102 protein-coding genes, 4 tRNA genes and 1 pseudogene (2 of these 107 running past the window's edge) are annotated in these 113,860 nt (G+C 64.3%); 47 read left to right on the top strand and 60 right to left on the bottom strand.

Translation table 11 applies throughout. The features are described 5' to 3' along the window. The 17 genes from fusA to ACNJYA_RS15760 form a co-directional block, all read right to left on the bottom strand. Nucleotides 1–1,629 carry the 5' portion of an elongation factor G gene (gene fusA / locus ACNJYA_RS15840; protein ID WP_212254949.1) on the bottom strand. 444 nt of this gene lie to the left of the window's left edge, so 1,629 of the gene's 2,073 nt are visible here — the first part of the coding sequence; the start codon lies at nt 1,627–1,629; its stop codon lies off the left edge, out of view. Nucleotides 1,630–1,662: 33 nt separating this feature from the next. Continuing rightward, nucleotides 1,663–2,133: a 30S ribosomal protein S7 gene (gene rpsG / locus ACNJYA_RS15835; protein WP_018647239.1), complete on the bottom strand. Its 471-nt coding sequence runs from the start codon at nt 2,131–2,133 to the stop codon at nt 1,663–1,665. 15 nt (nt 2,134–2,148) lie between these two features. After that, the gene (gene rpsL / locus ACNJYA_RS15830; RefSeq protein ID WP_007603006.1) at nt 2,149–2,520 is read right to left on the bottom strand and encodes a 30S ribosomal protein S12; all 372 of its coding nucleotides are present in this window, start codon (nt 2,518–2,520) and stop codon (nt 2,149–2,151) included. An 887-nt stretch (nt 2,521–3,407) separates the two neighbouring features. Beyond that, a complete protein-coding gene (locus ACNJYA_RS15825) occupies nt 3,408–5,414 on the bottom strand; it encodes an ABC transporter ATP-binding protein (RefSeq protein ID WP_439403217.1) in 2,007 nt (668 codons plus the stop codon). Nucleotides 5,415–5,548: 134 nt separating this feature from the next. Further along, the gene (locus ACNJYA_RS15820; RefSeq protein WP_439366847.1) at nt 5,549–7,603 is read right to left on the bottom strand and encodes an FAD-dependent oxidoreductase; all 2,055 of its coding nucleotides are present in this window, start codon (nt 7,601–7,603) and stop codon (nt 5,549–5,551) included. A gap of 193 nt (nt 7,604–7,796) precedes the next feature. After that, a complete protein-coding gene (gene rpoC / locus ACNJYA_RS15815) occupies nt 7,797–11,993 on the bottom strand; it encodes a DNA-directed RNA polymerase subunit beta' (RefSeq protein ID WP_172783197.1) in 4,197 nt (1,398 codons plus the stop codon). 129 nt (nt 11,994–12,122) lie between these two features. Further along, entirely contained in the window at nt 12,123–16,247 is a 4,125-nt protein-coding gene (rpoB, locus tag ACNJYA_RS15810) for a DNA-directed RNA polymerase subunit beta (protein WP_124157675.1), read from the bottom strand. A gap of 481 nt (nt 16,248–16,728) precedes the next feature. After that, nucleotides 16,729–17,106, bottom strand: a complete 378-nt coding sequence (gene rplL, locus ACNJYA_RS15805) for a 50S ribosomal protein L7/L12 (RefSeq protein WP_024342440.1) — start codon at nt 17,104–17,106, stop codon at nt 16,729–16,731. A 54-nt stretch (nt 17,107–17,160) separates the two neighbouring features. Then, nucleotides 17,161–17,679: a 50S ribosomal protein L10 gene (rplJ, locus tag ACNJYA_RS15800; protein WP_025037001.1), complete on the bottom strand. Its 519-nt coding sequence runs from the start codon at nt 17,677–17,679 to the stop codon at nt 17,161–17,163. 583 nt (nt 17,680–18,262) lie between these two features. Next, nucleotides 18,263–19,216 (bottom strand): 2-hydroxyacid dehydrogenase, encoded by a 954-nt coding sequence (locus ACNJYA_RS15795; RefSeq protein WP_439366846.1) that lies wholly within the window; start codon nt 19,214–19,216, stop codon nt 18,263–18,265. 90 nt (nt 19,217–19,306) lie between these two features. Then, on the bottom strand, nt 19,307–19,999 hold the full coding sequence (rplA, locus tag ACNJYA_RS15790; protein ID WP_025037003.1) for a 50S ribosomal protein L1: 693 nt from the start codon (nt 19,997–19,999) through the stop codon (nt 19,307–19,309). A gap of 6 nt (nt 20,000–20,005) precedes the next feature. Further along, nucleotides 20,006–20,434 carry a 50S ribosomal protein L11 gene (rplK, locus tag ACNJYA_RS15785; RefSeq protein WP_011088164.1) on the bottom strand — a complete coding sequence of 143 codons (429 nt, stop codon included), beginning with the start codon at nt 20,432–20,434 and terminating at the stop codon, nt 20,006–20,008. A gap of 131 nt (nt 20,435–20,565) precedes the next feature. Beyond that, complete coding sequence (gene nusG, locus ACNJYA_RS15780) at nt 20,566–21,120, bottom strand: transcription termination/antitermination protein NusG (RefSeq protein ID WP_018647229.1); 555 nt, start codon at nt 21,118–21,120, stop codon at nt 20,566–20,568. After that, nucleotides 21,120–21,311, bottom strand: a complete 192-nt coding sequence (secE, locus tag ACNJYA_RS15775; RefSeq protein WP_026202711.1) for a preprotein translocase subunit SecE — start codon at nt 21,309–21,311, stop codon at nt 21,120–21,122. The genes nusG and secE overlap by 1 nt, the downstream gene beginning before the upstream one ends. A 306-nt stretch (nt 21,312–21,617) precedes the next feature. Beyond that, nucleotides 21,618–22,814 carry a class I SAM-dependent methyltransferase gene (locus ACNJYA_RS15770; protein ID WP_260379732.1) on the bottom strand — a complete coding sequence of 399 codons (1,197 nt, stop codon included), beginning with the start codon at nt 22,812–22,814 and terminating at the stop codon, nt 21,618–21,620. A 154-nt stretch (nt 22,815–22,968) separates the two neighbouring features. After that, entirely contained in the window at nt 22,969–23,949 is a 981-nt protein-coding gene (locus ACNJYA_RS15765) for a lysylphosphatidylglycerol synthase transmembrane domain-containing protein (protein ID WP_257187441.1), read from the bottom strand. Nucleotides 23,950–23,998: 49 nt separating this feature from the next. Continuing rightward, complete coding sequence (locus ACNJYA_RS15760; RefSeq protein WP_439366843.1) at nt 23,999–24,586, bottom strand: SIS domain-containing protein; 588 nt, start codon at nt 24,584–24,586, stop codon at nt 23,999–24,001. A 165-nt stretch (nt 24,587–24,751) separates the two neighbouring features. Here ACNJYA_RS15760 and ACNJYA_RS15755 point away from each other — a divergent pair, with 165 nt between their 5' ends. The 19 genes from ACNJYA_RS15755 to ACNJYA_RS15665 all read left to right on the top strand — a co-directional run bounded on the left by ACNJYA_RS15755 (nt 24,752) and on the right by ACNJYA_RS15665 (nt 43,549). Continuing rightward, entirely contained in the window at nt 24,752–25,765 is a 1,014-nt protein-coding gene (locus ACNJYA_RS15755; protein WP_172783193.1) for an SDR family oxidoreductase, read from the top strand. 87 nt (nt 25,766–25,852) lie between these two features. Continuing rightward, complete coding sequence (locus tag ACNJYA_RS15750) at nt 25,853–27,418, top strand: PfkB family carbohydrate kinase (RefSeq protein WP_172783192.1); 1,566 nt, start codon at nt 25,853–25,855, stop codon at nt 27,416–27,418. Nucleotides 27,419–27,447: 29 nt separating this feature from the next. Then, nucleotides 27,448–28,449 carry an NAD-dependent epimerase/dehydratase family protein gene (locus ACNJYA_RS15745; RefSeq protein ID WP_172783191.1) on the top strand — a complete coding sequence of 334 codons (1,002 nt, stop codon included), beginning with the start codon at nt 27,448–27,450 and terminating at the stop codon, nt 28,447–28,449. Between the two features lie 5 nt (nt 28,450–28,454). Continuing rightward, entirely contained in the window at nt 28,455–29,066 is a 612-nt protein-coding gene (locus ACNJYA_RS15740; protein WP_246570703.1) for a hypothetical protein, read from the top strand. Continuing rightward, nucleotides 29,063–30,100: an aminoglycoside phosphotransferase family protein gene (locus ACNJYA_RS15735; RefSeq protein WP_439366842.1), complete on the top strand. Its 1,038-nt coding sequence runs from the start codon at nt 29,063–29,065 to the stop codon at nt 30,098–30,100. The genes ACNJYA_RS15740 and ACNJYA_RS15735 overlap by 4 nt, the downstream gene beginning before the upstream one ends. Beyond that, nucleotides 30,075–30,923, top strand: coding sequence for a transketolase (locus ACNJYA_RS15730; RefSeq protein WP_172783188.1), 849 nt, complete (start codon nt 30,075–30,077; stop codon nt 30,921–30,923). The genes ACNJYA_RS15735 and ACNJYA_RS15730 overlap by 26 nt, the downstream gene beginning before the upstream one ends. A 10-nt stretch (nt 30,924–30,933) precedes the next feature. Beyond that, on the top strand, nt 30,934–31,893 hold the full coding sequence (locus ACNJYA_RS15725) for a transketolase family protein (protein ID WP_439366841.1): 960 nt from the start codon (nt 30,934–30,936) through the stop codon (nt 31,891–31,893). Between the two features lie 8 nt (nt 31,894–31,901). Next, nucleotides 31,902–33,008: a DegT/DnrJ/EryC1/StrS family aminotransferase gene (locus ACNJYA_RS15720; protein ID WP_212254937.1), complete on the top strand. Its 1,107-nt coding sequence runs from the start codon at nt 31,902–31,904 to the stop codon at nt 33,006–33,008. Continuing rightward, nucleotides 32,998–34,116: a DegT/DnrJ/EryC1/StrS family aminotransferase gene (locus ACNJYA_RS15715; protein WP_212254936.1), complete on the top strand. Its 1,119-nt coding sequence runs from the start codon at nt 32,998–33,000 to the stop codon at nt 34,114–34,116. Before ACNJYA_RS15720 ends, ACNJYA_RS15715 begins: the two co-directional genes overlap by 11 nt. After that, on the top strand, nt 34,113–34,919 hold the full coding sequence (locus ACNJYA_RS15710; protein WP_439366840.1) for a sporadic carbohydrate cluster 2OG-Fe(II) oxygenase: 807 nt from the start codon (nt 34,113–34,115) through the stop codon (nt 34,917–34,919). The genes ACNJYA_RS15715 and ACNJYA_RS15710 overlap by 4 nt, the downstream gene beginning before the upstream one ends. Next, nucleotides 34,912–35,304: an LIC12192 family sporadic carbohydrate cluster protein gene (locus ACNJYA_RS15705; RefSeq protein ID WP_439403216.1), complete on the top strand. Its 393-nt coding sequence runs from the start codon at nt 34,912–34,914 to the stop codon at nt 35,302–35,304. The genes ACNJYA_RS15710 and ACNJYA_RS15705 overlap by 8 nt, the downstream gene beginning before the upstream one ends. A gap of 25 nt (nt 35,305–35,329) precedes the next feature. Further along, nucleotides 35,330–35,995: a class I SAM-dependent methyltransferase gene (locus ACNJYA_RS15700; protein ID WP_439366837.1), complete on the top strand. Its 666-nt coding sequence runs from the start codon at nt 35,330–35,332 to the stop codon at nt 35,993–35,995. Further along, the gene (locus ACNJYA_RS15695) at nt 35,973–36,548 is read left to right on the top strand and encodes a WbuC family cupin fold metalloprotein (RefSeq protein ID WP_212254934.1); all 576 of its coding nucleotides are present in this window, start codon (nt 35,973–35,975) and stop codon (nt 36,546–36,548) included. The genes ACNJYA_RS15700 and ACNJYA_RS15695 overlap by 23 nt, the downstream gene beginning before the upstream one ends. Before the next feature lie 54 nt (nt 36,549–36,602). Further along, on the top strand, nt 36,603–37,583 hold the full coding sequence (locus tag ACNJYA_RS15690; RefSeq protein ID WP_212254933.1) for a lysylphosphatidylglycerol synthase transmembrane domain-containing protein: 981 nt from the start codon (nt 36,603–36,605) through the stop codon (nt 37,581–37,583). Nucleotides 37,584–37,611: 28 nt separating this feature from the next. Next, nucleotides 37,612–39,384, top strand: coding sequence for a hypothetical protein (locus ACNJYA_RS15685; protein ID WP_439403215.1), 1,773 nt, complete (start codon nt 37,612–37,614; stop codon nt 39,382–39,384). Beyond that, nucleotides 39,350–39,901: a hypothetical protein gene (locus ACNJYA_RS15680; protein WP_439403214.1), complete on the top strand. Its 552-nt coding sequence runs from the start codon at nt 39,350–39,352 to the stop codon at nt 39,899–39,901. The genes ACNJYA_RS15685 and ACNJYA_RS15680 overlap by 35 nt, the downstream gene beginning before the upstream one ends. Before the next feature lie 180 nt (nt 39,902–40,081). Continuing rightward, nucleotides 40,082–41,287 (top strand): class I SAM-dependent methyltransferase, encoded by a 1,206-nt coding sequence (locus ACNJYA_RS15675; RefSeq protein WP_439366834.1) that lies wholly within the window; start codon nt 40,082–40,084, stop codon nt 41,285–41,287. Nucleotides 41,288–41,299: 12 nt separating this feature from the next. Beyond that, nucleotides 41,300–42,505 (top strand): class I SAM-dependent methyltransferase, encoded by a 1,206-nt coding sequence (locus ACNJYA_RS15670; protein WP_439366833.1) that lies wholly within the window; start codon nt 41,300–41,302, stop codon nt 42,503–42,505. Between the two features lie 36 nt (nt 42,506–42,541). Next, on the top strand, nt 42,542–43,549 hold the full coding sequence (locus tag ACNJYA_RS15665) for a Gfo/Idh/MocA family protein (RefSeq protein ID WP_439366831.1): 1,008 nt from the start codon (nt 42,542–42,544) through the stop codon (nt 43,547–43,549). Here the strand turns inward: ACNJYA_RS15665 and ACNJYA_RS15660 are convergent. Continuing rightward, nucleotides 43,533–45,194, bottom strand: coding sequence for a hypothetical protein (locus tag ACNJYA_RS15660; protein ID WP_439366830.1), 1,662 nt, complete (start codon nt 45,192–45,194; stop codon nt 43,533–43,535). The genes ACNJYA_RS15665 and ACNJYA_RS15660 overlap by 17 nt on opposite strands. A 166-nt stretch (nt 45,195–45,360) precedes the next feature. On the opposite strand from ACNJYA_RS15660, the gene ACNJYA_RS15655 reads away from it, so the two are divergent. The 3 genes from ACNJYA_RS15655 (at nt 45,361) to ACNJYA_RS15645 (ending at nt 47,284) form a co-directional block, all read left to right on the top strand. After that, the gene (locus ACNJYA_RS15655; RefSeq protein ID WP_212254927.1) at nt 45,361–45,867 is read left to right on the top strand and encodes a hypothetical protein; all 507 of its coding nucleotides are present in this window, start codon (nt 45,361–45,363) and stop codon (nt 45,865–45,867) included. An 8-nt stretch (nt 45,868–45,875) separates the two neighbouring features. Beyond that, nucleotides 45,876–46,382: a hypothetical protein gene (locus ACNJYA_RS15650; RefSeq protein WP_172783174.1), complete on the top strand. Its 507-nt coding sequence runs from the start codon at nt 45,876–45,878 to the stop codon at nt 46,380–46,382. A gap of 140 nt (nt 46,383–46,522) precedes the next feature. After that, nucleotides 46,523–47,284, top strand: a complete 762-nt coding sequence (locus ACNJYA_RS15645) for a glycosyltransferase family 2 protein (RefSeq protein WP_212254926.1) — start codon at nt 46,523–46,525, stop codon at nt 47,282–47,284. 117 nt (nt 47,285–47,401) lie between these two features. On the opposite strand, the gene ACNJYA_RS15640 is transcribed toward ACNJYA_RS15645, so the two are convergent. Continuing rightward, nucleotides 47,402–47,477: transfer RNA gene (locus tag ACNJYA_RS15640), tRNA-Trp, on the bottom strand. A 148-nt stretch (nt 47,478–47,625) separates the two neighbouring features. On the opposite strand from ACNJYA_RS15640, the gene ACNJYA_RS15635 reads away from it, so the two are divergent. Next, complete coding sequence (locus ACNJYA_RS15635; RefSeq protein WP_439366828.1) at nt 47,626–48,861, top strand: serine hydrolase domain-containing protein; 1,236 nt, start codon at nt 47,626–47,628, stop codon at nt 48,859–48,861. 194 nt (nt 48,862–49,055) lie between these two features. Here ACNJYA_RS15635 and ACNJYA_RS15630 read toward each other — a convergent pair whose 3' ends face one another. Both ACNJYA_RS15630 and ACNJYA_RS15625 read right to left on the bottom strand, forming a co-directional pair. Further along, entirely contained in the window at nt 49,056–49,823 is a 768-nt protein-coding gene (locus ACNJYA_RS15630; RefSeq protein ID WP_135169859.1) for an SDR family NAD(P)-dependent oxidoreductase, read from the bottom strand. Nucleotides 49,824–49,856: 33 nt separating this feature from the next. Beyond that, nucleotides 49,857–50,555, bottom strand: a complete 699-nt coding sequence (locus ACNJYA_RS15625; protein WP_172783171.1) for a histidine phosphatase family protein — start codon at nt 50,553–50,555, stop codon at nt 49,857–49,859. Between the two features lie 133 nt (nt 50,556–50,688). On the opposite strand from ACNJYA_RS15625, the gene ACNJYA_RS15620 reads away from it, so the two are divergent. After that, nucleotides 50,689–51,474, top strand: a complete 786-nt coding sequence (locus tag ACNJYA_RS15620) for an SDR family NAD(P)-dependent oxidoreductase (RefSeq protein ID WP_212254923.1) — start codon at nt 50,689–50,691, stop codon at nt 51,472–51,474. Nucleotides 51,475–52,705: 1,231 nt separating this feature from the next. After that, complete coding sequence (argE, locus tag ACNJYA_RS15615; RefSeq protein WP_439403213.1) at nt 52,706–53,884, top strand: acetylornithine deacetylase; 1,179 nt, start codon at nt 52,706–52,708, stop codon at nt 53,882–53,884. Nucleotides 53,885–54,003: 119 nt separating this feature from the next. Here the strand turns inward: argE and ACNJYA_RS15610 are convergent, their stop codons facing one another. From ACNJYA_RS15610 to ACNJYA_RS15600, 3 genes are all read right to left on the bottom strand, one after another. After that, entirely contained in the window at nt 54,004–54,630 is a 627-nt protein-coding gene (locus ACNJYA_RS15610; protein WP_260379748.1) for a LysE family translocator, read from the bottom strand. Nucleotides 54,631–54,980: 350 nt separating this feature from the next. Further along, nucleotides 54,981–56,039 (bottom strand): phosphotransferase family protein, encoded by a 1,059-nt coding sequence (locus ACNJYA_RS15605; protein ID WP_172783167.1) that lies wholly within the window; start codon nt 56,037–56,039, stop codon nt 54,981–54,983. Between the two features lie 140 nt (nt 56,040–56,179). Continuing rightward, nucleotides 56,180–57,415 (bottom strand): acyl-CoA dehydrogenase family protein, encoded by a 1,236-nt coding sequence (locus ACNJYA_RS15600; protein WP_439403212.1) that lies wholly within the window; start codon nt 57,413–57,415, stop codon nt 56,180–56,182. 206 nt (nt 57,416–57,621) lie between these two features. Here ACNJYA_RS15600 and ACNJYA_RS15595 point away from each other — a divergent pair, with 206 nt between their 5' ends. Then, entirely contained in the window at nt 57,622–58,293 is a 672-nt protein-coding gene (locus tag ACNJYA_RS15595; RefSeq protein WP_260379749.1) for a TetR/AcrR family transcriptional regulator, read from the top strand. Nucleotides 58,294–58,476: 183 nt separating this feature from the next. On the opposite strand, the gene ACNJYA_RS15590 is transcribed toward ACNJYA_RS15595, so the two are convergent. From ACNJYA_RS15590 to ACNJYA_RS15545, 10 genes and pseudogenes are all read right to left on the bottom strand, one after another. Further along, entirely contained in the window at nt 58,477–58,869 is a 393-nt protein-coding gene (locus ACNJYA_RS15590; RefSeq protein ID WP_439403211.1) for a RidA family protein, read from the bottom strand. Between the two features lie 93 nt (nt 58,870–58,962). Continuing rightward, nucleotides 58,963–59,178 carry a hypothetical protein gene (locus tag ACNJYA_RS15585; protein ID WP_025037058.1) on the bottom strand — a complete coding sequence of 72 codons (216 nt, stop codon included), beginning with the start codon at nt 59,176–59,178 and terminating at the stop codon, nt 58,963–58,965. A gap of 201 nt (nt 59,179–59,379) precedes the next feature. Further along, nucleotides 59,380–60,609, bottom strand: coding sequence for a CaiB/BaiF CoA transferase family protein (locus ACNJYA_RS15580; protein ID WP_439366816.1), 1,230 nt, complete (start codon nt 60,607–60,609; stop codon nt 59,380–59,382). Between the two features lie 186 nt (nt 60,610–60,795). Beyond that, nucleotides 60,796–62,991: a pentapeptide repeat-containing protein gene (locus ACNJYA_RS15575; RefSeq protein ID WP_439403210.1), complete on the bottom strand. Its 2,196-nt coding sequence runs from the start codon at nt 62,989–62,991 to the stop codon at nt 60,796–60,798. 102 nt (nt 62,992–63,093) lie between these two features. Continuing rightward, nucleotides 63,094–64,314 carry an MFS transporter gene (locus tag ACNJYA_RS15570; protein WP_439403209.1) on the bottom strand — a complete coding sequence of 407 codons (1,221 nt, stop codon included), beginning with the start codon at nt 64,312–64,314 and terminating at the stop codon, nt 63,094–63,096. Nucleotides 64,315–64,445: 131 nt separating this feature from the next. Continuing rightward, the gene (locus ACNJYA_RS15565) at nt 64,446–65,273 is read right to left on the bottom strand and encodes a 3-keto-5-aminohexanoate cleavage protein (RefSeq protein WP_172783159.1); all 828 of its coding nucleotides are present in this window, start codon (nt 65,271–65,273) and stop codon (nt 64,446–64,448) included. Between the two features lie 116 nt (nt 65,274–65,389). Further along, a complete protein-coding gene (locus ACNJYA_RS15560) occupies nt 65,390–66,787 on the bottom strand; it encodes an MFS transporter (RefSeq protein ID WP_439403208.1) in 1,398 nt (465 codons plus the stop codon). A 367-nt stretch (nt 66,788–67,154) separates the two neighbouring features. Next, on the bottom strand, nt 67,155–67,325 hold the full coding sequence (locus tag ACNJYA_RS15555; RefSeq protein WP_172783157.1) for a hypothetical protein: 171 nt from the start codon (nt 67,323–67,325) through the stop codon (nt 67,155–67,157). 13 nt (nt 67,326–67,338) lie between these two features. Then, nucleotides 67,339–67,554, bottom strand: coding sequence for a hypothetical protein (locus ACNJYA_RS15550; RefSeq protein WP_172783156.1), 216 nt, complete (start codon nt 67,552–67,554; stop codon nt 67,339–67,341). Nucleotides 67,555–67,612: 58 nt separating this feature from the next. Further along, a pseudogene (locus ACNJYA_RS15545) lies at nt 67,613–68,140 on the bottom strand (PQQ-dependent sugar dehydrogenase); the annotation flags it as partial. 150 nt (nt 68,141–68,290) lie between these two features. Here ACNJYA_RS15545 and ACNJYA_RS15540 point away from each other — a divergent pair. Both ACNJYA_RS15540 and ACNJYA_RS15535 read left to right on the top strand, forming a co-directional pair. Beyond that, the gene (locus tag ACNJYA_RS15540; RefSeq protein ID WP_439403207.1) at nt 68,291–69,151 is read left to right on the top strand and encodes a DUF3800 domain-containing protein; all 861 of its coding nucleotides are present in this window, start codon (nt 68,291–68,293) and stop codon (nt 69,149–69,151) included. 230 nt (nt 69,152–69,381) lie between these two features. After that, entirely contained in the window at nt 69,382–70,080 is a 699-nt protein-coding gene (locus ACNJYA_RS15535; RefSeq protein WP_439403206.1) for a hypothetical protein, read from the top strand. Between the two features lie 849 nt (nt 70,081–70,929). Here the strand turns inward: ACNJYA_RS15535 and ACNJYA_RS15530 are convergent. Both ACNJYA_RS15530 and ACNJYA_RS15525 read right to left on the bottom strand, forming a co-directional pair. Then, a tRNA-Gly gene (locus tag ACNJYA_RS15530) sits at nt 70,930–71,003 on the bottom strand. Nucleotides 71,004–71,335: 332 nt separating this feature from the next. Continuing rightward, a complete protein-coding gene (locus ACNJYA_RS15525) occupies nt 71,336–73,738 on the bottom strand; it encodes an ATP-binding protein (protein ID WP_439403205.1) in 2,403 nt (800 codons plus the stop codon). 329 nt (nt 73,739–74,067) lie between these two features. Here ACNJYA_RS15525 and ACNJYA_RS15520 point away from each other — a divergent pair, with 329 nt between their 5' ends. After that, complete coding sequence (locus tag ACNJYA_RS15520) at nt 74,068–74,781, top strand: substrate-binding periplasmic protein (RefSeq protein ID WP_172783151.1); 714 nt, start codon at nt 74,068–74,070, stop codon at nt 74,779–74,781. A gap of 11 nt (nt 74,782–74,792) precedes the next feature. Here the strand turns inward: ACNJYA_RS15520 and ACNJYA_RS15515 are convergent, their stop codons facing one another. Together ACNJYA_RS15515 and ACNJYA_RS15510 are read right to left on the bottom strand one after the other, a co-directional pair. Continuing rightward, nucleotides 74,793–74,996 carry a hypothetical protein gene (locus ACNJYA_RS15515; protein WP_212260352.1) on the bottom strand — a complete coding sequence of 68 codons (204 nt, stop codon included), beginning with the start codon at nt 74,994–74,996 and terminating at the stop codon, nt 74,793–74,795. 27 nt (nt 74,997–75,023) lie between these two features. Then, a complete protein-coding gene (locus ACNJYA_RS15510; RefSeq protein ID WP_439403204.1) occupies nt 75,024–75,209 on the bottom strand; it encodes a hypothetical protein in 186 nt (61 codons plus the stop codon). A gap of 213 nt (nt 75,210–75,422) precedes the next feature. Between ACNJYA_RS15510 and ACNJYA_RS15505 the strand changes: the two genes are divergently transcribed. Continuing rightward, nucleotides 75,423–75,803, top strand: a complete 381-nt coding sequence (locus ACNJYA_RS15505; RefSeq protein WP_172783148.1) for a YciI family protein — start codon at nt 75,423–75,425, stop codon at nt 75,801–75,803. A 4-nt stretch (nt 75,804–75,807) separates the two neighbouring features. Here ACNJYA_RS15505 and ACNJYA_RS15500 read toward each other — a convergent pair whose 3' ends face one another. Further along, complete coding sequence (locus ACNJYA_RS15500; RefSeq protein ID WP_212260349.1) at nt 75,808–76,398, bottom strand: TMEM175 family protein; 591 nt, start codon at nt 76,396–76,398, stop codon at nt 75,808–75,810. 121 nt (nt 76,399–76,519) lie between these two features. Here ACNJYA_RS15500 and ACNJYA_RS15495 point away from each other — a divergent pair, with 121 nt between their 5' ends. Both ACNJYA_RS15495 and ACNJYA_RS15490 read left to right on the top strand, forming a co-directional pair. Then, nucleotides 76,520–78,577, top strand: a complete 2,058-nt coding sequence (locus ACNJYA_RS15495; protein ID WP_439403203.1) for an ATP-dependent helicase — start codon at nt 76,520–76,522, stop codon at nt 78,575–78,577. Between the two features lie 56 nt (nt 78,578–78,633). Then, on the top strand, nt 78,634–79,614 hold the full coding sequence (locus tag ACNJYA_RS15490; protein ID WP_439403202.1) for an NADPH:quinone oxidoreductase family protein: 981 nt from the start codon (nt 78,634–78,636) through the stop codon (nt 79,612–79,614). Nucleotides 79,615–79,662: 48 nt separating this feature from the next. Here the strand turns inward: ACNJYA_RS15490 and ACNJYA_RS15485 are convergent, their stop codons facing one another. Genes ACNJYA_RS15485 through ACNJYA_RS15475 form a run of 3 tightly spaced genes read right to left on the bottom strand, consistent with a single transcriptional unit; the run spans nt 79,663 to nt 82,786 of the window. Beyond that, on the bottom strand, nt 79,663–80,910 hold the full coding sequence (locus ACNJYA_RS15485; protein ID WP_439403201.1) for an amidohydrolase family protein: 1,248 nt from the start codon (nt 80,908–80,910) through the stop codon (nt 79,663–79,665). A gap of 17 nt (nt 80,911–80,927) precedes the next feature. After that, a complete protein-coding gene (locus tag ACNJYA_RS15480; RefSeq protein ID WP_260379759.1) occupies nt 80,928–81,431 on the bottom strand; it encodes a GAF domain-containing protein in 504 nt (167 codons plus the stop codon). Continuing rightward, nucleotides 81,428–82,786 carry an MFS transporter gene (locus tag ACNJYA_RS15475; RefSeq protein WP_439366800.1) on the bottom strand — a complete coding sequence of 453 codons (1,359 nt, stop codon included), beginning with the start codon at nt 82,784–82,786 and terminating at the stop codon, nt 81,428–81,430. The genes ACNJYA_RS15480 and ACNJYA_RS15475 overlap by 4 nt, the downstream gene beginning before the upstream one ends. 113 nt (nt 82,787–82,899) lie before the next feature. Here ACNJYA_RS15475 and ACNJYA_RS15470 point away from each other — a divergent pair, with 113 nt between their 5' ends. Then, nucleotides 82,900–83,823 (top strand): LysR family transcriptional regulator, encoded by a 924-nt coding sequence (locus ACNJYA_RS15470; RefSeq protein WP_439403200.1) that lies wholly within the window; start codon nt 82,900–82,902, stop codon nt 83,821–83,823. 136 nt (nt 83,824–83,959) lie between these two features. Next, nucleotides 83,960–84,991, top strand: a complete 1,032-nt coding sequence (locus tag ACNJYA_RS15465) for an LLM class flavin-dependent oxidoreductase (RefSeq protein WP_439366799.1) — start codon at nt 83,960–83,962, stop codon at nt 84,989–84,991. Between the two features lie 24 nt (nt 84,992–85,015). On the opposite strand, the gene ACNJYA_RS15460 is transcribed toward ACNJYA_RS15465, so the two are convergent. Next, on the bottom strand, nt 85,016–85,258 hold the full coding sequence (locus tag ACNJYA_RS15460) for a GIY-YIG nuclease family protein (RefSeq protein WP_439403199.1): 243 nt from the start codon (nt 85,256–85,258) through the stop codon (nt 85,016–85,018). 95 nt (nt 85,259–85,353) lie between these two features. Further along, nucleotides 85,354–85,439 (bottom strand) — tRNA-Tyr (locus ACNJYA_RS15455). Between the two features lie 207 nt (nt 85,440–85,646). Here ACNJYA_RS15455 and rlmB point away from each other — a divergent pair. Next, a complete protein-coding gene (gene rlmB / locus ACNJYA_RS15450; protein ID WP_172783138.1) occupies nt 85,647–86,480 on the top strand; it encodes a 23S rRNA (guanosine(2251)-2'-O)-methyltransferase RlmB in 834 nt (277 codons plus the stop codon). Between the two features lie 60 nt (nt 86,481–86,540). On the opposite strand, the gene ACNJYA_RS15445 is transcribed toward rlmB, so the two are convergent. Together ACNJYA_RS15445 and ACNJYA_RS15440 are read right to left on the bottom strand one after the other, a co-directional pair. Then, on the bottom strand, nt 86,541–87,041 hold the full coding sequence (locus tag ACNJYA_RS15445; RefSeq protein WP_439403198.1) for a hypothetical protein: 501 nt from the start codon (nt 87,039–87,041) through the stop codon (nt 86,541–86,543). Between the two features lie 41 nt (nt 87,042–87,082). After that, nucleotides 87,083–87,565, bottom strand: coding sequence for a hypothetical protein (locus ACNJYA_RS15440; RefSeq protein ID WP_439403197.1), 483 nt, complete (start codon nt 87,563–87,565; stop codon nt 87,083–87,085). 283 nt (nt 87,566–87,848) lie between these two features. Here ACNJYA_RS15440 and ACNJYA_RS15435 point away from each other — a divergent pair, with 283 nt between their 5' ends. Beyond that, nucleotides 87,849–88,319 (top strand): hypothetical protein, encoded by a 471-nt coding sequence (locus tag ACNJYA_RS15435; RefSeq protein ID WP_172783135.1) that lies wholly within the window; start codon nt 87,849–87,851, stop codon nt 88,317–88,319. 169 nt (nt 88,320–88,488) lie between these two features. After that, nucleotides 88,489–88,563: transfer RNA gene (locus tag ACNJYA_RS15430), tRNA-Thr, on the top strand. 374 nt (nt 88,564–88,937) lie between these two features. Here the strand turns inward: ACNJYA_RS15430 and ACNJYA_RS15425 are convergent. The 4 genes from ACNJYA_RS15425 to ACNJYA_RS15410 form a co-directional block, all read right to left on the bottom strand. Further along, nucleotides 88,938–89,354, bottom strand: a complete 417-nt coding sequence (locus ACNJYA_RS15425) for a GFA family protein (RefSeq protein WP_212260331.1) — start codon at nt 89,352–89,354, stop codon at nt 88,938–88,940. A gap of 201 nt (nt 89,355–89,555) precedes the next feature. After that, nucleotides 89,556–91,388, bottom strand: a complete 1,833-nt coding sequence (locus tag ACNJYA_RS15420) for an outer membrane protein assembly factor BamB family protein (RefSeq protein WP_439403196.1) — start codon at nt 91,386–91,388, stop codon at nt 89,556–89,558. 96 nt (nt 91,389–91,484) lie between these two features. Further along, nucleotides 91,485–92,198: a class I SAM-dependent methyltransferase gene (locus tag ACNJYA_RS15415; RefSeq protein ID WP_212260328.1), complete on the bottom strand. Its 714-nt coding sequence runs from the start codon at nt 92,196–92,198 to the stop codon at nt 91,485–91,487. Nucleotides 92,199–92,457: 259 nt separating this feature from the next. Continuing rightward, complete coding sequence (locus tag ACNJYA_RS15410) at nt 92,458–94,155, bottom strand: methyl-accepting chemotaxis protein (protein ID WP_439403195.1); 1,698 nt, start codon at nt 94,153–94,155, stop codon at nt 92,458–92,460. A gap of 247 nt (nt 94,156–94,402) precedes the next feature. Here ACNJYA_RS15410 and ACNJYA_RS15405 point away from each other — a divergent pair, with 247 nt between their 5' ends. The 3 genes from ACNJYA_RS15405 to ACNJYA_RS15395 all read left to right on the top strand — a co-directional run bounded on the left by ACNJYA_RS15405 (nt 94,403) and on the right by ACNJYA_RS15395 (nt 95,794). Continuing rightward, nucleotides 94,403–94,606, top strand: a complete 204-nt coding sequence (locus ACNJYA_RS15405) for a hypothetical protein (protein WP_212260325.1) — start codon at nt 94,403–94,405, stop codon at nt 94,604–94,606. A gap of 268 nt (nt 94,607–94,874) precedes the next feature. Then, on the top strand, nt 94,875–95,240 hold the full coding sequence (locus ACNJYA_RS15400) for a hypothetical protein (protein WP_172783128.1): 366 nt from the start codon (nt 94,875–94,877) through the stop codon (nt 95,238–95,240). 299 nt (nt 95,241–95,539) lie between these two features. Beyond that, nucleotides 95,540–95,794: a hypothetical protein gene (locus tag ACNJYA_RS15395; protein WP_172783127.1), complete on the top strand. Its 255-nt coding sequence runs from the start codon at nt 95,540–95,542 to the stop codon at nt 95,792–95,794. 27 nt (nt 95,795–95,821) lie between these two features. On the opposite strand, the gene ACNJYA_RS15390 is transcribed toward ACNJYA_RS15395, so the two are convergent. The 4 genes from ACNJYA_RS15390 to ACNJYA_RS15375 form a co-directional block, all read right to left on the bottom strand. Then, nucleotides 95,822–96,064, bottom strand: coding sequence for a DUF6719 family protein (locus tag ACNJYA_RS15390; protein WP_212260324.1), 243 nt, complete (start codon nt 96,062–96,064; stop codon nt 95,822–95,824). A gap of 266 nt (nt 96,065–96,330) precedes the next feature. Beyond that, entirely contained in the window at nt 96,331–97,038 is a 708-nt protein-coding gene (locus ACNJYA_RS15385) for an outer membrane protein (RefSeq protein WP_439403194.1), read from the bottom strand. A 286-nt stretch (nt 97,039–97,324) separates the two neighbouring features. Next, nucleotides 97,325–97,720 carry a hypothetical protein gene (locus ACNJYA_RS15380; RefSeq protein ID WP_349628450.1) on the bottom strand — a complete coding sequence of 132 codons (396 nt, stop codon included), beginning with the start codon at nt 97,718–97,720 and terminating at the stop codon, nt 97,325–97,327. A gap of 232 nt (nt 97,721–97,952) precedes the next feature. Continuing rightward, the gene (locus ACNJYA_RS15375) at nt 97,953–98,363 is read right to left on the bottom strand and encodes a His-rich protein BRANT (protein WP_439403193.1); all 411 of its coding nucleotides are present in this window, start codon (nt 98,361–98,363) and stop codon (nt 97,953–97,955) included. Nucleotides 98,364–98,613: 250 nt separating this feature from the next. Between ACNJYA_RS15375 and ACNJYA_RS15370 the strand changes: the two genes are divergently transcribed. Both ACNJYA_RS15370 and ACNJYA_RS15365 read left to right on the top strand, forming a co-directional pair. Next, on the top strand, nt 98,614–99,156 hold the full coding sequence (locus ACNJYA_RS15370) for a tetratricopeptide repeat protein (RefSeq protein WP_439403192.1): 543 nt from the start codon (nt 98,614–98,616) through the stop codon (nt 99,154–99,156). Nucleotides 99,157–99,262: 106 nt separating this feature from the next. After that, nucleotides 99,263–100,648 carry a serine hydrolase domain-containing protein gene (locus tag ACNJYA_RS15365; RefSeq protein ID WP_439403191.1) on the top strand — a complete coding sequence of 462 codons (1,386 nt, stop codon included), beginning with the start codon at nt 99,263–99,265 and terminating at the stop codon, nt 100,646–100,648. Here ACNJYA_RS15365 and ACNJYA_RS15360 read toward each other — a convergent pair. Together ACNJYA_RS15360 and ACNJYA_RS15355 are read right to left on the bottom strand one after the other, a co-directional pair. Then, entirely contained in the window at nt 100,638–102,191 is a 1,554-nt protein-coding gene (locus tag ACNJYA_RS15360) for a S10 family peptidase (RefSeq protein WP_373569535.1), read from the bottom strand. The two genes, ACNJYA_RS15365 and ACNJYA_RS15360, sit on opposite strands and share 11 nt — an antisense overlap. A gap of 412 nt (nt 102,192–102,603) precedes the next feature. Beyond that, nucleotides 102,604–105,084 (bottom strand): caspase family protein, encoded by a 2,481-nt coding sequence (locus tag ACNJYA_RS15355; RefSeq protein ID WP_439366788.1) that lies wholly within the window; start codon nt 105,082–105,084, stop codon nt 102,604–102,606. Between the two features lie 383 nt (nt 105,085–105,467). Here ACNJYA_RS15355 and ACNJYA_RS15350 point away from each other — a divergent pair, with 383 nt between their 5' ends. The 4 genes from ACNJYA_RS15350 (at nt 105,468) to ACNJYA_RS15335 (ending at nt 109,647) form a co-directional block, all read left to right on the top strand. Further along, nucleotides 105,468–107,435 carry an autotransporter domain-containing protein gene (locus tag ACNJYA_RS15350; RefSeq protein ID WP_439366787.1) on the top strand — a complete coding sequence of 656 codons (1,968 nt, stop codon included), beginning with the start codon at nt 105,468–105,470 and terminating at the stop codon, nt 107,433–107,435. Between the two features lie 161 nt (nt 107,436–107,596). Then, nucleotides 107,597–108,376 (top strand): NAD kinase, encoded by a 780-nt coding sequence (locus tag ACNJYA_RS15345; protein ID WP_036010536.1) that lies wholly within the window; start codon nt 107,597–107,599, stop codon nt 108,374–108,376. Nucleotides 108,377–108,494: 118 nt separating this feature from the next. Continuing rightward, entirely contained in the window at nt 108,495–109,040 is a 546-nt protein-coding gene (locus ACNJYA_RS15340; RefSeq protein WP_008549760.1) for a response regulator, read from the top strand. A gap of 28 nt (nt 109,041–109,068) precedes the next feature. Then, nucleotides 109,069–109,647 carry an Hpt domain-containing protein gene (locus ACNJYA_RS15335; RefSeq protein ID WP_172783118.1) on the top strand — a complete coding sequence of 193 codons (579 nt, stop codon included), beginning with the start codon at nt 109,069–109,071 and terminating at the stop codon, nt 109,645–109,647. Between the two features lie 112 nt (nt 109,648–109,759). Here the strand turns inward: ACNJYA_RS15335 and ACNJYA_RS15330 are convergent, their stop codons facing one another. The 4 genes from ACNJYA_RS15330 to folE form a co-directional block, all read right to left on the bottom strand. Continuing rightward, a complete protein-coding gene (locus tag ACNJYA_RS15330; RefSeq protein WP_212260313.1) occupies nt 109,760–110,935 on the bottom strand; it encodes a DUF2336 domain-containing protein in 1,176 nt (391 codons plus the stop codon). 225 nt (nt 110,936–111,160) lie between these two features. Next, entirely contained in the window at nt 111,161–112,180 is a 1,020-nt protein-coding gene (locus tag ACNJYA_RS15325; protein ID WP_439366786.1) for a lytic transglycosylase domain-containing protein, read from the bottom strand. Nucleotides 112,181–112,395: 215 nt separating this feature from the next. Then, nucleotides 112,396–112,818: a phosphoribosyl-AMP cyclohydrolase gene (gene hisI, locus ACNJYA_RS15320; protein WP_212260310.1), complete on the bottom strand. Its 423-nt coding sequence runs from the start codon at nt 112,816–112,818 to the stop codon at nt 112,396–112,398. A gap of 26 nt (nt 112,819–112,844) precedes the next feature. Further along, nucleotides 112,845–113,525 carry a GTP cyclohydrolase I FolE gene (gene folE / locus ACNJYA_RS15315; protein WP_172783114.1) on the bottom strand — a complete coding sequence of 227 codons (681 nt, stop codon included), beginning with the start codon at nt 113,523–113,525 and terminating at the stop codon, nt 112,845–112,847. 252 nt (nt 113,526–113,777) lie between these two features. Between folE and ACNJYA_RS15310 the strand changes: the two genes are divergently transcribed. Continuing rightward, nucleotides 113,778–113,860 carry the 5' end (the start) of an iron-sulfur cluster assembly scaffold protein gene (locus tag ACNJYA_RS15310; RefSeq protein WP_172783113.1) on the top strand. 373 nt of this gene lie beyond the right edge of the window, so only the first 83 of its 456 coding nucleotides appear in the window; its start codon is at nt 113,778–113,780; its stop codon lies beyond the right edge, outside the window.

The following is a 113,860-nucleotide window of genomic DNA, read 5'->3' as shown; positions in this document are numbered from 1 at the left end:
GCCCTTCTCGACGCCGGGGATGTATTCCTTCGGCACCGCGCCGCCGACGATCTTCGATTCGAACTCGAAGCCCTTGCCGGCTTCGTTCGGCTCGACGATGAACGACACGGCCGCGAACTGGCCGGTACCGCCGGTCTGCTTCTTGTGGGTGTAGCTGTGCTCCACCCGCTTGGTGATGCGCTCGCGGAACGCCACCTGCGGCGCGCCGATGTTGGCGTCGACCTTGTAGGTGCGCTTGAGGATGTCGACCTTGATGTCGAGATGGAGCTCGCCCATGCCCTTGAGGATGGTCTGGCCGGACTCGTGGTCGGTCGACACGCGGAAGGACGGATCCTCCGCGGCGAGCTTGGCCAGCGCCACGCCCAGCTTCTCCTGGTCGGCCTTGGACTTCGGCTCGATCGCGATCTCGATGACCGGCTCGGGGAATTCCATCTTCTCCAGGATCACCTGCTTGTCGGGATCGCACAGCGTGTCACCGGTGCGCGCTTCCTTCAGGCCGGCCAGCGCGACGATGTCGCCGGCGTAGGCTTCCTTGATGTCCTCGCGGTTGTTCGCATGCATCAACAGCATGCGCCCGATCCGCTCCTTCTTCTCGCGGGTCGAGTTCACGACGCCGGTGCCGCTCTGCAGAATGCCGGAGTAGATGCGGCAGAAGGTGATGGTGCCGACGAACGGGTCGTCCATGATCTTGAACGCGAGCAGCGCCAGCGGCTCCTTGTCGTCCGCCTTGCGCACGACTTCGTTGCCCTTGTCGTCGGTGCCCTTGATCGCGGGCACGTCGAGCGGCGACGGCAGGTAGTCGACGACGGCGTCGAGCAGCGGCTGCACGCCCTTGTTCTTGAAGGCCGAGCCGCACAGCACGGGATAAAACGCGCCGGTCAGCACCGCCTTGCGGATCAGGCGCTTCAGGGTCGCCTCGTCCGGCTCCTTGCCGTCGAGATAGGCGGCCATGGCGTCATCGTCGAGCTCGACGGCGGCTTCCACCATCTTCTCGCGGTATTCCTTGGCCTGGTCGACGAGGTCTTCCGGAATGTCGACATAGTCGAACTTCGCGCCGAGCGACTCGTCGTTCCAGACGACGCCCTTCATCTTCACGAGGTCGACGAGACCCTTGAAGTTGTTCTCGGCACCGATCGGAAGCTGGATCGCGACGGGCTTGGCGCCCAGACGATCGACGATGTCCGACAGACATTTGAAGAAGTCGGCACCGATCTTGTCCATCTTGTTGGCGAAGACGATGCGCGGAACCTTGTACTTGTCGCCCTGGCGCCAGACGGTCTCGGTCTGGGGCTCGACGCCCTGGTTGGAGTCGAGCACGCAGACGGCGCCGTCGAGCACGCGCAGCGAACGCTCGACTTCAATGGTGAAGTCGACGTGGCCGGGCGTGTCGATGATGTTCAGGCGCTTGCCGTTCCAGAACGCGGTGGTCGCGGCCGAGGTGATCGTGATGCCACGCTCCTGCTCCTGCTCCATCCAGTCCATCGTCGCGGCACCTTCGTGCACTTCGCCGATCTTGTGGCTCTTGCCGGTGTAATAGAGGATGCGCTCGGTGGTCGTGGTCTTGCCGGCGTCGATATGCGCCATGATACCGAAGTTACGGTAGTCCTCGATGGCATGTTGGCGGGGCATGGGTCGTTCCTTGCGAGTCCGAGTGTGTCGCCGTTACCAGCGGTAGTGCGAGAAGGCGCGGTTGGCTTCCGCCATGCGGTGCACGTCTTCGCGCTTCTTGACGGCGTTCCCCCGGTTGTTCGATGCGTCCAAGAGCTCCGCCGAGAGCCGCTCGGTCATCGTCTTCTCGTTGCGCTCGCGCGCAGCCGCGATCAGCCAGCGAATGCCGAGAGCCTGACGGCGGGTCGAGCGAACCTCGACCGGAACCTGGTAGGTCGCGCCGCCGACGCGGCGGGAGCGAACCTCGATGGTCGGCATGACGTTCTCGAGCGCCTGCTCGAACACGCCGAGCGGGTTCTGCTTGGTCTTGGATTCGATGATGCCGAACGCACCATAGACGATGCCTTCCGCAACCGACTTCTTGCCGGCGTACATCACCGAGTTCATGAACTTCGTGACGATGATGTTCCCGAACTTCGGATCCGGAAGAACTTCGCGCTTTTCCGCAGAGTGGCGACGAGACATAGGCTTGGTTCCCGCTTACTTCGGACGCTTGGCGCCGTACTTCGAACGACGCTGCTTACGGTTCTTGACGCCCTGGGTGTCCAGAACGCCGCGGAGGATGTGGTAGCGCACGCCCGGCAAGTCCTTGACGCGGCCGCCGCGGATCATGACCACCGAGTGCTCCTGGAGGTTATGGCCCTCGCCGGGGATGTAGCCGATCACCTCGAAGCCGTTGGTCAGGCGCACCTTGGCAACCTTACGAAGCGCCGAGTTCGGCTTCTTCGGGGTCGTGGTGTAGACGCGCGTGCAAACACCACGCTTCTGCGGCGACTGCTGCAGCGCCGGCACCTTCTTGCGCGACTTCTGCACTTCCCGCGGTTGAGCGATCAGCTGGTTGATCGTCGGCATACTGGCCTTCACCCTTTTTCTGCCGCGGCCCCTCTCGGGTCCGCTGTCTTGCCGCGGCCCGTTCACCGGGTCCGCAAATTCTGTTCGAGCCACCCGCCCGAGGAGGCCACCTTGCGCGAAATAACCCGCGCAAAGCGAAATTGCGCCAACCGCTCCATCAACGAGCGGAAAGCGCTTCGACGCCACAGAGGACCGCAGTCTTGAAGCCGTTCAGCGCAATGCCGCGGCCCGCACACTGAGGTCATGCATCCGAATTCGATCTCAAGAGAACGTGCTCGAGAGAACTAAAGTCGCACTGGCATTGCCTAGCTATGATCGACAGCGTTTGAGCGGCATTCGTCGAGGTTGGTGCCCGTCTTTGCGACCCCTGGCAGATCTAGTCTTTGGGGATCAACGGGTGGCCCGTTCCGACGCTGGCGATGCTCACCGCCTGTCGTTAAGTGAGGCGCTTTCTATAAGTGAGAATCGGTCAAGTCAAGGTGAAACGACAGTCACAAAGCGCTTCATGCGCCTGCCAAAATCGCTGTTTGCCGCCCTCGCCGCGCCGCCCCCAATATGGGACCTAAGTCTCCAATTCGCCAGCCCACAAGCAATTTATATCCGGACAAAAAGAAACTTTATTATCGGCGGCGAGGGGCTTTTGTGCTCGAAATGCGTTAAGGCGCGTTAATCTCTCCGCGTCGGCAGCAATCCGCGGCGAACATCACCATGATCGGCGTGGGGTGGTCCGGTCCAACCGACAACGGCGGTGTCGGCTGCACGGCGCTTTTCGACGGCCCGGCCGGTCTGCATGAGAGCCATCTGACCGCGTTTTTCGAATCGAAGAACTCGCCGCCAGGTTCGGCCCGCGCGCCACGGACCAGAATCACGGGCTCGCCACGGCCCGGTCAGTCCTCCTCGTCGTCGTCATCGTCGTCATCGTCGCCGTCGTCGCGGTCGTCGGCGGCGTGAGCTGCGGTGCCGTGGGGCTGGTGGATCTGATCGTTCCACAGCTTGCGATAGGTGCCGTTCTTGGCGAGCAGCTCGGCGTGGGAGCCGCGCTCGATCGCCCTGCCCCCTGAAATCACGATGATCTCGTCCATTTCGACCACCGAGGTCAGGCGGTGGGTCGACCAGATCATGGTGCGGCCCTTGGCGACCTTGAGCAGCGTGCGGTTGATCGCGGCCTCGGTGGTCTGGTCCAGCGCCGAGGTGGCTTCGTCCAGCAGCAGCACGGAGGGGTTCCGGATGATCGCGCGCGCGATCGCGATGCGCTGGCGCTGGCCGCCCGACAGCGTATCGCCGCGCTCGCCGACCGGCGTGTCGTAGCGCTGCGGCAGGCTCATGATGTAGCGGTGGATCTCGGCCTTCTTGGCGGCCTCCTCCACCTCCTCGTCGGTTGCGCCCTCCTTGCCGAGCCGGATGTTCTCGCGGATCGACATGTTGAACAGCATGTTCTCCTGGAACACCACCGCCATGCTCCGGCGCAGCGAGTCCAGCGTCACCTTGCGGACGTCGACGCCGTCGATGGCGACGCGGCCTTCGTCGGGCACGTAGAGCCGCAGGATCAGATTCAGCAGCGTGCTCTTGCCGGAGCCGCTCGGACCGACGATCGCGATGCGCTTGCCGGCATTGAGCTTGAGGCTGAGATTGTCCAGCACCGGCGTCTGGCTACCCTCGTACTGGAAGGTGACGTGATCGAAAGTGATGTCGTTGGTGATGCGCGGCAGGTCCGGCGCGCCGGGACGATCGGCCCCGCGGGTCGGCTCGTCGAGCAGTTCCTGAATGTGACGGATCGCGGCGGCCGAGGAGATCGACACCGGGATGAAATGCATCACATGGGCGATGTTGTAGGAGACCTCCCAGAACGCGCTCTCGAAGGTGACGAAGGTGCCGATGGTGATCTGGCCCTTGGTCGCCAGATAGGCGCCGATCGCGAGCACCACCAGGTGCAGGAGGAGCACCGAGATGGTGACCGTCCGCTCCACCATGGTCGAGAGGAATGTGGCCGAGGCAATCCTGTTGCGGGTCTCGTCGTTGCGCAAGGTGAAGAAACCGAACATCTTGCGTTGCAGGCTGAACGCCTTGATCACCGCCTGGGCCGCCACGTTCTCCTGCACCAGGCCGAGCAGCGCCGATTCGTTGAGCTTCTGCTCGTAATTGGCCTGCACCGCCTTCGGCGTCAGGATCCGGGGGCCGATCAGCGTGATCGGGAACACCAGCAGGGCGACGACGGCGAGCTGCCAGTTGAGGAAGACCATCAGGATAATGCCGGCGATCAGTTCCAGGAACGGCAGCGCGGCACTGTTGGCGAACGTCTTGACCGCGCCTTCGAAGGCCGAGAGATCGACCGAGAAGCGCGACAGGATCTCGCCGCGCCGGGTGCGGCCGAAATAGGCCGCCGGCAAATCCTGAACGTGCTCGAACAGGCGCTTGCGGACATCGGAGATGATGCAAGCGGCAAGGCGCGCGTCCCAGCGTTCGTACCAGACCGCAACGATCGAGGTGAAGATGCCGGCGACGGCGAGCACGCCGAGGATCTTGTAGAGCGCCTGAAAATCCTCCTCGCCGAGCGCATCGTCGATCAGGAACTTGAGGCTGAGCGGCATGATGACGTTGAACAACGTCTCGATCACGACGCCGAATGCCACGAATGACAGCATCCGCTTGTAATTGGAGAGATAGGGCTTGACGAACCCGACGATGGTCGCGAGGGCGCCGGCAGCTTCGCGCGCGGTAAAGACGACGAGGTCCTCGTCTTCTTCGTCGTCGTCCTCGAGCTCAAGCTCGTCATCCGCCTCATCGTCGTCGTCCTCGTCGAGGTCCGGCTTGGCGACGGCAAGCTTGTCGTCGAGCTCGGCCGCCTCTTCCGCGGCGAGCTTCTGTTTGTCGGGCGGGAGGGGTTTGGACGCCATGAAACCAACCGATGCTGACGGCCGGCATGACCGCAGAGAACGCAGGAATAGCGGCAACCGCTATTGCACCGATTCTATGCGATCAGGATGAATTCGGCAAAACAATTGGCGAACTCGATCCGCGTTCCCTGGGACTAGTCCTCGTCCTCGACCTTGTCGAAGAAGGAATAGCGCAAGCTGTCCGCGTCGGCGTACCACTGCCCCGGCCCCTTGTTGGCGGCGAGTGTCGCCTCCCACAGCGCATCGGTGCAATCCTTGCGGTGCATCGACAGGTCGAAGCCGTTGCCGAAGAACAGCTCGGACCATTCCCACCAGGTGCCGAGCTTCTTGACCCCGCGCAGGAGGTCGTAGCGGTCGATCAATGCCGGCGCCATGTCCGAGGTGATGGAGCCGAACACGAGGCCGGTCTTGACCACGCGGTTGAACTCGCGGATGGCGCGGACCACCTGCTTCGGGGAAACGTGGCAGAGGCTGGTCTCGAACACGAAGTCGAACGTGCCGTCCTTGAACGGCATGTCGGTGATCGAGCCGAGCTTGTTGTACTTCTTCAGCGCCTTCGGCGTCTTGGCATGGATGGCGCGGTTGTTCTCCATCCCCCATGCATCGATGCCGCGATCGCGCAGCGCGCCGACCAGTTCGCCGCTGGCGGAGCCCGCGATGAGCAGCTTGGCGCCCGCCGCCTTGCCCCAGACGATGCCGATCAGCTTGGTCAGGTAGTCGGGATCGGTGAAGTGCCGCCACGCCTGGTGATAGGGGCCGAGGCCGCGATAATTCTCGAAATAATCGCGATCGATCTTGTCAGAGAGCGGCTTCTCGCTCTGCGCGCGTTCGCGGCGCAAGCGCATCATCTCGGTCAGGATGATGTCGGTCGCCGCGTCCGAGGAATCGAGCAGGCCGTTCAGCGTCGAATCGAACAGATAGTCGCCGACCACCACGATGCCGGGGTGCTCCTTCGGCTCGGGCCGGTGATTGGTCATGACGTCGCGCACGGGCAAGCCACCAGGCAGCGCGTTCACCGAGGACAGCCAGCGATGGATCTTGCCTTCGATGAAGTGCAGACGCGCGTCGCCGAGAGAGGCCGGCAGCGACTTCAGGGCGGCATCGATCAGCTCCTGGTCCGACAGATTGGCAAAAGCCAGCGCGTCGGAGCCGGGAATAAGCCAGTTCAGAACACCATGCTTGCCGACGTCGTGACGTGCGCCCTCGTTGTAGACGCAGCAGCCGCCGAAGGCTTCCGACATGAACCATGCGCCCGGAATCCTGTCGCCCCAGAACGGCTCGTCGAACAGGATCGAGACGCGCAAATAATGCGCGGGCCGGTCGAAGTATGAGACGTGCTTGACCATCGACTTGCGCAGCTGCTCGCCTTCCCACCCCATGGTGGCGAGCCAGGAATGCGGCAGGCAGACCAGCACGAGATCGAAGTCGCGCGTCTCCGGACCCTTGCCGTTCATCATCTTGAGCTGATAGCGGCCGGTCGGCGCCTTGCCGACGGTGAGCACGCGGTGATTGAGCTGGATGTCGGCATTGACCTCCGACTGCAGGCATTCGATCAGCTGCTCGTTGCCGTTCTGGATGGAATAGAGGCCGATATAGCCGTCGACGTCCATCAGATAGTTCTTGAGCGCGTTGAGGCCGTTGGTGTTGTGGCTTTCGGTCGCGATGTCGGAGCGCGCCATCACCTTGAAGAAGCGCTTTGCGATGGCGTCCTCGACCTCCTCGTCGAGCACCTGCTCGGCCGTCTTGTAGGCCCAGGGATGCTCGTTGTCGTGCGCGCCGACGCCCTCGTAATATTCCACCGGCGACATCACCTCGGCGCAGCGCTTGCGGAAGGCTTCGATCGCGGCCGCAGTCTTGGCGCCGTATTTGCGGCGCATGCCCGGAACGTCGTTGAGCAGCTCACCGCCGAACTGGACCTGCTCGGCATCCATCGGAATGGTCTGGAGTCCGAAATGCTGGATCAGCTCGCGCAAGGGGTCCGGGCCCGTCATCGAGTAGTCGTAGATCTCGGCAACGCCGGCCTCGTACATCGCGGGCGCCGAATCGAACGTGCGCGTGACGATCTTGCCGCCGAGCCGGTCGGAGGCCTCGTAGATGGTGACGCGGCAGAGGTCGCCGAGCTTGCGCTTCAGGTACCAGGCGCTCATCAGCCCGCCGGGGCCGCCGCCTACGATTGCAAGATCAAGCATGAGAGTTCCGTGGTCTTCCGGCCCTGCCCCCTTCACGGGACCACCGGTCTAAGTCGCCTTAGCAGAAGCGCTTTTGCGGCTGAAGGAAAGATGAACAAAGGGCGATCCTGCATCGCAGCAAGCAAAGAAAGCAGCAAAAAGGCCGGCAAAAGCCGGCCTTTTCATTGTCCTCGGTATTCCTACGGATGAACGATCATTCCGCAGGCGGCAGCGCGGGAAGCTCGGCTTCCGGCGCCGGCGACACGACGGCGGCCTGCTTCTCGCGCTCGTCCAGGATCAGCTTGTCGCGCTTCATGGCGACTTCGCGGATCTTGGCCATGGAGGCGCCGGTGCCCGCCGGGATCAGCCGGCCGACGATGACGTTCTCCTTGAGGCCTTCGAGCGGATCGATCTTGCCGTTGACCGCCGCCTCGGTGAGGACGCGGGTGGTCTCCTGGAACGATGCCGCCGAGAAGAAGGAGCGGGTCTGGAGGCTCGCCTTGGTGATGCCGAGCAGAACCGGCGTTCCCGTGGCGGGCTTCTTGCCCTCTTCCCTGGCCTTCTCGTTCAGCGCGTCGAACTCGATCTTGTCGACCTGCTCGCCGGAGATCATGTCCGTGTCGCCCTGGTCGGTGACTTCCACCTTCTGGAGCATCTGACGGACAATCACCTCGATGTGCTTGTCGTTGATGAGCACGCCCTGCAGCCGGTAGACCTCCTGGATCTCGTTGACCAGATAGGCCGCGAGCTCCTCGATGCCCTTGACCGCAAGGATGTCGTGCGGCGCCGGGTTGCCTTCCACGATGAAGTCGCCCTTTTCGACGACGTCGCCGTCCTGAAGGTGGATGTGCTTGCCCTTCGGGATCAGGTACTCGCGCGGCTCGTCGGTCTTGTCCATCGGCTCGATCGAGATGCGACGCTTGTTCTTGTAGTCGCGCCCGAACCGGATGGTGCCCGCGATTTCGGCGATGATCGCCGCATCCTTCGGGCGCCGAGCCTCGAACAGTTCCGCCACCCGCGGCAGACCGCCGGTGATGTCACGCGTCTTGGCGCTTTCGGTCGAGACACGGGCGAGGATGTCGCCCGGCTGGACCTTGGCTCCGATGTCGACCGAGAGAATGGCGTCGACCGACAGCATGTAGCGGGCGTCGCCGCCACGGGCGAGCTTGAGCACCTTGCCGTCCTTGCCCTTGATCACGATGGCCGGACGCAGGTCCGAGCCGCCGCGCGTCGAGCGCCAGTCGATGACCACGCGCTTGGCGATACCGGTGGCCTCGTCGAGCGTTTCCGAGATCGACTGTCCCTCGACCAGATCCTCGAAGCCGATGGTACCTTCGACCTCGGTGAGCAGCGGACGGGTGTAGGGATCCCACTCGACGATGCGCTGGCCGCGCTTGACCATGTCGCCCTCGTCGACGTGCAGGCGCGAACCGTACTGGATACGGTGCGTCGCACGCTCGGTGCCGTCGGCATCGACGATCGCGACAACCATGTTGCGCACCATCGCGATCAGGTGACCTTCGCTGTTGCGGGCGATGGCCTTGTTCCTGATCACGATCTTGCCGTCGAAGTTGGCTTCGACGAAGGACTGCTCGTTGAGCTGCGCCGCACCGCCGATGTGGAAGGTGCGCATGGTGAGCTGGGTGCCCGGCTCGCCGATCGACTGCGCCGCGATGACGCCGACCGCTTCGCCGTGGTTGACCGGCGTGCCGCGGGCGAGGTCGCGGCCGTAGCACTTGCCGCAGATGCCGTTGACGAGCTCGCAGGTCAGTGCCGAGCGGATCTTCACCTCCTGGATGCCTGCCTGATGGATGGCATCCACGTGGCTCTCTTCCATCAGCGTGTCGCGCTTGACGATCACCTGGCCGGAGCTGTCACGCACGTCTTCGCAGGCCGTGCGTCCGAGGATGCGCGAGCCGAGCGAGGCGACCACGGTGCCGGCATCGACGATGGCCCGCATCTTGATGCCGAGCTTGGTGCCGCAATCGCTCTGCGTGATGATGCAGTCCTGCGCCACGTCGACGAGACGACGGGTCAGGTAGCCGGAGTTCGCGGTCTTCAACGCAGTGTCCGCGAGGCCCTTGCGGGCGCCGTGGGTCGAGTTGAAGTACTCGAGCACCGAGAGGCCTTCCTTGAAGTTCGAGATGATCGGCGTCTCGATGATCTCGCCCGACGGCTTGGCCATCAGGCCGCGCATGCCCGCGAGCTGGCGCATCTGGGCCGGCGAACCGCGGGCACCGGAGTGAGCCATCATGTAGATCGAGTTGATGTCGGCGTCGGCTCCGCTCGCCGTCTTCTTGGTGGCGGAGATCTCCTTCATCATCGCCTTGGCGATTTCTTCCGTGGCCTTCGACCAGGCGTCGACGACCTTGTTGTACTTCTCGCCATGGGTGATCAGACCGTCGTTGTACTGCTGCTCGAAATCCTTCGCCAGCGTACGGGTGGTGTCGACGATCTTCCACTTGCCGTGCGGCACGACCATGTCGTCCTTGCCGAACGAGATGCCGGCCTTGAACGCGTTGTAGAAGCCGAGCGCCATGATGCGGTCGCAGAAGATCACCGTCTCCTTCTGGCCGCAGTGGCGGTAGACTTGGTCGATGACGCCGGAGATCTCGCGCTTGGTCATCAGCTTGTTGATGATCTCGTAGGAGATGCGCGGGTTCTTCGGCAGCAGATTGCCGAGCATGACGCGGCCGGCGGTGGTCTCGATCCAGCGCTTGGAGACCTTGCCGGTCTCGTCCATGCCCTCCCACCGGTACTTGATCTTGGTGTGGAGGTGGATGACCTTCGCGTGCAGCGCGTGCTCGAGCTCGGCCATGTCGCCGAACACCTTGCCCTCGCCGGGCAGTCCTTCGCGCATGATCGAGACGTAGTACAGGCCGAGCACGATGTCCTGCGACGGCACGATGATCGGCTGGCCGTTCGCCGGATGCAGGATGTTGTTGGTCGACATCATCAGGACGCGCGCTTCCAGCTGCGCTTCGAGCGACAGCGGAACGTGCACGGCCATCTGGTCGCCGTCGAAGTCGGCGTTGAACGCGGAGCAGACCAGCGGGTGAAGCTGGATCGCCTTGCCCTCGATCAGCACGGGCTCGAACGCCTGAATGCCGAGGCGGTGCAGCGTCGGTGCGCGGTTGAGCAGCACCGGATGCTCGCGGATCACCTCGTCCAGGATGTCCCAGACCTCGGGCCGTTCCTTCTCGACCAGCTTCTTGGCCTGCTTCACGGTGGTGGACAGGCCCTTGGCGTCGAGCCGCGAATAGATGAACGGCTTGAACAGCTCGAGCGCCATCTTCTTCGGCAGGCCGCACTGATGCAGGCGCAGCTCGGGACCGACCACGATCACCGAACGGCCCGAATAGTCGACGCGCTTGCCGAGCAGGTTCTGGCGGAAGCGGCCCTGCTTGCCCTTGAGCATGTCGGCGAGCGACTTCAGCGGACGCTTGTTGGCGCCGGTGATGACGCGGCCGCGGCGGCCGTTGTCGAACAGCGCATCGACCGCTTCCTGAAGCATGCGCTTCTCGTTGCGGATGATGATGTCGGGCGCGCGCAGCTCCATCAGCCGCTTCAAGCGGTTGTTGCGGTTGATGACGCGGCGATAGAGGTCGTTGAGATCAGAGGTCGCGAAGCGGCCGCCGTCCAGCGGCACCAGCGGACGCAGGTCCGGCGGAATCACCGGGATCACGGTCATGATCATCCATTCCGGCTTGTTGCCGGAATGGCGGAACGCTTCCACGATCTTCAGGCGCTTGGCGAGCTTCTTGTGCTTGATGTCGGAGTCGGTCTCCTGCATCTCGGCACGCAGCGAGGCCTCAAGCTTCTCGAGGTCCATGCCCTTGAGCAGCTCGCGGATCGCCTCGGCGCCGATCATGGCGGTGAAGCTGTCCTGGCCGTACTCGTCCTGGGCCTTCAGATACTCGTCTTCCGACAGCAGCTGACGGTCCTTCAGCGCGGTGAGGCCCGGCTCGAGCACGACGTAATATTCGAAGTAGAGGATCCGCTCGAGATCCTTCAGCGTCATGTCGAGCAGGAGGCCGATGCGCGAGGGCAGCGACTTCAGGAACCAGATGTGGGCGACGGGGGCTGCGAGCTCGATATGGCCCATGCGCTCGCGCCGGACGCGCGACAGCGTGACCTCGACCGAGCACTTCTCGCAGATGATGCCCTTGTACTTCATGCGCTTGTACTTGCCGCACAAGCACTCGTAGTCCTTGATCGGCCCGAAGATGCGGGCGCAGAACAGGCCGTCGCGCTCGGGCTTGAAGGTGCGATAGTTGATGGTCTCCGGCTTCTTGATCTCGCCGTAGGACCAGGACAGAATCTTCTCTGGAGACGCGATCGAGATCCGGATCTGGTCGAAGACCTGAGCCGGCGTCGTCGGGTTGAAGAGATTCATAATTTCTTGGTTCATCGTCTTCTCCTCGCGTGCCGGTCGCCTCCGGCCGCAAATTCGAAAATCACTTCTGCACGGCACTCTGCCCTCAAGGCCTCGGGCGGGGCGCCGATGCCCGGCCGCGAAGGCCGGGCATGACAGGTCGAATTACTCGGCCGCTTCCGACGTCGGCGCCGGTCCCATCTTGGAGTTGTGCAGGTCGACGTTGAGGCCGAGCGAGCGCATTTCCTTGACCAGCACGTTGAACGATTCCGGAATACCGGCCTCGAACGTGTCGTCGCCGCGCACGATCGCCTCGTACACCTTGGTACGGCCGGCGACGTCGTCCGACTTCACCGTCAGCATCTCCTGGAGCGTGTACGCCGCGCCGTAAGCCTCGAGCGCCCACACCTCCATTTCGCCGAAGCGCTGGCCGCCGAACTGCGCCTTGCCGCCCAGCGGCTGCTGGGTGACGAGCGAGTACGGACCGATCGAACGCGCATGGATCTTGTCGTCGACCAGATGGTGCAGCTTGAGCATGTAGATGTAGCCCACCGTCACCTTGCGATCGAACGGATCGCCGGTGCGGCCGTCATAGACGGTCGACTGACCCGAAGCGTCGAGACCGGCCAGCTTCAGCATCTCTTCGATGTCGGCTTCCTTGGCGCCGTCGAACACCGGGGTTGCGATCGGCACGCCGCGGCTGAGGTTATGGCCGAGTTCGAGCAGCTCGTTGTCGTTGAGCGACTTGATCGTCTCGTCCTCGCCGTACACCTTCTTCAAGGTTTCCTTCAGCGGCTTGATGTCCTGCTTCGACAGGTATGCATCGACGGTCTGGCCGATACGCTTGCCGAGGCCGGCGCAGGCCCAGCCGAGATGGGTCTCGAGGATCTGTCCGACGTTCATGCGCGAAGGCACGCCGAGCGGATTGAGCACGATGTCGGCATGCGTGCCGTCTTCGAGGAACGGCATGTCCTCGATCGGCACGATCTTCGACACCACGCCCTTGTTGCCGTGGCGGCCGGCCATCTTGTCGCCGGGCTGGATCTTGCGCTTCACCGCGACGAAGACCTTGACCATCTTCATCACGCCGGGCGGCAATTCGTCACCGCGCTGAAGCTTCTCGACCTTGTCGAGGAAGCGCTGTTCCAGCCCCTTCTTCGACTCGTCGTACTGCTTCCGCATGGCCTCGATCTCGGCCATCAGCTTGTCGTTCGGCGAAGCGAACAGCCACCATTGCGACTTCGGGTACTCCTCGAGCACCGCGCGGGTGATCTTGGTGTCCTTCTTGAAGCCCTTGGGACCTGCAATGCCCTGCCGCCCCTCGAGCAGCTCGGCAAGACGGTTGTAGACGTTGCGGTCCAGGATCGCCTGCTCGTCGTCGCGGTCCTTGGCAAGGCGCTCGATCTCCTCCCGCTCGATCGCCAGCGCACGCTCGTCCTTGTCGACGCCGTGGCGGTTGAACACGCGCACTTCGACGATCGTGCCCTGCACGCCCGGGGGAACGCGCAGCGAGGTGTCGCGGACGTCGGAGGCCTTCTCGCCGAAGATGGCGCGCAGCAGCTTCTCTTCCGGCGTCATCGGGCTTTCGCCCTTCGGCGTGATCTTGCCGACCAGGATGTCGCCGGCGCGCACTTCCGCGCCGATGTAGACGATACCGGCTTCGTCGAGGTTCTTCAGCGCTTCTTCCGAGACGTTCGGAATGTCGCGGGTGATTTCCTCGGGTCCGAGCTTGGTGTCGCGGGCCATCACCTCGAACTCCTCGATGTGGATCGAGGTGAAGACGTCTTCCTTCACGATCCGCTCGGAGAGCAGGATCGAGTCTTCGAAGTTGTAGCCGTTCCATGGCATGAACGCGACCAGCACGTTGCGCCCCAGAGCGAGCTCGCCGAGATCGGTCGAGGGACCGTCGGCGATGATGTCGCCCTTCTTGACGATGTCGCCGACCTTCACCAGCGGACGCTGGTTGATGCAGGTCGACTGGTTGGAGCGCTGGTACTTCATGAGGCGGTAGATATCGACGCCCGACTTGGTCGGATCGAGATCTTCCGTGGCGCGGATGACGACGCGGGTCGCGTCGATCTGGTCGATCACGCCCGAACGGCGCGCCGCGATCGCAGCGCCCGAGTCGCGGGCAACCACGCCCTCCATGCCGGTGCCGACGAACGGCGCCTCGGCGCGAACCAGCGGCACCGCCTGGCGCTGCATGTTCGAGCCCATCAGCGCGCGGTTGGCGTCGTCGTTCTCGAGGAACGGGATCAGCGCCGCGGCGACCGAAACGAGCTGCTTCGGCGACACGTCCATGTAGTCGACCTTGTCGGGCGTCATCGGCACGACGTCGCGGGTGCCGCTCGAACGGCAGACCACGAGGTCTTCGGTGAAGCGGCCCTTGGCGTCGACCGGCACGTTGGCCTGGGCCACGGAATAGCGCCCTTCCTCCATCGCCGACAGGTACACGACCTCGTCGGTGACACGACCATCCTTGACCTTGCGATACGGCGTCTCGACGAAGCCGTACTTGTTCACGCGCGCGAAGGTCGCGAGCGAGTTGATCAGGCCGATGTTCGGACCTTCCGGCGTCTCGATCGGGCAGATGCGGCCGTAATGCGTCGGATGCACGTCGCGCACCTCGAAGCCGGCGCGCTCGCGGGTCAGACCGCCCGGTCCGAGCGCCGAGAGGCGGCGCTTATGGGTGATCTCGCTGAGCGGGTTGGTCTGGTCCATGAACTGCGAGAGCTGCGAGGAGCCGAAGAACTCGCGCACCGCGGCGGCCGCCGGCTTGGCGTTGATCAGGTCCTGCGGCATGACCGTGTCGATGTCGACCGAGGACATGCGCTCCTTGATCGCGCGCTCCATGCGCAACAGGCCGATGCGGTACTGGTTCTCCATGAGCTCGCCGACCGAACGCACACGGCGGTTGCCGAGATGGTCGATGTCGTCGATCTCGCCCTTGCCGTCGCGCAGATCCACCAGCGTCTTGATGACGGAGAGGATGTCCTCCTTGCGCAGCGTGCGCTGGGTATCGGGCGCATCGAGGTCGAGGCGCATGTTCATCTTGACGCGGCCGACCGCGGAGAGGTCGTAGCGCTCGGCGTCGAAGAACAGCGACTGGAACATGGCCTGCGCCGATTCCAGCGTCGGCGGCTCGCCTGGACGCATCACGCGGTAGATGTCGAACAGCGCGTCCTCGCGCGTCATGTTCTTGTCGGCCGAGAGCGTGTTGCGGATGTAGGGGCCGACATTGACGTGGTCGATGTCGAGCAGCGGCAGCTCCTTGTAGCCCTGCTCGTTGAGCGCCTTCATCAGCTTGTCGGTGATCTCCTCACCGGCCTCGGCGTGGATCTCGCCGGTCTTGGGGTTGACGAGATCCTCGGCGACGTAGTTGCCGACCAGCTCCTCATCGGCCATGCGCAGCGCCTTCAGCCCCTTTTCCTGGAGCTGGCGGGCGGCGCGGACGGTGAGCTTCTTGCCGGCCTCGAGCACGACCTTGCCGGTGTCGGCATCGATCAGGTCGTTGACCGTGGAGTAGCCGCGGAAGCGGTTGGCGTCGAACGGAACGCGCCAGCCTTCCTTGGTCCGCTTGTAGAGAATCTTCTTGTAGAACGTGGACAGGATCGCCTCGCCGTCGAGACCGAGGGCGAACATCAGCGACGTCACCGGAATCTTGCGGCGACGGTCGATACGCGCATAGACGATGTCCTTGGCGTCGAACTCGATGTCGAGCCAGGAGCCGCGATACGGGATGACGCGGGCGGCGAACAGCAGCTTGCCCGAGGAATGGGTCTTGCCCTTGTCGTGGTCGAAGAACACGCCGGGCGAACGGTGCATCTGCGAGACGATGACGCGCTCGGTGCCGTTGACGATGAAGGTGCCGTTCATCGTCATGAGCGGAATGTCGCCCATGTAGACGTCCTGCTCCTTGATGTCCTTCACCGACTTCGCACCGGTTTCCTCGTCGATATCGAACACGATGAGGCGCAGCGTCACCTTGAGGGGCGCAGCGAAGGTCATGCCGCGCTGGCGGCACTCGTCGACGTCGTATTTGGGCTGCTCGAACTCGTAGCGGACGAATTCCAGCATCGAGGTGCCCGAGAAGTCGGAGATCGGAAACACCGAGCGGAACACCGCCTGCAGACCCTCGTCGAGACGTCCGCCCTGGGGTTCGTCCACCATCAGGAACTGGTCATAGGACGCCTTCTGAACCTCGATGAGGTTCGGCATCTCGGCGACTTCCTTGATGTGTCCGAAGAACTTGCGAACGCGTTTGCGACCGGTGAATGTCTGCTGCGCCATCGTGGCCTCTCATTTTCGTCGCCCGCCCTGGGCGCACCGTCCGGAACGCGGCTGCCACCGCTTTCCGGGTTGAATTTTCGAACCCGTCTTGGGGGCCGGAGACGCAGTTTCAGGCGCCGATGTCCTGAATCTGTTCTTCAGACCTTCAAAACGCAAAACGACGCGCGGGGCGCAGATGCGCGCCCGCCCGTCACAACGATCATCTTCACGGACTGCAAAAGCCCGAAATAGCCTGCTCTCCCAACGGCTTACAGGGAAATCCGGCATCCCTGCCCACCGCGCTTTCGTGCTGCCGACCCGATATGGGGCGACAATAGTGCAGATTCGAGGGTCAAACCCTCAAATCCCCACACTTTTTCGTGTTCGGCCCGCGTCGGATCGTTCCGTCGCACGCCTTTTGCATCCGGTCCACCCTCGCGAAGGGGGACCAGGATCCCGGGCAGAGCCGTTGCCCGCCCGGGATCCCACCAGTAAGCAGTGCTTACTTGAGCTCGACCTTGGCGCCAGCCTTCTCGAGCTGGGCCTTGATCTTGTCGGCTTCTTCCTTGTTCACGCCTTCCTTCAGCGGCTTCGGAGCACCCTCGACGAGGTCCTTTGCTTCCTTCAGGCCGAGACCGGTGATGGCGCGGACTTCCTTGATGACCTCGATCTTCTTGTCGCCGGCGGAGGCCAGAACGACCGTGAACTCGGTCTTCTCTTCCGCCGGAGCGGCGGCAGCGCCACCAGCAGCCGGGCCGGCCACGGCGACAGCCGCGGCAGCCGAAACGCCCCACTTCTCTTCGAGGAGCTTCGCGAGTTCGGCAGCTTCGAGCACGGTCAGGCTCGAGAGGTCGTCAACGATCTTCTGCAGGTCAGCCATTGTTCAGTTTCCTTGAGTGTAAGTCTGGTTCGGGTTTGAGTTTTGCGAAGGGCGTCAGGCCGCTTCGCCCTTTGAGGCATGAGCCTGGATGACGCGCGCGAGCTTGCCCGCGGGCGCGTTGGCGAGCTGGGCCAGCTTGGTCGCCGGGGCCACGATGAGGCCGACGATCTTGCCGCGCAGTTCGTCAAGCGACGGCAGCGAGGCAAGCGCCTTCACGCCGTCGACATTCAGGACGGTCTTGCCCATCGATCCGCCGACGATGACGAACTTCTCGTTCGCCTTGGCGAATTCAATGGCGACCTTCGGCGCCGCTACCGGATCGTTGGAAGTCGCGATCACGGTCGGCCCCTTCAGCATGGGGCCGATGGCAACGACGTCAGTGCCTTCAAGAGCAATTTTGGCGAGACGGTTCTTCGAGACCTTCACCGCAGCGCCCGCCTGCTTCATCTGCTGGCGCAGCTTCTGCATCTGGGCGACGGTGAGGCCGGAATATTGAGCAACGACCGCGACGCTCGTGGTCTTGAAGACCTCATTGAGCTGTTCGACCGCTTCTTTTTTTGCCGCTCGTTCCACAGCAAGCTCTCTCCGGTTGGCGGTCATCGCGAGAAGCGGGACCGCCGGGTTGCACCCATCGTCCCGCCCAAACCTGAACCTCCGGGTCAAAAACCCATCGGACACGCCGGGCAAGACGACAATTCAAAGCCTGCCCTCCGGGAGCCCAAGGGCCCACGGCGTGTCGAGGTCCGAACCAGACCCGTTTCGCAAAGTCAGCCCTTAAAGCTGGATGCGAAGTGAAATCCGGTCTTCACCCGTCTATGCAGGCCATGCGATTAAGCCGTTGAGGAATCGAAATTCTTCGCGGGCGCCTGCAGTCTTGGACAGGACGAGGCCAGCCGGCGAACCGCCCGACCTCTGCCCGCATCCCTGCCAACCGACGGGTTTTCCTTCCTTTTCGGGCAAATCCTTGCGGACGTCCTGAAAAGGAATGATCTCCTGTCGTGTCGGGTTTTCGGAATGCGTGCACGAACGCGCCTGCCGAGGCCGGCACGTCCGGAGGCGGTTCTTTAACCGCTCGGAGCCTGCTTGCCAAGAGCAAAATTCACACCAGTTCCAATCGATTGCCGGTTGGGTTTGAGATGGCCCAACAAGGACCGATTCAGGCCGATTTGACCCTATAAGGCAGCGGCTTGCCCTCGAAGAACGCCGTCAGGTTGGCCAGCACGCAGTTCTGCATGGCGACGTGCGAATCCAGGGTGTGGCCGCCGATATGCGGGGCGAGCACGACGTTGGGAAGGGCCGTCAGCGCGTCCGGCGCGTGCGGTTCCTTCTCGAAGACGTCGAGGCCGGCCCCCGCGATGGTCTTGTCGGTGAGCGCCGCGACCAGGGCCTTCTCGTCGATGACCGAGCCGCGGGAGATGTTGACGACATAGCCGTCCGCGCCGAGGCGCTTGAGGATATCGGCGCTGACGACATGTTGGGTCTCGGCCCCTGCCCGCACCGCGATCATCAGGACGCTGCACCAGTCGGCCAGCGCCTCCAGCGATGGGAAACATTGATAAGGCAGATCGTATTTGGTGCGGCTGAAATAGCCGACCTCGCTCTCGAAGGCGGCGCAGCGCGCCGCGATCTTGCGGCCGATCTCGCCCATGCCGTAGACGCCGATGCGGCGCCCGGGCATGCCGGCCTGGGGCCGCATCATCGGCGATTGTTTCGAGGCCGCCCAATCGCCGCTGCGGACATATTGGTCGGCCACCAAAATCCGCCGCGTGGTCGCCAGCATCAAGGTCATCGCGATGTCGGCGACGGAAGCCGCATTGGCGCCCGGGCTGTGGCCGACTGCGATGTTGCGGCTGGCCGCTGCCTTCAGGTCGACGCCGTCATAACCGGTGCCGTAGCAGACGATGGCGCCGAGCTTCGGAAACAGGTCCATCGCCTCCGCACCGAACGGCGAGCCGCCCGCGGTGAGCAGCGCGCGGATGCCGTTGAGCTCCTCGACCGGAAACACCTCGCGCGCCGGCTTGCCGCCGGTGTCGAGCAGCTCGAACCGCTCGGCGAAACGCGCCATCATCGACTTGGGAAAGCGCGAGTAGATCAGGACCTTGTCAGTCATTGTTGTTGTTTCCGGTCAGCGGCGCCACAAGCGACGAGGGGCGGAATCGGTCACCCGATTCCGCCCCTCGCCTCATGCAATTTCCAAACCTCAGCCGAGAATGGTGCCCGGCTCGACCTTCACGCCGGGGCCCATCGTCGAGGACACCGCAACGCGCTGGATGTAGGTGCCCTTGGAACCGGCCGGCTTCGCCTTCGAGACAGCATCGGCCAGAGCCTTGATGTTCTCGACCAGCTTCTCCTCGGAGAACGAGGCCTTGCCGACGCCGGCCTGCAGGATGCCGGCCTTCTCGACGCGGAACTCGACCGAGCCGCCCTTGGCGCCCTTCACCGCACCGGTGACATCCATGGTCACGGTGCCGATCTTCGGGTTCGGCATCAGGCCGCGCGGGCCCAGCACCTTACCGAGGCGGCCGACCAGCGGCATCATGTCGGGAGTGGCGATGCAGCGGTCGAAATCGATCGTGCCGTTCTGCACCTTCTCGACCAGGTCCTCGGCGCCGACGACGTCGGCACCGGCGGCCTTGGCTTCGTCGGCCTTGGCGCCGCGGGCGAACACGCCGACGCGCAGCGTACGGCCGGTGCCGTTCGGCAGGGTCACGACACCGCGGACCATCTGGTCGGCGTGACGCGGATCGACGCCGAGATTGATCGCGACCTCGATGGTCTCGTCGAACTTCGCTTTCGCGCGCTCCTTGACCATCTTGATGGCGTCCGCGAGCGGGTAAAGCTTTTCGCGGTCAATGCCTTCGCGGGCTTTGTTCAAACGCTTTCCGATTGCCATAGCCGCTTACCCCGCAACTTCCAGACCCATCGAACGGGCCGAGCCCTCGACCATCTTCATGGCCGATTCGATGGTGTCGCAATTCAAGTCCTTCATCTTCTTCTCGGCGATCTCGCGCACCTGCGCCTTGGTCACCTTGCCGGCCTTGTCACGGCCCGGCGCCTTCGAGCCGGACTGGATCTTGGCAGCCTGCTTGAGGAAGTAGGACATCGGCGGCGTCTTCATCTCGAAGGTGAAGGAACGGTCCGCATAGATGGTGATGATCACCGGGATCGGGGTGTTCTTCTCTTCCTTCTGGGTCTGGGCGTTGAACGCCTTGCAGAACTCCATGATGTTGAGACCGCGCTGACCGAGCGCGGGACCGATCGGGGGCGAGGGATTCGCCGCACCGGCCGGGACCTGAAGCTTCAGGTATCCGGTCACTTTCTTTGCCATGTATCACTCCTGTTGTGCCGGCAGAGCCGGCGGTTTCAGGTTCGTGGTCGGGATCAACGGGCGGCTGGCAACCGCCCTCGTCCTCCCACGGCCTCTTGTTGCGCGAGACCGAAGCCTCGCGCGTTACCCGATCAGACCTTCTCGACCTGACCGAATTCCAGCTCGACCGGAGTGGCGCGGCCGAAGATCGACACCGCGACCTTCACGCGCGAACGCGCCTCGTCGATTTCCTCGACCACACCCGAGAACGAGGCGAACGGGCCGTCGGCCACGCGCACGTTCTCGCCGATCTCGAACGACACCGACGCCTTCGGCCGCTCCACGCCCTCCTGCACCTGGTGCAGGATGCGCATGGCCTCGGCTTCCGAGATCGGCATCGGCTTGTTCTCGGCGCCGAGGAAGCCCGTGACCTTCGGCGTGTTCTTGATCAGATGGAATGCCTCGTCGGTCAGCTTCATCTTCACCAGCACGTAGCCGGGGAAGAACTTGCGCTCGGCGTCGATCTTGCGGCCGCGGCGCACTTCCGTGACCTTCTCCGTCGGAACCAGCACCAGTTCGAACAGCTCCTCGAGCCCGCGCTGCTTGGCCTGCTCGCGGATCGATTCGGCGACCTTCTTCTCGAAGTTCGAATAGGCGTGGACGATGTACCAGCGCTTGTCGGACACTTGAGCGGTTGCTGTTGCCATCAGTGAATGCCCAGAAGGTAGGTGATGAGAACACGGATGATCTGGTCGGCGGCGAAGAAGAAGATCGAGGCCACGGCGACCATCACGAACACCATGATGGTGGTGATCGTGGTCTCACGGCGGGTCGGCCAGGTGACCTTGGCGGTCTCCGAGCGCACTTCCTGCAAGAACTTGAACGGGCTGACTGCCATCGCTTGAGACGCCAATAAGGATTTCAGGGATCCGAACAGCCGCCGTTGGCCCAGCCCTCTGTCTCGAAGGATGAGCCGGAAACCGGGCTCGATTGTTCGGGGATTTCAAGGCCGCGCCGGAAATCCGCGTCTAACGGGCCGGCTGCGAGTGCGGGGTATCTACTGCGGATGGGGCCAAAGGTCAAGGTAGAGAGAGTTCGCCCGGGCAGGCCGCCTTCCCCGAATGGCCGTGCAGAAGCCATCTGGATCAAGGACTTGTCGTCCGCCCGCAAGGCGCCCGCAGGAGGCTATCCGAAGCCCGGCCCGTCAGTCGGCCCGGTCGACCATGGAAATCCCCGGCAGCGGCACCACGAACTTCCCGCCATCGGCGAAATAGCGGGCGTGCTTGGCCCGGATCGGGTCGACATAGCGCCAGGCGAAGACCACCACGAACGCCGGCTTCCGCTCGTAAAGGGCAGCAGGCGGCAGGATCGGGATGTCGTAGCCGGGTCCGGCCATCACCTTCCCCTTGTTGGGATCGTCGTCCACCAGGAAGTCGATCTTGTTCTCCAGGCCGAACTGAGGCAGCAGCGTCGTGGTTCCCACCGACACGCCATAGCCGGCGACCAGCTGACCGCGCGCATGGGCGGCATCGGCCATCGCGACCAGTTCGTCGCGGATGGCGGCGATCCTCTTCACATACGGCGCATAATAGGCCGGCTGATCGACACCGAGCCGTTCTTCCTCCGCAACGAAACGCGCGACCTCGGCCGACGGCTTCTTGGCGCCGCCGGCGCGCTGCACGGTTACGCGGATCGAGCCGCCCTTGGTCCAGATGTGCTGGACGTCGATCAGCTCCATGCCCAGCCGGGCGAAGAAACGGATCAGCGGCTTGATGTTAAAATAGGACAGATGCTCGTGATAGACGGTATCGAGCAGGTTCTTCTCGGTGACGTCGACGCCGTATTGCGTTTCGAAGACGAACAATCCGTCCGGCGCGAGCACGTCACGAACCCCGATCACCAGCGGATCCAGATTGTCGACATTGGCGATCATGTTGTTGGCGATCACGACGCTCGCCGCGCCATGGCTCTGCAGGATGCGGCGACCGATGGCATCGGTGAAGAAATCGCCGATGGTCTCGATGCCCGCCTCCGTGGCGCGCCGCGCGATGTCGACGGCGGGATCGACGCCCAGCACCCGCATGCCGCGCTCCCTGAAGAATCCGAGCAGCGATCCGTCATTGCTGCCGAGCTCGACCACCAGCGAACCCGGCGCGATGCCGAAACGGCTGACGACGTCGTTGGCATAGCCTGCGAAATGCTCGCGCAGGCCGAGCGAGAGCGAGGTGGTATAGACGTAGTTTCGGTACTGGATCTCCGGATTGCCGACATGGAGAATCTGGAGGTGGCCGCAATCCCGGCACAGATGCAGCGACATCGGCACCGCAGCCCGGAAGACGGGATCGTCGACGCTGGCATTCGGCACCTGGAAGTTCGGCGTGCCGATGGGCATGCCTGCCATCGGGACGACCAGCTCTTGGTTGTCCGAATGACAGAGGCGGCAGGTATTGCGGACGTAGAACAGGTTTTTCATCGTGCAACCGAAAAATGAGATACGCGCGCGAGTGAGATCATCCCACCCTGTGAAGACCAGTTCGGCAACGGGCTGAAGCGGGTCATGGGTGGCTCGAGGCCTCATTGCCCAGCCCGTAACTGGGTGCGTCCTCTGCCGCCTTGGCCGCCTTGTCGGCCGCATACGAGCCGCGCTCCCGACTTGCCAACCAGATTGCGCCACCGGCCAGCCCGATGATCACGCTGATGGCGCCCAGCAGGAGCGATATCGACAGCGCCTCCTCGGACGGCACACCCGCCAGACCAAGGCAGGCGACCATCGCTCCCTCGCGAACGCCCCAGCCGCTGATCGAGATGGGGACGGCCGTGAGCAGCACCACCGGCGGAATCAGGATGCCGGCGTCGAGGACAGAGAGCTGCGCTCCGACACCGCGCGCCAGGGCGTAACAGGCCGCGGCGGTGACGAGGTGGATGAGGAGCGCCGATCCGAACAGCAGCGCGCGATGATCGGACTGCAGGAGCAAGAACCTGACCAGCGTTCCGAACCGAACGAAGCTCGCGATCGCGGGCAGCGCGATGAAGCGCTTCGGCAGACGGTCGAGCGTCAACAGGACCACCGTGCCGGCGACGCCCGCCACCGTCAGTCCGCCGATGGCCAGGATCGCGGCCTGATTCGATACGCGTGACAGCAGAAACGGCAATCCGGCCACCATCAGCACGATCAGCCCGATCAACGCCGTGAAGCGGTCAGCTGCAACGCCCTTGACCGCCTCGGGCCACTGCACGTCGCGTTGGCGCAGCAGCCACATCCGCACCGCATCCCCGCCGACCGACGACGGCAACACCTGATTGAACCAGAGGCTGATCATGAGAATCCGCCAGCCCGCGAGCCAATCCAGCGACACGCCGAGCGCGCGCATGATCAGCTCCCACCGGCCGTTGAGCAGGAAGGTCTGAAAGAAGATCAGCGCAAGCGCGACGACGAACAGGACCGGATCGACCGAGACGAGATGATTGCGCAACTGGCGCAGGTCGAGACCACGCGCGATGTAGACCAGCACGGCGATCGACAGCAGCAGCTTCACCGAAAACAGGGCCGCATGCTTGAATCGCGTCCGCATCAAGATGCCCGCCTCAGGACGCCGGATATTCCGCACGACCGATGACGAGGTCGATTGCGGCCATCATCCAGAACTGGTGCGTGGTCTCGACAATGTTGTAGCTGCGGCTGTCGACCCAGAAATTGACGTCGCCGAGATTCCGCAGCGGATTGTCCGTGTTCATGCCCGACAACGTGATCACGTCGAGCTTCATCTTGCGCGCCTGCGCAACCGCGTTGAGGATGTTCTTCGAACGTCCCGACGAGCTGATCGCGACGAGGCAATCGCCGGCGCGCGCATTCAGCCGCACGGCGTGGGCGATCCAGTCCTCGAACCCGTAATCGTTGGCAAGGCACGACATCATGCTCGCATCGCTGAAGCACAGTGCAGGCACCGACGCATTCTTCGCCAGATCGATCGCCAGATGCGAGGCGATCCCGGCCGATCCGCCGTTGCCGACGAAGATGACGCGGCCGCCCTGCTCGCGCGTGCGCAACCAGGACGCGCGTGTCGCGGAGATCCTTGCAAAAATACCGTCGTCGACCGCCGTCGCGCGATGCAGGCGCCCCACGTAATCGTCGAGGAAGGCTTTATGCTCGGGATCGACGGATTCGGCAGGCATGGGCTGGCGGCTCGATTGCAACATCACGGGGTGATACCGGCTATTACCAAGGATTGCAAAGGTATAATACTTGCAAAGTTTGCGAGCGGCTGATAGTCGGCTTTCGGGTTTCACTCAACATTGGCGGGCCTGTTTCGCTGGGCATTCGCGTCACGGATGTTCCCCATGAAATGCATCGTTACTGGCGGCGCCGGTTTCATTGGAAGTCACCTCGTCGATCGCCTGCTCGATGACGGCCACGAGGTCACCGCGCTCGATAATTTCGTGATCGGACGCGCCGAAAACCTCGCCGCGCGCGCCGGTTCGAGCCAGTTGAAGGTCGTGCGGGCAGACGTCACCGATCTCGACGCGATCAAGCCGTATTTCCACGGGGTGGATTGGGTCTTCCATCTCGCCGCGCTGGCGGACATCGTTCCCTCGATCGAGTCGCCGATCCCCTATCACCGCGCCAATGTCGATGGCACGGTCAACGTTCTCGAGGCGGCGCGGCACGCCGGCGCCCGCCGCTTCATCTATGCGGCTTCCTCCTCCTGCTACGGCATTCCGGATGTTTACCCCACGCCGGAGAGTGCCGAGATCCGGCCGATGTATCCCTATGCGCTCACCAAGAATCTCGGCGAGCAATGCGTCATGCACTGGTGCCAGGTCTACAAGCTGCCCGCCGTGGCGCTGCGCCTGTTCAACGTGTTCGGACCGCGCCATCGCACCACCGGCACCTACGGTGCCGTGTTCGGCGTGTTCATGGCACAGAAGCTCGCGGGCAAGCCCTTCACGGTGGTCGGCGACGGCGAGCAGACGCGCGACTTCACCTTCGTCAGCGACGTCGCCGATGCCTTCGTGACCGCCGCCCGATCCGACGTCTCGCACGAGATCTTCAATGTCGGCTCGGACAACACCTACAGCGTGAACCGTCTGGTCGAACTCCTCGGCGGCGACAAGGTCCACATTCCCAAGCGTCCCGGCGAGCCCGACTGCACCTACGCCGACATCACCAAGATCAAGCGCGTCCTGAAATGGGCGCCGAAGGTGAAGTTCGAGGACGGCGTCGCGACGATGTTGAAATCGATGGACCAGTACAAGGACGCTCCGCTCTGGACGGTGGACAAGATCGCCGACGCCACCAAGGACTGGTTCAAATATCTCGGTGACGAGGTCCCCCCGCAGAAGGCAGGCCGTTGAGCAGATTCGTTCACCCGCATATTTTGCCGCCAGCCAATCATTTCCGGGTCGGCCAACTGAGACCGACCGGCGCCTTGGGTCATTCACATGGGTAATGCTGCGACAGACAGGCCGGCCGGCCATCCGGCACCGCACGAGAAGATCAAGACGATCGAGGAGCTCGGCGAGATTGCGCGCACCGCACAGGCAAAGGGCCTGACCGTCGCGCTCTGCCACGGCGTGTTCGATCTGGTGCATCTCGGCCACGTCCGGCACATCCTGGCAGCCCGCAACGAGGCCGACGTGGTCGTGGTGACCATCACCGCCGACCGTTACGTCAACAAGGGCCCGGGACGGCCGATCTTCCCGGAGAACATGCGCGCCGAGATGCTGGCCGCGCTCGGCACGGTCGACTGGGTCGGCATCAATCAGACCTCCAGCGCCGAGCCGGTCCTCGATACCGTGCGCCCCGACATCTACGTGAAGGGCTCGGACTACGAGAATCCCGAGGATGACGTGACCGGCAAGATCGCGGTGGAGCGCGAGGCCGTCGAGCGTCATGGCGGACGCATCGTCTTCACGCGCGACGTGACGTTCAGCTCCTCGTCGCTGCTGAACCGCTATTTCGACATCTACGATCCCCCCTTGCGCGACTACCTCCAGAAGGTGCGCGATGGCGGCGGCGCCGAACGCCTGCTGAAGCTGATCGACAAGATCCAGGACATGCACGTCGTGCTGGTCGGCGACACCATCATCGACGAATACCAGTACGTCACGGCGCTCGGGAAGGCCTCCAAGGAGAACATCGTCGCGACCCTGCTCAAGAATGGCGAGCAGTTTGCCGGTGGCGTCATTGCCGCCGCCAATCACGTCGCGAGCTTCTGCAAGTCGGTCGAGATCGTCACGACGCTGGGCGGCAACGACTACCCCGAAGAGTTCATTCGGGCGCATGTCCGCCCGAACGTAAAGCTCACGCCGATCCGCGTTCAGGGCCGTCCGACCACCCGCAAGCTTCGGTACGTCGAGATGGGCTACCTGCACAAGCTGTTCGAAGTCTACACGATGGACGACACGCCGCTCGACGAAGCCGCGCGCACGGAGATCGACCGCGTCACCGCCGAGCGCGTCCGCGGGGCGGACGTCGTCATCGTCACCGATTTCGGTCACGGCATGATCGCATCCAGCACGATCGACACCCTGATCGCGAATTCCAAGTTCCTGGCCGTCAACGCCCAGAGCAACAGCGGCAATCACGGCTACAACCTGATCACGAAGTATCCGCGGGCCGACTACGTCTGCATCGACGCACCGGAAGCGCGCCTCGCCGCCACAGACAAGTTCAACGACATCGCATCGGTGATCGAGGGCGGCCTGCATCGCAAGATCGATTGCGACAACATGATCATCACGCACGGCTCCTTCGGCTGCTACCCCTTCTCGTCGAAGACCGGCGTTGCGCGCGTCCCCGCCTTCACCAAGACCGTCGTCGACACCGTCGGCGCGGGCGACGCCTTCCTGACGATCACGGCGCCGCTGGTCGCGGCCGGCGGCAATATCGAGGACGTCGCCTTCATCGGCAACGCAGCGGGCGCGATCAAGGTCGGCATCGTCGGTCACCGCAACTCGGTCGAAAAGGCGCCGCTGGTCAAGTTCGTCACCGCGTTGTTGAAATAGCGCAAAAAGAAAAATCCCGGAGAGCGACAGTGATTGGTCAAAAATGGAATGTGATGGTCACCGGTGGCGCCGGCTATGTCGGCAGCGTGCTGGTCCCCCAGCTGCTTGCAGCGGGTCACAAGGTCACCGTGCTCGACTTGTTCATGTATGGCGAGGACGTCTTCAACGCCGTTCGCGACAATCCGAACCTGCGCCTCATCAAGGGCGACATCCGCGATGAGGCCGCGATCAACGAGGCGCTGCGCGGCAACAACGCGGTGATTCACCTCGCCTGCATCTCCAACGATCCCTCGTTCGAGCTGGACCCGGGGCTCGGCAAGTCCATCAACTACGACTGCTTCCGTCCGATGGTGCGCGCCGCCAAGAAGGCAGGCATCAAGCGCTTCATCTATGCTTCCTCATCGAGCGTCTACGGCATCAAGGACGAGGCCGAGGTGACAGAGGAGCTGTCCTGCGAGCCGCTCACCGACTACTCCAAGTTCAAGGCGATGTGCGAGACCGATCTTGCCGACGAGGCCGCGTCGGGCTTCGTCACCTGCACGGTTCGCCCCGCCACCGTCTGCGGCTACGCTCCGCGGCAGCGGCTCGACGTCGTCGTCAACATCCTGACCAATCTCGCCGTCAACACCGGCCGCATCCGCGTGTTCGGCGGAACGCAGAAGCGGCCCAATTTGCACATCCAGGACATGTCGGCGGCCTATCTGTTCCTGCTGCAGCAGGACGATGCGAAGATCGACGGCAAGACCTACAACATCGGCTACGAAAACCACTCGCTGATGAAGATCGCCGACATCGTCAAATCGGTGGTCGGAAACAATGTCGACGTGGCCGTCGAGCCGACCGACGATCTGCGCTCCTACCACGTGTCGTCGGAGAAGATCCGCCGCGAGCTCGGGTTTGCGCCGACGCATACGATCGAGCAGGCCGTGTCCGGCCTCGTCGACGCCTTCAAGGCGGGCCGCCTGCCGAACTCGCTCAACGATCCCAGGTATTTCAACATCAAGATGATGCAGAACATCAGCCTGAAGTGAGCGGCGTGCGGATCGGCATCGATTTCGACAATACGATCATATGCTACGACAGGGTCTTTGCCGCGGCCGCGCGCCAGCGCGGGCTGGTGCCGGAGGGCTGGGACGGGCTGAAGACCGACGTGCGGGACTATCTGCGCTCCGGCGCCGGCGGCGAGCTTGCCTGGCAGGGGCTGCAAGGCTTCGTCTACGGCAAGGGCATCGGCGGCGCCGAGATCTACCCTGGAGTCCGCGAGTTCCTTGTCGCGTGCCGCAAGGCCGGCGCGAGCGTCTATATCGTCAGCCACAAGACGCAGTTCGGCCATCAGGATCCCGATCGGGTCGACTTGCGCGAGGCTGCGCGCGGCTGGCTGAAGAGCGCGGGCCTCATCGACATCGCCGACGCGGCGATCTCGGCGGGCAATGTCTATTTCGAGGACACGTTGGCGGCCAAGGTCGAGCGGCTCGCAAGCCTGCAGCTCGACATCTTCATTGACGATCTCGTCGACGTTTTCGCGCAGCCGCATTTTCCGAAGACGACGCGATCGATCCTGTTCACGCAGGCGCGGCCGCCGCATCCCGCGCATTGCGAGCCGCTCGCGACCTGGGCCGATATCCACCGCGGAGTGTTCACGGCATGAGCGAGCCGGACATCAGCGTACAGGATGCGGTCTCGATCGGCAGTCGTCTCGCCGGGGCGCAGGTCGCGGCCGCGCAACCGGCGCGGTCCGGCGGCAACAACCGGGTGTTCCGGCTGGAGATGGCGAAAGGTCCGCCCCTCGCCCTCAAGCACTACCCGTCCGACGGACGTGATCGCCTGGCACAGGAATATGACGCGCTCACGTTTCTCTCGCGCCACGGCATCACGTCGACACCGCGGCCGGTCGCGAAGGATCCGGCGGCGTTCTGCGCGCTGTATCAATGGTTCGACGGTGACGCCGCGGTCCTGCATCCCCGGCACGACGACGCCGACCAGCTGGCCGATTTCCTGATCGCGCTGCAAAGACTGCGCGACGCTGAAGGCGCGCAGACTTTGCGGAACGCATCGGCCAGCATCTTTTCGCCCGAGGCGGCCATCGCCCAGTACGAGCAACGCCTCGACGGCCTGCGGCGGGCCTCGGATGATGATCCGGACCTGCGTGCGTTCATGGACGGCAGCCTCGTTCCCACCACTGCCGTCGCAATCCGGCAACTGCGTAGGCGCTATGCGGAACTGAGCCTCGATCCCGCCGCGGATCTTGCGCCCGCCCATCGCGCATTGAGCCCGTCGGATTTCGGACTGCACAACGCGCTGCGCGCCGACGACGGCAAATTGCGCTTCATCGACTTCGAGTATTTCGGCTGGGACGACCCGGTCAAGCTCGTGTCCGACACCGCGATTCACCCCGGCAGCGGTCTGCCCGACGCCGACGCGAACCGATTGATCGAGCGGCTCTCCCAGGCCTTCGCGGCTGGGGATGACGCGTTTGCGATCCGTCTTGACGTACTGTATCCTGTGTTCGGGGCGATTTGGTGCCTGATTGTCCTGAATGCCTATTTGCCGGAAAGCCGCTCCCGGCGCGCCCTGGCTATGCAAGGTGGTGATCTGACGGTCCGCCTTGCCGGCCAGCTCGACAAAGCCCGCCGGCTCCATCAAACGATTTGCCAACGTGATCCAGATCTCACCCCACGCTGAAGCTGCTCTCACCTGCACGCTGGACGAGCGCAGCCTGTATTTGCGCCGCCTGGTCCTCGGTTCGGTCCGTTCCGCGGGACGCGGCCATGTCGGGCCTGCCCTGTCGCTGATCGAGATGGTCCGCGTGCTTTACGACGATGTGCTGCGGATCGACCCGCAGAACCCGGGCGATCCCGATCGCGACCGCGCCATCCTCAGCAAGGGACATGGTTGTCTGGCGCTCTACGCGCTATTGGCCGACCGCGGCTTCTTCCCGCTGGCGGAACTGGAGGGCTTTTGCGGCTCCGACAGCATTTTGGGCGGGCATCCCGAATACGGCATGGTGCCCGGCGTCGAGGCCTCGACCGGCGCACTCGGACACGGTCTGTCGATCGGCGTCGGCCTTGCGCTTGCCGCCCGCATGCGCGAGCGCAGCTACCGGACCTTCGTGCTGCTCGGCGACGGCGAGATCAACGAGGGATCGGTGTGGGAAGCTGCGATGGGCGCGGCCAAGCACGGCCTGGACAATCTGGTCGCGCTGATCGACTACAACAAGCTGCAGAGCTACGGCCCCACCGACTACGTGCTGCCGCTGGAGCCGCTCGCGGACAAATGGCGCAGCTTCGGCTTCGCGGTGCAGGAGGTCAACGGCCACGACGTCGGCGCGCTGCGCACGGTGCTGAAGCAGGTCCCGGCCGTGGCCGGCAAGCCTAGCGCCATCATCTGCCATACCGTCAAGGGCAAGGGTCTTCCGGCTGCGGAATCCAATGCCGATTGGCATCACAAGAACAAGCTGACCGACAGCGAGCTCGACGCCATTCGCGTCGCCGTCGGCGATTTTTGATCGGCTCCCCATGCGCAACACCGCGATGAACATGGTCCACAAGCTCGCCGCGCGCGACGAGCGAGTGCTTTACATCGGTTCCGATCCTGGCGCCGGCACCCTGCGCGCGATGAGCAAGGAGTTTCCCAAGCGCCATCTGATCGAGGGCATTTCGGAAGCGCATATCATCGGCATGTCGGCCGGCCTCGCGATGGAGGGCTTCGTCCCCTACGTCAACACCATCGCGACCTTCCTCACCCGCCGCTGCTACGAGCAGGTCGCCGTCGATCTCTGCCTGCACAATCTGCCGGTGCGGCTGATCGCTAATGGCGGCGGCCTCGTCTACGCGCCGCTCGGTCCCACCCACCAGGCGATCGAGGACATCGCCATCATGCGGGCGCTGCCGAACATGACGGTGATCTGCCCGTGCGATGCCGATGAAGCCGCGCGCATGATGGAGCAGACGCTGGATTGGAAGGGTCCGATCTACATCCGGCTCGGCAAGGGCGGCGATGCCATCGTCTCCAAGGCCGAGCACGGTTTTGAGATCGGCAAGGCCATCCTGATGCGCCCGCAGGGCGACGTCCTCATGGTGACCACCGGCATCATGCTCCAGCGCGCCCTCGCTGCGGCCGACCTGCTGGCCGCGCAAGGCATTCGCGCCGGCATCCTGCACATGCATACCGTGAAACCGCTCGACACCGCAGCGCTGCTGCAGGCGCTCCGCGGCACCAGGCTCTTGGTCACGCTGGAGGAGCACGTGCCCTCCGGCGGCCTCGGCAGCGCGGTCGCGGAGGCGCTGATCGACAAGCTCGGCTCCGGTTTCCCTGCGATGCTGCGGCTGTCGCTGCCGGACCGCTTCATGCACAATTACGGTTCGCAGGACTCGCTGCTGAAGAAGCACGGGCTCTCCGCCAGCGCCATCGCGACCTCGATCGAGCATGCGCTCGCGGCGTCGCACACTTCCGCTCCTCAACTTCATTCCACCTGACGGGTCACATGTACGACGTTCGATATTCCTATCTGCTCGAGCAATTCGCCGATCCCGCACCGATCCTCGCCGAGATCGGCCGGCTGGTTGCGACCGGTGACTTCACCCTTGGCAAGCCCGTCGCCGAATTCGAGAAACGCTTCGCCGAATTGATCGGCGTCCGTCACGCCATCGGCGTCGGATCGGGCACCGACGCGCTCAAGCTGCCGCTCAAGGCGCTCGGCATCGGTCATGGCGACGAGGTCATCACCGCCGCCAACACCTTCATCGCCACCGTCGGCGCGATCGCGGAAACCGGCGCGACGCCCGTCCTGGTCGATTGCGACGATTCCTTCTGCATGAACGTGGACCAGGTCGAGGCTGCGATCACTGGCAAGACCAAGGCGATCATGCCGGTCCAGTTGACCGGCGAGGTCACCGACATGGGCAAGCTGATGCCGATCGCGCAGCGTCACAACCTGCCGGTGGTCGAGGACGCCTGCCAGGGCATCCTGTCGGAGTTTGCGGGGAAACGCTCCGGCACCCACGGCATCGCGGCCGGCTTCTCGCTGCATCCGCTCAAGAACCTCAACGTCTGGGGCGATGCCGGCGTCGTCGTCACCAATGACGACGGCATGAACGAGAAGCTGCGCCTGATCCGCAACCACGGCATGAAGAACCGCGACGAGATCGCGATCCTCGGCTGCAACTCGCGGCTCGATTCCTTGCAGGCCGTGGTCGGCAACTGGCTGATCGGCCAGACCAGCGAGATCACGCGCCGGAGAATCGAGAATGCGGCCTATTACGATGCGGGTCTCGCCGGCCTGCCCGGCCTGCGCATCCCGCCGCGCCGTCCCAACGTGAAGCACGTCTACCATCTCTACATGGTGTTCGCCGAACGCCGCGACGAGCTCTACAAGTACTGTCTGGATAACGGCATCGAGGCCAAGATCCACTATCCGATCCCGCTGTATCAGCAGGAAGGCCTGAAGCATCTCGGCTACGCGCCGGGCACGTTCCCGGTCACCGACCGCCACGCCAAGGAAGTCATCAGCTTCCCGGTCGACCAGCACCTGACGCGTGCCCAGCAGGACCGCGTCATCGAGACCGTCAGGAAGTTCTGCCATGGACGCTGACACCGGCCGCCGGCGCATCGGTTACGTCAATCTTCCCGCGCAGTTCGAGGAAGAGCGCGCCGAGATCATGCAGGCGGTCGAGGGCGTGTTTTCCCGCGGCGACTTCATCGGCGGCGCCGCGGTTGGAAAGCTCGAGGAGGAATTGTCGGCCTATCTCGGCTCACCGCATGTCGTAACGCTGAATTCCGGCACCGACGCGCTGATCCTCGCCATGCGGGCGCTCGACATCGGCCCCGGCGACGAAGTCATCACGCCGCCGAACTCGTTCGTGGCATCGACCGCCGCGATCATCGCGGTCGGCGCCACGCCGGTGTTTGCCGACGTGCTGCCCGACCAGAGCATCGATCCGGCCGCGGTCGAGGCCGCCGTCACACCGCGCACCAAGGCGATCATGCCGGTGCATCTGACCGGACGCATGGCCGACATGGCTCCGCTGATGGCAATAGCGGCCAAGCACGCGCTCGCCGTGATCGAGGACAGCGCCCAAGCGGTCGGCTCGACCTATGACGGGCGCATGAGCGGCACCCTCGGCACGTTCGGCTGCTTCTCCGCCCACCCCTTGAAGAATCTCAATGCCGCCGGCGATGCCGGCTTCCTCGTCACCGCCGATGCGGAGCTTGCCGCAAGAATCCGCCGGCTGCGCAATCACGGCCTGATCAACCGCAGCGACGTCCAGGAATGGGGGATCGTGTCGCGGCTCGACACGCTGCAGGCCGAGGTGCTGCGCATTCGCCTGCGTCATCTGCCCTCGGTGATCGAACGCCGGCGGCGCAACGCCGCGCAATACCGCGCCGAGCTCGCAGGGCTGCCCCTGTTCATTCCGCCCTGTCGGAATATCGAGTTCAACACCTTCCACACCTTCGTGGTGCAGACCGAGCGGCGCAACGACTTCCAGAAATATCTTGCCGACAAGGGCATCGAGACTGCGATTCACTATCCGGTCCCGATCCACCTGCAGCCGGCAGCGGCGCATCTGGGCCATGGCCGCGGCGCGTTCCCGGTGACGGAACGGCAGGCGGACCAGATCCTCACGCTTCCCATCAACCAGTTCCTGTCGGCCGCCGACATCAGCTATATTTGCGCGACCGCCCGGGAGTATTTTGCATGACGGACACGGACTTCCTGCACGCCGACGAGCAGGCGCTGGCGCAACGCTTCATCGACGATGGCTTCGTCACCACGCCGGCCGACGATCGCGCCGGGCTCGACCGGATCCAGCGCCGCGCCGCCGAGCTCGCGGCCGACTACCTGAAGCTGCCGCACAGCAACGATCCCTACGCGATGCTGGACACGATCCACACGCGGGTGAGCGTGGATAATCTCAACGGATTGCGGCTGCACGTCTTCAACGGCCTCAACGCCGAGCCCTGGTTCCGCCCGACCTATTTCCGCCTGGCGCGCTCGACGATCGAGACCATCGTCGGCAACGAGCTCTGCATGCAGCGCCGCGTCAATCTCAGCATCCAGCTTCCCGGCGACAGCTCCTCGCTGCTCGCCACCCATTCCGACGTCTGGTCGGGCGACTCGCCGTTCGAGGTCGTGGTGTGGGTGCCGCTGGTCGACGTCCATCGCACCAAGTCGATGTACCTGCTGCCGCCGTCCCTGAACGGCGAGATGCAGGACCGCATGGCGGCCTTGCGCAGCGCCGAAGAGCTGTACAAGACCATCAAGCCGCACGCGACCTTCATCGAGATCCCCTACGGTCACGTGATGCTGTTCAACCAGACCCTGATGCACGGCAATCGCGTCAACGAGGAAGCCGGCACGCGCTGGAGCATGAACTGCCGCTTCAAGAGCATCATGTCGCCCTATGCGGACAAGCGCTTCGGCGAGTTCTTCGAGCCGATCCTGCTGCGCCCGGCAACCCGGGTCGGCATGCAGTACAAGTTGCCAGGAGGCTTCCATGGCTGAGCGAGCCGGCCACCGCGGCTATATCGGCGCCAGGCCGCTGAACGGCAGCCGCACCCCCCAGCACGTCCAGAACATCGTGATCCGCGACTATGCGCGGCGGAAGAACCTGCAATATCTCCTCAGCGCCGCCGAGCACACCATGCCCGGCAGCTACATGGTGCTGGAAGATATCCTGGACGAGCGGCCGCAGCTGCGTGGGCTCATTCTCTACAGCATCTTCATGCTGCCGCCCGACGAGGCACGGCGGCGGCGGATCTACGACCGCGTGCTGCGCGAGGGCTGCGACCTTCACGCGGCGGTCGAGGAGATCACGTTGGCGTCGCAGAAAGACATCCGGGCCGTCGAGGACATCCTGCTCGTCAACAAGTTCGCAACCATCCTGTGACGATGCCGCGGATCGGTTGGGCCCCATGACCGAGATCAACCTGCTCCAGCCGATGCACGCATCGACGAAGCGGGACTACGTCCAGCGCGTGGTCGAGCACGACAAGGCGGAATCCGCCACCGTCGCCCGGCAATGGGGACGCGACTATTGGGACGGCGACCGGCGCTACGGCTACGGCGGCTATCGCTATGACGGACGGTGGCGCCCGCTGGCCCAGACCCTGATCGATCGCTACGGCATCAAGCCGGGCATGAGCGTGCTCGACGTCGGCTGCGGCAAGGGCTACCTGCTCTACGAGTTCGCCCAGCTCGTCCCCGACCTCAGGATCGCCGGCATCGACATCTCCGAGTACGGCATCGCCAACGCCAAGGAGGAGGTGCGGCCGCATTTGAACGTCGGCAGCGCCGTCGCGCTCCCCTACCCCGACCACAGCTTCGATCTCGTCGTCTCGCTCGGCGTGTTGCACAATCTTCCGCTCGAGGACGTGTTCCGCGCCGTACCTGAGATCGAGCGCGTCGGACGCGGCACCTCGAAATATCTGATGGTCGAATCCTTCCGCAACGAGCGGGAGAAGGCCAATCTGCTTTACTGGCAGCTCACCTGCCTGAGCTTCCACGGCCCGCAAACATGGGCCTGGATCTACGACAAATGCGGGTACCGGGGCGACCATGGGTTCATCTTCTTCGAATGAAACAGGCCGGCGCCGGCCGACCTCATTGCGCGCACAGAATCCGGAAGTGTACTATTCCGACGACGCCATCGTCACCGCGGACGATGGCACGATCGCGGAGCTGAAGCGCATCGCCGCCGGCAACCCGCGCCTGCGCAGCCGGCTGTGCACGCATCCCGATCCCGCCTCGGGCCTGCACGAGATGCTGATCGTGCACCATCGCGAGGCGTATGTGCGGCCGCACAAGCACCTTGGCAAGCCTGAATCGTTCCACGTCATCGAGGGCACCGCGCAGGTCGTGATCTTCGAGGATGACGGCCGCATTCGCGAAGTGCTCGAGATGGCGCCCTACGGTCAGGGCAAACGCTGCTATTACCGCATGCCCGAAAAGGTCTTCCACTCGATCCTGATCACCTCGGAATGGCTGGTGTTTCACGAAACCACCGCCGGCCCGTTCGATCCTTCGCGCACGGCATTTCCCGACTGGGCCCCGGATGGCGGCGACGCCGCCGAGGTCCAGGACTACGTCACACGGACTGGCGCGCTCGCTGCGGAGCATCTGGCGAGACCATAGATTTCGACCGCTTTCGACGATCGCACCGTGAATGATCGAGGACGACACCAGACGATGAAGCTGCCTGCAAAAGCACTGGTTACCCTGGTCAAGTTCGCGGTGTCGATCGGGATCCTGGTGTTGCTGTTGCGCGGTCAGGATCCGTCGACCCTGAAAGCCGATCTTCTCGCCGTCGATCTCAACGTGCTTGCGCTTGCGGTGCTGCTGCTGTTCGCCCAGACCTTCGTCCTCTGCCACCGCTGGATGCTGATCCTCCGTGCCATGAACGTGCCGCTCGATTGGCTGCCCGGCTGGCGCATTCTCATCGTCAGCACCTTTTTCAATCAAGTATTACCCGCGGGCGGTGACGCGGTTCGGATCTGGATGCTGCGGCGGCAGGGCGTGCAATGGTCGCAAACGATCGGCAGCATCGTGGCTGACCGCTTTCTCGGCCTGTTGGGTCTTGGTTTCATCCTCCTGGCGGGATTGCCGTTCCTGCTGGCGCGCGTCCCCGACAATTCGCTCCTGTTCGCGATCGCGATCATTCTGGCGGCCGCATGCCTCGGCGCAATCGCCCTGGTCACGCTGGACCGGTGGCCGCCGCATGTGATCGCGGCCGTGCCGGCCAGGGTCGTGCAGTTCGCGATGCTGATCAGAGCTCCGTTGCTGGCGACCGCGGGGCGAGCGATGCTGATCGGATCTGCCATCGCGGTCCATCTCATCACCGTCGCGACCTGCTATGTCCTCGCGATCGGACTGCAGGCGCCGCTCTCCGCACTCGACGCCTTCGTCCTGGTCCCGCTCGTCATCCTGTCCTCTGCGATTCCCATCTCGATCGGGGGATGGGGCGTGCGCGAAGGCGCTATGGTCGCGGTGCTCAGTCTTGCCGGAATCGCATCCGACAAGGCACTCGCGATATCGGTCTTGCTGGGACTTGGCGCCCTGATCGTCGGGTTGTTCGGCGGGCTGGTATGGCTGATCGCGCCGGAGCGCGCCAGCTTCAGCCCCGACCAGGCGCGGACCGTCACCGAACGAGCCGATGCAGCGCCGGTCTAGCATGGGCGACCCCAGACAAGATCAAGCGGTGGTAGCCGCCGAGTTGCGCCTGCGCACCATCGTCGAGACGTGGTCGTTGCGTATCCTCATTCTCGTGCCTGCTGCACTGTCCATCTGGTTCGTCAACCGAACGGGCACCTACCGCACCCTGCTCTTCGATGGCGGCTGGACGACGCGATTTTACGTCCTCGCCTGGATTGTGCTGACGCCGTATCTCGGCTGGCTCGTCATGGCGACCGGTCGCCTGACGTTCTCGCTCATCAGGCACGAACCCACTCAACGCGTCGACGAGTTCTTCGTCGGCGCGGCCGCGCTCATCTTGACGGGATTTGGCTTCGGCGCTCTCTCCGTCCTGTACCCCCAAATCGTCCTCGGATTCGCGACCCTCATGCTGCTGTGGGATAGCCGCAGCTGCAGGAAGCCGCAAAGATTCGCGCTGACCTTGCCGCTGATGGCAACTTCGCTACTGGGTCTTTGGCTCCTCGTAACGGTGTTCATCGACAGAGCCGTCATACCCGACGTCATTTCGACCGACGTTCAGCAGCTCTATGCGCCCTATCTTGCAGAGGTCGCGAGAAATCACAGCATCTGGCTTGCAGCTGACAATCCCATCTTCTCCGACTTCGAGATCGGCCACGGCAACGGCCTGCATTTGATGTTTGCGACGTTCTTGCCTCCCCACGTCGCGCAGATTGTTTCCTTCCTCTATTTCGTCGCAATCGGTGCAGTCATTTTTGAGCTCGCCCGCATCGTTTTGCCGTGGCAGGCGCTCGGACGCCGTTGGGAGGATGCGGCGATCCCGATTGCACTTGCGCTGGCGATCCTCGGACTTGCGTGGCCGCGAACGATGCCGCGCGTCTCGCCCGGCCTCTACATCATGGAATTCGGCAAGTACCACCTTCAGACGGCGGCGTTCTTTGTCTATTTCCTGCTTGTCGTTGCGCGAACGTCCCAAAAACGCGACAAGTTCGCCGCAGGGATTTGCGCCATCGCCGTCGCGGCATCCTATCCACCGTACGCAGCGCTGGTCTTCGTGATTTCGTCGTTGGGCGCGTTTGCCAAGGTGGTTCAGCGCGACCGATCCGGCTTCATCACCAGCGTGCTGCTGGGCGCCGGGGCGATCGCGGGCTGCATCCTTAGTCTCTCGATCAATTACCTCTACCTCGGAATCCCCGCGACGAATCCATACTCTCTGTTCCGGCACGTCGTTTCACTCGAACGCTTTTCGAAGTTCGGCAGCCTCGATCTTCTGGATTATTTCGTGGTGTCACAGTCGCTGGAGGTCACCGACTTTCTGAGCAAATCGGGCTTCGTCGCCTTCCTCAGGGAGGCCAGGTCCGTTCTCGCGGTCGCGCTGCTCCTCGCGCTGGCGACCTATGCCGTCGCTTTCGTGGACTCAAAGCTTCGTTCCGATCGCCCGGAATCCCATAAGCTCGCGCCGCTGCCCAATCCCGCGGGACTTTTTGTCGTGGTCGCCTATGTCGCCAGCGTCCGGCTGCTGGACATGGCGCTGAATATTCCGAGCCTCATGAGATTGTCGGTCCACGTGAACGCGCTTTTCCCGCTTGCGACCGTCGGCATGGCCTACTGGGGATTGGCTGTCGCGCGACGCTTCAAGCCGGCTTGGTTCAGCGACCGCCTCGCTCCCCATGCCGCTCTCGCTGCCATCTTGCTCGCCGGCACCTGGATGACGGCAGCGCATCCCTGGAAGAGCTTCAAAGTTGATGAGGCCATCACCTTCGTGGGGGGGAACTCCTCTCACTCATATGCCTCGGGTCACCCAGGACTGGAAGCGGTGTGACGAGCTGGAGCAATCGACGGGCTCGGATCGCATCCTCGCGCTCAACGGTTATCGCGCCATGGTGCCCTGCTATTTCTCGTCGCTGCTCACGCGCGGCAAGATCATTCATACCTACGAGAGCGACGTCGCACGCGATTTCGCGAAGATCGCACTCGGAAGCGCCGAAACGGCGGAAGCCGCGCTTCGATCACTGGGCGTAAAACTATTCTACGTCCAGAAGAACAATTGCGACTTTTGGGTCAACGGTTTCTCCGACCTGTTTCAAAAGGACGAACTCGTGCGACGTTTTGCTGTTCGTCGCGAGACCCCGGAGTATTGGTTATTGACGTGGACGCAAGGTGATCAATCATTAAGTCCGGAAGACGCGACCGCAATCTCAGCGCTCAGGACAAGATCGAAAGAGATCTACCGGGAGGCATACGGCGTCGAACCATTCGAGGTGGTCAAGCACCGTCTACCACCGAATAGCAGGCGTGGAGATCTCGATGTCCTCGGCCAGCTATCCCAATGCTTCTGAGCCTCGCCACGGCCGCCGGCCCTCTCCCCAGAGGCGCCATGTCCGAGGATCACGAATCGGCGCCAGCATCGGTAACTTAAGAATTGTAGCACGGCCCGTTGCACTATATAGGCTTCAACTGCGCCGCGTACCGTTTCAGGGCGCCGATGTTCCCTTGCTTTCCTGCAAAGAGCTAGAGCCGTGACCGACCATTGCCGCCTCTGCCATTCGACCGACCTGCGACCGGTCATCGACCTCGGTTTGATGCCGATTGCGCATCGGCTTCGGCATAGCCGAAACGAGCAGGAGGAACGCTATCCGTTCGAGGTGCTGGCGTGCGGCGAATGCGGCCTGCCGCAGATCGTCAAGCCGATCGATCCAGACATCCTGTATCGCCAGTTCAACTACAATTTCAGCAGCTGGAAGCCGGAGCCGCACCAGGTCGACGAGCTCGACACCATCGCGAAGTTCTCGAAGCATCAATCCGTGTTCGAGATCGGCTGCAACGACGGCCTGTTCATGGACAAGCTTCGCGAGCGCGGCACCAAGGTCATGGTCGGTGTCGAACCGAATCCGGTCTCAGGCAAGATCGCCCGCGAGCGCGGCATCAAGGTCTATGCCGACATGCTCAGTCCGGAGATGGCCCACGACGCGGTCGCTCAGTCCGGCAAGTTCGACCTCGTCGTCTCGCGCCAGGTGCTCGAGCACATCGTCGATTTCGAGAACTTCTTCGCTTGCGTGAAGATCGCGCTCAGCGATGAAGGGCTGCTGTTCATCGACGTGCCCGACTTTGATCCCGGTTCGACGGCGGGCGACCTCTCGGTCCTGTGGGAGGAGCACGTCAGCTACTTCACCGAGCCGACCCTGCTGGCGCTGCTGGCTCGCCACGGCTTCGAGGCGGTCTCGGTAAAGAAGTACAATTTCAGCGGCGGCAGCCTCGCGATCGCAGCCCGTCGCGCAACCCGTGACGTGACGCCGCCGCCTGCGCCCGCCGGCGTCGGCGAGAAATTCGGTCAGCGCGCAAGGGAGTACGGCGCGCGCCTGCGGCCGATCCTCGCCAAGGCCCGCACGAGCGGCGCCGAGATCGCCATCTACGGCGCGGGCTGCCGCGCCTGCACCTTCACCAACGCGCATGAACTGGCGGATCTCGTCGATCTCTCGGTCGACGACCAGAAGGAGCGCCAGGGGCTGTTCCTACCCGGCACGGGCATACCGATCCGTTCACCGGACGAGCTCGCCGGCAAGTCGGGTCCGCTCGTCTGCCTCCTCGCCGTGAACCAGGAGAACGAAGCCAAGGTCAGCAGCCGGCTGCGCGAGAACGCGAAGCGGCCGCTACACATCGTCTCGATCTTCGCGCCCTCCGACATCTGGAGCGAGCTCGACCGGCTCGAGGCGGCCTTGGGTTAGGGACGCCGCGGCATGGCTGACGAGAAGCTCTTCAATTACTACGAACGTCAGGACGTCCTACCGACGTTCGGGAATTTCAAATCGGCCGCCGAACTCGACGCATATGCCAGCCAGCGGCGCGAGCTGTTTTCAGACAAGCTGGTGCTGCCGCCGCGGCTGTTCCGCGATGCGGAGGTGCTCGAATTCGGTCCTGATTCCGGTGAGAACGCGCTGGTGTTCGCCGGCTGGGGCGCGAACATGACGCTCGCCGAACCGAACCGGCATGCGCATCCGAAAATCGAGGCCTATTTCGCGCATTTTGGCCTGACCGAGCGTCTGCGCGAGCTCGCATTGGCCGACGTCGAAGGATTTCGCAGCGAGCGCCGCTACGACATCATCGATGCCGAAGGTTTCATTTACACCGTGCAGCCGACTGAAAATTGGCTCGGCGTCTTCCACCGGCTGCTCAATCCGGACGGTTTCGCCATCGTGTCGTATTACGAACGCTATGGCGGCTTCTTCGAGCTCGCGCTCAAGGCAATCCATGCGGCCGGCAAGGCATTGTCAGGCCGTCCTGCACTGGAAACGGCAAGGTCGCTGTTCGAGGCGAAGTGGAACAGTATTCCGCACACCCGCAGCTTCGAATCCTGGCTGATGGACGTGCTCGAAAATCCGTTCGTCCGGCATCGGTACTTCCTCGACGCAACGGCTTTGTGCACGGCGGCGCATGCACAGGGATTCGACATCCATTCGGCGTGGCCAGCCTATCGCGACAGCCTGGACGTCTACTGGCACAAGAAGGTTCTCTCCCCGGACGAGAAGCTGCGGCGCGCGGCGCGCCATCTCGACCGCAGCCGTCTCAGCTTCCTCGGCGGACGCAAGCTCTACCTGGTCGGCAAGGCCGATGCGGCGGCGGCGATTTCGGCATCGATCGAAACGCTGGTTCTCGACGTCGATGCGATGATCGACGACCCCTTCGGCGAGAGCCTGCCGCGCGCGGTCGCGAACCTTGCATCCTTACGCGAGGCGATCCGGACGACGGACATTCTCGCCGACGATGCTTCGGACATCGAAACGATCGTTGCCACGCTCGACAGCTTCCATCGCATCTTCGGCGCGATCGGGCGGCGGGATGCGTCGGCGGTCGCTGCCCTCACCCAGACTGATCCGGCGTTCATCAACACCTGGGGACAGCCGGCGCACTTCCTCGTCATGCGGAAGCGCTTCGGGGGATCATAGCCAGTGAGGCCAGGCATTGGCATCATCGGAACGGGGATGGTCGGCCAGATGTGCCACCTCGCCAATTTCGTCGCCAATCCCGCCTGCCGCGTCGTTGCCATCGCCGATCTCCGGCCCGATCTGGCGGCCGCCGCCGCGCAGAAATTCGGTATCTCGCGGGTCTACGGCACGCACCGCGAGTTGCTCGCGGACGCTGCGGTGTCCGCCGTCGTGGTCGTGACGAAGCGGCGAGCCACCGGCCCGATCGTGCTGGAAGCGTTGAAAAGTGGCCGGCACGTGCTGTCGGAGAAGCCGATGGCCTACACGACGGTTCAGGCCGCGTCGCTGGTCGAAGCGGCGCGGCGACAGCACCTCGTCTACAGCATCGGCTACATGAAGCGTCACGATGCCGGTGTGGCACGCGCGCTGGCCGAGCTCGCGCGCTTGCGCACGGACGGCTCGCTCGGACGCGTCGTCGGAGCAAGAGGCTGGTGCTTCGGCGGCGACACCGGCCGATCGCAGGACAACTTCGTCATGACCGGCGAGACCCGGCCGGACGGACTCGAACTCTGGCAGGATGGTCCCGACTGGATGCCGGGCGCGTTGCGGCCTGGCTACGACAACTTTCTGAACGTGTTCAGCCATATCATCAACCTCGTGCGCTACCTGCTCGGATCGTCGCCGACTGTCGCCGAAAGCACCGTCGAGACTTCTGGCACTGCGACGGTGACGCTCGACTTCGAGGGCGTTGCCTGTGTGCTGCAGCTAGCGAACGGGCCCGAAGGTGCGTGGCGCGAGGGGCTGTCGATCGATTTCGAGCACGGCGCGGTGACTATCGAACTGCCCCCGCCCTTTGCCGAGCGGGAGGCGGGGGTCATCCTCGACCAGGGCGGACAAATCACGCGCTTGACGGGTGAAGGCAGCTGGGCGTTTCGGCGTCAGGCTGATGCTTTCGTCGCCGACATCGTCGAACGGAGGACGCCGCTTGCGTCCGGCGCAGATTCGGTGACCGACATCGCGCTGGCCGAGGCGATCTGGAAGCGGCAAGTCAGCGGCCAGGCGTGACACTCTTGCTCGCGCCGTCGAGCGGCAGGATGCCGCCGATCGGGCCAAGCTTGATCGTGACCTCTGCAAGTTGGGAGAGCAATTCCGCAACATCGCAGCGCGCCAGCAACCGACACACGTAGTACTTCCGCGCCAGAATGTGGTTCGGCGCGGCTCCCGGCCCCGGCTGCAGCGAGATGGTTGCCTGCGGCCCCGTCGGATCGAAATGACGGAACGCACTTCCCGGAGCCTTCCGCGCCTCGTCCATCTCTCGGAGGATGTCGGGCCGCTCGGCACGCAGGGCAAATCCGAAGACCGGCTGATTGCCCCAAGCAAGGCGGAGCATGCCCGTGACTTCGGCGACACCGAAAGGCACGTGCCGCGACGGGTAGTCGAAGAAACCATCATCGAGCGCATAAACCGTCGCCGCCGGCTGCACCCGGCTGGCAAGGTCGCGCGCCAAGGCCTGCTGTTTCAGGGTTCTCGCCTGCATGAAGACGTAGTCGCTCCATAGCATGCCGATCGACACGATCAGGCTTGCCCCGAATATCGCAGCAAGGGCGGCGCCGGGGCCCGTCCATCGTTCGGCCTGTCGCTTGAACGCCAGCAGTGTCAGCGCGAGCGGCACGCCGAACATCAGCAGGTGACGGCTCTCATAGAAATGCACGGAAGACGGCCGCAGGCCGGCGATCAGATACGGCGACGACAATGCGAGGAACAAGACCACGGCGAGTGCGAGCGGCACGGTGATCGCGCTTCTGGACGCGGTCGTCTTCGCGTCCCGACGCAGCAGCAACAATACGATTCCAACGAGGACTGCAGCCGCGATGAAGAGCGCTGGAACCTGAATCGCGGCGCGGATCGCGTGGGTGAGGACATCCCTGTAGCTGGCGGCGAAGAACGCCGACCACCCCCGCGCCAACTCGCCGAGCGTCGGAAAATGGGCGCCATAGTGCTGTGCGTAGACGCCGATCCGCTTGAACCAGATATTGAGCGTGCCCCAATAGACCAGCGGAAGCACCACCAATTCCGGATAGCGCAGGACACAGCGCCAGGCTGCGAGCCATGTCCGGCGAACGAAGCCATGCGCCGCGTCTCCGCTCCGCCATATCGCAACGAACAGGCCGAACATCACGACGGCATACAGCACGATCGTCGAGTTGAGCGCGAAGCTCAGCAGGAACACCAGCGAAGCGAGCACACGAAGCAGCACGCGCCGCAGGCCGACGGCGCTGAAGGCGAGCGTCAACAGCCATGCACCGATGAACAATAGCCCGAAGCTGAACACGTAGACCGCGTTCGCCTTGCCCGCCCAGAGTTGATAGCCGGGATAGGTCCAGACGATCAGCGCGAAGCCGACCGCTTCGGCGCGATCGAGCAGACCGAGCCGTGTCGCCGTCAGCATCAGACACACCGCGCCGAAGACGATTCCGGCGAACGCCAGCGATACCATCACGACGAGCGGGGCGCCGGTCCAGTTCGCGAACCTGTCGTAGCTGTAGAAAATCGGATGGCCCGCGCCATTCAGCAGGAAATCGATGTCGATGAAATAGTCCGGACGCGGCTTGAGCACCAGCCAGTCGTCCATGAAGAGGCCGTCATTGAGGAGCATCGGCGCATGCGCAACCAGCAACACGACGATCAGGATGGCTATCGCTCGCAGCAACGGGGGCAAGCTCGGAGGGGAGAGGGAGGACATCGTCGGCGAGGATTCGCACGCCCACGGGACGACCGCAAGGCCGGGCGCCGGGGCTCCCTTGACCGCAAAAATGCGACCTCCTATAGACTTTGCTCTGGCTGGGCCTGAGAGGCGTCCGGGACGATTTTCCACGATGAACATGCTCCCGGGCCCTGCGCAAGCCGCTGCAATTGGTCTCAGCATCGCCTTTCCATTGCTGTTGCTGTGCTACGCGCGCATCGCTGCCACCGGCGGATCGGGCCGCCGCTTCCGGCTGGGCTGCGTCACCATCGTCGTGCTCTACGCGATCGCCTGTCTCGCGCTTCCGGGGCAACGCCAGCTCGCGGACGTGCTTGGCGGTCTCCTGCTGTTGGGGACAGCGATGATGTTTTGCTACATCCTGTTCAGCCTGCTGGCCTGGGGCTTTACGCTGACGCTGCTCACGGCCCTCGTCCAGGCCGAACGTCCCCTCACCCTGGAGCAATGGGCCGAGGCGTACATGCAGGGCGGAGATCTCGGCACGTTCGCGCACAACCGCCTGAAGCTCCTGGTCGGCGCGGGAATGGTGATCACGGCAGACGGCAGGCTGGCCCCGACGGCCAAGGGGGTAGCGATCGCGCATCTCGCCAAGCTTGTTCGTTTGTCGACGGGCCTTGGGTGAGCGGCACGATGTCCTTCGCCGTCGGGCTCATCGCCGTTGCCGTTTTCGCCCTGCTCGCGCCTGCCTTGCAGATCATGGCCCGCGCTCGCGCATGGCCGCTCGGACCCGTCACCCTGCTTGCGATCGCCGCACTCGTCTCGCATGGTCTCGGCGTGGCGCTCGGCATCGTCGCGATTCCGCAATTTCAGTATTGGGACGCCGCATCGATATTCGCATTTTGCGTCATGGCCTACGTTTTCGCCTTTGGCGCAGTGTACAAGTCGGTGTCCCTGGAGATCCTGCTCGGTCTCGTCGACCGCCCCGGTCGGACCGCGCCGCTTTCGGAGATCATCGAAAGGCAGGTTCCAGATTTGTTCCAGGGACGAATTGGGATCCTGGTCGATCGCGGCCTGGTCGAACGGGTCAATTCAGGCTTGTCGGCGACCACGGCCGGGCGGAAAATGGCAGCTCACGTCGGCCGGCTGCGCCGCGCCTTCGGCATCGGTGATACCAGCCTCTATGATTTTTCCGACTAGTTGCGCGGAACACACACATCGCCGGTTTCGTGCCGGTTGTGTGGATCATATCGGCGAGTCGCATTGTTCGCCCGGCGCAGATGACCTAGAGTTGCGCTGAGGGTTCACCAGTAAAGAGTGGCCGGCAACGGCGGTATCAAATGACACCTTCCAGGGCGGCAAAAAGGCTTACGATCGTCATTCCTGCTCTGAACGAGCAGGACAAGATCGCCGACACGATCGGCGGCGTGCTGCCGCTTGCCCGCGAGCTGCTCGACGATTTCGAGATCTTCCTGATCGACGACGGTAGCACCGACGCCACCGGCGCGATCATGGACGAATTCGCGGCCGGCGAGCCGCGCATCATCGTGCATCACAATGCCGAACGGCGCGGTGTCGGTGCCGGCTTCGAATATGCGCTGTCGCGCGCGAAATTCGATGCCATCACGCTCATCCCCGGCGATCACGCCTTCCAGAACGAAGGTATTGCCCGGATGTTCAAGGCGGCGGGCGCCGCCGACCTCGTCATTACCTATCGCGACAACCAGTCGGACCGCTCGGTCAACCGCTCATTGCAGTCGCATTCGCTGCGGTTCATCCTGAACTGCCTATTCGGCTTCTGGCTGTCCGATTACCACAGCATGATCGTCTACCCCGTGAAGTGGCTGCGCCAGATCGCGGTCAAGGCGGACGGCTACGGCTATCAGATCTGTGCCCTGATCTCGCTGCTCCAGCTCGGCCTCACCTACGTCCAGGTTCCGGTGAGCCTGAACGCGGAGCTGAAGGGGTCGTCCCGCGCGCTGCGGCTGCGCACCTATTTCGAGCTCGGCGGGACCATCCTTTCACTGCTGCGCCGCGTTCCCATCCGGAACGTCAATCTCAGTCAGATCCCCGCCGACGCGGAACGGACCCCGGCGCGCTAGCCTCGCCGGGCCCTGACACGGGGACGTCCAGCACAGGGGCTGCAGCATCCCAGCGCGCACGCGGGACGCCTTCCCGCCAAGACCCTACCAGGTCCTAATCTAAGTGATTGATTTGACTGGCAGGAGTGGCAGGGCTCGAACCTGCGACCCCCGGTTTTGGAGACCGGTGCTCTACCAATTGAGCTACACTCCTACGAACCCGCGTCGCCGCGGATCAGGGGCGCTTTCAAGCACAGAGAGCGGCCGGTTTGCAAGGGTGAACCGCGCCGGCTTCGCTTGTTTGTGCCGGGGGTTCTGGGCCACAGTCCATCGGCCATAACGAAGAACAATCGGGAGTGCCCATGACCGTTACAGCGACCGCCACAGCCGCCCCACAGGCCCCGACCGCGCTCCATACCCCGGCTTTGCCGGAAGCCCGCCCGGAGACGCTCGGGCTGTCGCGGCCGCGTCTGCAGGCCATGTCGGACGCCTTCAAGCGCGAGATCGACAAGGGAACCGTTCCGGGGGTCACCGTGCTGGTGGCGCGGCGTGGCCAAATCGGCTGGTTCGAGGCGCTCGGCAAGCAGAGCCCGGCAGGCGCGGCGCCGATGGCGCGCGATTCGATCTTTCGCATCTTCTCGATGACCAAGCCGATCGTCTCGGTCGGCATCATGGCGCTGGTCGAGGACGGCCAGCTCCTGCTCAGCGATGCCGTCGCAAAGTTCATCCCGGAGTTTGCGAGCCAGCAGGTCGGCATCGTCAAGGACGGCAAGCTGGAGCTGGTGCCGCCGGCGCGGCCCATGACCGTTCAGGATCTGCTCCGCCACACCTCCGGCCTCACCTACGAGCACCAGGGCGACGGCCCCGTGCACAAGCTCTACCAGGAGTCCCGCGTCCGCAGCCGCAAGATCACCAATGCCGAGCACGCCGCGCTGGTGGCGAGCTTCCCGCTGGTCTGCCAGCCCGGCGCGGAATTCAACTACAGCCGTTCCACGGATATTTTGGGCCGCATCATCGAAGTCGTCAGCGGCATATCGCTCGGCACCTTCCTCACCGAGCGCGTGCTCGCGCCACTGCAGATGGCCGAAACCGGCTTCTCGACAAGCCAAGCCAACGCCGGCCGCCTTGCTGAGCCGTTCGCGGCCGATCCCTGGACCGGCGACAAGGTCGCGCTGTTCAACATGCTCGAGCAGCCGGTGATGGAATCCGGCGGCGGCGGCCTGGTCTCGACCACGATGGATTATGCCCGTTTCTGCCTGATGCTGCGCAATGGCGGTACGCTCGACGGCAACAGGATCATCGGCCGCAAGACGCTGGAGCTGATGGCCTCCGATCACCTCGGGCCAGGCGTTGCGACCAATGGCACGCTGCTGTCGCCGGGCCATGGCTTCGGTCTCGGCTTTGCCGTGCGCCGCGAGGCCGGTATCGCCCCCTTCCCCGGCAGCGTCGGCCAGTATTTCTGGAGCGGCATTGCCGGTACGTTCTTCTGGATCGATCCGAAGGAGGATCTGTTTGCGGTGTTCATGAGCCAGGGGCCGGGCCAGCGCGACTACACGCGGACCCTGGTGCGGGATCTGGTTTACGCGGCGGTGGAGTGAGGCTCTGCGCTTACGCACCAATCTTTATTTACATTTTCGCTGTCATGCCCCGGCTTGACCGGGGCATCCAGTACGCCGCGGCAGCAGTTCGTTTACGCAACTTCCGCCGCGGAGTACTGGATCGCCCGCCTTCGCGGGCGATGACACTGGTTGTTGGGTGGGCAGGTGCCGCTTCCCTTCTAAGCTCTATCGCGTCAGCTGATCGTCGCGCCGCCGTCGATCACCATGGTCTGGCCGGTCATGAAGTCACCGGCCTTCGAGCCCAGGAACACGGCCGCGCCCGCGATCTCGTCGGGGATGCCGATGCGCAAGAGCGGCGAGCGCGAGGTCGAGGCTTTCAGGTTCTCCGGATTGTCCCACAGCGCCTTTGCGAAATCGGTCTTGATCAGGCCGGGCGCGATGCAGTTCACGCGAATGTTGTGCTTGCCGTATTCGCAGGCGAGATTGCGCGCGAGCTGCATGTCGGCGGCTTTCGAAATGGCGTAGGCGCCGAGGATGGTCGAGCCCTTCAGGCCGCCGATCGAGGAGACGATGATGATCGAGCCGTCCTTGCGCTCGATCATCTGCGGCACAACCATCGAGATCAGCCAATTGTTGGCGACGATGTTGTTGTCCAGGATCTTCCTGAACTGATCGTCGGAAATGCCGGCGAGCGGGCCGTAATACGGATTCGACGCCGCGTTGCAGACCAGCACGTCGATCTTGCCGAAGGCACGGTTGCTCTCGTCGACGAGGTTTTGCAGGTTCTCTTTCGACGAGATGTTGGCGGCGACCGCGACCGCGGTGCCCTTGCCGAACTTATCGTTGATGCCCTTCGCCACCTGCTCGCACACGTCGGCCTTGCGCGAGGAGATCACCACCTTGGCGCCGTGCTCGGCCATGCGCTCGGCGATCGCGAGCCCGATGCCACGCGTCGATCCCGTGATGACGGCGACTTTCCCCTTCATGTCGAACAAGGTCATGTTTCTCTCCCAGATTGATTTTCGTATTCAGTGTCAGGCCAGCTTCTTGACTTCCGGTCCCGCCGGCTGATGCATTGCCGCGTGCGCGGGATCCGCGATCCACGGCTGCTGATTGACCATCGGCAGCCGCCAGAGGGTGCGCTCGGGGCTCGCGAAATGATCGAGCCGCGTCACCGACACATTGTCGATATCGAATCCGAGCCCCTGCTCCGGCCGGTCACCGAGCGCAAGACCGACCGCCGCCTTGATGGTGCCGCCGTGCGCCACCGCGATAATGTCCTGCCCGGCCGCCTCGGCGTTGATCCGCTCGATGGTGCGGCGCGTGCGGTTGTAGAGGTCCATGAAGCTTTCGCCGCCGGGCGCGGGCTCGTTGATGTCGGCGAACCAGCTCGCGCCGACGGGGCGGCTGGCAATGAACTGGGCGCGGTTCATGCCCTGCCAGCGGCCGAGGTTCTGCTCGGCGAGATCCGCCTCCCGCTTCATCGATGCCGGCCTTGGAAAACCTGCGGCCCAGATCGCCTCGGCGGTCTGATGGGTGCGCATCAGATTGCTCGAATACCAGACCGCCTGATGTGGCAGCACCTTGGCGACAGCATTGAACACATAGGTATCGCTGGTGTCACAGGCGATGTCGCTCTGCCCGTAGATGTTGCCGCCGTCATTGCGCACCGGCGCGTGACGGACCCACCACCACCGCGTGATGACCACATTCGGCTTGTCTGCACCTGCCATCGAAACCCTTCCATCCCGTCTGATGTCGCTGTACGTGAGTAGCGAACGTGTCTCAAGACACTTTGCCGTTTGAAATCTTGTTTGAAATTCCGTCGCACGGCAAGCGTCGTGCGCGAGCAAAAGGGAGAAACGCATGGGCCGCCTGCAAGGCAAATCCGTCATCATCACCGGCGCCGGCAGCGGCATCGGCCGTGCGGCTGCGCTGCTGTTCACCAGGGAAGGCGGCAAGCTGATCGCGGTCGATCGCACCGAAGCTGTGAAGGAGACGGTCGAGGAGATCAAAAAGGCCGGCGGCGTCGCGGAAGCGATGGTTGCAGATGCCGGCTCCGAAAAGGACGTCATCGCAATGATCGACAAGGCGGTGAAGACGCACGGCCGGCTCGACGTCATCTGGGCCAATGCCGGCGTCTCCGGCGGGCTCGTTCCGCTCGCCGAGCAGACCGTCGAGCATTGGCAGGAGATCCTGCGCGTCAACCTCATCGGGCCGTTCCTCGCGGTGAAATACGCGATGCCGCATATGGTCAAGCAGCAGTCCGGCGCGATCGTGCTGACCGCCTCTGTTGCCGGTCTCAAGGCTGGCGCGAGCGGGCATCCCTATGCCGCGAGCAAGGCCGGCGTGATCAGCCTGGTGCAAACGACGGCCTATTCGCTCACCGGCACCGGCGTGCGCATCAATGCGGTCTGCCCCGGCCTGATCGAGACCGGCATGACCAAGCCGATCTTCGACCGCGCCAAGGAGCGCGGCACCGCCGACAAGATCGGCCAGCTCAATCCGCTCAAGCGCCCCGGCCAGCCGCACGAGCTCGCGGCGATGGGACTGTTCCTGGCGAGCGACGAGGCCTCGTATGTCAACGGGCAAGCGTTCCCGGTGGACGGCGGCTTGACGGCATCGATGCCGTATACGGGCAAGCCGGTTTAGTTCGCACTCGTGTCCCGGACGCGACGCAGCGCGCAAGCGATGCGGCGCAGAGCCGGGACCCAGCAGGCGACGTCGCTCGCTGCTGCATGGGCCCCGGCTCTGCAGCGCATCACTTCGTGCTGCGCAGCGTCCGGGGCACGCGAGCGGGAGTTTTGGTGCACACCTGCCTCCGCATCGTCATTGCGAGCGCGGCGAAGCAATCCAGGATGCATCCGCGGAGAGACTCTGGATTGCTTCGCTGCGCTCGCAATGACGGGGTGGCAGGAAAATCGCTTTCCAAATGCTACTGTCATTCCCCGCGAAGGCGGGGAATCCAGTACGACGCGGCCTATCGATTGAGCCATAACTGTCTCGGAGTACTGGATCGCCCGGTTAAACCGGGATGACAGCGAGTGTGTCGTCGCAGACGCGCTTCCGCATCCTCGCGGCGCATTTCGCCCGAGCTTTGCTCGTCGTCTCACCCTCGATTGAAAGAGGGCGCAGGGAAGACCGGGTGCCGGCCGGGCACCCACGGTCCACTGTGCGAAAGGTGGCAACAAGAATTTGCACAGCGGCATACAGGTGAAGCCAAACATCCGGCCTTCCCTGCGCAGTGGTTTTACGGCTTATGTCGCGCTCTCCCCGGGGAGCGATGCACTATTGCCCCCGTCACCTTGCGGATGGCTGATGCGCATCGCCCGGTCGGGCAACCACATCACCACAAGACTTGACGCACAGACCCCGGGCGTCAGGACCACACGATTTTGCCGTACGCTGATGACACCGGTCGTATGCGCGACGACCTCGCTCACGGTTGCCCGCCCTGCAAAGCCGTTCGCGCCGACGCCATCCGCGTCCACCGCCCCCCGGCCCGCGTTCGTGACGATCGCGATACGCCCCTCTTCCTTGGGCCGGGTTGAGCCGACACATACGTCATTTCCGAATTTCGGTAAAGCGGAATATTTTATCGGCCTCGTCTTGACCGATGCCTTGGTGTTTTGCCCGACGGACAACGCAAGGTTTGGTAGACCTCCCCGTCATTCCGGGGCGCGACGAAGTCGCGAGCCCGGAATCCATTTCTCAGCGCGTCGTGCGGTCCGATGGATTCTCAGGTGCGCAATTGCGCACCATAGCTCGATGCTGCGCATCGCCCCGGAATGACGGCTGCGGTGTTGATTTGCCCATCCCACCGCCACGTTGGTATGGTTCCTGCAGGCACCTCAGCCTTCCTGCTCTCCAACAGAATATGACAATGCCAAGCTCAAGACCCGACCGCATCCGAAAGCTCCTCGCCGACCTCGTCTCGTTCGACACCGTCAGCGACCGCACCAACCTGCCCCTGATCGCCCATATCGAGGGCTATCTCGCCTCCTTCGGGATCAAGGGCGAGCGCATCGTCGACGACACCGGCGAGAAGGCTTCGCTCTGGGTCACGATCGGGCCGGAGGATCGGCCGGGATTCGTGCTGTCGGGCCATACCGATGTCGTGCCTGTCGTGGGCCAGGACTGGAGCCATGATCCGTTCAAGCTGGTGGAGCGCGACGGCAAGCTCTACGGCCGCGGCACCACCGACATGAAGGGCTATGTCGCGGTGTGCCTCGCCATGGTGCCGGAGATGATGGAGGCGAGACTCAAGACGCCGATTCATCTGGCGATTTCCTATGACGAGGAGATCGGCTGCGTCGGCGTGAGGCCGATGCTGCACGAGGTCGCGAAGAAGACGATCAGGCCGCTCGGCGCCTTCATCGGCGAGCCGACCCAGATGCAGGTCATCATCGGCCACAAGGGCAAGCATGGCGTACGCGCCACGTTCCGCGGGCTCGCGCGTCATTCCTCGATCGCCCCCGACGGCGTCAATGCGATCGAATATGCCGCCGAGCTGATCGTCGAGATCCGCCGCCGCGCCGTGGCGCTCGAGGCCGCGCGATCGGCGGACAGCCTCTACGACGTCCCGCATTCGACGCTGCTCACCAGCATCGTGCATGGCGGCGCAGCGCTGAACATCGTGCCTGATACCTGCACCGTGGATTTCGAATGCCGCGGCATCGGCATCACCGAGTCCAAGGAGGTGACCGATGCGATCGTCGCCTGGGCCAAGGCCGAGATCGAGCCGGCGATGAAGGCGAGACATGCCGACTGCGGCATCGATTTCGAGGAGATCCTCGACTATCCCGCGCTCGACACCGCCGCCGACGCCGCCATCGTCACGCTGGCCAAGAGCCTCGCAGGGCGCAACGACCACGCCAAGGTCGCCTTCGGCACCGAGGCGAGCCTGTTCGCCAGCATCGCCGACATCCCCTCGGTGGTGATCGGCCCCGGCGCGATAGCGCAGGCGCATACGCCGGACGAGTTCGTGGAGATGGCGGAGCTGGAGAAATGCGCGGGCTTCGTGGAAAGGCTGATCGCGCATTGTGCGAAGACGGCGTCTTAGGCGGCGTTGCCGTAGGGTGGGCAAAGCGAAGCGTGCCCACCACTATTACCTGATCGCGCAAAGATGGTGGGCACAAGCTACGCGCTTTTGCCCACCCTACGAGAGCCAGCCTGGCCGCCTCACCGCTCCTGCAGGGCGAGCCGAACGCCGACTGCGCAGTAAATGGTCCCGACCACCTTGCCCTGCCATCTGACGACAGCCGGGTGGCGGCGAAGAAGTTGGCCGAGACGCCCCGCCCCCACGGCGAACACGACCGTGCTGACGAGGCCGAGCAGCACGAAGACCATGCCGAGGATCGCAAGCTGAAGAGCGGTTGATCCTGGCTCCGGCTGGACGAATTGCGGCAGGAACGCCAGGAAGAACAGCGCGGTCTTGGGATTGAGCACTTCGGCCAGCACGGCCTCGCGGAATGCGCGACCTGCGCTGATCATAGGGGCGCTGCCGTTCAGCTCGATTGGCGCCTTGTCCAGCATCGCGCGAATACCGAGATAGATCAGGAACGCGGCACCCGCATATTTGACGATGCTGAACAGCAACGCCGATGTGGCGATGATCGCCGAGAGTCCGACAATCGCCATCCCCGTGTGTACCAGGTCTCCAGCGGCGATTCCCGCACCCGTGGCGATGCCGACCTTCGTTCCCGAGCTTGCCGCCCGCGCCATGGTGAGCAGCGTTGCCGGTCCCGGAATGAAGACGAAACCGAGCACGATGAGGACGTAAGTGATGAGGGTAGTGTGGTCGATCATGCGCGGGTCTCCCGGAGCGGATTGGGCACACAAGGAATACAAGGACTCGGTCGCTGCGAAAGGCGCTTGCGCGGTGTGAATTGCGAGTCTCGCATTCCGCCTCCTCGTCATTGCGAGCGCAGCGAAGCAATCCAGGCTGCCGCCGCGGAAAGAATCTGGATTGCTTCGCTGCGCTCGCAATGACGGAGACTACGAAGCGTAGGTGCCGTAGGGTGGGCAAAGCGAAGCGTAACCACCGTTTTCGTGTGATCGCGGAGAGATGGTGGGCACGGCGCTACGCGCCTTTGCCCACCCTACGAAACCAGCCGCGAAGGAAAAAGGCGCGGCCATCAGCCGCGCCTTCGTTGTTCCTACACCGCGCCTGCCTTCTGCGCGTATTCCCATGAGGCCTTTGACAGCGGCACGGTGCGCTTGGCTGACTCCAGCGCCTTGGCGTTGGCGGCGGTGCCGTCGCGGACGCGGCCGGCGATGCCCTGGGTGATGCCGGCGAGACGGAATAGGTTGTAGGCGAAATACCAGTTGAGATCAGGCACCGTCATCTTTGTGACGTCGCAATAGATCTGCGCGGCCTCTTCCAGGCTCGGGATGTTGAGCGCCTTGAGGTCGGCACCCTCGAGGCCCGGCATGATCCATTGCATCAAGAGATAGGTGAAGTCGGCCATGGGATCGCCGAGCGTCGACAGCTCCCAGTCCAGCACGGCCTGCACGCGCGGTTCCGTCGCGTGGAAAATCATGTTGTCGAGGCGGTAATCGCCATGGACGATCGAGACGCGCGCCTGCTCCGGCACGGTCCTGGGCAGCCATTCGGCGACCTTCTCGAACTCGGGAATGTGCTGGGTCTCGGACGCCCGGTACTGCTTGGTCCAGCGGTCGATCTGCCGCGCAAAATAGTTGCCGGGCTTGCCGAAGTCGCCGAGGCCGATGGCGACGGGGTCGAACATGTGGAGCTTCGCCAGCGTCTCGATCTTGCTGGTGAAGATCTTTCGGCGCGCATCGTTGTCCTGGCTCGGCAACGTCGGATCCCAGAACACGCGCCCCTCCTCCATCGACATGATGTAGAAGGCCGCGCCGATGACGCCGTCGTCCTGGCACAGCGCATAGGCGCGCGCGACCGGAAAGCCCTGCTTTCCAAGGGCCGCGATGACGCGATATTCGCGGTCGACCGCATGCGCCGAGGGCAGCAGCTTGCCGAACGGCTTGCGGCGCATCACGTAGGAACGGTTCGGCGTGTTAAGGCGATAGGTCGGGTTGGACTGGCCGCCCTTGAACTGGAGCACGACCAGCGGGCCTTCATAACCTTCGACGTGCTCGCGCATCCACGCCTCGAGGCGAAGCTCGTCGAAACGATGCCGCTCCTCGACCGGCTTGGTGCCCGAGAACTCTTCGTCTTTCCTGACGCCGTCAGCCACGGTGACGCTCCCTCTTCAGTCCTGACCATTTCAGGTCGAGCATGATCCTAATCGGTAACCGCTGACGCACTTGCGTCAAGCGGTCACCGGATCAAGCCCTGTCGTTGCTTCAGGTCGGGAGCGCCGTCGGGCCCTCCCTCTCAGTGACTTGGAGAGTTTGCATACTTCCGAAGCTCGAGCCTGGCAATGGCGCGGTTGTGCACCTCGTCCGGGCCGTCGGCGAGCCGCAGCGTGCGGATGTGGGCGTAGTCCTTGGCAAGGCCCGCTTCGTCCGACACACCGGCACCGCCAAAGGCCTGGATCGCCTCGTCGATGATCTTCAGCGCCATGTTGGGCGCGGCGACCTTGATCATGGCAATCTCGGCCTGCGCGGTCTTGTTGCCGACCTTGTCCATCATGTCGGCCGCCTTGAGGCACAGGAGACGCGTCATCTCGATGTTAGTCCGGGCTTCGCCGATGCGCTGTTCCCACACAGAGTGCTCGACGATCTTCTTGCCGAACGCGGTGCGCGATGCGAGCCGCTTCACCATCTTCTCCAGCGCCTCCTCGGCCTTGCCGATGGTGCGCATGCAGTGATGGATACGGCCCGGACCGAGACGGCCCTGCGCGATCTCGAAGCCGCGGCCTTCGCCGAGCAGGATGTTCTCCTTCGGCACGCGCACGTTCTCGAGCAGCACCTGGGCATGGCCATGCGGCGCGTCGTCGAAGCCGAACACGGGCAGCATCTTCTCCACCTTGATGCCTGGCGTGTCGAGCGGAACCAGGATCTGCGACTGCTGCTGGTGCTTGGCCGCCTTGAAGTCGGTCTTGCCCATCAGGATCGCGATCTTGCAGCGGGGATCGCCGACGCCGGACGACCACCATTTGCGGCCGTTGATGACGTAATGGTCGCCGTCGCGCTCGATGCGGGTCTCGATGTTGGTGGCGTCGGACGAGGCGACCGCCGGTTCCGTCATCAGGAAGGCGGAGCGGATCTCACCGTCCATCAGCGGGCGCAGCCATTTCCGCTTCTGCTCCTTGGTGCCGTAGCGGATGAACACTTCCATGTTGCCGGTGTCGGGCGCGGAACAATTGAACACTTCCGAGGCCCAGGTGATGCGGCCCATCTCTTCCGACAAAAGCGCGTATTCGAGATTGGTCAGTCCCGCGCCGCGGAATTCGTCGTCCTCATGCTCGCTCGGCGGCATGAACATGTTCCAGAGGCCTTCGGCCTTCGCCTTCTTCTTGAGGTCCTCGAGGACCGGGATCACCTTCCAGCGGTCGCCGCTCTTGTCCTGCTGATCGTAGATCGGCACAGCCGGGCGCACGTGCTTGGCCATGAAGGACCGCACGCGGTCAAGCCATTCCTTCTGCTTGGGCGACATATCGAAGTCCATGGGACGCTCCTCTCTTTCGTAGTCCTTTTGCCCGGACTGTCCTCCCGCATCGCGTGACCCGCAAGCGCGAATGCGCCGACGTTGCGGACCCGTCGAACCCAGCCGCAGTTGCGAACGAGTCCCGATTGCGGATTGACTTTTCCGGGTCTTCAAACGATAGTTTCATACAAGTGTTTGAATTGCAACTCCCCTCCCCGAGGGCACCCATGGCCAGCGATCATACGAGGTCTGCCATTCTCGCCGCCGCCGAACGGCTCTATGCCGACCGCGGCTTCGGCGACGTGACGCTGCGCGACATCGTCGCTGAGGCCGGCGTCAACCTCGCCGCGGTGAACTATCATTTCGGCTCCAAGGACGAGCTGATCGCCGAACTGTTCGTCACGCGGTCGATCGCCACCAACCGCGAGCGCCTGCGCGAATTGAAGGCGGCGGAGGAGCAAGGCGGCGGCCGCGCACCGATCGAGGTGATCCTGCGCGCGCTGGTCGGGCCGACCTTGCGCGGTTGCCTGGGGCCGGAGAACCAGCGCTCGACCGCCGCGCGCTTCATGATCCGCGCCTCGATCGAATCCGTGCCGCCGATCCGGCGCATCAAGAACCGCGAGATCGACCATTTGCGCAAATTCGCCGGCGCGATGCGACGGTCCCTGCCCGACCGCAGCGACGTCGACATCTATTGGGGCCTCAACTTCGCGCTCGCGATGGCGCATCACACCATCCGCGAGAGCGAGCGGCTGACCAAGCTGTCGGAAGGCAAATGCGATCTCGACGACGTCGAGGACGTGGTCGCGCGCGTCGTCAGCGTGGCGACGATGGCCCTGACGGCGGGGCGGGCGGAGAGCAAAGCGCCGGCGCGTACATTGGTGCGGGATGCGCGTTGAAGATCGAGCCGCCGCCGCAGCGACGGTGTGCTCCCTCGCCCCGTTCTTACGGGGAGAGGGTTGGGGTGAGGGGCCTCTCTCCGCGCGTGAGACTTTCGAGGCACCTGTACCCCCCTCCCCCGGATTGCATCTTCGATGCAATCCGACCTCTCCCCGCAAGCGGGGAGAGGTGAAGCCACCACCTCACATCATCGCGATGCAGTCAATCTCGACGTCGAAGGGGCCAAACCATTCCGGCGTGCAGACGAAGATCCGCGCCGGCGCGTCATGCGGGAAGTAACGCGCATAGACCGCGTTGAAGGCCGCGAAGTGTTTGGTGGAGGTGCAGTAGACGTCGCACTTCATGACGTTGTCGAGGGAGGCGCCGGCCGTCTCGAGGCACAGCTTCATCTGCTCCATGATGATCTCGCTCTGGCGCTCGATCGGGGCAACGGCGATCTCGCCGGTGCCGGGGTCGAACGGTGGCAGGCCGGAGACGAAGATCATGTTGCCGGCGCGCGTCACCGGCGAGGTCGGCGCCTTCCAGCGATCGAGGAACGACGAGATCGGTTCGACGCGGAGCGCTTCGCGTTTCATGGCGGCCACCTTCGGTTCGAGCGAGTCTATCCGCTGACTACACTAATCGTAGCCGGCATGGTTCGCTTAAGCTCGAAGTGTGGATGCTGGGAACTACGCCCGCTGCGGCATCTCCTCAGCCTCTTCCTTGGCGAGCAGCAGCAGCATCTCGATGCCCATCTCACCTTCCTGCGGTGAGCGGATGAACTTGATCTCGTCAGCGCTCTGCCGCAGCGCGGCAATGATGGCGACGGCCTGATTGGCGGTGGCCGCCTCGGTCGCCAGAACGGCCTTCTGGTCCTTGGCCTGGAACCCGATCGTGTAGGACATTCACTTCCCTCCCCGAACTCAAGTGGAGAGATCGAAACAGAGTCTGAGGCAAAGCGGAAGCCTGTGCGACTACGGTCCGGGATTAGCTGGGGATTGCGGGCAAGCTCCACGCAAGCCCCAACATGGCGCGCGCGTCCATGCCTGTCGCAACAGTCGCGCTGCGCCTGAAGTCCGGCCTCTCGGCGGCGGGAACAGAGAGCGTCAGATGATGCCCTGCTGCTTCAGCGCCTCGATCTTGCCGGCATCATAGCCGAGCTTGCCGCCCAGCACCTCCTGTGTGTGCTCGCCCAGAAGCGGCGGGGCACGGTAGTCCTTTATCGGGGTCTCCGAGAGCGTCAGCGCGTTGCGGACCAGCGACAGATCGGGCTCGAAGGGGTGGTTGACCTTCACGCGCATCCCGCGCGACTGGACGTGCGGGTCGGAGAACACCTGCTCGAAATTGTTGATCGGCCCCGAGGGCACACCGGCCTCCTCCAGCTTGTCCAGCCAGTAGGCTACCTTTTGCTTCAGGAACAGGCCGGCGAAGATCGCCATGATCTCCTTGCCGTGCACGACGCGGTCGTTGTTCTTGACGAAGCGCGGATCGTTCGCGAGCTCGGGCGCGCCGAGCACGGCGCAGGTGCGCTGAAACTGGCCGTCATTGCCGACCACCAGCATCAGCTCGCCGTCGGCGCAGCGGAACACGCCGGCCGGCATGCCGCCATTGCCCCAGGTGCCGCGGCGCGGCGGCGTCTTGCCGTTGACGAGATAGATCTGCAGCCAGTGCGACAAGGATGCGATCACGGTATCGAACAGGCAGACGTCGATGTGCTGTCCCTGCCCGCCCCTGGCGTCGCGATGGTAGAGCGCCGACAGAATTCCGATCGAGGCGTTCATGCCGGTCATGTAATCGACGATCGACGGGCCGACCTTCATCGGGCCCTCGCCAGGCTCGCCGTCGATATGGCCGGTGACGCTCATCAGCCCGCCCATCGCCTGCAGGATGGCGTCGTAGCCGGCGCGCGGCGCATAGGGTCCGGTCTGGCCGAAGCCGGTCACCGAGCAATAGATGATGCCGGGATTGATCGCCTTGATGGTCTCGTAGTCGAGGCCGTAGCGCTTGAGATCGCCGACCTTGTAGTTCTCCATGAAGACGTCGGCGTTCTTGGCGAGCTCGCGGACGATCGCCTGCCCTTCGGGCTTGGCGATGTTGACGGTGACCGACTTCTTGTTGCGGTTGGCGCAGAGATAGAACGAATTGTTGTTGTTGGCCTTGCCCTCGGGGTCGGCCAGGTAAGGCGGTCCGAAGGCGCGCGCGTCGTCGCCGGTGCCCGGCCGCTCGATCTTGATCACCTCTGCACCGAGATCACCCAGCATCTGGGCCGACAGCGGCCCGGCCAGCACGCGGGTGAGGTCAAGGATCTTGATGCCTGAGAGCGGCAGGGCCGACATGTCGATTTCCTCCGGGGAACTAGATCTTGGCGGCTCAAAGCGGCCGGATCCCTTGCGGATACACCATTTTTCTCGCGCTGAGTCCTGCGCTCCGGGCATACGGCTATCCTCGGACGCTGCTCCGCAGGGCGTTCCGCACGGCGGTATTCCGCCCGGTCCCGCGTGTTCTTCGGCACACCCCTTGGCCTACGGTGCGAAGGAAGCTGTGCTCGTCCTCACACGTTCGAGCAGAGCTCTGTCCTGCGAACTCAGCTTGTTCATTTCCGGACAGGACTTGCCGTCCAGCAAGTCGCCCGCGAATTCCTTCAGCACGTCCCTGTCCTCGAGCAGAATGTCATCGAACCGGCGCTTCAGCAACGCGCGCAGGACGTAAATGCCGCCATCGCGGCAACACGCTCGATGCAGATGCTTCGCGCGCGTCTTCAGGAAATTGGGCTCGCTCGGCGCTTTGTGCTCCAGATCTTCCCAGACTGAGGGCCGGCGAGACTCAGGCTGGTCGGACACAGCCGGATCAAGGATACTAATGCGCTTGATCGCATCGTTTCGGCGCCTGACATCGGAAATGCCGTCCTGAAGCGATTGCTTGAGCGCTTCGAACGTCTCATTCGTCCAGGGGCAAGCGTTCCCGACCATCCCCTTGCATGGCACGAATCTGTTGCCCCGATAGGTTTGATCGAAAACCGGAATGCGAACCCAGGGTTGGACGGCGGCGTCGGTCAGCGGATTTGGAGGCCTGCTTCTCCAGAAGAATGATGCCTGAAGTCTGGCCCCCTCTAATCTGGCCGCGGCGAACTCGGTGCCCTGGAGATCGGCAAAATTCAGTTTGGCCGCCGACAGATCGGAGAGCAGGAACGTTACACCGTACATTTTCGTCGTTTGCAGATCCGCACCGATCAGGGACGCGCCGCTGAGCGAGGCGCCCGGCAATTCAGCGCGAAACAGTGAGGCTCCATCCAGATTGGCCAGCTGCATCGACGCCCCATGCAGATGAGCCCGGGTCAGATCGGCCCCCTGCATTTGCGCCCCATCCAACAGGGCTCCCTGCAGCGAAGCGTTTCTCATGGAGGCTGCGCGAAGCCAGGTGCAATCATGTTTGTCGTGCGGATTGGCGAGTCTCGAAGTCAGATCGTCGACCCAGACATGCTCCCACGGCTTTTCATTGCCGTTCGAGTCAGTCCTGACAAACTGCGTCTCGCCGCATCCGAATTGCGCACCTCGCAGGTCCGCACCGTCGAAATTAACCTCCTGAAGATAGGCTCCGGTGAAATCGACACCCGTGAACCGAGCCGCGGTCAGCACGGCCCCTTCCAGTCGCCGGCCTCGCAAGGACATCGGCTCGCTAGAGGACGATGCTGCGCTGAACTCCGGCAGCACAAGGCGGTTGGACCAGACGCTTACGGGCCTGCGCGTCACCGCATCGACGTCTCCTGCAACCAGCAGCGTATGCAGGGACAGGAATTTGGCCTCGCGCGAGTGTTGCTCGGCCTTTGCCGGAAGTGCCGGCGACACCCATGAGGCCGGGATAAACCGCAGGGCCGGCAGCGCCGAATGCAGCCATTCCCCCGGGAATGTCGCAAGCGCGCCGATCATCAGTATCACCAGCGCGCTTGCCACAACCGCCCCCTCAACAGGCCACCGCAGGCTATTGCGTAACCTGAGACGCGCGATCCGTCCCCGGTTGATCGAGGGCCATATCGCCCAGATGAGAGCGAGGTCGATCACCACGGCCACCCGCTGCCACCAGGTGACTTGCTCGCTGTGATAGGCCAGGAACTGGAGCTGAAACAGCATCAACAACCCGATCGGCAGCACGATCAAGCTGATCTGCGCAATGAGGCGAAACATTAAACCTACTCCGCCCGATCGGACGCCGGGAGGCCCGGCGACGAATTGAACGAAGACGTTGCTCGGCAATTGCCGGCGCAAGCTCGCGCGGATGTCATCATCGTCGATTTGCAGCCGGAGCTGCTGGTGGAAGGCGCCCGCCTTGTCGGCGAGCAGCATGAAATGCAGCAGCACATAGGCATGGACGACGAGGAAAAGGGCCGGCCCCATGATGAAGAAGGCGACTAGGGGCAGTTCGACATTCAGGAACGGAAGCTTGACCGATTTCTCGAACAGGAGATCGCGATGGGTCACGCTGCCGGCTGCGATGGCGAGATACAGCAGCACGAAGAGATAGCTGAGCCAGAGGCCGGCGCTGACATTTGCTGCATCGACGACCGCGCCGCGCAATGCGTCGAGATCGTTCGCCTTGGAAGCAAATGCCGGCAGGCCCGGCTTCGGCTGGGGAGACGCATGCCCGGCAGGCGCGTCCGCAGGCGCCGGATTGGTGCCTGCGGACGGCTCGGGACCTCCTTCAGGCACCACCGGATCCGTCATCGCTGAAACCGCTTTCGGACGAAGCGACCGAAATAAAGAGCAAACGGCAATATCGCCGCACAAGGCGGCCCTGCCGACTTTATCCGAAAGGGGATAGGCAATCTATGGGTGTATTCCTGACACCGCACCGGCCGCCCCCGCCCGAGGCCGGCGTCGAGCGAGCAGAACCAGGATCAGCACCGTCGCGCAGGAGAACGCCAGCGTCAGGCCGAGCGCGCCGCGGCTGCCGAATTGGGTGAGCAGACCGACCAGGAGCGGCGGCGAGATCGCGGAGGCCAGATTGAGCGGCAGCGCGATCATCGACATCGCCTTGGCGAACTCGGCCTGGTCGTAGAACACGAGCGGGATGGTCGCCCGCGCCACCGCCATTGCGCCGCTGCCGGCGCCATAGAGCAGGATGAAGACCGCCACCGCCCAGGTGGTGCCCTCGCTCGTCATCAGCAGCAGCATGGCGAGCGGCAACGCACTGCCCGCGACGAGCCCGGTGGTGATGCCGTCCCATCGCCCGCCGCCGAGGAAATCCAGCCCGCGGGCGCTGACCTGGATCACGCCCAGCATCGAGCCGAACAAAAGCGCCTGAGCCGGCGCCAACCCCTCCGCGCGCAACAGCTCGATCAGGATCGCGCCGATGCCGAAATTGACGAAGGCGTTCAGCGTGATTGCGGCGACGACGAGGCCGAACGTGCTCCGTGCAATCGCGGGTGGCGGCAGCCGCTTCGCCGGCGCGGCGCCATCGTCCTTTGCGATCTTCCGGCGCGGCGCGGCGAACGCATAGAGCGGGAGGCTGACGAGGAGCATCATCGCCGCGTAGACCAGGCACGTCCCCCGCCAGCCGAGATGACCGCTCAGGAACGAGGTCATCGGCCAGAAGATGCTGCTGGACAGGCCCGTCACCAGCATCAGCGCGCCGATCGCGTTCTTGGCCTGCCGCCCCGCGATCTCGTTCAACATGATGTAGGCGCCGGTCGACAGCGTCGCGCTGCCGGCGATGCCGAGGACGATCCATGCGGCGAAATACAGCATCGGCTCGCGCGCGAGCGACAGCAGCACGAAGCCCGGCGCAGTGACGATCGTGCCGACCATCATGACCGTCCGCGCCCCGTGCCGCGCAAACGATTTGGCGAGCAACGGGCCGCACAGCCCCATCGAGACGTAGAGGACGGACGTCCCCGCGAACACCGCCGGCAGGCTCATGCCGAGATCGGCGGCGAGATCGCGCCCGACGATGGCGGGAAGCCCGATCGTGCCCCATCCGACCAGCTGCGTGATCGCAAGCACTAGCAGGACCCCGATGAGCCTGCCGTCAGATTTCAAGAACTGCATTCCAAACGTCGCCTGCCCGGCAGGCGCCGAGTACGCCTGTAGCACCTGTCTACTCGGAGACTCGGGCCACGGGAACGCCGGCCGCCGAATGGCAGGCGGCAGCCGGAAGCATGTCAGGCGAGGAAGTCGCCCTACCCTGCGATGGCGAGCAGCGATCGCGCTTCGGTCGCGGTCGCAACGCGCCGGCCGTGGCGCGCGACCGCCTCGCAGGCCAAGGTCACGAGCTCGGCATTGCTGGCAGCAAGGCGCGTCTTGTCGATGCGGATATTGTCCTCGAGCCCGGTGCGGACCGCGTCCGCACCGCGGGCGAGCGCCCAGCCCATGACCTCCGCCTGGTGGCGGCCGATTCCGGCCGCGGTCCAGGTCGCCTTCGGGATCAGCCGCCTGAGCTCGCCCAGGAGAATGTCGAGCACATGCTCGTCCGCCGGCATCGCGTTCTTGACGCCCATGACGAACTGCACGTGCGGACGCGCGTCGATGAGGCCCGCCTCGATCAGGCGGCGGGCGCCATGCAGATGCGACAGATCGAAAATCTCGATTTCCGGCCGGATGCCGTTCGCCTTCATGCCGGTGGCGAGCGTCTCGACCAGCGCGGCGCTGTTCTCGTAGACGATGGTCGGAAAGTTCACCGATCCCGTCGAGAGCGAGGCCATGTCGGGCTTGAGGTAGAGCGCCGATCCGCGCGCCGAGGGATCGCGGCCGCGCCCGCCGGTCGAGAACTGGACGATCATTCCCGGACAATGCTTTTTGATCCCCTCCTGCACCTGAGCAAAACGCTCGGGGTCGGAGGACGGCGTCTCGTCATCGTTGCGGACGTGGATATGGGCGAGCGTGGCGCCCGCCTCGAAGGCCTGATGCGTCGATTCGATCTGCTCGGAGGGCAGGATCGGCACGGCCGGATTGTCCTTCTTGCGCGGAACGGAGCCGGTGATGGCGACGGCAATGACAGCGGGGTTCATCCAGCGACCTCATGATCTTCGCGCTCGCGCGCACAACGTTCGGCTCGTCTTGCTACGCGTGAAACCCTGCCGCCGCAACATTGGTCAATCGCGGCGACAGGGCCTTTGTTCGTCCGTCAGGTCGGAAGTGCGGTCGCCCGGCTTGCTGCCGCCGCACGCTGCCGCTCATAATCGGCCCGGGCCATCGGAACGGCCTGGGGATTGCCGAGATCGTCGATCTTGATCCGATAGGTTTCGCGGGCCGTGACAGCCGCCAGCGCCGCGATGACCGTGATGCCGAAGGCGATCGCCCCGATCGTCAGGGGAATGTTGGCCGATCCGGGAGGCGCCACGGTCGCGAACAACGCAGGGAGCAATGCGGTGATCGTGGTGCCGATGTTCTGCGAGATCGCCATCGCCGACACCCTTGTGCGGGTCGGAAACAGCTCCGGATAGAAGCTCGGGAAGATCGCGTTGTAGCCCTGATAGACCACGCCCCACATCAGCAGCGACAGCAGGATGGCGAGCGGCACGTTCCGGATGCTGATGGCATAGAGATAGCCGAAGGCGAGCAGGCCGGAGAGCAGCGCGCCCACGATGATCGGAGGCTTGCGGCCGACCTTGTCGGAGAGATGGCCGACGAAGGGAATGACGAACACGGCCAGCATGTTGCCGAGCACCGGGATCCAGAGATAGACGTCCTTCGCAAAGCCGATGCCATAGGCCGGCTGCACCGCGTAGGCCGCGCCGAAGATGGTCGCGACGACCGGAATCACGTTCATCAGCGCCATGCAGATGACCCGGAGCATGTCGGGCCAGCTCAAGCGGATGGCCTGGACGATCGGGGCCCGCGGCGTTTCTCCGCGCTTCTCCTCTCGGGCAAAGGCCGGCGTTTCGTCGACTTCGCGGCGGATAATGTAGCCGGCGACGATGACGAAGAAGCTGAGCAGGAACGGGATCCGCCAGCCCCAGCTGTTGAAGGCCTCGGTCGGCATGTAGGCCGCCAGCGGCAGGAAGACGGCTGCCGCGAGAATTTGTCCGGCCTGCACGCCCTGAAGGGCGAAGCTCGCATAGAAGCCGCGCCGGCCGAACGGCGCATGCTCCAGGATCATCGAGCTCGCGCCGGAGATTTCGCCGGCCACGGCAAATCCCTGCACGAGGCGCAACATCACGAGCAGGATCGGCGCCAGGATGCCGGCTTGCTGATAGGTCGGCAGCAACCCGACGGCCATGGTCGAAACGCCCATCAGGAACATGCAGACGATAAGCACGGTCTTGCGGCCATGCGTGTCGCCCCAATGACCGAGCACGAACGCCCCGATCGGCCGCGCGACGTAGCCGACGCCATAGGTCGCCAGCGAGGCGACGATCGCGACGGTGGGATTGTCGGATGGGAAGAAGATCTGCGGGAAGATCAGCGACGCCGCCGTCGCGTAGATGAAGAAGTCGTAATATTCGAGAGCCGAGCCGATCCAGCCGCTTGCAGCAGCCTTTCTGGACTGACTCATGTCATGGATCGCACGCGTGGTAGCCATCAGAGAATGTCCTCCCGATCTGTTTTGTTTGTTGACGTCCCGTTGGCGGGCTTCGTTGGAAAATTGGGCAGCAATCCCCACGCGCTCTGCGGGGCTCCGCGAGCGCTTGGCACTGCCGATCGGTGTCTTGAGTGAGGAGGAGCATAGGCTTTCGCCTGGATAACACAATTACCCAGTTATGCGATAAACCTAACATGATGTTATGGCGGGCGAACGCCCGGGCACCGGCTATGCCCGGAGGCCGGCGGCGGTACGCGCGATGACCGCGAAGCCGACTGCCTCGATTTCAAATGCCTAGACGGAAATGATGGGGGATTGCCGCGCGCGTGCGATTGATCGTTTGATCAGTTAGCTGCGCAGAGCCGCGTCAAGCCGTGTGGCCGGGATCGACGTGCTTCGGCATCTTCTTCTCGCGCTGCGGCGTCATCTTGGCCGGATCGGGCGCGCCCGGCACGCCGCGCGGGCCGAGCTGTTCGCGCTGGATGTCGTCTTCGGAGCGGGATGGCTCGACGCCGTTGGGCTCACGGGGCTTGGTCATCGCGTCGTCCTTCTCAAGCGTTGTCCCGGACGCCGAGCGCGTTGCCTCCCGCCTCGCGGCCGGGCACGCTGACATGCACTTCGTGGCCCTCACGGAGGGCCAGGGAGGCAGCGGCAACCGCGGACTCGAAGGCGGCTTCCTTGGTGGCGTACCGGCTCTTGACGTCGCCGTCATGCAGCACGCCCCATTCGTCCTGCACCGGCACGATGGCGTATTGAGCGAGACCCATTGTCCAACTCCTGGCTTTGCGTTCAAAACATCGTCTGACCTTCAACGCAGGACCGGGCTTAACGTTGCGTCAGCTGCGGATGGGTCGCGCTTACCCGCCAGACCGTGTTGCCGCTGTCGTCCGCGACCAAAAGCGCGCCTGATTTGTCGATGGCGACACCGACCGGGCGTCCGCGCGCCTGATTATCGCTGTTGAGGAACCCCGTGACGACGTCCTGCGCCGGTCCGCTCGGCTTGCCCTCCGTGAACGGCACGAACACGACCTTGTAGCCGTTGAGCACCTGCCTGTTCCAACTGCCGTGCTCGCCGACGAAGGCGCCGCCGCGATAGGCGGCCGGCAGGCTGGTGCCGGTGTTGAAGGCGAGCCCGAGCGGGGCGACATGCGAGCTCAGCGCGTAGTCCGGCACGATCGCCTTGGCGACGAGATCCGGCCGCTCCGGCTTGACGCGGGGATCGACGTGCTGGCCGAAATAGCTGTAGGGCCAACCGTAGAAGCCGCCGTCCTTCACCGAGGTCATGTAATCGGGCACGAGATCGGGACCGAGCTCGTCGCGCTCAAAGCTGAAATTCACCAAACAGCGTAACGCAAGCAATTTCCTGCATTCCCGGCTTCACGCCAAATAGCCAAAGGGCACTCAAATGTCGGGCTACCGCTCCCGAGAAGCGCCCGAAAACCACTACCATAAGGGAGATGACTCGCGCATACTCAACCACCAAATGTGTGCGCGGGGCCGGGTATGCATTTCTTCTATTGCGACGAAACCGGGTGCAACGGCACGGATCTCGTTAAAAATGTTCAAGAGCAACCGATCTTCGTCCTAGGTGGGATTTCGGTCAGAGATGAAGGTTGGCGGAAGACGTACTCCGATTTTCAGGCTCTAGTCGCGACGTATTTTGACGGCAACCTACCGCCCGGATTTGAGCTACATGCATCTGAGTTGTTGTCACCGAATGGTGACGGACCATTCACCGGCATGAGCCGAGATAATCGAAATGGCCTGGCGCAGAAAGTTCTCAAACTCATCTATGACCGCGGACACGCCGTCCATTTCATTGCACTTGACAAAGCCAAGATTGACGGCCTCGCAGTTGGCGATGAACACAACGCGTTCAATTCTAGTGTGCCTTATTTGCTCGCGTACAACTACACGGTCTCGTATGTCGAACGCTTCTGCAAAATCAAACTCGGCAAATCCGCGCGCGGGATGATTATCGCCGATCCGAAAGAAGAGTTCGATGAAGACGTCCGAAAAATGATCCACTACTACCGGAGATATGAAGCGCCAAATTCAGCTGCCCTGAAGTGGGTCGTTGAATTTAGCTACGCTATCGATTCAAAGCGACATCCAATGATTCAAATAAGCGACTTGGTGATTTTCTTGGCTAGGAAGTTTCTTGAAATGGAGTGCGGATTTAGAGAGAACTGGCCAGATAATGCGAAAACGTTTTACGCCAAATGCTACGATATGATCCAGTCGCAAGTTCTATGGAAGGATATCATTCCGCACACTGGAACCGCTGAAAGGAAGTGTCACAAACTTCTTGATCAAGTCCGAGCAACGCACAGAGCGCAGTGGAGGCGCCACTACAACCTTTAACAATTTTATAGAGCCGGTGAATTCTTTGAATTGTTGGCACCTGGCGTCGTCGCCCACGCCGTACTCCTCAACTTGTCGAGATCGATTTCTACACAGCCTCTCTTTTGAGAGTTTCGTTGTTCAGCTGATTTTGATTATATCGTACCTCATATTGAGCAAGCGCGTGTCGCGACCATTCGACTGACTGCCACGGATTTGAGCCGACCTGAGTAGCAGATGGGGAGTTTGAGATGGCTCGAAACTTTGGATCGAGCGAAACTGGCGGCTTCAACGAGATCACGAAGAAATACAAGGCAGACCCTTCGATCGAGAATTACGTGAGGCTTCGGCGCGGAGACCCGGAAGCCGAAATCGAGATCGGAACAGTCGGCGGCTTCGAGTCGATGTTCTACATGCGCGAGGTTCTAGCGCGGTACGGCATCGATCCGAAACTACTCGGAGGCATCCTAGACGCTGATCAGCACGCGATCAGCGAAATGGCCCTTCGCCTAATGGAGAAGCTCATCGAGGCACAAGCGATAGCCGCCGATGGTGAAACTCATTTGATCCGACGGGGGCTAGCTATCCCAGATAAGCTCATCGATTGGATAATCTGCTGCTCCCTCGACGCGCTGAGCTGGAATGATGACCTGATGATCCCACGTGACCTCATCGTTCTTGTACGGGAGCGTCTAGGCGGCTCGAACTTGCAATACGAAAAAGAGGGGCAAATCCGGGAGAACAAACAGAATGCTGGGCTGATAGCTGGACAGCTAATGGCCCAAGGTATCAATCCTACATTCAAAATTGTTGGTAAAGCGCTCGGGGTGGCGCCAAGTACCGTCAAGCGTTGGTTTGGGCCAGGAGAGTTTGAGCGGGAACGAGACGTTTATGCCAAATGGTTCGACAATGACGGCAACCTGCGTCCGCTCGATCAGCGTAGGGAGTGAGCGTTGCGCGCGATTGTACGTGCGCAACGGTAATGGATTGGGCATCGTTCGTGCGAACCCACAATTTCGCAGCGAGCTATGGCAAACAAACCGAAACTGAAAGTCCGAATCCCGTTCCTTTTGGAAGCTGCGGCCGAAGGCCATCTTCCCATTGTTCTACTGTTTGCACTCGCGCTGGTAACGATCACTCTGATCGGAGTTTGGCGCTAGGCAAGCGTCATCAGCCACCTTGCCGCCGCGCCAAAGAAAAAGCGCGAGAAGTTGCCTCCTCGCGCCTCTCACTAAGTCAGAAGCAGAACAAGCAAGACAATCAGTCTGATTGCATGCAGATCTGCGGTCACCTCGATACGAACCTTAAACATGACGTTTCCATGTTTGGGGTCCGTGGCCACAGACGGTTAAGTCGGTAGCATGATCATGCAGTGAGTATTTCTGGGCCTGGTGTCTCCGGCCGGAAGACGGCCCGCACTGTTACTTGATCGCTAAATATTTGCTGCTGTTTGCTGATGTTCGGGTTTTGCTGCTGTTTGCTGTTCTGCGAATTGATCTGTTTTACTGTCTGACTGTTTTGCGCGTGCTGCTGAATTTGCGTGTTTGCTGATGTGTCTGTTTGCTGACGGATCTTTGCAATTTTGCCACTAGCGTGCCCCGAAGGGCACATTCAACCTACAAACGATTTTTAATTTTGCAAGAGCAGCCATAAAAACTCTTGCTCTATTTCGATTTCAATGACTTGAGAAAATCGATGCGCACGAGGAGCGCCCGAGAAGAAAAGGGCGGATAACTTTTCCGGACTCTTGACCGGGTCCGACTGGATACAACGCGTTGAAACATCTGAATTGTTGGGATTGGAGCGGGTGAAGGGAATCGAACCCTCGTATTCAGCTTGGAAGGCTGCTGCTCTACCATTGAGCTACACCCGCGTCGGGCGATCCCCTAACACGGCTCGGCGGCGGTCTCAACTGCCGGGACGGCGGCTTTCGGCGGCTTTCCGGGGCTTTGCGTAGACGGCTGGTTCCGACTTGGCCGCCCCGCCCCTTAACAGCGGCGGGATCGACGCCTATATTGGAGACTTCCGCAACCAACGAAAGGAGGTGATCCAGTGTCTTATCTCGAGCGCTGTCACCTCGCTGGGATCGCCCGCTAGGCTTTGATTTGGGCTTGGCATCGGGGCGCTCTCAGCCCTGGACCAGCGAGCAAGAAATCGGGCGCGACGGGGCCTCCCCGCCGCGCCTTTTTCGTCTGTCGGCGCGGCTCAGGCGGGCGGCTCGCCGGCAAGCACCTCGCGAATCTTCTGCGACAGCTCCGCCTTCCGGTATGGCTTGAACAGCAGCGCCACGCCGGGATCGAGATGTCCTTCGTGAACGATGGTGTTGTCGGTGTAGCCGGAGGTGTAGAGCACCCTCACGCCCGGCCGGCGGAGGCTGACGGCTTCGGCCAATTCATGCCCGTTCATGCCGCCGGGCATGATGATGTCCGTGAACAGGAGATCGAATCTGGCGCCCTGGTCGACCAGCGCCAGCGCGGACGCGCCGTCGCTCGCGGCAAGCGTGCGATAGCCGAGGCCGCCGAGTTGCGCGATGACATAGCCCTGGACCAGCGGATCGTCCTCCACCACGAGTATCGTCTCCTGCCCGCGCGGCGTGGCGGGCGCCTGAACCGGGGCCGTCCTGGCCACCGCCTCGCCCTTTGCCCGCGGCAGGAACAACCGCATCACGGTGCCGCGCCCCTCCTCGCTTTCGATCGCGACGGCGCCGCCGCTCTGGCGGGCAAAGCCGTAGACCATGCTCAGTCCCAGCCCGGTGCCGCGGCCGACCCCCTTGGTGGTGAAGAACGGCTCGAATACGCGCTCGCGAATGTCGGCCGGAATGCCGTGACCGGTGTCGCCGACCGCAACCATCACGAAGGCGCCGCGCACGCCCTCGCCGGCGGTCTCCGTGCCGTCGAGCTCGCGGTTCGCGGTCTCGAGGGTGAGCTTGCCGCCGCCCGGCATCGCGTCGCGCGCATTGACGGCGAGGTTGACGATCGCGGAGGAGAGTTGCGACGGATCCACCATCGCGGACCAGGCCTCGTCGGCGAGCCGCGTCTCGATCTCGATTTGCTCGCCGAGCATCGGCTTCAGCAGCTTCGCGGTCTCGGCCACGAGGGCGTTGACGTCGATCTCGCGCGGCTCCAGCGGCTGGCGGCGCGCGAAGGTCAGGAGCTGCGAGGTGATCTCCGCCCCGCGCGCGGCTGCATCGTCGATCAATTGCGCGATCGCGGCGAGATCGGGCTTGTCCGCAAGCCCCTCCTGGATGATCTCGATCGTGCCGGTGATGACCGTAAGCACGTTGTTGAAATCGTGCGCCACGCCGCCGGTGAGCTGGCCGATCGCGTCCATTTTCTGGGATTGACGCAGCCGCTCCTCGATCTCGTGCTGCGCGGTGAGGTCGGTCGCGGAGCCGCGGTAGCCCAGGAAGCGTCCATCGGCGTCGAAAACCGGCTTGCCGTTGACGCTGAAATGATGCATCCGCCCGCGCGTGTCGCGTCCGCGATATTCGAATTTGCGGAACGGCTCGTGACGGTCCAGCGTCGCCAGATGCGCGCGCCATTTCTCGGGCTCGGTATCGCGATCGAGCGCCGTATCGGTGCGACGCGTGCCGAGCCGCACTTTGGGATCCATGCCGAAGGCAATCACCCGGTCAGAGAGGTAGGTGAAGCGGTGGTCCGGCCCGGTCTCCCAGAACCAGTCGGACGCGGTCTCGGCGTAGTCGCGGAAACGCTCTTCGCTCGCCCGCGCCTCCGCTTCGGCGCGCCGGCGGATGGTGAGGTCGCGCTCGAGATTGGCATTGGCCTCGCGCAGCTCGCCATAGGCCTGCTGGAGGTTCGCGCACATCGCGTTGAAGGCCTCGATCACCTTGTCGAGCTCGTCGGCATCGGAGGGCGCCCGGCGCTCCAGCCGTAACGGCGGTGGCGGCCGCGCCAGGTTGTACTTGCTGACGAACTCGGCGATGGCCACCAGATGCCGCGTCACCAGCAGATGGACCATGTAGATGATGAACAGCGAGACCAGGAAGGTCTTCGCGGCCTGGCTCGCCAGAATGACCAGGGCCCGGTTCAGCAATTGCTGATAGACTTGGCTCAGCGTGGCCTCGACGTGAAGCACGCCGATCGGGCGCGCGGTCCCCTGCATGATGGTGTTCAAGGGATAGTCGCGCGTGACGATCGAACGCGTGCCCGGCTCGCCGACCGCGATGCGGATCGGATTGGGACGATCGGCAATCTCGCGCACCTCGGCGGCGCGGATATCGGGCAGCCGCAGGATACCTTCGAGCTGGAGCTTGAGTTGGTTCTGGTCGAGATTCCACAGGCTTTCGCCGAGACTGCCGGTCGTGCTGCGGCCGATCTCGTCGAGCCGCGTCTCGATGAGACCGACTTCTCGATTGTAGTCGAGATAGAGCTGCAGCGCGGTCAGCGTCAGCGTCACGGCCGAAGAGAACAGCAGCACGGCCGCGAGCAGCCGCGGCCCGACGCCGCTGCGCGACCAGTTGATGAAGCGTGCCGGCAGCGATGAGAGCATCGACGGCGCAAGCGCGCCGATGTCGGTCAGACCCGGCTTCGCCGCCATCGGCGCGATGGCGTGGCTGCGCTTGGCGTCCTCGTCACCTGCGTTGGCCATGCACCATGTCCCCGAAATGGCGGCTCGCTGCTGCGGTCGAGCGGTTGCAGTCTCGAGCAATCCATGAGACGCCCGTCTCGTCACCCGATGCAAGCGACATCCCGTCGGCCCGCGAGCCCGAGGTCGGCAAGTCACGTCTTCCGCCCCGCAGCGGGACCGGTGGGCAAGCTACCACTGCGCGTGCTAGAATGACATCGGTGAAAGTCCGGTAGGCTCGCAGCACGAGCGGGCAGCGATCGTTGCGGCCGGCGTGCAGGCGCCAACTCCCGGTAGATCGCGCCGGCAGCCGGATGCCTGGGGTAGCGATGCACGGCCGAAGGAGACGCCTGATGTGGCGGCTAGCCGTCGCCTGCCTGTCGCTGCTCGCCGCTGATCCTGCGTTGGCGCAGGACACGATCCGGCTGGCGCGCATCGCCGACATCCCCGATCAATATGTCGGCGGCGAGATGCTGCGGGCCGTCTACGCCAAGCTGAACATCAGGCTGGAATTCGAGGACGTGCCTGGCAAGCGCGCGCTCGCATTGTCGAGCGCCGGCGAGGTCGACGGCGAGATCCAGCGGATCGGAACGCTCTCGCGCGAGTACCCGACGCTGGTCCAGGTCACGCCGGCGATCAACTACATCGAGCCGGCGGTGTTCGCGACCAAGCTCCGGTTCGAGGTCGCAGGTTGGGATTCGATCAAGGATTACAGCATCGGCATCGTCCGCGGCGTCGGCTCCTCGGAAGCCGGCACACGCGGCATGGCCCGCGTCACGGCGACTAGCAGCCTCGAGAACATGGTCAGGATGCTCGATGCCGACCGTTTCGACGTGATGGTCACCGACCTCTTCAGCGGGCTCGCCACGGTGAGGAAACTCAATCTGCAGGCCAGGATCTACCCGCTCTCCCCGCCGCTCGAGCGCATCCACATCTACCACTACCTGCATGAACGCCATCGCGATCTGGTGCCTGAGGTTGGCAAGGTGATCGCTCGGATGCAGGCGAGCGGCGAGCTGGCCTCACTGCGCGAGGCCCTGGTCAGGCAGGTCTTGAGCGGGCAATGACGAATGCTGCGTCAGCCGGTGCGAAGCCGCTCGCGCAGCGCGACCGCGGCGATCAGCATGCCGACGCACCAGGCCACGACCGCGCGGTGCGGCTCCTCCCCGAGCAGCACCGTGAGCAGGCTCGTCAGAAGGCACGGGACGATGGCCTTGCAGGTCCGGCTCGTCAGCGCGAGCAGGAACGGCATCGCCGCGATCGATATCTGCAGCACGTCCATTTCGAATGCCGGTCTTGCCGGGAGGCTTCAGAAACCGAAGATGCTGAGCACGCGCCGCCGTTTGCCGCGCCGACTCTCGACGATCCGCTCGCCGCCGTTCTCGGCCGAGCTGCCGTAATAGCGGTGATGGCCGGCCTGGTCGTGCAGATCGGCCGGCTCCGACTGTCCCGCCCGCCGCGCGTCGCAGTTGATCTTGATGGTTTGACCCGACATTGCCGCCTCCAGCAAAAGCTTGTTGTTCGTGGTTCATCAGTCGCGGCCTGTTCCGGCGGCGTTCACATGGCAAGGCCGCAATTGGGTTTCAGGATGGTTTCGCCGCTTGCCGGCCACGCAATATTCTGCTTCGGGAGTGTCGGCAGGGGCTGCCGTGCTGCGTCCTTGGGACTCGGGTAAAAACCACGCGCAAAAGAAAAAAGAGAGGTGACGATGCTCTACGCGATCCTGGCCTACCACGTGGAAGACGAAGTCCTGTCCTGGACACCGGAGCAGGACGCCGCGGTCGTCGCCAAAGTCATCGAGGTTCAGGCGCCCCTGCGCGCCAGCGGCCAGTTTGGACCGGCTGCCCGGCTCGATGAGACCCGGAAGGCCCGCACCTTGCGTGGCCCCGGCGCGGGAATGGTGCTGGACGGGCCGTTTGCCGAGACCAAGGAGCAGCTTCTGGGCTTCCATTTGATGCAATGCGCCACCGAGGAGGAGGCGATCGCAGCGGCGCGGAAGCTGCGTGCGGTCAATCCGACGGCGGTGTACGAGATCCGCCCGGTCAAGCTTTACGTGCCGGCCGATGGGTTCGGCGCGACATCTGGCTAAAGTCCTACGCGCCCGGCTCGGTCCGGTTGGGAAGGAAGCGCTGGATCACGATGCCGCCGAAAGCGACGAACCACAGGAAGGGTGCGGCCTGCGGCGCGAACGCCGCAACGATCGTGCCCGGAATGAACACCAGCAGCGGAAACAGCGAGGCCATGATTTCGTTGCGCCAGCCGCCGAGGATCGTCCACCACAGCCAGGCGTTGAGGCCGGCGATCGCGGTCAGATGCAAGCCGTAGAGCACGGCGACGGCGTTGCTCATGCCGTAATTGGTGTAGAGGCCGTTTGTGACAGGCAGCAGCACGATCGAGAGCAGGAAGAACAGGTTGAGGATCACGTCGCCGCGGCTGCCGATCGGCTGGCGTGCCAGCCGGCGGTGATGGCTGATCCAGAACACGCCGGAGATGATGAAGCTCAGCGCCAGCCCGGCCAGCTTGCCGGAATAGACATGGGCGAGCTCGCTCCAGCCGGGGGCGCTGGTGAACACCGCCGCCTTCGGCAGGTCGTAGGCCAGCAGCGTCATGGCGACACCGAAAATGGTGTTGCTGAGCGATTCCAGCCGCCGCATCTCGAACTGGTCGGGCTTGAGCTCGGTCATCTCGCCATGGGGTGCTGGAACCTAAGGGCCTCTTCCCCCTAAATCCTAATTCCAGTCCCGTCCAGCCGCATTGCGCTTCGCGCCGGGATCGCCGAGTCTCTTCCTTTCACCGGGGCGATTCGTGGCGACATATCTGGACACGCTCAATGCGGAGCAGCGCCGCGCCGTCGAGCATGGCGTGGCCGAGGGCTCGACCGTGGGCGGCCCCCTGCTCGTCATCGCCGGTGCCGGCTCCGGCAAGACCAACACGCTGGCCCACCGCGTCGCGCATCTGATCGTCGCGGGCGTCGATCCCCGCCGCATCCTGCTGATGACGTTCTCCCGCCGAGCCGCCGCGGAGATGGCCGGCCGGGTCGAGCGCATCGCCCGCAAGGTGCTGGGCGAGAACAACGCCGCGATCATGCGCGATGCGCTGACCTGGGCCGGCACCTTCCACGGCATCGGCGCGCGGCTGCTGCGGGAATATGCCGAGCGGATCGGCGTCGATCCCGCCTTCACCATCCATGACCGCGAGGATTCCGCCGACCTGATGAACCTGGTGCGGCACGAGCGCGGATTGTCGAAGACCGAGAGCCGCTTTCCCGCCAAGGGCACCTGCCTGTCGATCTATTCCCGCTGCGTCAATGCCGAGATGGAGATCGAGAAGGTGCTCGCCCAGCATTATCCCTGGTGCGCGGGCTGGGCCGCCGAGCTGAAGGGCCTGTTCACCGCCTATGTCGAGGCCAAGCAGGCCCAGCACGTGCTCGATTACGACGATTTGCTGCTGTACTGGTCGCAGATGATGAGCGATGCGCTGATCGCTGAGGAGATCGGCGGCTGCTTCGACCACGTGCTGGTCGACGAATATCAGGACACCAACCGCCTGCAATCCTCGATCCTGCTGGCGCTCAAGCCCAATGGGCGCGGCCTCACCGTGGTCGGCGACGACGCGCAGTCGATCTACTCGTTCCGCGCCGCCACCGTGCGCAACATCCTGGACTTTCCGCAGAGCTTCTCGCCGCGCGCGGAGATGATCACGCTCGACCGCAATTACCGCTCGACGCAAGCAGTGCTGTCGGCGGCGAACGGCGTCATCGGCCTCGCCCGCGAGCGCTTCACCAAGAATCTCTGGACCGACCGCACGTCGGGCAGCAAGCCGCAGCTCGTCACCGTGCACGACGAGGCCGACCAGGCGCGCTACATCGTCGAGGCGGTGCTGGCCAACCGCGAGCAAGGCGCGCTGCTCAAGCATCAGGCGGTGCTGTTTCGCACCTCCTCGCATTCGGGTCCGCTGGAGATCGAGCTGACCCGCCGCAACATCCCGTTCGTGAAATTCGGCGGGCTGAAATTCCTCGATGCCGCGCATGTCAAGGACGTGCTGGCCCTGTTGCGCTTCGCCGAGAATCCGCGCGACCGCGTCGCCGGCTTTCGCATCCTGCACCTGCTTCCGGGCGTCGGCCCGGCGACGGCGCAACGCGTGCTCGACCAGATGGCGGAGAGCACCGACCCGCTTGCGGCGCTCAGCCGGCTGCCGGTGCCGGCGCGCACCGGCGAGGACTGGACCAGCTTCGTCCGCACGGTCGAAAACCTTCGCTATTCGGAATGGCCCGTCGATCTCGAGCGCGTGCGGCTCTGGTACGAGCCGCATCTCGATCGCATCCACGAGGATGCCGAGACACGCCGCGCCGATCTGATGCAGCTCGAGCAAATCGCGAGCGGCTATGCCTCGCGCGAGAAGTTTTTGACCGAGCTCACGCTCGATCCGCCGGATGCGACCAGCGACAAATCAGGTCCACCCTTGCGCGACGAAGATTATCTGATCCTCTCCACTATCCACTCCGCCAAGGGCCAGGAGTGGAAATCGGTGTTCGTGCTCAACGTCGTCGACGGCTGCATGCCGTCCGATCTCGGCGCCGGCACCAGCGCCGAGCTCGAGGAGGAGCGCCGCCTGCTCTATGTCGCGATGACCCGCGCCAAGGACGATCTCCACCTCGTCGTTCCCCAGCGCTTCTTCGTCCACGGCCAGGCCGCCAAGGGCGACCGCCACGTCTACGCCTCGCGCACCCGGTTCATCCCGGAGCAGCTGGTCTATTTGTTCGAGCGCACCGCCTGGCCGAAGGCAGCGGCGGGCGCCGCGCGCACCGCGGCGCAGGGGCCGAAGATCGACATCGGGGCAAGGATGCGCGGGATGTGGCGGTAGACGCAAGAGGCTAGTGTCGGGACCTGTCAGGATATCTGGAACAACCGAGGTCCGACATGAAAGCCGTCGTCGTCGAGCAATACGCCCCCATCGATCAGATCGAGCTGAAGGACATCCCGCCCCCGTCCATGGAGCCCGGACAGTTGCGCATTCGGGTGGAGGCAGCGGGAATTGGATTTGTCGATGGCTTAAAGATTCAAGGCCTCTATCAAACCAAGGACCCCCTTCCCTTCATCCCCGGAACGGAGTTCGCAGGGATCGTGGACGAAGCCCCGGGCAGGCCGGGAGGTTATCAACCCGGCATGCGCGTGATGGGGATGACGCTCTCGGGCGCGCTTGCCGAAGAGATCGTCGTCACCCCCGCGGCGCTCTATCCCCTGCCGGACGGCGTCGCGGCCGAGGTCGCCGCCTCGTTTCGCGCCAATTACCTGACCGCGCTCTATGCGCTCAGTGCACGCGCCTCGCTCTGCGCAGGCGAACAGCTTCTGGTGCTGGGCGCCGCCGGCGGTACGGGAGTCGCGGCAGTCCAGATCGGCAAGTTGCTCGGCGCCCGCGTAATCGCAGCGGCATCGACACCGGACAAGCGCGAGTTCGCGCAACAACACGGCGCCGACGCTGTGATCGACTACACGCAGACCGGCTGGCGCGACAAGCTGAAGGAATTGACTGGAGGACACGGCGCCGACGTGATCTTCGACCCCGTCGGTGGCGACGTCTCGGTGCAAGCCTTTCGCTCCATCGCCTGGCGCGGACGCCATCTGGCGGTTGGCTTCGCCGCCGGTGCCATCCCCGCGCTGCCGTTCAATCTGCCGCTGCTGAAGGGTGGCGCCCTGCTCGGCGTCGACCTCGCGCAGCTTCCAACGCGCGAGCCCGAGTTGCAGAAGCGCCTGATGTCGGAGCTGACGGGCTGGCTGGCCGAGGGCAAGCTCAAGCCCGTGGTCGGTCGCGTCTTTGCGCTGGACGATTTCCGGGAAGCGTTCAGGACCATGCAGACGCGTGGGGCGCTCGGTAAGATGGTCGTGCGCATCTCGAGATAGGAGCCGAAGATCGACATCGGTGCGAAGATGCCCGTGATGCGGCGGCAACTACGCGCCCAGCCGGTCGAACTGGACCTTGCCTGCCTTCATCACCAGCGGAATGTGCTCGCCCTGACCGAGCAGGCAGGCGACGTCGCGCAGCGGATTGCCGTCGACCACCAGCAGGTCCGCGATGGCTTCGGGTGCGATCCGGCCGAGCTTGCCCTCCATGCCGAGCACTTCGGCGCCGATCAATGTCGCGCTGGCGATGACGGCGCGCGGGCCGAGGATCTCGGCGCGAATGCGGAATTCGTCGCTCTGCAGGCGCTGCGACGGCCCGAGCAGGTCGCTGCCGAACCCCATCTTCACACCGGCGTCGCGATAGATTGCGAGCGAGCGCAGCCCGGCGTCGCGGACATCGGCGATCTTGGCGACGCTCTCCGGCGGCAGGCCATATTGGGCGCCCTCGTTGGCCAGCGCCTCATAGGTGACGAGCGTCGGCACGACATAGGCGCCCTTCTCGGCCATGAAACGCGCGGTCGGCGCATCGACCAGATTGCCGTGCTCGATGGTGCGCACGCCGCAGCGGACCGCGCGTTCGATGGCCACAGCGGTATAGGCGTGGGCGAGCACATAGGTCTGGCGCCCGCGCGCCTCCTCGACGATGGCGCGGATCTCGTCCTCGGAGTAGCCGAAGGCGCCGACCGGATCGGTCGGCGAGGCGACGCCGCCGGAGGCCATGATCTTGATCTGGTCGGCTCCCATCTGCAGCTCCTCGCGCGCAGCCTTGCGCACGCCGTCGACACCGTCGGCGACGCGCGCCAGCGCGCCGACCCGCACGCAGCAGGGACATGGCGCATCGCTGGCGAGGTAATCCGAGCGTGCCCGCATGTCGCCGTGGCCGCCGGTCTGGCTGAGCGCGCGGCCGGAGACGAACAGCCGAGGACCGTCGGTCAGGCCGGTGTCGATCGCCTGCTTCAGCGCGTGGCCGGCGCCGCCCGCGTCGCGCACAGCGGTGAAGCCCCGCCGCAGCATGCCGCGCAAGAGCAGCGTCGAGCGCAGCGTCACCAGCACGTTCGGCATATGCACCTGCTGCGCCAGATTGAGCTCGACGGCGATGGCGTGAACATGCAAATCGATCAGCCCGGGCATCAGCGTCTTGCCTTTGAGGTCGATGATGCGATCTGCGCTGGCCTGGAGCGGCCGGTGCGAGACCTCCTTGATCACATCGTCCTCGACCAGCACGTGCTGTCCCTCCAGCAAATCCGGCTGGAGCGGGTCGAGCAGAGCGGCGTTCTTGAAGAGGATGCTGGTCATGGTCGTTTCCTGTCAGGTCAGGACGAAGTCGCTGTCAGCAGCGCGGGCAGCGCGAGCTGTGCAAAGGGAAGGCACGCGGCGACATCATCTTCGCCGTACCAGCCCGCCTCGTGAAGCAGATTGAGCGAGCCGAGCGTGCGCCCACGCCAGCGCACGGGGATGTTCAGCACGCTCTCGCAGCCGAGCGAGGCGATCAGCTCGTGATCGGAGAACACGGTGCGCAGATCATCCCGCGTATAGCCGATATAGGCCTCGCCGCGGTCCAGCACGGCCTCGGTCCACGGGCCCGGTGCAAGGCACTTGCGTCCGCCAGCCGGGTACGCACCAGGCAGATTGGAGTAGAGCCGCGCCAGTTCGCTGGCCGCCTCGTCATAGGTCAGGACCGTGAACAGCTTGTGCCCGATCGCCAAGTTCAAGCCTTGGTCGAGCGCAGCGAATAGAGCATCCGGCTGGTCCACCCTGCCCTGCGCCGCCGCGACGGCGCAGAGCAGCGGATCGGCCTTAAATTTCGTCCGCGTCATGCCACCTCGCCCGCCGCGATCTCCTCCAGCGAACGGCCGCGCGTCGGCACGCCCATCAGCACGACGGTGACAGCCCCGAGCAGCAGCACGGTGGTTGTGACGCCGAACACGCCGGCAAAGCCGAAGTTCGGATAGAGATAGCCGACCAGGATCGGCGAGACGATCGCGCCGATGCGACCGATTGCGGAAGCGAGCCCGGCGCCCGTAGTCCTGACCGGCGTCGGGAACACCTCGGCGGTATAGGCATAGACGCCCGCATAGGTGCCGTTCATGAAGAAGGACAGGAAGATTCCTGCCGCCATGATTTGTTGATCGCTTTGCGCGAAAGCGAGCCCGAGCGCGCTGATACCGCCGAGCACCATGTAGGTCGCGATCGTCGCCTGCCGGCCGATGCGCTCGTTGAAATACGCGGCGCTGAAATAGCCGGGGATCTGCGCACAATAGATCGCGATCGAATAGGCGAAGCTCTTGGTGATGCTCATGCCGTTCTGGACCAGCAGGCCCGGGATCCAGACGAAGAAGGAGTAATAGCTGAAGGTGATCGCCAGCCACATGATCCAGGTCATGATGGTGATGCGCGCCTGGCGGGGCGCAACAAGCGCCGCGAAATTGGCCAGCAGCGTGCCAGCGGTCCCGGGGGGTGCCGCGACTTCGACGACCGGCGGTGGCAGGACACGGCCTTCACGCGCAAAGCTCGCCTCGATCCGGTCGAGCACGGCTTCGGCTTCCTTCTCCCGTCCCCTGCTCTCCAGCCAGCGCGGCGATTCCGGCAGCGCCCGGCGCCACCACAACAGCATGACGACGGGCACCGCGGTGATCACCAGCACGATGCGCCAGCCGTTGTCGGAGGTGGGAACGATGAAGTAACCGAGCAAGGCCGCGGCAACGAAGCCGAAGGAGAAGAAGCCCGCGAGCGCCCCGGTGAAGCTGCCGCGATAACGCCGCGCCACGAACTCCGCGAGATAAGGCGCGATGATCGCGCTCTCCGCGCCGGTGCCCATGCCGGCCACGACGCGCGCGGCGAAGAAGGATGGCCATGTGTCGACCATCGCGCTCACGATCGATGCGGCGCAATACAGCGCCAGCGCCGACATCATCACCGCGCGGCGGCCGATCAGGTCGCCCAGCGTGCCCGCCAGCAACGCCCCAAACAGAAAGCCGATATAGGTGCTGCTGCCGAGCACGCCGATCTGCACGCTCGTCAGATTCCACGCCGTGCGCAACACCGGCAGGATGAAGGCCAGCACCGCCGCGTCCATCGCGTCGAACATGTAGCCGAGCCCGCCCATAAGCAGCAGGTGGGTGTGGAAGCGTGCGAAAGGAAGGCGCTCGATGCGCGCCGATATCATCGACATGAAAGTCCCCCTCTGATGTCACGGGCCCCGGCGCGCCGCTCGGGAGGGAACCATAGACAAAGTGACATTATCGTCATAATTTATAATCATGATCTGATATATCACGATGGTGAATGTCCGTGTCGTTCCGCGCGCTCGACCTCAACCTCCTGAAAGTGTTCGAGGCGCTGATGACCGAGGGCAGGGTCACGCGCGCCGCGAATGCGTTGCGGATGACCCAGCCCGCGGTCAGCAACGCGCTCGCGCGGCTGCGCGATGCGCTCGGCGATCCCCTGTTCGTGCGGGCCGGCACCGGCATCCGCCCGACCCAGCGTGCCGTGGTGCTGTGGGAGCCGATTGGCGAGGCGCTGGAAAGCGTGCGCGGTGCACTCGACGAGCAGGTGTTCGATCCCGCCCGCGCGCAGACCGAATTCAGCCTGTCGATGTCGGACTACGTCTCCTCGCTGGTGATGCCGAACCTGCTCGGCCATCTCGGCAAGGTTGCGCCGAAGTCGCGCGTCCACACCGTGCCCAATACCGTCGTCGAGATCGCCGACCAGCTCGAGGACAACAGGGTGGACTGCGTGCTCAGCGTCTATGTCAACGAGGCGCAGCAGCCGGCCGCCATCCGCTCGCGCTCGCTGTGGACGGTCGACTATGCCTGCTTCATGCGGCGCGGCCATCCGCTCGCCGCCCAGAAACGGCTGAGCACGCGCACCTTCCTCAACGCTGGACATGTCGACGTGAGCCTCGCCGGCAAGACCATGCCGTCCTACGATCTCTTCCTGGCCTCGCGCGGGCTGTCGCGCAATCTGGTCGCCACCGTCAATCATTACAGCGCCGCCTACGAGGTCGTGCGGCAATCTGACCTGATCGCGGTGCTGCCGAGCGATCTGCGCTCGCAATCGAGGCACGCGCCGCTCCTGCATGCGATGCCGCTTCCCCTCAAGGCGCCGCCGCGCATCGTCAGCCTGTTCTGGCACCAGCGCAACGACACCGTGCCGGCGCAGCGCTGGCTGCGCGAGACCCTGGTCGATATGTTCGCCAGATCCGATTGAGCCCACAGGTTCGATGTAGAATCGGAAACGTTGCCTTTCCCGGATCAGCATTGTCGAAGCCGCCTCCCCGCCCTAGCTGCACCGCAACTATTTCCCTCCCATAAGGGGCCTGTCGCGCCCCGCAGAGACCTCATCGATGACCACACCGCTCGAATTCGGACTGGATACCTTTGGCGACGTCACCAAGAACACCTCAGGCGCCCTGATCTCGCACGCGCAGGTGATCCGCAACGTCGTCGATGAAGCGGTGCTGGCCGACGAGCTCGGCCTCGACTTCATCGGCCTCGGCGAGCATCATCGCGCCGATTTCGCGATCTCCTCGCCTGAAACCGTGCTCGCGGCGATCGCATCGCGCACCAAACGCATCCACCTCGGCTCGGCGGTGACGGTGCTGTCCTCGGACGATCCCATCCGCGTGTTCCAGCGCTTTGCGACGCTGGATGCCGTCTCGAACGGACGCGCCGAGGTGATCCTCGGCCGCGGCTCGTTCACCGAATCCTTCCCGCTGTTCGGCTTCGACCTGCGCAAATATGAAGAGCTGTTCGAGGAGAAGCTCGATCTGTTCGCCGCGCTGTTGTCGCAGCAGCCGGTCACCTGGCAAGGCAAGCTGCGTCCGCCGCTGCGGGATCAGCTGGTCTATCCGCCGGTCGAGAACGGCACGCTGAAAACCTGGATCGGCGTCGGCGGCAGTCCGCAATCGGTGGTGCGCGCCGCGCATTACGATCTGCCCCTGATGCTCGCGATCATCGGCGGCGATCCCGCCCGCTTTGCGTCCTATGTCGAGCTCTATCACCGCGCTTTCAAGGAGTTTGGCCGGCCCGCACAGCCGATCGGCGTGCATTCGCCGGGCTATGTCGCCGAAACGGATGCGCAGGCGCGCGAAGAACTCTGGCCCGACTACAAGGCGATGCGCGACCGCATCGGCAAGGAGCGCGGCTGGCCGCCGATGGGACGCGACGAGTTCGTCCATGAGGCCGAGCATGGCTCGCTCTATGTCGGCGCGCCGGAAACGGTGGCGCGCAAGATCGCGAAGACCGCCAAGGCGCTCGGCATTTCGCGGTTTCAGTTGAAGTATTCGGCCGGGCCATTGCCGCACGAGAAGCTGATGCGGAGCATCGAGCTCTACGGGCGGAAGGTGGTGCCGATGGTGCGGGAGATGATGGGGTAGTGGAATGTTCGTCTTCGCTTTCGCTCACCAGAGTCTCTTCTTCGCGAACGCGTGGCCCGAACCCGACTTCAAATAACGCTCGAAGGCTCTCGCCTTGTGCAAATCCGAGAAGGCCACATAGGCCACCAACTTCCAACGCATGAATTTGGAGGTATGCGATGATTTGCCTGCGTTATGATCCGCTAGCCGCTTTTTGAGGTCCGTAGTCAGGCCAATGTAGCGCTGGCCTCCGAAAGCTCCGCTCTCCAGAAGATAGACATAGTGCATGGACGCCGCCCTCCTTCGCCAAGGCTTCGGAGGGCATCCTGCTTCGCGCAGTGGAAGGCTGCAAATCCTGCGAAGCGCGTTAGCGCGAAGCAGGATGGTGGGGGAGGCAGGACTCGAACCTGCGAAGCCATGAGGCGGCTGATTTACAGTCAGCTCCCTTTGCCACTCGGGACACTCCCCCGCTCGACGGCAGCACAATCGGGCCGGACCTTGCCGGCGGACCGAAGACGGCCATGGAACGTGAAGGCCGCGACAACCCGGATCGGGGCGCGACCGGGCGCGTTTATGGGCGAAGCGGTGGGGCAAAGTCAACCGAGGCAAGCAGCTAAAATCGCCCTCACAAGCACCGAAATTGCCATATTCCGGAACCCGTGACAGAAGCGAGCCCATGAAGGATCGAAAATTCGGCCCCAAGGGGGCTCGCGGCGGGGCTAAGCCCTTCAACAGACCCGGAAAATCGGCCGGCCGACCGGCTTGGCGCGACCGTGATTCGCACGGCGACGGCCCGGTCATTCTCTACGGCTGGCACACCGTCACCATGGCGCTCGCCAACCCGCGGCGGCGGATCCGCAAGCTGACGCTGACCGAGAACGCCGCAAGGCGCCTTGCGGAAGAGCACATCGAGACGCGGGTGGCGCCCGAGATCGTGCGGCCCCAGGAGATCGACCGGCTGCTGTCGCCCGACGCCGTGCACCAGGGCCTCCTCGCTGAGGCCGATCCCCTGCCCTCGCCCGAGATCGAGACGTTGACGCAGGACGGCATGGTGCTGGTGCTCGACCAGATCACCGATCCCCACAATGTCGGTGCCATCCTGCGCTCGGCCGCCGCGTTCGCGGTGAAGGCGATCGTCACGACCGCGCGCCACAGTCCGGAAGCGACCGGCGTGCTGGCGAAGGCAGCCTCCGGCGCGCTCGAGCTGGTGCCTGTTGTCACCGTGCAAAATCTCGCCCGTGCGCTGACGGCGCTGAACGAGCGCGGGTTCCAGACTGTCGGCCTCGACAGTGAAGGCAGTGAGGATATCAGCGACGTCGCGCTGCGCGAGCCGCTTGCGCTCGTGCTGGGCGCCGAAGGCAAAGGCCTCAGGCAATTGACCCGCGAAACCTGCAGCGTCGTGGCGCGGCTCGACATGCCCGGCGAGATCAAGAGCCTCAACGTTTCGAATGCTGCAGTGCTCGCGCTCTATGTCGGCGCGAGCCGGCTCGGGCTGATGAAGCGCTCCTAAAACAAAACGCCCGTCCGCGTCACGCGAACGGGCGCCTCGCTAGTATCAACCGATCAGAGATCAGTAATAGCGGCGCAGCACGCGGTGACCGCCATAATAGTACGGCGCGGCGCGGCGGGCATAGCCGTAGCGGGGGCCGTAGTGCACGCGCGGCAGGTAGCCGTAGCGGGGGCCGTAGCCGTAGCGATACGGACGGAAGTACGGGCGGCGATAGGGATAAGCGGCCGGCGGCGCGACCGCAGCGGCACGATAACCATAGCCGTAGCCGTAATTGGCGGGCGCGACGACCGCGTCCTCGCGGTAGGTCGGATACGGCGCGAAGGCGCCCGGACCCGTATAGGTCGGGCCCTGGTTGACGTAGTAATACTGCGTGGTCGGCTCGGCGAGACGCTCATAGGCGGCGTAGCCGTAGCCGTAGCCATGTCCGCCGCACCCGGTGTTGCAGCCGGTATAGACCGGCGCCACCGGCGCGCACGTGGTGAAGCCGCAGGCCGCGGCCGGCGCGGTGGCGGCGAACATCACGGCAGCTGCCGCGACCAGTCCCGAAATCATCTGACGCATTATACTCTCCTGTTGATTTCCGTTTTTGGTTGTCACGTTTCTCAACCCGGCGGCCTGCCGGATATCTCTGTGCGCGGCCGCGGCCGCGGAGGCCGAGGACGGTCGTTGATCTCGGGCGCGTAGATCACCGGCGGCGGATCGACGGGCGGGTCCATCTGCGCCGGCAGCGGCGCGGACGAGGCGCCCCAGCTCTGGTGATAGCTCTCGGCGGGTTTGGGCAATTTGCGGTTCGCCGGCGGCTCGACCTCGAGCCGGCCGTAGCCCGGCCGCAGGCCGAGCGTCGGATAGTAATGACCGACGTCGTCGGGCTGCCGCTCGGCGATATAGCGTCCGCCATAGATCGTGGGCTGCACCTGCTGGCCCTTGCCGAGACCCCAGGTGCCCTCGACGACGGCATAGGACGCGTCGATGTTGTTGATGATGACGGGCACGCCGGGACGGCCGGGCACGACAATCTCGAAGCCGCCGGCAAACGCCGTCGCAGGCAGTCCGATCAGAAAGGCGGCGAGCGCCACGGCACGCATGAGGAGACCCCGGTTATCCGGGCGCAACCTAACCGATCGCGACGCAGAGAGGGTTAAGGCCTGCTCACCAAATTCCGGTAAGCCTAACGTGCAAGGATTGCACGCCGCTCAAATGCTGTACGGCGAGCTAGCGAAGCGTTAACGGCGCGGAACCGCGCGGCTGGAACAGCGCACGCTGCTCACATCGGTTTGACGGTTCGCAGTCGAAAAATCCCAGGGTTGCATCGGAACGTCCTGCGCCGTCGGCGTTTAGCTCCTGTCAACAAAATGGGAGCGAACAACCATGACCATCAAGCTTCTCGGGGCCACGGCGATCGCAGCGACCATGCTGGCAGGCTCTGCCATGGCGCAGACCGCCGTCAATAATCCACGCTGTTCGGCGCAATTCCCCAACGCCAACTGCCAGACCCTCGGCCCCGCAAAGGCATCAACCGATAGCGGCTACCGCCACCGTCGCATGTCCTATCGCCAGACCAACCGCGATTGGAATAACGACTGGAACAGGAGCCCCACCGGGTTCTGGCCGACCGACGTCGCGGCCGGCGTCGCCGGCGCCGCCATCGGCACAGCTGGTGCGATTGCCACCGCCCCATTCCGCGCCTGGGACAATTCCTACGCCTATGACAATTCGTGGGACCGCGGCTGGAACAATCGTAGCTGGGACACCCGCACCTATGCCCAGCGCAACGGCTTCGTCTGTACGCCCGGCACCTGGTTCAAGGGCGCAGACGGCCGCCGGCACATTTGCCAGTAAGGCAGCTTGATCCGAACGCCACACATCGGGCGGCCGCGAGGCCGCCCGATTCACGTCTTGCGACGGTGACCTCCCGGTTCTGGCACTTTCCGATCAAGTCTGGTATTGCGGCGCGCACGGGTGGACGGCCCCGGCGCGAGCCGAGCTCCGCCCCTGCCTCCCAGGCGTCGCCGGCTTAGCTCAGCGGTAGAGCAGCGGTTTTGTAAACCGAAGGTCGGGGGTTCAATCCCCTCAGCCGGCACCATTGGTTGAGCCGACACCCGTCGTGGCCTGACGCAAGAACCAAATCGTCAGTTCGGCGTTTCCTCGTTCACCATAGAGCCGTCTCGCGGAGGTCTAGCGATGGACCCGAATGATCGGACAGCCTTAGTCTTAGCCGCTGTCGGCTTGGCCATCGCCATTGTGGTTGCATCGACAGTCACGCTAGAGCACGTCAATACCCGTACGGCCAGCAGCGACGCACCTCCCGGAACGGTAGGACTCGCCAGGCCTCACCCGCCGCTGGACCGTGCTCCTGGTGAGGCGATACAGACATCAGGAGCGCCGTCCAACGCAAGTCATCGGCAGCGGCCTTGACCGGACACCGGCCGCGCCGAACCAGCGCTCGAACCCTGTGCCTCAGCCTGAACTCTTGCGCGCGCTGCTCTGTTCGAAATGCTCGACCGAGCCGCCGATCTCGACCCAGGCATGTTTCGACTGCTCGAACACCGATCTCGTCGGCGCCGGAAAATCCGGATCTGCGATCGCGCCAACGGCAACGCCGATCATGTCAGGCAGATTGTCGGCTTGCCAGTAGACCGTCGAGCCGCAGTCGGGACAGAAATATCTGCAGACCTCGCCGCCGCTCATCGCGGTTCGGACATACGACTTGGATACTCCAGAGATCGTGACGGTCTCTGCGGCATAGAAGGCACCGACGCCGAACGGCGCGCCGGTTCGTCGCTGACAGTCGAGGCAGTGACAGGCAACGACGAGGCGCGAGGGTCCCGGAAGCGACAGCGAAAGCGCGCCGCAGCTGCATCTGGCATCGATCATCGAATCTGATCTCCCTCATTGGCTGGCTGCGAATTGAAAAGGTTACGTTCGCGCTCAACCTCCGTCATTGCGAGCGCAGCGAAGCAATCCAGACTGCCTCCGCCGAATGCTTCGCTGCGCTCGCAATGACGCGTTCGCGGCGGTAACCTCAATCCGTCTGCAAACGCGCTGCAGCGCGTCCGGGACACCGCGGCGAGATTGTCACTCCGTCCCGGCCTCGAATGCCAGCAGCACGTTGCCGGCGACGCCGCTCCACTGGCCGTAGCCGGAATTGGTGTAGAGCATGCCGCCGGCGATGACGGGACCGGGGCCGTCGATCGCGCCGCCGCGGGCAGGGACCCCGTTCACCGCCTTGAAATCCCGCGCGGTGTCGAACTCCCAGAGCAGCTTGCCGTCGGTGGCGTAGGCGCGCAGGAAGCCGCTGACGCTGCCTGAGAACACGACACCCGGGATCAGGCTCACCGCCGCCGAGAGCGCGGGGCTGCATTGCGGGCGATCGCCGCAGGCGACCGGCGGCACCTCCATCACGACTCTGCCGCTGGCAAGGTCGAGCCCGAACAGGCCACCGCCTTGCGTGGAATCGAGCTGCCGCGTGCCGTCGCGCTTGAAGCGCACGTCGGAGTTGGCGACATAGATGCGCTCGCCGTCCGCAGCCGAACCCCATTCGCTGCCGCCGAGCGCACCGCCCTTCCCGATCCGGGTCTGCCACACGATCTTGCCGCCATCGTCGGGATCGAGCGCGTGCACGACGCCGGATTTCTGCGCGATGGCGAGAATGCGCCTGCCGTCGCGCAAGGCGACGAGGATCGGCGACTGGCCGAAATCGTGATCGGGCCCGGGCTGGTCGGGACAATTGGTCTTGTCCATGCTGAAGCAGGCGACGACGAAGGCGTCCTTTGGCGTCGCCTGCTGCGTCCAGAGCAGCTTCCCGGTTGCAAGATCGAACGCAAGGATCGCATCGGCGGTCGCGGCCGGCGGATTCGAATAGGAATTGCTGGTCGCCACATAGACCGCGCCGCGCTGGACATCGATCGTCGGCGCCGACCAGATGGCGGCGCCGGATGGTCCGAACAGCTGCGTGCCCTTGGCATTCTTGCTGGTCGGATGCGGCATCTCGGGGATCGTGTACGCCTGCCAGATCATCTTGCCGGTCGCGGCCTGCAACGCCACCACGCTGCCGCGGAAGGTGCAGCATTCGTAGGAGGCTTGCGAGCCGGCGGCTTCCTCGAGCGAGGACACCGGCACGTAGAGCACGCCGGAATGCAGCGTCGGCGCGCCGGTGATGCGTGCGGCGGCATGCTCCTCCACCTTGGCCTTCCAGATCAGCGCGCCCGTCAGCGCGTTCACCGCATAGGCATTGGCGCGCAAATCGCCGAAGAAGATCGCGAACTGATCGGAGCCCGGAAGCGGCGCAAAGCTGATCGCGGCGCGCACCGCCGCATCAAGCGCCAAGGTCCACAGCGTGCAGCCGCTTCGCGCATCGAGCGCGTGGACCTTGCGATCAGTGCCGCCGATGAACAGCATCCCGCCCACGATGGTGGGCGGCGCAAACGACACCGAGGCGCCGGGAAAGGCATAGGCCCATTTCAGCCGCAAATGCGGCACCTGCACCGCGGTCAACCCGGCCATGTCGGCCGGCTGGAAGCGGCTGTTGCTGGCGTCAACGCCCCAACCGTTCCAGCGCGGACCGTCGAGGGCTTGCGGAAAGCCGCCCGCCTGCTGCACGCAGCGGCCCTCCGCGTCGGCGGCGGCGCTGCCCGTCGGCATCTTGCCGGTCACGAACGAGGCGATCGCGCGGCGTTCGGCATCGCTGCGGTCCTTTGCCATCGCCGCCATGCTGCCTGTCGTCAACGTCCCCAGCACGTGGTCGAACGACATCGCCTGCAGGGCGGCGCGACCCGGCATGCGGGTCTGGGCATCGCCGTCGTGGCATTGCGCGCAATGCGCGGCATAGAGCGAGGCGCCCTCCTGCTGCGCCAGCGCCGGCGCGCTGCACCAGATCAACAACGCGGCCAAGACGGCACGTATGCTCATGGTGGGCTCCGGCGATGCGAGGGGAGATCGCTTCACGCAACCAGAAGTCTATCCCCGGCGCGATCGTGGATACAATGGACGTTGTGCCCGCCGCTGTCAGATATCCGCGGCCATGCGGACAGAATCCGGCAATTCCTGCAGCCGCCACAGCCCGAGGCTCTTGTCGCGCCAGCCGCCGCCGCCCTCCTCGCAACGCTCATCGATCAGCGCGTGCGGCGCCGGCCAGCCGAACGGCGCCTTCTCCAGGTTCAGCGCCCGCCAGTCGCCGTCCTCACAATCGTGGTTGTCGTCCCATTCCGGAAAGGTCGTGACGAGCAGATATTGCGCGCCGCTCTCGCGAAAGCGGGCGGTGGCGCGGGCGATGTTCTGAAAGCTCAGATGCACCAGGCAGTCGCGGCACAGGATCAAATCAGCGCGCGGCAGCGCATCACGCGTGATGTCCGCAACCAGGAATCGGCCGGCGAATTCGCCGTCCGTCACACGCCGGTTGTTGGTGGCGATCAGCGAGGGCACGATGTCGATGCCGATATAGTCGAGGTCGAGCTTGACGCGGCCGATCCAACCCGCATCGCCGCAAGGTGCATCGAGCAGCGAGCGCACGCCGAGCCGCTGCAGCAATGGCGGAAGCGCGTCCTGGATGGCCGCGGTGGCAAGGTCCTCCGAGCCGAGGCCCGATACCGAGCCGGCAGCGCCCCAAAGGTTCGTACGCTCGATCCGCTCGAACCGCGCGGCGAGATCCAGCCCTGAGAAATTGTCACGGTCGGCGACGAAGCGCTCGTGGGCGAGCACGGGAGGACGATCGGGGATCATGGGGCGAGCCTCTTCCGGTGCGGGCACAGTATACAACCCAGGCGAACTGTTCAAAATTGCCTGGCAGCAAACCCACGAAGCGTTATTCGTCCCGTCCAGATCCCATGCGCTCCACCACTCCCAAAGAGAAGGCCAAGATCGTCGCCGGCGCGGTGACGGCCGTCGTCATGACGACCATGCTGTTCGTGTTCGCGCTCGGCCTTGTGCTGCCGCATTAAGCGCGGTCAGCGCCGGCGGACGAAAGCCGCGGTACGACGGCTTACGCCGAGCGCACCGTGCGCAGGAACTTTCCGACCTCGTCCTTCAGCCGGGTGCTGTCGCTCGCCAGCATCTTGGCGGTCGAGAGCACCTGCGAGGAAGCCGAGCCAGTCTCGGCGGCGCCGCGCTGCACATCGGTGATGTTCGAGGAGACCTGCTGGGTGCCGTGCGCGGCCTGCTGAACGTTGCGCGAGATTTCCTGGGTCGCCGCGCCCTGCTCCTCGACGGCCGCAGCGATGGTCGAGGACACCTCCGAGAGCCGCTCGATCGTGGCGGAAATGTCGCGGATGGCGTTCACCGATTCCTGGGTCGCGGACTGGATGCCGGAAATCTGCTGGCTGATCTCGCCGGTCGCCTTGGCGGTCTGCTCGGCCAGCGTCTTCACCTCGGAGGCGACGACCGCGAAGCCGCGGCCGGCCTCGCCGGCACGCGCCGCTTCGATCGTGGCGTTCAGCGCCAGCAGGTTGGTCTGGCCGGCAATGGTGTTGATCAACTCGACGACATCGCCGATGCGCGTGGCCGCGACCGAGAGCTCGCTGACGCGCTCGGTCGTGGTGCGGGCCTGGGCCACGGCTTCGCCCGCCATCCGCGCCGATTCCTGCACCTGGCGGCTGATCTCGTTCACCGAGGAGGACAGCTCTTCCGTCGCGGTCGCCACCGACTGGACGTTGCCGGTGGCTTCACCGGAGGCAGCGACGACGACCGAGGTCAGCTCCTGGGCGCGTTGCGCGGTGGTCGCCAGCGTCGAGGAAGACGCCTCGAGCTCGGTGGAGGCCGAACCGACCGTGTCGATGATCTCACCGACCGCGCGCTCGAAACCGTCGGCAAGATTGATCATGTCGCGGCGGCGCTGCTCGGCCGCCTGCTTCTCTGCTTCGGTCTGCGCGGCCTTGAGACGCTCGATCTCGAGCCCGTTGGTCTTGAACACCTCGACCGTCCTCGCCATGTCGCCGATCTCGTCGCGGCGATCCTTCTCGGGCACCTCGGTCGTGAGATCGTTGCGGGCGAGGCCCTCCATCGCGAGCTTGAGCCGGGCGATCGGCTGCGACATCGCCTTGAGGCCGATGAAGAGCGCGATCGCGATGCCCAGGATCAGGCCGCCGGCGCTGACGCCGATCACGGTCCAGGTCGCGGCATGAGCGTCGCGGTTGATGGCATCCTTGCGCTTGGCAACGGCCTGGCCGGTCTCGGTCGTGAACTGCGCGACGCGTGCCAGGGCCCCATCGAGCAACGGATCGCACTCCTTGTGCGCCCGCTCGGCGGCCTTGGCGTTCTCTTCCGTGGTGCTGGCCTGCGATCCGGCCTTCAGCACCGGGTCGCAGCCTGCGAACGCCGCCTTCAGCTGGTCACCGATGCTCTTGATCTGGCTGGCGCGCGCCGGATCATCCTGCTCCGCCGCATCCAGGTATTGACGGATCTCGTCCCGGTTCTGGTTCGCGATCTTCAGGCGGGCGGCATTGCCAGCCTCGGTCGCCTCAGTGAAGACGGCATAGAGCGCGGCGTGATAAGTCTCCGCGCGGCGCTGGGCGCGCGCGAGGCTGAGAGCGGAGGATTGCGCGGCGGCGAGTTCGCCGAAGCCGTCGACCGTCGCGGATAGCTCGCGCAGGCCGAAGCCCGCAACGGCGATCATCGCGCAGCCCATCACCGCCACGATCAGCGCCACCTTCCACACGATCTTCAGATTGTTCAAAAAGCTCATTTCAGCCGCCCAATGATCTCCGACTCGCAGCACCGCGAGCAATTCCCAGCGGTGGGATTGGAACCAGCGGACGTTAAGAATTGATACCAAGTGACAGGAGTAGTCTTACGGAAAAATAACGCTTTGGCACCCCGTCGTAAGCTTGGCGTAAGCTTCAGCCTGTTTTCGCGTCGGAGAGCGCAGGCCCGGAACCGGCTCCGGCGTCAACCGTTGTCGGCGCATGCGGATCCAGGAAGAAAACCGAAACATGATTCTGCTGGCGACGGTGACGCTGTGCTGCAGCGCCGTGGCCGGGACGTTGGCGCTGTTCGAGCCGATGCGGGGACAAGCGTCCGATAAGCTGGTCGCCGATCGAGCCGTGATCGACCTCACCACGCGCATGCCTGCTCAGATCCCGGTTCGGGTGGTCGGCGCGCCGTTCGAGCCCAACGTCAATCCGCGCGAGCGGTAGCGCTCACCTCGGCGAAGCCTTCGCGCCCTCCTCGGGCCGGCCGTGAACACGTGCCAATTCCTCGACAAACGCGATCACCTCCGCCCGCTTGTCGGGCGGGAGCGTCAGGAACGCGCGGATGAGCCTCAGGCCCTCCGCCGCGTTCGGGCGTTCTTTCGATGCATCCATCTGCCCAGTGTCGGACCACCGGGAAAATTATGCAATCCCCTGCAAACTGCCTTGATTCGAAGCAGCCGCTTTGCTGGAATGCGCGCGGCTGAGGTGGATCATGAAATGGATCAGGGAGCGCGACGCACTGATCGCGCAGACACTGGCGTTCGTCCAATCGGTGACCAGCAGGAAGGATGACGTCCTTCAGCCGGAGACGCCTGCATCTGGCCCCGCCGTTGCAGTGGAGATCGTCACCGTGGAGGCGGTCGAGGTCGAGCCGCCGCAAGCCTCCCTTCCGCCGCGGCCCGCGCCTCTGCTGCCGCGGACCAGCGGCGATTTCCGCAGCGAGATGCAGGCCCGCATCGCCAATTTCCGCAAGCACCAGGAACGTTTCGAGCGCGAACGTGAGGAATATTGTGCGGCGACCCTGACCAAGTTGCGTGCCGCCATCCGCGACGCCTCCGGGCCACCGGCCGAAAAATAAGGCCCGCCCAGGGACCTACAGCCAGGACCAGACCAGCCAGAGATTGGCCGCGCAGGCGCCGAACAGCGCCAGCGTGAGCGGCAAGAGCATGTGCCCGCAGGATGTCTTCAGGTCGCTCGTCATGGCGGAAAACATCCGCTGATTCCGGCCGACGAGTCCCAGGGATTCTTTTTTCCGGGATTCAGGACTCGTTAAGGACTCACGGACCGCCCGCCACGATCACGCCCCCGTGATCGGCCCGATGGCCGGAACCCCTCACCCCGTGAGCTCGTTAACGGGCTTTCCTGGAGTCGGGATGCATGCCCTACGCCCTGTTCTGCAACGACGCCCAGATCAGCAAGGCCTATCCGAGTGAGGCCGACGTCTGGAAGCTCGCCGAGCGAAGTGGTCTCGTCGTGGACGTGACGGCGGACGAGGAGCGGCCGGGACCGCGCCGGGTGCTCGACAACGACTACAAGATCGAGCCCTGCCAGGCGGCCCAGGGCGAGGACCCCGCAAAGAACAAGGCGGAGGCCGATCGGCAGTCGAGGATGGAGCTCGAGCTGAATTCCTGAGCTCCGGCACGGAGCCGGAGCGAAAGCTCAGGGGGTGGCGGCCGCAAGCGAGGCCTGCTCGCCCGGCATCGGCACGCAGGCCTTGCGGCGGTGCAGCCCGCGGATGGCGCCCGTCACCTTCAGCACCTTGCCGGACGGACAGGAGGCGTCCTTGACGAAGGCCACCTCATACGGTGCCAACATCAGAGGCTCGGATCTGAGGATTGTCTGTGCAGAGCACGGCAGGCAAGAGAAGCACGAGAGCGCCACTGCCGACACCAAGATACGCATGTCCGTCGTCCCACCAGCCCGGTAATTGTCATATAACGCGTTCCGGAGCGCGAGTTCCGTAAATCGCAAAAATTATTTTTGCTTTACACCGGCCCCATGACGCGCGTGAGAATGCGCGCCAGCATCGTTTGCAAGCAAATGACGCGCCAAATGGTTCACGGAATGCAAATGAAGGCGCTGCCGGGACGCAGATCGGCAAACGAAAGGCCGGCGGAGCCGGCCTTTGTCAGGTCTTGGATGTTCAGGTCTTGGATCGGCGCTGACCGTCAGTACCGCGAGGCGGCCGGGCCGCCCCAGCCGAAGCGGTAATTCACACCGGCCTTGACGGTATGCTCATCCTCCCGACCACGAACGCCGACAATGTCGGCCGGGCCGGAGGTGAAGGTGGTGCTGCCGAAATTGTAATACTGGTACTCGGCCTTGGCCGACCAGTTCGGCGCGAACATGTATTCGAGGCCTGCGCCGACGGTATAGCCGTCCTTGTTGTTGCCGGTGGTGGTGAAGGCCTGCGGCACCCCGGCGATGTTCACGCCAAGGCCGTTATTCCGCCAGGCATAACCGCCCTTGGCGTAAAGCAGCGTCGGTCCCCAGGTATAGCCGACGCGACCGGTCACCGACCCGATCTGGTCGGTGTTGGAGGTCACCTGGGTGCCCAGCGGGAAGGTAACGCCGTTGTTGTTGGTTGGCAGCCAGGAATACTGGGCCTCGATACCCACCACCCAGTTGGGCGCGAACTGGTAGTCGAAGCCGCCCTGCACGCCGCCAAGGAAGCGGGCGTCGCTCGAGCGGAAGCTGTTGTCGCCGGCAAACGCGCCGCCGACATGGCCGCCGATGTAGAAACCGGTCCAGTTGTAGATCACCTGCGGCGGCGTATAGGCCGGCGCCTTGGTGTAGGTGCGCGGCTGCACGTCTGCGGCTGCGGCCGGCGCGGCCAGCGCAAGCAGAGCTGCTGCACCCAGCAAGATCGATTTCATGATCATCCCCGTTCTTTCATTTACGACACTCGGGAAACAACGTGGCGTGAATTGGGTTGCTTCGCGGCAATGCCGGAACGTTGATCGTTCGTGACTGTGACGGGTCGGCAACAACACGATTTTGTTCCGTCACGTCGCGCTGCGCCGGCTGTTTTTGTCGCCAGCGCAAGGCTCGCCGTTACGATTTGTCGCAAGTCGAAACCACCCCGTTCAAAGCTCGCCGAAATGTGATCCAGCGGCTCCGGCTGCTTCTGTCTAGCACCGGGCGATGAAGGCGGGCTTTGCGCTACCGCGTCATCTTTTCCAGTTCCGGAAAGGGTGCGTAAACCGCACCGGCGCAGAGATCGCTGGTCTGGTCCACCACGCGGTCCGCACGGCCGTTGACGAAGATCACGGCCCGCTCGCGCACGCCCTTATAACTGCCATCGGTCTCGCGCGGGGTGAAGTGCAGGCAGCTCACATAGAACTGCCGGCCGCCGACCTCGCGCTGTACCGGCTCGGCCATGCCGGCGTTGCGCACGCCGACCGGATTGTTGAGGTAGGCCCGCATCAACGCCACGGTGTCGCTTCGGAAATTGTCGGGAAACGGCTGCGGCCCACCGGCCTGGGTCCCGCCCATGAAAGTCGGACGGTCACCGTCGCTGCCGAAACATGCCGCAAGCGCCAGCGGCAACGCCAGGATCACCGCACATCTCGCCAATCGCCCCACAGGCCGCGCTCTCCGCTCGAACAGATCAGGAGACGTTCTAGCCCCTGGCCTGCATGAAGGGAATTCGCTTGCAGAGGCTTAAAACAGCGCACCGGCCAGCCGCCGACGCCTCGGGCTTGCGCACGAGGCGTGGCAACGGGCCAGGCCTGACGTCCGCGCGCGGCGGCGGGGCAATGCCAGGGATGCCGCCGCGCGGGATCAGTCGTCAGTTGCGCTTGTCTGACGTCGCGGGCTTGGTGATATCCGGCTGCGCCTTCTGCGCGTCCTTGGCCGTGACCTGCTTGCGGTGATGGCGATGCTTGCGCACGGTCTTGTGCTCGTCGGTGGTGACCGCGGCGTTCGCGTTCAGCGCCTTCGACTTGCCATCCACCTTGGCGTCCGCCCTGACGTCGGGAGCCTTCACGCCCGTCGTCTTCACGTCCGTCTTGGCGTCGGTCGTCTTGGCGTCGGCCTTGACGCCGGCTTCCGGTTTCGTGGCCGTGGTCGCCGCCTTGGTCTGGCTCTGGTCGGCCTTGATCACCGGAGCGGCCGTGGTGGTCTTGCCGGCCTCGGCAGCGAAAGCCGGGGCTGCGATCACGGACGTTGCGAGCAAGGCTGCAGAAATGGTCTTCAACATGGTGGTCTCCTCTTGGAAGGATCTTCAGGCGGCGCCCTCTCGCCTACCCATCGATCGTGGGTGGGAGCCTAGGCGGGGGGCACTGAACCCAGTCTGAAGCCCTCAGCAGGCTTCCGTTCATCTCGATGACAAGTTTGTCATCCGCGGCCGGGCGAATAGATCGTGCGAAGCGGGAATGTTTTTGCCCGAGAGGTGTTCCGGTCTTCGGGCAATCGTGTAGGATCGCCACGTTCCATACCGGAGAACTTGAATGCGCAAACTCTCAACGCTCGTTGTGCCTGGACTCGTCGCCGTGACGCTCGCGGCCGCGCCGGTGCTGTCCAATGCGTATGCCGCGGCCGGCGACTCCCCTTCGTCGCCGCCGAGCTCGGACTCCTCGACCAAGAAGGGCAAGAAGAAGAGCTCTTCCGTTAGCGACCCCAAGTTCCTCGCGGCCTATCGCACCGCCTACGCGGCGATCTACGACAAGCACGATTACACGGGCGCGATCGACCAGCTGAAGTCGCTGCGGCGCGACGACGTCGCCGATATCGCCAACCTGATCGGCTACTCCTATCGCAAGCTCGGCGATTACCAGTCGTCGAAGGTCTATTATGAGCTGGCGCTGAAGGACGATCCGAACCACGTCCGCACCTGGCAATATTATGGCCTCTGGCAGCTCGAGCAGGGCAACCGCGAGCAGGCGCAATATCACCTTGGCAAGATCGCCTCGCTCGCCGGCACCGGCAGCTCGGAATATCGCTCGCTGGCCGAAGCGCTCGACAAGCCGACCGGCGCGACGCTCGTCTACTGATCATTGCATCTTTGAACGAAGCGGACGGGCACAACCTCAGGGTTGTGCCCGTTCTGCGTTTTCGGCTAGCCTCGCGCACCAACCTTCCTCGCAAACCGATAGCGCAATGGACACGTGGCTGCGATCCGCGATCGACTATATCGGCTCCTGGATCGACTACCAGCTGACGACGATCCAGCAGCCGGGCGTCATCGTGGCCTTCGCCCATCGCGGCGAGATCGTCGCCGAGCATGCGTTCGGCCTCGCCAATCTCGACACCGGCGAGAAGCTCACCCCGCGTCACCGCTTCCGCATCGCCTCGCACTCCAAGAGCTTTACCTCGGCCGGCATCATGAAGCTGCGCGAGCAGCGCAAGCTCCGGCTCGACGACAATGTCGGCCAATATGTCGGCGGCCTCCATCCGCGCGTCGCCGAGACCACGATCGCGCAAGTGCTGTCGCACAGCGCGGGGCTGACGCGCGACGGCGCCGATTCCGGCCAGTTCATCGACAGCCGCCCCTATCTCGACGCGAGGGAGTTGCTGACGGAATTGAAGCTGCCGACCGCGATCGAGCCCGGCACGCGCTTCAAATATTCCAATCACGGCTTTGGCCTGCTCGGCCTCGTGATTGAGGCTGTTGCAAAGGAGTCCTACTCCGCCTGGATCAAGCGCGAGATCATTGCGCCGGCCGGCCTGCGCGAGACGGAGCCGGACGCACCGCTTCCCAAGGGCGCCCCGTTCGCGCGCGGCCACACGCGAAAGGTGCCCTTTGGAGAGCGCTGCGTGATCCCGGGCGACAATCCCGCACATGCGATGGCATCTGCCGCAGGCTTCGTCGCCACCGCCGCCGACACCGCCCGCTTCTTCGCGCAGCTGGCACCCAACGCGAAGAAGAGCGTGCTGTCGGCTGCGAGCCGCCGCGAGATGACGCGAAACCATTGGCGCATCCCGCAGAGCTTCGAGGCCTATTATGGCTTGGGCGTCAATGCCGGCAAGACCGATGGTTGGGACTGGTTCGGCCATGGCGGCGGTTTTCAGGGCTATATCTCGCGCACCTGCTCCATTCCCGCTTGCGAGCTTTCGATCAGCATCCTCAGCAACTCGATCGACGGCGCGGCGCCATTCTGGATGGACGGCGCGATGCAGATCTTGCGCATCTTCCAGACCCGCGGCGCGGCTGATCGTCGCGTGCGCGACTGGACCGGGCGCTGGTGGACGATATGGGGCGCGACCGATCTCGTCCCGGCGGGCAACCGCGTGCTCGTCGCCAACCCGCAGTTCAACAACCCGTTCATGGATGCCGCCGAGATCGAGGTGACCGGCCGCGACACGGGCAAGCTCGCCTGGGCTGCCGGGTATTCCAGCCATGGCGAGCCGGTGCGCCGGATCCGCGACAAGCGCGGCAAGATCAGCGACATCTGGATCGCCGGCGCGAACGTGAAGCCGGAAAAAGTCGTCGCACGCGAGATCGCGCGCCGGTATCCGCCCCGCAAGCGCCGGCCTACTCCCTGATGAGCGCCTCGACCTCGCTGCGAAGCGCCTGCCGTGAGCCGTCGCGCGAATAGAACATGTGGCCGCCGGGATAGACCACGAACTTCACCCGCTGCGTCGCGAAGGCCGGCAGCTGGTCGAGCACCCGCTTCGTTCCGAAATAGGGCGTGGCAAGGTCGAACAGGCCATGCGCGACCAGCACGTTCAGCTTGGCATCGGTGGCCAGGATCTGGCGCAGCTCGGACACCGATTGCGGCGGGTTGATGCCACGGCCGAAATCCCAGTGACCTTCGACGGCGCCGTTCAGGACTTCATAGGAGCCGTCGGGCCGCCAGTTGAGCTTGCGCGAGAGCACGTCGACCGCGGCGCTCGTCAGCGGCGCCTGGAGCGCATCGCCGGAGGGATCGCCGAAGCGCGAGCTGCTGGAATCCGGATAGGGATCGAAGCCGCGCACCGAAGCGTCGTAGCGTCCGGTCACCTTGCCGTTCTTGCGGTCGAATTCGCGGCGGAATTCGCCGACGTCGAAGCGGCCGGCGAGGCGGCGGCTCACCGCCTGGTCGATGCCGGTGAGCTCGGCGACCTTGTCGGCCAGACGATTGGTGGCCTCCTTGTCCGCCTCGCCCTTGACGAGATCGGCAAGAAACTCGCCGCGCGCGTAAGCCTCGACGTCGGCGAGGTCGGCGCGCTTGACCGGGCCTTTGGCTTCGCGCGCCACCGCCACATAGCTCGGCAGTGTCGCGACATATTGCAGGAGGCTCGTTCCGGTGAACTCGCGGAAGTCCAAGAGCGGCGAGACCAGGATCAAGCCCCTGACGCCGACGCCGTGCTGGAGCTGCAACTGACGCACGACCTTCGGCCCGCGAATGCCGCCATAGCTTTCGCCGGCGACGTATTTCGGCGAGGTCAGCCGCTCGTGCCTTTCGAGCCAGCGGCGGATCACGAGCGCGATCGAATTGACGTCGCCATCGACGGAGTAGAACGACTTGCGCGCGTCCTCGCCGCTCGCCACGAAGCGGCTGTAGCCGGTGCTGACCGGGTCGACGAAGACGAGATCGGTGAAGTCGAGCCAGGTCTCCGCGTTCGGCTTCACCTCGGGCGACGCCGACGGCGACAGCGCCTCGCCGTCGAGCGGCAAGCGCCACGGCCCGGCCGCGCCGAACTGAAGCCAGGCCGAGGAGGCCCCAGGTCCGCCGTTGAACAGGAACGTCACCGGGCGCGTGGCGCGATCGGCACCGTCGAGCTCATAGGAGGTGACGGCGATGTCGGCCAGCGGTTCGCCCTTGCCGTCGAACACGCGGATCGAGCCGGCGGTGGCCGTGAAGTTCAGCGTCCGGCCGGGCAGATCGAGCGTCTGCTTCGTGGTCGAATCCGGCGGCAGACGGTGCGGCTCGGCCGCGGACGACGACGTCTGCGCCGCATTTTGCGCGCCGCCGCCGCGCCCACCCTTCTGTCCGGCCGGCGCGGCCGCTTCGGAGCGCGGTTGCGGTTCATCCGCATGCGCAAAGCCTGCGAGCACGAACAAAGCGAGTGCCAGACCTACGCGACGCAGCGCCGATCGACGCATCACCATGACAGCTCTCCCTGTTCGGCGGCGCTCGACCGCAGCCTCGATCGCACGCGAGACCATAGCCGGCAATTGCGACGCTTTGGGGGATCGGAGCCCTAAAAGCCGATGCCGAGTATCAACACGAAATCGCGACATCCGCGGCAGGAGGAATCCATGGGTATCGAAGCAACACGGGTCGGTGGGCGGACGCGCACGATCGCCGGCCGACCGGCATGCAAGGCCCGATGCCCCGATGTGATGGGCCTGGCGATGCGTCCTTCGCCTTGATCAGCAGCAGCAGGCGCTGCCGCTGACATCGTGACCGCCGCCGAGGCGGCCGCAGCAAGCGTCAGCGAATGAAACCGATTCATGTCCCGCTCCGTCCCTCACCCCAACACCAGCCAGCTAACGCCGCCGGCCGCCGATCGTTTCAGAACCCGACGCCGATCATGGTGCTATGACCGCCGCCGCCACTCACGATGCTCGGACGTGCGACAGCCTGCTGCCGGGCACGCGGCGCATCATTCTCGGGCCTCGCACGCCTGACCGGCTCGCGGTCGGCTTCGCGGCTCGTCTGCTTGCGGCGCGGCTTGTCCTCGTCCTCGTTCTTGCGCGAGGCGGTCGCCGCCGGCGCCGGTTTCTCATTGGCAACGCAGAGGTCGCCCTTCAGCGTTTCGTCGCCCTTGCACTGGATCGGGCAGACGCGCGTGGCGCGCTTGGCGAGCTCCCCGACGAGATCCTGAGTCACGCTGACCTTGTCGGCCTCGGTGGGCTGCCCACCGATGCTGAAATAGCGGACGAGCGCGGCCTTGGTCGGCTCGCTCAGCTTGCCGTCGGGCTTGCCGGTCAGGCAACCCAGCCGGACCAGCTCGGTCTGCGCCGAGGTGACGAGCTGCGGCGAGTTCGGCAGGGTCGCCGCCCGCTTGGCGGCCTCTGCATTGAAACGATCGATCGCGGCGACGACGAGCGGCCCGAGCCGGTCGCAGGTGACCGTCCTGGAGAATGCCTTGAGGTCGTCGACGCCCGTGCCCTCGCTGCCCTTGGCGATGATCGCGTCGAGCTTGCCCTGCTGTTCTTTACAAGCGGCTTCCCTGGACGCGGCGAGTTCGGCCGCCTTGCGCGCCTCCTCGGCCTCCCTCGCCTGCTTCTCGGCCGCCGCCTTCGCGGCAGCAGCTGCGGCTGCCGCACGATCGCGCTCGGCCTGCTCCGCCTTCTGCCTGGCCTCCTGCGCCTTGCGCTCGGCCTCGGCCGCCTTGGCGAGGCGCTCGGCTTCGGCAGCTGCGGCGCGGCGTTCGTCCTCGAGACGCTTCTTCTCGGCTGCGCTGGCCTCCTTGGCGGCGGCGATCTCGGCCTTCTTGCGCGCATCCTCCGCATCGCGTGCCTGCTTCTCCGCGGCGGCCTTTGCTGCAGCAGCCTCCGCCGCAAGCCGGTCGCGCTCGGCCTGCTCGGCTTTCTGCCTGGCTTCCTGCGCCTTGCGCTCGGCTTCGGCCGCTTTGGCAAGGCGCTCGGCTTCGGCCGCAGCGGCGCGGCGTTCATCGTCCTGGCGCTTCTTCTCTGCGGCAGCAGCGGCCGCAGCCGCCCTCGCCTTCTCGGCCGCCTCGGCCTCGCGGGCGCGGCGCTCGTCGTCCTCGCGCTTCTTCTGTGCGGCGAGCTCGGCCTTCTCCGCGTCCGCCTTGCGCTTGGCCTCCTCGGCTGCCTGGCGCGCCGCCTCGCGTTCGGCGCGCGCCTTGTCCTCGCGTTCCTGGATCGCCTGTTTCAACAGATCGACGCGCTGCTGCGCGGTGATCGCGAGCGGCGCGTCGGGAAAACGCCTGATGAAACGCTGCAGCACCGGGATGTCGACGCTGTCCTTGATCTTGTCCCACTCGATCTGTTCGCGGGTGGGCGGCGCATCGCGGCTTGGCGGCGCCGACTGTGGATAGGCGGCAACCTGGATATTGGACGGCGGCGCTTGCGGCTGGCTCGCCAATGCCTCGATCTGCGCCCGCGCCAGCTCGGCATAGAAGCCGGTCGGATGGGTCGCGAGGAAGACCTCCCATGCCCGCCGCGTGCCGATCTTCTGCACCAGGTCGTAATCCGCCTTGACGTCACTGACCGGCGCCTCGCGCGGCACGGCCGGCGCCGGTACCAGCGAGATCGTGCCGCCGCCGAGCGCGCCGTAAACATACGGCTCCTGGCGATTGGCCGTCGCCTTCAAGACTTCATCCCTGACGCGGCCGAAGGCAAGGCGAATGTCGAGACCAGGGACGGGAAGATTCTTGAGGATCGACGTGGTGAACGGACTGTGATCGCCATCGCCATCATCCGCCGTCGAGCCGGCCTTCGCCGCGTAGGCGATCAACGTGTCGGTCGTTGTGGGCTCGACCTTGCCGAGACCGCCGCTGACCGCGCGGGTCGGAAGGTTGCGCCGCTCTCGCTTCATCGTGCCGACGAACGGATTGTCGCGGCAAGCATCGAGAATGATCAGACGAAGCCGCCTTGCGCCATCCGCCGAGGAGACAAGCCGCTCCAGCGGGATGGCCTCGTCGTCGGCGTCGCGGTCGGAAGCCAGCCTCGCATCAACCGGGATGAGATAATTGGTGCCGCCGATCTCGAGCCCATGTCCGGCATAATAGACGACCGCGATGTCGGCCTGGTCCGCCGTCGTCTCGAACTTGCGGATCCCGCGCTTGAACTCGAGGTTGCCGACATTGTTCAGCGTCTCGACGGTGTCGAAGCCGGCATCGCGAAACATCTGCGCGACCGAGACGGCATCGCGCGATGGATTGGGCAGTTGCGGCACGGATTGATAGAGGGAGTTGCCAACCACCAGCGCCACGCGCCGCTCGGCGAACGCGCACTCGCTCGCCAGGACCACGGCCAGGAGGGTCCCGCCGATCATCGCCATCGCTGCGATCAGACGCCGGAGCATCATAAAATCCACGCCGAGCGTGCGCTAATGCGCCGATCCTGATCCCCTGCAAGGGACTCGGCATTCACGCGCTGGCCCGAAAATCGCTAAATCTATTCATGTTTTATCGCCGCAGACCGCCGCGATCAATGCGCTGGGGCGGCTGCTCACAAAAGGTATTCGGAGCATCTTGGTCCCTGCGTGATGCCCATCACAGCCTGCGTGGCCAGACCTGCGACATCCCGCCACATGTGGCGGCTCCGGTACAGCCGATTGGAAATCGCCGCCGATCACGTCGAATGCGCGCCGCTACGCTTCCGGTGCAAGCGTGGCTCCTTTAGCTTTGTTTCCGAGTGTTGCTGCGTCTGTTGATTCCTTGATTTTTGAATTGTTGGGGGCTGGGAATGAGGCAGTTTGTGCTCGCGCTGACCGGGCGGATCAGCAGCACGAAGCTCTTGTCCGGTGCCGTGGTCGCGCTTTCGCTGAGCTCGTCGGCAGCCTTCGCGCAATGCACCGGTGCGGTCACAGGCGCTGGTGCGGGATTCTTCGGGGCACAACTCGCGGCGATCTCGGCGGCGACAGGCGCGGCCTCCGGGTCAGTCGCCGGTGCGCTCGGCACCACCAACACCGCATTCCTCACGCAGCAAGGCAGCGCATTCGTCTCGGCGCCCGCCGATCCGAAGCCCGAGCAGCCCGGTGGGGGGATCTGGATCCGCGGAGTCGGCGGCGAGGTCACCAACAAGTTCACCTCGACCTCGACCGGCACGGTCAACGCCGGCATCTTCAATCCGGTGCTCGGTGCTGCATCGAACTTCAACTGCGCCGGCTCGGTTCATCAGAGCTTCGGGGGTGTTCAGGTCGGCCAGGACATCTCTCGCCTTAACTGGCGCGGCTGGAACGTTCACGTCGGCACAACCGCCGGCTATCTGTCGTCCAAGGCCACCGACAACGCGGGTGGCAGCACGAATTTCGAGGTTCCCTTCCTCGGCGCCTATGTCGTCGCAACTTACGGCCGCTTCTTCGCGGACATCATGGTGCGCGAAGAGTTTTACCGCGCCGACCTGACCAATGTCGGCGTCGGGCTGTTCAACCAGCAGATCGGCGCGCGCGGCACCTCCGTGTCGGCCTCGGTCGGCTACAACTTCGCCTTGGCCAACAATTGGTTCATCGAGCCGTCCGCGGGCTTCACCTGGTCGCGGACCAATGTCGACGACTACACCTTGAGCGGCGGCGCCGTCTCGCAAGGCATCGTCTCGACCGTGACCACTTCGCCAATCGAGAGCAAGATCGGGCGCCTCACCCTGCGTGGCGGCACGACGATCACCTCAGGCAACCTGATCCTGCAGCCCTTCGCCTCGGTCAGCGTCTTCCACGAGTTCGCCGGCGACGTGACCTCGTCGGTCAACAGCCTGAACGCCAGCGTGTTCGGCGTCATCCCGATCGCGATTTCGCAGAACACCAGCACGAGCCGGGTCGGCACCTACGGTCAGTACTCGCTCGGTGTTGCCGGCCAGCTCGCCAACACCGGCTGGCTCGGCTTCGTCCGCGGTGACTATCGCAACGGCGAAAACATCGACGGCTGGACCGCCAATGCCGGCCTTCGCTACCAGTTCACGCCGGAACAGATCGCCTCGATCATGCCGCTGAAGGCCCCGGCCAAGGCGGCAGGCACCGTCATTGCGCCGACCAACTGGACCGGCGTCTATGTCGGCGGCTCGCTCGGTGTCGAATACGGCAAGACGGACATCCGCTTTGCCGGCGATCCGATCGACGGCAACAATCCGCGCGTGTTCGGCGGCCTCGGCGGCCTCCAGGTCGGCTATAATTACCAGATGCCGAGCAACTGGGTGCTCGGCATCGAGGGAGACATCGCGGCGACGAATTTGCGCGGATCGCGCACCTGCACCACGGTCCAGAACCTCGCGTTGCTGCTCAATTGCCAGAACTCGTCGGACTGGATCGCGACCCTGTCCGGCCGCGTCGGCTATTCCTGGAACCGCACCCTGATCTACGCAAAGGCCGGCGGCGCCTGGGCTCAGGACCGCACCAACGTCAATTGCGTGTTCGGCCCGCTCAACGGCGCCGTCGTCGGCGTCTTCCAGCTCGGTCCCTGCGTCAACCAGTTCGGCGGGGCCACCGACGGCTTCAGCAGCAGCGGCTATCGCAGCGGCTGGCTGATCGGCTACGGCACCGAATTCGACCTTGGCAAGAACTGGTCGGCAAAGGCCGAGTACGACTATATCGATCTCGGCAGCCGGACGTCGCTGATGAGCGACGGCGTCACCACGATGCGCGACAGTGGCAGCCTGTCCCAGGTCAAGATCGGCGTGAACTATCGCTTCACCCCGGGCGCCGTCATCGCAAAATATTGATCCGCGGCAATCGACCCTGTCTTTACCCTGAATTGAACCGGGCGGCCGCTCAACTGGCCGCCCGGTTGCTTTGCAACGGGTCATCCTCGACAATGCAGGCCCACCTCGTATAGACGAGCCCGGCGGAACCTTCCTCGAGCCAGCGGCCCTGCCGAGATGCCATGACCAAGCCCGCGAGATACGACCGGATCGCCTTCGTCGCCAGCCCGAGCAACGAGGCGCAGGCCGCCTTTGGCCAGCTGACCAGGGACTATGGCAATTGCGATCCCGACGAGGCCGACGTGGTCGTCGCGCTCGGCGGCGACGGCCTGATGCTGCAGACGCTGCACCACCACATGCGCACGGGAAAGCCGATCTACGGCATGCACCGCGGCACGGTCGGCTTCCTGATGAACGAGTACTCGACGCATGATCTGCGCCAACGGCTCGAGACTGCGCATGAGTCCGAGATCAATCCGCTCTTGATGCGCGCGACCGACGTGAACGACCGCGTCCACCTGCACCACGCCATCAACGAGGTCTACCTGTTTCGCCAGACCTCCCAGGCGGCGCGCTTGCGGATCCTGATCGACGAGCGCGAGCGCATGCCGGAGCTGATCGCCGATGGCATCATCGTGGCGACGCCGGCAGGCTCGACTGCCTACAATCTGTCGGCGCAGGGCCCCATCCTCCCAATCAACGCCGCCCTGCTGGCACTGACGCCAATCAGCGCCTTCCGGCCGCGGCGCTGGCGCGGCGCCCTCCTGCCCAATACCGCCTATGTCGTGATCGAGGTGCTGGAAGACGACAAGCGCCCCGTCGCCGCCGTCGCCGACCACGAGGAGGTGCGCAGGGTCCGGCGAGTCGAGGTGCTTTCGGACAAGAGCATCTCCATGCGGATGCTGTTCGACCCCGGCCACAGCCTGGAAGAGCGCATCCTGCGGGAGCAGTTCGGCTACTGAGCCTCCTGCCTCCTGCCGCCCTCCTGCCGCCCTCCTGCCGCCCGCCTGCCGGCAACCCTTCGTTAACCCACGCCACGATATGGTTAACGAAGGTTGACCCGCTTTTGGCCCGGGCGTCATGTTCCGTATCGACTTCAACAAGCTGCGCTTCCTCGTCTGCGACGACAATCCGCATATGCGCCGCATCCTGCGGACGCTGCTGCATTCGTTCGGCGCGCGCGAGGTCTACGAGGCCGAGGACGGTGCCACGGCGCTCGAAATGTACAGCCATTACGTGCCCGACATCGTCATCACGGACTGGGCCATGCCGATCTTCGACGGGCTCGAGCTCGCCCAGATGATCCGCCAGCCGGAATCCAAGGGCAATCCTTACGCACCGATCATCATGCTGACCGGCCATTCGGAGAAGCGCCGCGTCACGGTCGCCCGCGATGCCGGCGTCACGGAATTTCTGGCCAAGCCGATCTCGGCCAAGGGGCTCTATCAGCGCATCCTCAACGTCGTCGCCAATCCCCGCCCCTTCATCAAGACCAAGACCTATTTCGGCCCCGACCGACGCCGCAACACCAACTCCGCCTATATGGGCCCGGAGCGCCGCGTCGGCGAAAAGCACGAGGTGCTGCAGCAGCCCTCGCTGCTCGACAAGGCCCGCTCCTCCATCTAGCGCAACCTCTTCAGACGAGGCAGGCATCATGGCGAAGAACAGCGCAAAGGACATCGAGGTCAAGGCCTTCGCCACGCACCAGGTCATCACGCAGCCGAATCCGCTGCGCAAGGTCCTGCGCCGTGTCGAAGACAAGGACATGGACGACCCGATCGCCCGCGCCGAGCAGGCGCTCGCGAGCCTCTCCGGCGAGTTCAAGGACTGGATGGCGATCGAGGTCCAGAGACTGTCCGCCGCCTGGACGGCCGTGCAGAAGGACGGCTTCACGAAGAAACTGCGCGACGAGCTGTTTCACGCCGCACACGACATCAAGGGCGATGCGGCGACGTTCGGCTTTCCTTCGGCAGCGGGCATCGCCGAAAGCCTGTGCCGCGTCATCGAGCACGCGCCTGATCTGGACAAGGTGCCGGCCGAGCTGTTCACGCACCACATCAACGCCATTCTCGCCATCGTGCACGAGAACACGAGGCTCGACAGGATCAGCGTCTCGGCCGAGCTCAGCCGCCGCCTGCGCAAGGTTGCGGACGATTATCTTGCCCACGTCAACCGCGACCGCCCCGAGCATCTCGAAGTGATCCTGGCGCCGAGCATCGCGCCCGTGGAGTAAGGCTTCACTCACTCCTCGTCATTGCGAGCGCAGCGAAGCAATCCAGAATCCCTCCGCGGAAACAGTCTGGATTGCTTCGCTGCGCTCGCAATGACGGAATTTGCGGATCCATCTACGCCGCGATCAGATCGTCGTAGACCGGATCGATCACATCATCCGCGACAATCTCCTCGCAGAACAGCCGCGCCTCTTCGCGCGCGGACTCGGTTGCGAAGCGGCGCAGCAGGACCATCAGGGGCTCGGTGGCGCCGCGATCGGACTCGCAATGGGTCAGCACGCGTTCGACCATGCGCCGGCGCAGCCGCACCGCGCCATCGTCGCTGTCGACGAAGCCCTGCTCGTGGCAGGCATCGAGCGCGACCTGGAACGCCGCAAACGTCGCCTCCGGAAGCCCGGCGCGACGGAGCAGCGCGTGCACGCTGTTGCCGCCGCGGTCGTGCAGCAACGCCGAGACGCGCGCCAGCGGCAGGTCGGCGAGTTCGGCGAGTGCGGCGTCGAACAAGCCCAGATTGCCCGACAGCAGTGCGCGCAGGATCAGGCCCGCGGTCAGCTGGCCGGTGATGCGCAAGTGCCGGACCAGGCCCTGCATGTCATCGCCGCGCGAGCGCGCCGCAATGTTCATGGTGGAGCGGTCGCGCGCTTCGACGGTGATGCGGTCGGCGCGGTCGGCGCTCAGCCAGTTCCGCGCCACGACGAATTGGGCCAGCGTCTCGGAGAGCTTTGCCACCAGCGCCGCACGCGTTGCGGCCGGCAGATCCTCCAGCACCAGCATCGCCTCGCGGATGGCTGCGAGATGGCCGTGGCGCTCGACGATCCGGTCCCACGAGAACGGGGCGAGCTCGGCGTGGGGATTTTCAATCAGCTCCAGCGCGGCAGCCGCGCAGCCGACTTCGGCGATCGCGGCGCACACCGAGACCGGCAATGCGATGCGCCTGGCGACCGCGCACTGCACCTCCTCGCTGCCGGTCGCGACGATGTCGACGAGATCGGCGTCGATCAAGAGCGGGGAATGTTCGAGCACCGGCAGCGCGACCGTCGGCTGATCGGCCGACAGCGCCCGCACGATTGCGGCCGGCGCGTCGAGGCTGCGGGCAAAGGCTTCGGCCATCGCCTGCCGTACCAGCGGCGAGGGATCGTCCAGCAGCATCAAAAGCGCGCCTTCGGCGGCGGTGCGGTCGTCTGCAGAAAGGTCCGAGATCAGCCAGGCCCGGGCCAGCGCCCGTGTTGCCTCGGCCCGCTCGCCTGCGGGCGCCGTCCTGATCCAATTGATGAACTGCCGAACAATCATGCTGCTTCCGGCTTACACAACAAACGAAAAACGGTGACGGCTCGTCACCTGCAACACAAAATAAACCACGACGCTTAACAAAGCGTTCACCATAACTGGCTGGTTTTATTGATGATTTGTTAAGGGAACAAAGCCGCCTCAGCTGTGTGCCCCGGACGCAGCGCAGCGACCTCGTCAGGCGAGGCGCTGCAGAGCCGGGCCCAGGCCTCGAACACGCGAACTCGGCTAGCTCGAGAACGTCCCGCTGCGATCGCTGAAGAGATCGAGCGGCTGCGGCGGCCGCACGTCCGGCGTCACTGAGGCGACCGAGGTCAGCGAGGCATTGTTGCCCCAGAGTTTCTGCACCGTGGTCGAGACCGGCTGCGTGGCATCGCCGGGCTGATAGATCGAACGAAACACCGGCGTACTCGCCGCATTGTCCGCGACCTGTGTCGACGACGTCGCGCTGACGGGCGTCACTGTGCGGGTATTCGGGAAGGTCTGGAGATAGGCGGCGTTGTCCATGACAGGTGCAGTGGGCACGACTGCATTGGCACTCGCGACCTGCGTGGTCGACGGCGTGCCGCCATACATCGCCATCGCACTGCGCGTGACTTTCGAATTCGCGGCGCCGGCATAGCGGGCGTCCAGGACCGAATAGACTTCGGAAACGCTGCGGGCGCGGCCGTCCTTGGCGTAGAAGATCGGGCGGTTGGCGGCCGCCGCGTTGGGAAACAGCCGCGCCCCGACCGCTTGCGGATTGTCCTCGGCGTTGGCGATCAGCTTTGCGGCGCCGCCGACGCCCATGAAATGCGCCATGTAGAGCTCGCTGTCGCTCGGCCTGCGGCCGAGCAGACCGGTGAGCTTGAAGCTGTTCGACTGCGTCAGCGCCGCCGCCATGGCGGAAGCGGCTTCGGGGTCGTCGCGCAGCTTCATGATCGACCGCTTCTTGACGGGATCATCGACGCTGTAGGTGCCCGACGACGTCCTGGTGATGGCGTCGGCATAGCTGCCATAGCCGAGCTGGGCGCCCGCCTGCTTCACCGTGCCGAGCCAGGTCTGGTCGATGAACTGGTAGAGCCCGTGCGCGGACGAGGTGGTGGCCCCCGCCGTCGGATCGAAATCCGATTCCATCTTGGCGGTGGTCAGCATGTACTGGAAGCTGACGCCCGTGATGTTCGAGGCCTGCTTGATCGCACCGGCAACACGCGCCCGCAACGGATCGAGGCCGGCCGTCTGCGTGGCACTGAAATTGTCGATCGACATGATGAAGTGCCCGCCCCGCGCGGCGTTGAGCGACGCCGGCAATTCGGCGCCCGTCGTATCACCGTGGGACAGGTATGGTTAATGGGGGGTTAATTCGGCTGCCCTCGTCATTCCGGGGCATCGCGAAGCGATGAGCCCGGAATCCATTGAGCCGCGCGTGATGCCTTGCGATGGATTCCGGGCTCGCGCTCCGCGCGCCCCGGAATGACAGCTTGCTATTTCTTATAGACCTCGTCCGGATCGAACAGCCGCTCGGCGTCGGTGAAGACCAGCTTCGCTCCTCCGCCCTCGGCCTCGACCTTGCGGTAGAAGCACGACCGCCGGCCGGTGTGGCAGGCCGCGCCGATCTGCTCGACGCGGATCCAGACCGCATCCTGATCGCAATCGGTGCGCATCTCGACCACGCGCTGGGTCTGACCCGACGTCTCACCTTTTCGCCACAAGGCATTGCGCGAGCGGCTGAAGTACCAGGCCTCGCCGGTCGCAATCGTCTTGCGCAGCGCCTCCTCGTTCATGTGCGCGACCATGAGTACGTCGCCGGTAGCGGCGTCGGTGGCGACGACCGTCACGAGGCCAGCGGCATCGAACCTGGGCAGGAAGGCGAGGCCCTCCTCGATCTCATGGGAGTGAGCGGACACAGCAACTCTCGCCGGTTTTCGCGAGGTCAGCGCGTCGTGCCTCGCACCAGGGACAGGAAACGGGCCTGCTCCGCCGGATTGTCGCGGAACATGCCGGTGAAGCGGCTGGTGAAGGTGGAGGCGCCGTGCTTGGCGACGCCGCGCACCGACATGCAGGTATGCTCGGCCTCGATCAGCACCGCAACACCGCGCGGCTTGAGCACCTCGTCGATCGCGGCGGCGATCTGCGCGGTGAGGTGCTCCTGGGTCTGGAGCCGGCGGGCGAAGATGTCGGTCAGGCGGGCAAGCTTGGACAGGCCGACGACGCGCTCCACCGGCGTATAGGCGATGTGCGCCTTGCCGTAGAACGGCATCATGTGATGCTCGCATTGCGAGGTGAACTCGATGTCGCGCACCAGGACGAAATCGTCATAGCCTGCGGTCTCGCCGAAGGTGCGGTCGAGCACCTCGGCCGGGCACTGGTGGTAGCCCTGATACAGCTCGTCGAAAGCCTCGACGACGCGACGCGGCGTGTCGAGCAGGCCCTCCCGCTCGGTGTTCTCGCCGATATAGGCGAGCAGCGTCTTCACCGCCGCTTCCGCCTCGGCGCGCGCAGGGCGCGGCTGGTCGGCGCGGACGGCGGCCGCGAGGAATTCGGCAGGATCAAGCTCGGCCGGGCGGCTCTCGGGCTGCTTGTTGGGGCGGATCGGCTTGATTGTAGCGTCCATGTCTACTCCGTTCGACGGCCTTGTGGCCGGAGTGTCACCGGCAGACGGGGCGGCAAGCCGCCAGACGCCTGAAGAGAACAGTTTTGGCGAAAAGGCCCTTTGGTCACAACGTCGATAGTGCAGATCTGGATCGCAGGCGACGCACCGCTGGACTGTTTTTCCACCAGTTCCGCCCCTATATAGGACCGTGGGCGGCGCCCGCCAAGGCCGATCCGGCCCGGTCGCGGGTGTGGACGTGTTGGACTCCATCACATGCTGAACGACATTTATAACAAGCGGATCATCGAGCTGGCCGGGAATATTCCGCGCCTCGGGCGGCTGTCGGCCCCCGATGC

Source organism: Bradyrhizobium sp. BLXBL-01, from assembly GCF_051853025.1.
Lineage (GTDB): Bacteria > Pseudomonadota > Alphaproteobacteria > Rhizobiales > Xanthobacteraceae > Bradyrhizobium.
This window is presented reverse-complemented; position numbering and strand designations above follow the sequence as displayed.

Excerpts from the sequence above, each read along its gene's own strand:
- ACNJYA_RS15625 (WP_172783171.1), bottom strand. The coding sequence starts at position 50,555 with ATGGCAGGTGCAGACAAGCCGAATGTGGTCATCACGCGGTGGTGGTGG.
- rpoC (WP_172783197.1), bottom strand. The coding sequence starts at position 11,993 with ATGAACCAAGAAATTATGAATCTCTTCAACCCGACGACGCCGGCTCAG.
- ACNJYA_RS15710 (WP_439366840.1), top strand. The coding sequence starts at position 34,113 with ATGACGGACACGGACTTCCTGCACGCCGACGAGCAGGCGCTGGCGCAA.
- ACNJYA_RS15420 (WP_439403196.1), bottom strand. The coding sequence starts at position 91,388 with ATGAGCATACGTGCCGTCTTGGCCGCGTTGTTGATCTGGTGCAGCGCG.
- ACNJYA_RS15705 (WP_439403216.1), top strand. The coding sequence starts at position 34,912 with ATGGCTGAGCGAGCCGGCCACCGCGGCTATATCGGCGCCAGGCCGCTG.
- ACNJYA_RS15645 (WP_212254926.1), top strand. The coding sequence starts at position 46,523 with ATGACACCTTCCAGGGCGGCAAAAAGGCTTACGATCGTCATTCCTGCT.
- ACNJYA_RS15425 (WP_212260331.1), bottom strand. The coding sequence starts at position 89,354 with ATGATCGATGCCAGATGCAGCTGCGGCGCGCTTTCGCTGTCGCTTCCG.
- ACNJYA_RS15580 (WP_439366816.1), bottom strand. The coding sequence starts at position 60,609 with ATGTCGGCCCTGCCGCTCTCAGGCATCAAGATCCTTGACCTCACCCGC.
- ACNJYA_RS15470 (WP_439403200.1), top strand. The coding sequence starts at position 82,900 with ATGTCCGTGTCGTTCCGCGCGCTCGACCTCAACCTCCTGAAAGTGTTC.
- folE (WP_172783114.1), bottom strand. The coding sequence starts at position 113,525 with ATGGACGCTACAATCAAGCCGATCCGCCCCAACAAGCAGCCCGAGAGC.
- ACNJYA_RS15520 (WP_172783151.1), top strand. The coding sequence starts at position 74,068 with ATGTGGCGGCTAGCCGTCGCCTGCCTGTCGCTGCTCGCCGCTGATCCT.
- ACNJYA_RS15365 (WP_439403191.1), top strand. The coding sequence starts at position 99,263 with ATGGACACGTGGCTGCGATCCGCGATCGACTATATCGGCTCCTGGATC.
- ACNJYA_RS15505 (WP_172783148.1), top strand. The coding sequence starts at position 75,423 with ATGCTCTACGCGATCCTGGCCTACCACGTGGAAGACGAAGTCCTGTCC.
- rlmB (WP_172783138.1), top strand. The coding sequence starts at position 85,647 with ATGAAGGATCGAAAATTCGGCCCCAAGGGGGCTCGCGGCGGGGCTAAG.
- ACNJYA_RS15820 (WP_439366847.1), bottom strand. The coding sequence starts at position 7,603 with ATGCTTGATCTTGCAATCGTAGGCGGCGGCCCCGGCGGGCTGATGAGC.
- ACNJYA_RS15445 (WP_439403198.1), bottom strand. The coding sequence starts at position 87,041 with ATGCGTCAGATGATTTCGGGACTGGTCGCGGCAGCTGCCGTGATGTTC.
- ACNJYA_RS15350 (WP_439366787.1), top strand. The coding sequence starts at position 105,468 with ATGAGGCAGTTTGTGCTCGCGCTGACCGGGCGGATCAGCAGCACGAAG.
- ACNJYA_RS15400 (WP_172783128.1), top strand. The coding sequence starts at position 94,875 with ATGAAATGGATCAGGGAGCGCGACGCACTGATCGCGCAGACACTGGCG.
- nusG (WP_018647229.1), bottom strand. The coding sequence starts at position 21,120 with ATGGCAACAGCAACCGCTCAAGTGTCCGACAAGCGCTGGTACATCGTC.
- ACNJYA_RS15825 (WP_439403217.1), bottom strand. The coding sequence starts at position 5,414 with ATGGCGTCCAAACCCCTCCCGCCCGACAAACAGAAGCTCGCCGCGGAA.
- ACNJYA_RS15670 (WP_439366833.1), top strand. The coding sequence starts at position 41,300 with ATGGCTGACGAGAAGCTCTTCAATTACTACGAACGTCAGGACGTCCTA.
- ACNJYA_RS15595 (WP_260379749.1), top strand. The coding sequence starts at position 57,622 with ATGGCCAGCGATCATACGAGGTCTGCCATTCTCGCCGCCGCCGAACGG.
- ACNJYA_RS15760 (WP_439366843.1), bottom strand. The coding sequence starts at position 24,586 with ATGCCTGCCGAATCCGTCGATCCCGAGCATAAAGCCTTCCTCGACGAT.
- ACNJYA_RS15750 (WP_172783192.1), top strand. The coding sequence starts at position 25,853 with ATGGGTAATGCTGCGACAGACAGGCCGGCCGGCCATCCGGCACCGCAC.
- ACNJYA_RS15680 (WP_439403214.1), top strand. The coding sequence starts at position 39,350 with ATGCCTCGGGTCACCCAGGACTGGAAGCGGTGTGACGAGCTGGAGCAA.
- ACNJYA_RS15715 (WP_212254936.1), top strand. The coding sequence starts at position 32,998 with ATGGACGCTGACACCGGCCGCCGGCGCATCGGTTACGTCAATCTTCCC.
- ACNJYA_RS15735 (WP_439366842.1), top strand. The coding sequence starts at position 29,063 with ATGAGCGAGCCGGACATCAGCGTACAGGATGCGGTCTCGATCGGCAGT.
- ACNJYA_RS15440 (WP_439403197.1), bottom strand. The coding sequence starts at position 87,565 with ATGCGTGCCGTGGCGCTCGCCGCCTTTCTGATCGGACTGCCTGCGACG.
- ACNJYA_RS15415 (WP_212260328.1), bottom strand. The coding sequence starts at position 92,198 with ATGATCCCCGATCGTCCTCCCGTGCTCGCCCACGAGCGCTTCGTCGCC.
- ACNJYA_RS15770 (WP_260379732.1), bottom strand. The coding sequence starts at position 22,814 with ATGGCAGGCATGCCCATCGGCACGCCGAACTTCCAGGTGCCGAATGCC.
- ACNJYA_RS15720 (WP_212254937.1), top strand. The coding sequence starts at position 31,902 with ATGTACGACGTTCGATATTCCTATCTGCTCGAGCAATTCGCCGATCCC.
- ACNJYA_RS15550 (WP_172783156.1), bottom strand. The coding sequence starts at position 67,554 with ATGGGTCTCGCTCAATACGCCATCGTGCCGGTGCAGGACGAATGGGGC.
- argE (WP_439403213.1), top strand. The coding sequence starts at position 52,706 with ATGCCAAGCTCAAGACCCGACCGCATCCGAAAGCTCCTCGCCGACCTC.
- ACNJYA_RS15525 (WP_439403205.1), bottom strand. The coding sequence starts at position 73,738 with ATGGCCAACGCAGGTGACGAGGACGCCAAGCGCAGCCACGCCATCGCG.
- ACNJYA_RS15535 (WP_439403206.1), top strand. The coding sequence starts at position 69,382 with ATGGCTCGAAACTTTGGATCGAGCGAAACTGGCGGCTTCAACGAGATC.
- rpsL (WP_007603006.1), bottom strand. The coding sequence starts at position 2,520 with ATGCCGACGATCAACCAGCTGATCGCTCAACCGCGGGAAGTGCAGAAG.
- ACNJYA_RS15570 (WP_439403209.1), bottom strand. The coding sequence starts at position 64,314 with ATGCAGTTCTTGAAATCTGACGGCAGGCTCATCGGGGTCCTGCTAGTG.
- ACNJYA_RS15690 (WP_212254933.1), top strand. The coding sequence starts at position 36,603 with ATGAAGCTGCCTGCAAAAGCACTGGTTACCCTGGTCAAGTTCGCGGTG.
- ACNJYA_RS15610 (WP_260379748.1), bottom strand. The coding sequence starts at position 54,630 with ATGATCGACCACACTACCCTCATCACTTACGTCCTCATCGTGCTCGGT.
- rplK (WP_011088164.1), bottom strand. The coding sequence starts at position 20,434 with ATGGCAAAGAAAGTGACCGGATACCTGAAGCTTCAGGTCCCGGCCGGT.
- ACNJYA_RS15360 (WP_373569535.1), bottom strand. The coding sequence starts at position 102,191 with ATGCGTCGATCGGCGCTGCGTCGCGTAGGTCTGGCACTCGCTTTGTTC.
- ACNJYA_RS15375 (WP_439403193.1), bottom strand. The coding sequence starts at position 98,363 with ATGTTGAAGACCATTTCTGCAGCCTTGCTCGCAACGTCCGTGATCGCA.
- ACNJYA_RS15330 (WP_212260313.1), bottom strand. The coding sequence starts at position 110,935 with ATGATTGTTCGGCAGTTCATCAATTGGATCAGGACGGCGCCCGCAGGC.
- ACNJYA_RS15335 (WP_172783118.1), top strand. The coding sequence starts at position 109,069 with ATGGCGAAGAACAGCGCAAAGGACATCGAGGTCAAGGCCTTCGCCACG.
- ACNJYA_RS15635 (WP_439366828.1), top strand. The coding sequence starts at position 47,626 with ATGACCGTTACAGCGACCGCCACAGCCGCCCCACAGGCCCCGACCGCG.
- ACNJYA_RS15560 (WP_439403208.1), bottom strand. The coding sequence starts at position 66,787 with ATGGCTACCACGCGTGCGATCCATGACATGAGTCAGTCCAGAAAGGCT.
- rpoB (WP_124157675.1), bottom strand. The coding sequence starts at position 16,247 with ATGGCGCAGCAGACATTCACCGGTCGCAAACGCGTTCGCAAGTTCTTC.
- ACNJYA_RS15460 (WP_439403199.1), bottom strand. The coding sequence starts at position 85,258 with ATGCACTATGTCTATCTTCTGGAGAGCGGAGCTTTCGGAGGCCAGCGC.
- rplL (WP_024342440.1), bottom strand. The coding sequence starts at position 17,106 with ATGGCTGACCTGCAGAAGATCGTTGACGACCTCTCGAGCCTGACCGTG.
- ACNJYA_RS15695 (WP_212254934.1), top strand. The coding sequence starts at position 35,973 with ATGGGTTCATCTTCTTCGAATGAAACAGGCCGGCGCCGGCCGACCTCA.
- ACNJYA_RS15355 (WP_439366788.1), bottom strand. The coding sequence starts at position 105,084 with ATGCTCCGGCGTCTGATCGCAGCGATGGCGATGATCGGCGGGACCCTC.
- ACNJYA_RS15655 (WP_212254927.1), top strand. The coding sequence starts at position 45,361 with ATGAACATGCTCCCGGGCCCTGCGCAAGCCGCTGCAATTGGTCTCAGC.
- ACNJYA_RS15590 (WP_439403211.1), bottom strand. The coding sequence starts at position 58,869 with ATGAAACGCGAAGCGCTCCGCGTCGAACCGATCTCGTCGTTCCTCGAT.
- ACNJYA_RS15340 (WP_008549760.1), top strand. The coding sequence starts at position 108,495 with ATGTTCCGTATCGACTTCAACAAGCTGCGCTTCCTCGTCTGCGACGAC.
- ACNJYA_RS15475 (WP_439366800.1), bottom strand. The coding sequence starts at position 82,786 with ATGTCGATGATATCGGCGCGCATCGAGCGCCTTCCTTTCGCACGCTTC.
- ACNJYA_RS15565 (WP_172783159.1), bottom strand. The coding sequence starts at position 65,273 with ATGAACCCCGCTGTCATTGCCGTCGCCATCACCGGCTCCGTTCCGCGC.
- ACNJYA_RS15725 (WP_439366841.1), top strand. The coding sequence starts at position 30,934 with ATGCGCAACACCGCGATGAACATGGTCCACAAGCTCGCCGCGCGCGAC.
- ACNJYA_RS15585 (WP_025037058.1), bottom strand. The coding sequence starts at position 59,178 with ATGTCCTACACGATCGGGTTCCAGGCCAAGGACCAGAAGGCCGTTCTG.
- ACNJYA_RS15410 (WP_439403195.1), bottom strand. The coding sequence starts at position 94,155 with ATGAGCTTTTTGAACAATCTGAAGATCGTGTGGAAGGTGGCGCTGATC.
- ACNJYA_RS15465 (WP_439366799.1), top strand. The coding sequence starts at position 83,960 with ATGACCACACCGCTCGAATTCGGACTGGATACCTTTGGCGACGTCACC.
- ACNJYA_RS15795 (WP_439366846.1), bottom strand. The coding sequence starts at position 19,216 with ATGACTGACAAGGTCCTGATCTACTCGCGCTTTCCCAAGTCGATGATG.
- ACNJYA_RS15435 (WP_172783135.1), top strand. The coding sequence starts at position 87,849 with ATGACCATCAAGCTTCTCGGGGCCACGGCGATCGCAGCGACCATGCTG.
- ACNJYA_RS15370 (WP_439403192.1), top strand. The coding sequence starts at position 98,614 with ATGCGCAAACTCTCAACGCTCGTTGTGCCTGGACTCGTCGCCGTGACG.
- ACNJYA_RS15405 (WP_212260325.1), top strand. The coding sequence starts at position 94,403 with ATGATTCTGCTGGCGACGGTGACGCTGTGCTGCAGCGCCGTGGCCGGG.
- ACNJYA_RS15555 (WP_172783157.1), bottom strand. The coding sequence starts at position 67,325 with ATGACCAAGCCCCGTGAGCCCAACGGCGTCGAGCCATCCCGCTCCGAA.
- ACNJYA_RS15485 (WP_439403201.1), bottom strand. The coding sequence starts at position 80,910 with ATGACCAGCATCCTCTTCAAGAACGCCGCTCTGCTCGACCCGCTCCAG.
- ACNJYA_RS15600 (WP_439403212.1), bottom strand. The coding sequence starts at position 57,415 with ATGGACTTCGATATGTCGCCCAAGCAGAAGGAATGGCTTGACCGCGTG.
- ACNJYA_RS15540 (WP_439403207.1), top strand. The coding sequence starts at position 68,291 with ATGCATTTCTTCTATTGCGACGAAACCGGGTGCAACGGCACGGATCTC.
- ACNJYA_RS15630 (WP_135169859.1), bottom strand. The coding sequence starts at position 49,823 with ATGACCTTGTTCGACATGAAGGGGAAAGTCGCCGTCATCACGGGATCG.
- rpsG (WP_018647239.1), bottom strand. The coding sequence starts at position 2,133 with ATGTCTCGTCGCCACTCTGCGGAAAAGCGCGAAGTTCTTCCGGATCCG.
- ACNJYA_RS15665 (WP_439366831.1), top strand. The coding sequence starts at position 42,542 with ATGGTCGGCCAGATGTGCCACCTCGCCAATTTCGTCGCCAATCCCGCC.
- ACNJYA_RS15620 (WP_212254923.1), top strand. The coding sequence starts at position 50,689 with ATGGGCCGCCTGCAAGGCAAATCCGTCATCATCACCGGCGCCGGCAGC.
- ACNJYA_RS15325 (WP_439366786.1), bottom strand. The coding sequence starts at position 112,180 with ATGTCGATCGACAATTTCAGTGCCACGCAGACGGCCGGCCTCGATCCG.
- ACNJYA_RS15480 (WP_260379759.1), bottom strand. The coding sequence starts at position 81,431 with ATGACGCGGACGAAATTTAAGGCCGATCCGCTGCTCTGCGCCGTCGCG.
- ACNJYA_RS15510 (WP_439403204.1), bottom strand. The coding sequence starts at position 75,209 with ATGTCGGGTCAAACCATCAAGATCAACTGCGACGCGCGGCGGGCGGGA.
- ACNJYA_RS15390 (WP_212260324.1), bottom strand. The coding sequence starts at position 96,064 with ATGCGTATCTTGGTGTCGGCAGTGGCGCTCTCGTGCTTCTCTTGCCTG.
- secE (WP_026202711.1), bottom strand. The coding sequence starts at position 21,311 with ATGGCAGTCAGCCCGTTCAAGTTCTTGCAGGAAGTGCGCTCGGAGACC.
- ACNJYA_RS15395 (WP_172783127.1), top strand. The coding sequence starts at position 95,540 with ATGCCCTACGCCCTGTTCTGCAACGACGCCCAGATCAGCAAGGCCTAT.
- ACNJYA_RS15650 (WP_172783174.1), top strand. The coding sequence starts at position 45,876 with ATGTCCTTCGCCGTCGGGCTCATCGCCGTTGCCGTTTTCGCCCTGCTC.
- ACNJYA_RS15515 (WP_212260352.1), bottom strand. The coding sequence starts at position 74,996 with ATGGACGTGCTGCAGATATCGATCGCGGCGATGCCGTTCCTGCTCGCG.
- rplA (WP_025037003.1), bottom strand. The coding sequence starts at position 19,999 with ATGGCAATCGGAAAGCGTTTGAACAAAGCCCGCGAAGGCATTGACCGC.
- ACNJYA_RS15345 (WP_036010536.1), top strand. The coding sequence starts at position 107,597 with ATGACCAAGCCCGCGAGATACGACCGGATCGCCTTCGTCGCCAGCCCG.
- ACNJYA_RS15575 (WP_439403210.1), bottom strand. The coding sequence starts at position 62,991 with ATGACGGATCCGGTGGTGCCTGAAGGAGGTCCCGAGCCGTCCGCAGGC.
- ACNJYA_RS15500 (WP_212260349.1), bottom strand. The coding sequence starts at position 76,398 with ATGACCGAGCTCAAGCCCGACCAGTTCGAGATGCGGCGGCTGGAATCG.
- ACNJYA_RS15385 (WP_439403194.1), bottom strand. The coding sequence starts at position 97,038 with ATGAAATCGATCTTGCTGGGTGCAGCAGCTCTGCTTGCGCTGGCCGCG.
- ACNJYA_RS15755 (WP_172783193.1), top strand. The coding sequence starts at position 24,752 with ATGAAATGCATCGTTACTGGCGGCGCCGGTTTCATTGGAAGTCACCTC.
- ACNJYA_RS15490 (WP_439403202.1), top strand. The coding sequence starts at position 78,634 with ATGAAAGCCGTCGTCGTCGAGCAATACGCCCCCATCGATCAGATCGAG.
- ACNJYA_RS15700 (WP_439366837.1), top strand. The coding sequence starts at position 35,330 with ATGACCGAGATCAACCTGCTCCAGCCGATGCACGCATCGACGAAGCGG.